General features: G+C 62.8%; 91 protein-coding genes, 3 rRNA genes, 1 other RNA gene and 1 pseudogene (2 of these 96 cut by a window edge). 22 read left to right on the top strand and 74 right to left on the bottom strand.

Annotation, left to right across the window (positions count from 1 at the left end; genetic code table 11):
- Positions 1-501 carry the 5' portion of a helix-turn-helix domain-containing protein gene (locus C1A15_RS05950; RefSeq protein WP_101721693.1) on the bottom strand. Its footprint begins 216 nt before the window's first position, so the window shows 501 of its 717 coding nt (coding positions 1-501); it begins with the start codon at positions 499-501; its stop codon lies off the left edge, out of view.
- 306 nt (positions 502-807) lie between these two features.
- On the opposite strand from C1A15_RS05950, the gene C1A15_RS05945 reads away from it, so the two are divergent.
- A complete protein-coding gene (locus C1A15_RS05945; protein ID WP_101721692.1) occupies positions 808-1362 on the top strand; it encodes a TetR/AcrR family transcriptional regulator in 555 nt (184 codons plus the stop codon).
- 463 nt (positions 1363-1825) lie between these two features.
- On the top strand, positions 1826-2608 hold the full coding sequence (locus tag C1A15_RS05940; protein ID WP_245864943.1) for an endonuclease domain-containing protein: 783 nt from the start codon (positions 1826-1828) through the stop codon (positions 2606-2608).
- A gap of 15 nt (positions 2609-2623) precedes the next feature.
- On the opposite strand, the gene C1A15_RS05935 is transcribed toward C1A15_RS05940, so the two are convergent.
- The 5 genes and pseudogenes from C1A15_RS05935 to C1A15_RS05915 all read right to left on the bottom strand — a co-directional run bounded on the left by C1A15_RS05935 (position 2624) and on the right by C1A15_RS05915 (position 9220).
- A complete protein-coding gene (locus C1A15_RS05935) occupies positions 2624-4315 on the bottom strand; it encodes a hypothetical protein (RefSeq protein ID WP_245864942.1) in 1692 nt (563 codons plus the stop codon).
- Between the two features lie 280 nt (positions 4316-4595).
- Positions 4596-6506, bottom strand: a pseudogene (locus C1A15_RS05930) (efflux RND transporter permease subunit); the annotation flags it as partial.
- Between the two features lie 348 nt (positions 6507-6854).
- Entirely contained in the window at positions 6855-7391 is a 537-nt protein-coding gene (locus C1A15_RS05925; RefSeq protein ID WP_101721690.1) for an NYN domain-containing protein, read from the bottom strand.
- 36 nt (positions 7392-7427) lie between these two features.
- On the bottom strand, positions 7428-8174 hold the full coding sequence (gene rlmB, locus C1A15_RS05920) for a 23S rRNA (guanosine(2251)-2'-O)-methyltransferase RlmB (RefSeq protein ID WP_101721689.1): 747 nt from the start codon (positions 8172-8174) through the stop codon (positions 7428-7430).
- Positions 8175-8425: 251 nt separating this feature from the next.
- Positions 8426-9220, bottom strand: a complete 795-nt coding sequence (locus C1A15_RS05915; protein ID WP_101721688.1) for a trimeric intracellular cation channel family protein — start codon at positions 9218-9220, stop codon at positions 8426-8428.
- Between the two features lie 178 nt (positions 9221-9398).
- Between C1A15_RS05915 and C1A15_RS05910 the strand changes: the two genes are divergently transcribed.
- Positions 9399-10184 carry a hypothetical protein gene (locus C1A15_RS05910; RefSeq protein WP_101723723.1) on the top strand — a complete coding sequence of 262 codons (786 nt, stop codon included), beginning with the start codon at positions 9399-9401 and terminating at the stop codon, positions 10182-10184.
- A gap of 76 nt (positions 10185-10260) precedes the next feature.
- Here C1A15_RS05910 and C1A15_RS05905 read toward each other — a convergent pair whose 3' ends face one another.
- From C1A15_RS05905 to nrfD (C1A15_RS05855), 11 genes are all read right to left on the bottom strand, one after another.
- Positions 10261-10791 carry a methylated-DNA--[protein]-cysteine S-methyltransferase gene (locus C1A15_RS05905; protein WP_101721687.1) on the bottom strand — a complete coding sequence of 177 codons (531 nt, stop codon included), beginning with the start codon at positions 10789-10791 and terminating at the stop codon, positions 10261-10263.
- A 9-nt stretch (positions 10792-10800) separates the two neighbouring features.
- Complete coding sequence (locus C1A15_RS05900; RefSeq protein WP_101721686.1) at positions 10801-11442, bottom strand: TorD/DmsD family molecular chaperone; 642 nt, start codon at positions 11440-11442, stop codon at positions 10801-10803.
- A 193-nt stretch (positions 11443-11635) separates the two neighbouring features.
- Entirely contained in the window at positions 11636-12847 is a 1212-nt protein-coding gene (nrfD, locus tag C1A15_RS05895) for an NrfD/PsrC family molybdoenzyme membrane anchor subunit (protein ID WP_101723722.1), read from the bottom strand.
- A 16-nt stretch (positions 12848-12863) separates the two neighbouring features.
- Entirely contained in the window at positions 12864-13481 is a 618-nt protein-coding gene (locus tag C1A15_RS05890) for a 4Fe-4S dicluster domain-containing protein (protein ID WP_101721685.1), read from the bottom strand.
- A gap of 10 nt (positions 13482-13491) precedes the next feature.
- The gene (locus C1A15_RS05885; RefSeq protein ID WP_101721684.1) at positions 13492-15921 is read right to left on the bottom strand and encodes a molybdopterin-dependent oxidoreductase; all 2430 of its coding nucleotides are present in this window, start codon (positions 15919-15921) and stop codon (positions 13492-13494) included.
- Between the two features lie 482 nt (positions 15922-16403).
- Positions 16404-17624: an NrfD/PsrC family molybdoenzyme membrane anchor subunit gene (gene nrfD, locus C1A15_RS05880; RefSeq protein WP_101721683.1), complete on the bottom strand. Its 1221-nt coding sequence runs from the start codon at positions 17622-17624 to the stop codon at positions 16404-16406.
- Between the two features lie 9 nt (positions 17625-17633).
- Positions 17634-18251 (bottom strand): 4Fe-4S dicluster domain-containing protein, encoded by a 618-nt coding sequence (locus C1A15_RS05875; RefSeq protein WP_035586529.1) that lies wholly within the window; start codon positions 18249-18251, stop codon positions 17634-17636.
- A gap of 9 nt (positions 18252-18260) precedes the next feature.
- Complete coding sequence (locus C1A15_RS05870; RefSeq protein ID WP_101721682.1) at positions 18261-20672, bottom strand: molybdopterin-dependent oxidoreductase; 2412 nt, start codon at positions 20670-20672, stop codon at positions 18261-18263.
- A 296-nt stretch (positions 20673-20968) separates the two neighbouring features.
- Entirely contained in the window at positions 20969-21982 is a 1014-nt protein-coding gene (locus tag C1A15_RS05865; RefSeq protein WP_101721681.1) for a slipin family protein, read from the bottom strand.
- Positions 21982-22461, bottom strand: a complete 480-nt coding sequence (locus C1A15_RS05860; protein WP_101721680.1) for a GntR family transcriptional regulator — start codon at positions 22459-22461, stop codon at positions 21982-21984. The genes C1A15_RS05865 and C1A15_RS05860 overlap by 1 nt, the downstream gene beginning before the upstream one ends.
- Position 22462: 1 nt before the next feature.
- Positions 22463-23404, bottom strand: coding sequence for an NrfD/PsrC family molybdoenzyme membrane anchor subunit (nrfD, locus tag C1A15_RS05855; protein WP_101721679.1), 942 nt, complete (start codon positions 23402-23404; stop codon positions 22463-22465).
- Positions 23405-23636: 232 nt separating this feature from the next.
- On the opposite strand from nrfD (C1A15_RS05855), the gene C1A15_RS05850 reads away from it, so the two are divergent.
- Entirely contained in the window at positions 23637-24428 is a 792-nt protein-coding gene (locus tag C1A15_RS05850; protein ID WP_101721678.1) for a hypothetical protein, read from the top strand.
- A gap of 280 nt (positions 24429-24708) precedes the next feature.
- Positions 24709-24993 (top strand): helix-turn-helix domain-containing protein, encoded by a 285-nt coding sequence (locus tag C1A15_RS17215; protein ID WP_245864941.1) that lies wholly within the window; start codon positions 24709-24711, stop codon positions 24991-24993.
- Between the two features lie 27 nt (positions 24994-25020).
- Here C1A15_RS17215 and C1A15_RS17210 read toward each other — a convergent pair whose 3' ends face one another.
- The 19 genes from C1A15_RS17210 to C1A15_RS05750 form a co-directional block, all read right to left on the bottom strand.
- A complete protein-coding gene (locus C1A15_RS17210; RefSeq protein ID WP_245864940.1) occupies positions 25021-25875 on the bottom strand; it encodes a ParB/RepB/Spo0J family partition protein in 855 nt (284 codons plus the stop codon).
- A gap of 458 nt (positions 25876-26333) precedes the next feature.
- Positions 26334-27536 carry a type III PLP-dependent enzyme domain-containing protein gene (locus tag C1A15_RS05835; protein WP_101721676.1) on the bottom strand — a complete coding sequence of 401 codons (1203 nt, stop codon included), beginning with the start codon at positions 27534-27536 and terminating at the stop codon, positions 26334-26336.
- Positions 27529-28572 (bottom strand): ATP-grasp domain-containing protein, encoded by a 1044-nt coding sequence (locus C1A15_RS05830; protein ID WP_101721675.1) that lies wholly within the window; start codon positions 28570-28572, stop codon positions 27529-27531. The genes C1A15_RS05835 and C1A15_RS05830 overlap by 8 nt, the downstream gene beginning before the upstream one ends.
- Positions 28569-29060: a GNAT family N-acetyltransferase gene (locus C1A15_RS05825; protein WP_180953009.1), complete on the bottom strand. Its 492-nt coding sequence runs from the start codon at positions 29058-29060 to the stop codon at positions 28569-28571. The genes C1A15_RS05830 and C1A15_RS05825 overlap by 4 nt, the downstream gene beginning before the upstream one ends.
- Positions 29061-29095: 35 nt before the next feature.
- On the bottom strand, positions 29096-30190 hold the full coding sequence (locus C1A15_RS05820; RefSeq protein ID WP_101721673.1) for a DegT/DnrJ/EryC1/StrS family aminotransferase: 1095 nt from the start codon (positions 30188-30190) through the stop codon (positions 29096-29098).
- Between the two features lie 260 nt (positions 30191-30450).
- Positions 30451-31914 (bottom strand): lipopolysaccharide biosynthesis protein, encoded by a 1464-nt coding sequence (locus C1A15_RS05815; protein ID WP_101721672.1) that lies wholly within the window; start codon positions 31912-31914, stop codon positions 30451-30453.
- 9 nt (positions 31915-31923) lie between these two features.
- Positions 31924-32820, bottom strand: a complete 897-nt coding sequence (locus C1A15_RS05810; protein WP_180953008.1) for a TDP-N-acetylfucosamine:lipid II N-acetylfucosaminyltransferase family protein — start codon at positions 32818-32820, stop codon at positions 31924-31926.
- 648 nt (positions 32821-33468) lie between these two features.
- A complete protein-coding gene (locus C1A15_RS05805; protein ID WP_101721670.1) occupies positions 33469-34590 on the bottom strand; it encodes a DegT/DnrJ/EryC1/StrS family aminotransferase in 1122 nt (373 codons plus the stop codon).
- Positions 34577-35143, bottom strand: a complete 567-nt coding sequence (locus C1A15_RS05800) for an acyltransferase (RefSeq protein ID WP_245865082.1) — start codon at positions 35141-35143, stop codon at positions 34577-34579. The genes C1A15_RS05805 and C1A15_RS05800 overlap by 14 nt, the downstream gene beginning before the upstream one ends.
- Before the next feature lie 108 nt (positions 35144-35251).
- Positions 35252-36532 carry a nucleotide sugar dehydrogenase gene (locus C1A15_RS05795; protein ID WP_245864939.1) on the bottom strand — a complete coding sequence of 427 codons (1281 nt, stop codon included), beginning with the start codon at positions 36530-36532 and terminating at the stop codon, positions 35252-35254.
- 2 nt (positions 36533-36534) lie between these two features.
- On the bottom strand, positions 36535-37608 hold the full coding sequence (locus C1A15_RS05790; protein ID WP_101721669.1) for a Gfo/Idh/MocA family protein: 1074 nt from the start codon (positions 37606-37608) through the stop codon (positions 36535-36537).
- Positions 37609-37653: 45 nt separating this feature from the next.
- Positions 37654-38673 carry a glycosyltransferase family protein gene (locus C1A15_RS05785; protein ID WP_146001816.1) on the bottom strand — a complete coding sequence of 340 codons (1020 nt, stop codon included), beginning with the start codon at positions 38671-38673 and terminating at the stop codon, positions 37654-37656.
- 665 nt (positions 38674-39338) lie between these two features.
- Positions 39339-40616, bottom strand: a complete 1278-nt coding sequence (locus C1A15_RS05780; protein WP_101721667.1) for an O-antigen ligase family protein — start codon at positions 40614-40616, stop codon at positions 39339-39341.
- Positions 40617-40687: 71 nt separating this feature from the next.
- On the bottom strand, positions 40688-41776 hold the full coding sequence (locus tag C1A15_RS05775) for a glycosyltransferase family 4 protein (protein ID WP_101721666.1): 1089 nt from the start codon (positions 41774-41776) through the stop codon (positions 40688-40690).
- Positions 41776-42816: a GDP-mannose 4,6-dehydratase gene (gene gmd, locus C1A15_RS05770; RefSeq protein ID WP_101721665.1), complete on the bottom strand. Its 1041-nt coding sequence runs from the start codon at positions 42814-42816 to the stop codon at positions 41776-41778. The genes C1A15_RS05775 and gmd overlap by 1 nt, the downstream gene beginning before the upstream one ends.
- Entirely contained in the window at positions 42817-43941 is a 1125-nt protein-coding gene (locus C1A15_RS05765) for a glycosyltransferase (RefSeq protein WP_219618182.1), read from the bottom strand.
- Positions 43938-45293, bottom strand: a complete 1356-nt coding sequence (locus C1A15_RS05760; protein WP_101721664.1) for a sugar phosphate nucleotidyltransferase — start codon at positions 45291-45293, stop codon at positions 43938-43940. Before C1A15_RS05760 ends, C1A15_RS05765 begins: the two co-directional genes overlap by 4 nt.
- Complete coding sequence (locus tag C1A15_RS05755; protein ID WP_101721663.1) at positions 45293-46060, bottom strand: sugar transferase; 768 nt, start codon at positions 46058-46060, stop codon at positions 45293-45295. The genes C1A15_RS05760 and C1A15_RS05755 overlap by 1 nt, the downstream gene beginning before the upstream one ends.
- A 65-nt stretch (positions 46061-46125) precedes the next feature.
- On the bottom strand, positions 46126-47589 hold the full coding sequence (locus C1A15_RS05750; protein ID WP_101721662.1) for a helix-turn-helix domain-containing protein: 1464 nt from the start codon (positions 47587-47589) through the stop codon (positions 46126-46128).
- A gap of 257 nt (positions 47590-47846) precedes the next feature.
- On the opposite strand from C1A15_RS05750, the gene C1A15_RS05745 reads away from it, so the two are divergent.
- On the top strand, positions 47847-49655 hold the full coding sequence (locus C1A15_RS05745) for an FAD-binding protein (protein WP_101721661.1): 1809 nt from the start codon (positions 47847-47849) through the stop codon (positions 49653-49655).
- Between the two features lie 248 nt (positions 49656-49903).
- On the opposite strand, the gene C1A15_RS05740 is transcribed toward C1A15_RS05745, so the two are convergent.
- The 8 genes from C1A15_RS05740 to C1A15_RS05705 form a co-directional block, all read right to left on the bottom strand.
- Complete coding sequence (locus C1A15_RS05740; protein ID WP_245864938.1) at positions 49904-50665, bottom strand: TetR/AcrR family transcriptional regulator; 762 nt, start codon at positions 50663-50665, stop codon at positions 49904-49906.
- Between the two features lie 58 nt (positions 50666-50723).
- The gene (locus C1A15_RS05735) at positions 50724-51104 is read right to left on the bottom strand and encodes a cytochrome c3 family protein (RefSeq protein WP_101721659.1); all 381 of its coding nucleotides are present in this window, start codon (positions 51102-51104) and stop codon (positions 50724-50726) included.
- Positions 51105-51107: 3 nt separating this feature from the next.
- Complete coding sequence (locus C1A15_RS05730) at positions 51108-52796, bottom strand: FAD-dependent oxidoreductase (RefSeq protein ID WP_101721658.1); 1689 nt, start codon at positions 52794-52796, stop codon at positions 51108-51110.
- A gap of 215 nt (positions 52797-53011) precedes the next feature.
- The gene (locus C1A15_RS05725) at positions 53012-54352 is read right to left on the bottom strand and encodes a redoxin domain-containing protein (protein WP_101721657.1); all 1341 of its coding nucleotides are present in this window, start codon (positions 54350-54352) and stop codon (positions 53012-53014) included.
- A 9-nt stretch (positions 54353-54361) separates the two neighbouring features.
- A complete protein-coding gene (locus C1A15_RS05720) occupies positions 54362-54826 on the bottom strand; it encodes an RrF2 family transcriptional regulator (RefSeq protein WP_101721656.1) in 465 nt (154 codons plus the stop codon).
- Positions 54827-55267: 441 nt separating this feature from the next.
- Positions 55268-56413 (bottom strand): 4Fe-4S binding protein, encoded by a 1146-nt coding sequence (locus C1A15_RS05715; RefSeq protein WP_101721655.1) that lies wholly within the window; start codon positions 56411-56413, stop codon positions 55268-55270.
- Between the two features lie 24 nt (positions 56414-56437).
- Positions 56438-57772, bottom strand: a complete 1335-nt coding sequence (mobB, locus tag C1A15_RS05710) for a molybdopterin-guanine dinucleotide biosynthesis protein B (RefSeq protein ID WP_101723718.1) — start codon at positions 57770-57772, stop codon at positions 56438-56440.
- A gap of 117 nt (positions 57773-57889) precedes the next feature.
- On the bottom strand, positions 57890-59326 hold the full coding sequence (locus tag C1A15_RS05705; RefSeq protein ID WP_180953007.1) for a helix-turn-helix transcriptional regulator: 1437 nt from the start codon (positions 59324-59326) through the stop codon (positions 57890-57892).
- Positions 59327-59539: 213 nt separating this feature from the next.
- On the opposite strand from C1A15_RS05705, the gene C1A15_RS05700 reads away from it, so the two are divergent.
- Positions 59540-60148: a cytochrome c3 family protein gene (locus C1A15_RS05700; RefSeq protein ID WP_146001813.1), complete on the top strand. Its 609-nt coding sequence runs from the start codon at positions 59540-59542 to the stop codon at positions 60146-60148.
- A 39-nt stretch (positions 60149-60187) separates the two neighbouring features.
- Positions 60188-61798 (top strand): FAD-dependent oxidoreductase, encoded by a 1611-nt coding sequence (locus tag C1A15_RS05695; RefSeq protein ID WP_101721652.1) that lies wholly within the window; start codon positions 60188-60190, stop codon positions 61796-61798.
- Between the two features lie 84 nt (positions 61799-61882).
- On the opposite strand, the gene C1A15_RS05690 is transcribed toward C1A15_RS05695, so the two are convergent.
- Complete coding sequence (locus C1A15_RS05690) at positions 61883-63739, bottom strand: FAD-binding protein (protein ID WP_101721651.1); 1857 nt, start codon at positions 63737-63739, stop codon at positions 61883-61885.
- Positions 63740-64140: 401 nt separating this feature from the next.
- Between C1A15_RS05690 and C1A15_RS05685 the strand changes: the two genes are divergently transcribed.
- Positions 64141-65439, top strand: coding sequence for a helix-turn-helix transcriptional regulator (locus C1A15_RS05685; protein ID WP_245864937.1), 1299 nt, complete (start codon positions 64141-64143; stop codon positions 65437-65439).
- A 517-nt stretch (positions 65440-65956) separates the two neighbouring features.
- On the opposite strand, the gene recR is transcribed toward C1A15_RS05685, so the two are convergent.
- The 6 genes from recR to C1A15_RS05655 form a co-directional block, all read right to left on the bottom strand.
- Positions 65957-66553: a recombination mediator RecR gene (gene recR / locus C1A15_RS05680; protein ID WP_101721649.1), complete on the bottom strand. Its 597-nt coding sequence runs from the start codon at positions 66551-66553 to the stop codon at positions 65957-65959.
- Positions 66554-66575: 22 nt separating this feature from the next.
- Positions 66576-66920, bottom strand: coding sequence for a YbaB/EbfC family nucleoid-associated protein (locus C1A15_RS05675; RefSeq protein WP_101721648.1), 345 nt, complete (start codon positions 66918-66920; stop codon positions 66576-66578).
- 66 nt (positions 66921-66986) lie between these two features.
- Positions 66987-69140 (bottom strand): DNA polymerase III subunit gamma/tau, encoded by a 2154-nt coding sequence (gene dnaX, locus C1A15_RS05670; RefSeq protein WP_101721647.1) that lies wholly within the window; start codon positions 69138-69140, stop codon positions 66987-66989.
- Positions 69141-69196: 56 nt separating this feature from the next.
- Positions 69197-69871: a VTT domain-containing protein gene (locus C1A15_RS05665; protein WP_101721646.1), complete on the bottom strand. Its 675-nt coding sequence runs from the start codon at positions 69869-69871 to the stop codon at positions 69197-69199.
- Positions 69872-70076: 205 nt separating this feature from the next.
- Positions 70077-70170, bottom strand: an RNA gene (gene ffs / locus C1A15_RS05660) — signal recognition particle sRNA small type.
- A gap of 116 nt (positions 70171-70286) precedes the next feature.
- Positions 70287-70892: a TetR/AcrR family transcriptional regulator gene (locus tag C1A15_RS05655; RefSeq protein ID WP_101721645.1), complete on the bottom strand. Its 606-nt coding sequence runs from the start codon at positions 70890-70892 to the stop codon at positions 70287-70289.
- A gap of 170 nt (positions 70893-71062) precedes the next feature.
- On the opposite strand from C1A15_RS05655, the gene C1A15_RS05650 reads away from it, so the two are divergent.
- The 4 genes from C1A15_RS05650 to C1A15_RS05635 all read left to right on the top strand — a co-directional run bounded on the left by C1A15_RS05650 (position 71063) and on the right by C1A15_RS05635 (position 76527).
- Positions 71063-71674, top strand: a complete 612-nt coding sequence (locus C1A15_RS05650) for a hypothetical protein (RefSeq protein ID WP_146001812.1) — start codon at positions 71063-71065, stop codon at positions 71672-71674.
- A 57-nt stretch (positions 71675-71731) separates the two neighbouring features.
- Positions 71732-73924, top strand: coding sequence for a Txe/YoeB family addiction module toxin (locus tag C1A15_RS05645; RefSeq protein WP_101721643.1), 2193 nt, complete (start codon positions 71732-71734; stop codon positions 73922-73924).
- A gap of 176 nt (positions 73925-74100) precedes the next feature.
- A complete protein-coding gene (locus C1A15_RS05640) occupies positions 74101-75705 on the top strand; it encodes a helix-turn-helix transcriptional regulator (protein ID WP_101721642.1) in 1605 nt (534 codons plus the stop codon).
- Between the two features lie 114 nt (positions 75706-75819).
- The gene (locus C1A15_RS05635) at positions 75820-76527 is read left to right on the top strand and encodes a hypothetical protein (protein WP_101721641.1); all 708 of its coding nucleotides are present in this window, start codon (positions 75820-75822) and stop codon (positions 76525-76527) included.
- Positions 76528-76585: 58 nt separating this feature from the next.
- On the opposite strand, the gene C1A15_RS05630 is transcribed toward C1A15_RS05635, so the two are convergent.
- Entirely contained in the window at positions 76586-78691 is a 2106-nt protein-coding gene (locus C1A15_RS05630; RefSeq protein WP_101721640.1) for an aldehyde ferredoxin oxidoreductase, read from the bottom strand.
- Between the two features lie 262 nt (positions 78692-78953).
- On the opposite strand from C1A15_RS05630, the gene C1A15_RS05625 reads away from it, so the two are divergent.
- Genes C1A15_RS05625 through nrfD (C1A15_RS05610) form a run of 4 tightly spaced genes read left to right on the top strand, consistent with a single transcriptional unit; the run spans position 78954 to position 83226 of the window.
- Positions 78954-79652 carry a 4Fe-4S binding protein gene (locus C1A15_RS05625; protein ID WP_101721639.1) on the top strand — a complete coding sequence of 233 codons (699 nt, stop codon included), beginning with the start codon at positions 78954-78956 and terminating at the stop codon, positions 79650-79652.
- A gap of 17 nt (positions 79653-79669) precedes the next feature.
- A complete protein-coding gene (locus C1A15_RS05620; RefSeq protein WP_180953006.1) occupies positions 79670-81799 on the top strand; it encodes a molybdopterin-containing oxidoreductase family protein in 2130 nt (709 codons plus the stop codon).
- Positions 81796-82335 carry a 4Fe-4S dicluster domain-containing protein gene (locus C1A15_RS05615; protein WP_101721637.1) on the top strand — a complete coding sequence of 180 codons (540 nt, stop codon included), beginning with the start codon at positions 81796-81798 and terminating at the stop codon, positions 82333-82335. Before C1A15_RS05620 ends, C1A15_RS05615 begins: the two co-directional genes overlap by 4 nt.
- 6 nt (positions 82336-82341) lie before the next feature.
- Complete coding sequence (gene nrfD, locus C1A15_RS05610; RefSeq protein WP_101721636.1) at positions 82342-83226, top strand: NrfD/PsrC family molybdoenzyme membrane anchor subunit; 885 nt, start codon at positions 82342-82344, stop codon at positions 83224-83226.
- A 108-nt stretch (positions 83227-83334) separates the two neighbouring features.
- On the opposite strand, the gene C1A15_RS05605 is transcribed toward nrfD (C1A15_RS05610), so the two are convergent.
- Entirely contained in the window at positions 83335-85029 is a 1695-nt protein-coding gene (locus C1A15_RS05605; RefSeq protein ID WP_180953005.1) for an FAD-binding protein, read from the bottom strand.
- Between the two features lie 17 nt (positions 85030-85046).
- On the bottom strand, positions 85047-85670 hold the full coding sequence (locus C1A15_RS05600) for a cytochrome c3 family protein (protein ID WP_219618181.1): 624 nt from the start codon (positions 85668-85670) through the stop codon (positions 85047-85049).
- Between the two features lie 281 nt (positions 85671-85951).
- Between C1A15_RS05600 and C1A15_RS05595 the strand changes: the two genes are divergently transcribed.
- Together C1A15_RS05595 and C1A15_RS05590 are read left to right on the top strand one after the other, a co-directional pair.
- Positions 85952-87370 carry a helix-turn-helix transcriptional regulator gene (locus C1A15_RS05595; protein ID WP_101721633.1) on the top strand — a complete coding sequence of 473 codons (1419 nt, stop codon included), beginning with the start codon at positions 85952-85954 and terminating at the stop codon, positions 87368-87370.
- Positions 87371-87458: 88 nt separating this feature from the next.
- Positions 87459-88610: a serine hydrolase gene (locus C1A15_RS05590; protein ID WP_101721632.1), complete on the top strand. Its 1152-nt coding sequence runs from the start codon at positions 87459-87461 to the stop codon at positions 88608-88610.
- A gap of 9 nt (positions 88611-88619) precedes the next feature.
- On the opposite strand, the gene C1A15_RS16820 is transcribed toward C1A15_RS05590, so the two are convergent.
- The gene (locus C1A15_RS16820) at positions 88620-89330 is read right to left on the bottom strand and encodes a MarR family winged helix-turn-helix transcriptional regulator (protein ID WP_219618179.1); all 711 of its coding nucleotides are present in this window, start codon (positions 89328-89330) and stop codon (positions 88620-88622) included.
- Between the two features lie 78 nt (positions 89331-89408).
- Positions 89409-90809 carry an MATE family efflux transporter gene (locus tag C1A15_RS05580; RefSeq protein WP_180953004.1) on the bottom strand — a complete coding sequence of 467 codons (1401 nt, stop codon included), beginning with the start codon at positions 90807-90809 and terminating at the stop codon, positions 89409-89411.
- A 280-nt stretch (positions 90810-91089) separates the two neighbouring features.
- Between C1A15_RS05580 and C1A15_RS05575 the strand changes: the two genes are divergently transcribed.
- Positions 91090-92142 (top strand): Fic family protein, encoded by a 1053-nt coding sequence (locus tag C1A15_RS05575; protein WP_101721630.1) that lies wholly within the window; start codon positions 91090-91092, stop codon positions 92140-92142.
- A 92-nt stretch (positions 92143-92234) separates the two neighbouring features.
- Here C1A15_RS05575 and aspS read toward each other — a convergent pair whose 3' ends face one another.
- The 4 genes from aspS to C1A15_RS17205 all read right to left on the bottom strand — a co-directional run bounded on the left by aspS (position 92235) and on the right by C1A15_RS17205 (position 96482).
- On the bottom strand, positions 92235-94013 hold the full coding sequence (gene aspS / locus C1A15_RS05570) for an aspartate--tRNA ligase (RefSeq protein WP_101721629.1): 1779 nt from the start codon (positions 94011-94013) through the stop codon (positions 92235-92237).
- Between the two features lie 166 nt (positions 94014-94179).
- Positions 94180-94590: a type II toxin-antitoxin system VapC family toxin gene (locus tag C1A15_RS05565; protein ID WP_101721628.1), complete on the bottom strand. Its 411-nt coding sequence runs from the start codon at positions 94588-94590 to the stop codon at positions 94180-94182.
- Between the two features lies 1 nt (position 94591).
- Positions 94592-94975, bottom strand: coding sequence for a ribbon-helix-helix domain-containing protein (locus C1A15_RS05560; protein ID WP_101721627.1), 384 nt, complete (start codon positions 94973-94975; stop codon positions 94592-94594).
- 67 nt (positions 94976-95042) lie between these two features.
- Entirely contained in the window at positions 95043-96482 is a 1440-nt protein-coding gene (locus C1A15_RS17205; protein WP_245864936.1) for a hypothetical protein, read from the bottom strand.
- 277 nt (positions 96483-96759) lie between these two features.
- Here C1A15_RS17205 and C1A15_RS05550 point away from each other — a divergent pair, with 277 nt between their 5' ends.
- Positions 96760-98499 carry an FAD-binding protein gene (locus tag C1A15_RS05550; protein WP_101721626.1) on the top strand — a complete coding sequence of 580 codons (1740 nt, stop codon included), beginning with the start codon at positions 96760-96762 and terminating at the stop codon, positions 98497-98499.
- Positions 98500-98620: 121 nt separating this feature from the next.
- Here the strand turns inward: C1A15_RS05550 and C1A15_RS05545 are convergent, their stop codons facing one another.
- Positions 98621-100117, bottom strand: coding sequence for a helix-turn-helix domain-containing protein (locus C1A15_RS05545; protein ID WP_101721625.1), 1497 nt, complete (start codon positions 100115-100117; stop codon positions 98621-98623).
- A 188-nt stretch (positions 100118-100305) separates the two neighbouring features.
- Here C1A15_RS05545 and C1A15_RS05540 point away from each other — a divergent pair, with 188 nt between their 5' ends.
- Entirely contained in the window at positions 100306-102072 is a 1767-nt protein-coding gene (locus C1A15_RS05540) for an FAD-dependent oxidoreductase (RefSeq protein WP_101721624.1), read from the top strand.
- Positions 102073-102179: 107 nt separating this feature from the next.
- Here the strand turns inward: C1A15_RS05540 and C1A15_RS17335 are convergent, their stop codons facing one another.
- The 13 genes from C1A15_RS17335 to tyrS all read right to left on the bottom strand — a co-directional run.
- Positions 102180-102314 carry a hypothetical protein gene (locus C1A15_RS17335; protein WP_281254116.1) on the bottom strand — a complete coding sequence of 45 codons (135 nt, stop codon included), beginning with the start codon at positions 102312-102314 and terminating at the stop codon, positions 102180-102182.
- Positions 102315-102345: 31 nt separating this feature from the next.
- Positions 102346-103716 carry a histidine--tRNA ligase gene (gene hisS / locus C1A15_RS05530; RefSeq protein ID WP_101721622.1) on the bottom strand — a complete coding sequence of 457 codons (1371 nt, stop codon included), beginning with the start codon at positions 103714-103716 and terminating at the stop codon, positions 102346-102348.
- Positions 103717-103782: 66 nt separating this feature from the next.
- A complete protein-coding gene (locus C1A15_RS17200) occupies positions 103783-104223 on the bottom strand; it encodes a hypothetical protein (protein ID WP_245864935.1) in 441 nt (146 codons plus the stop codon).
- Positions 104224-104244: 21 nt separating this feature from the next.
- Positions 104245-106476, bottom strand: a complete 2232-nt coding sequence (locus tag C1A15_RS05525) for a hypothetical protein (RefSeq protein WP_245864934.1) — start codon at positions 106474-106476, stop codon at positions 104245-104247.
- A gap of 119 nt (positions 106477-106595) precedes the next feature.
- Entirely contained in the window at positions 106596-106976 is a 381-nt protein-coding gene (locus C1A15_RS05520) for a NifB/NifX family molybdenum-iron cluster-binding protein (protein WP_101721621.1), read from the bottom strand.
- 43 nt (positions 106977-107019) lie between these two features.
- Positions 107020-107433: a PadR family transcriptional regulator gene (locus C1A15_RS05515; RefSeq protein ID WP_101721620.1), complete on the bottom strand. Its 414-nt coding sequence runs from the start codon at positions 107431-107433 to the stop codon at positions 107020-107022.
- 238 nt (positions 107434-107671) lie between these two features.
- Positions 107672-107786, bottom strand: a 5S ribosomal RNA gene (rrf, locus tag C1A15_RS05510).
- 121 nt (positions 107787-107907) lie between these two features.
- Positions 107908-110877: ribosomal RNA gene (locus C1A15_RS05505) — 23S ribosomal RNA — on the bottom strand.
- A 305-nt stretch (positions 110878-111182) separates the two neighbouring features.
- Positions 111183-112691 (bottom strand): 16S ribosomal RNA (locus C1A15_RS05500).
- The 16S, 23S and 5S rRNA genes sit together here, the layout of an rRNA operon.
- A 490-nt stretch (positions 112692-113181) precedes the next feature.
- Positions 113182-114009, bottom strand: a complete 828-nt coding sequence (locus C1A15_RS05495) for an anti-sigma-I factor RsgI family protein (protein WP_101721619.1) — start codon at positions 114007-114009, stop codon at positions 113182-113184.
- Positions 114006-114467 carry an RNA polymerase sigma factor gene (locus C1A15_RS05490; RefSeq protein ID WP_101721618.1) on the bottom strand — a complete coding sequence of 154 codons (462 nt, stop codon included), beginning with the start codon at positions 114465-114467 and terminating at the stop codon, positions 114006-114008. The genes C1A15_RS05495 and C1A15_RS05490 overlap by 4 nt, the downstream gene beginning before the upstream one ends.
- A gap of 48 nt (positions 114468-114515) precedes the next feature.
- Positions 114516-115097 carry a hypothetical protein gene (locus tag C1A15_RS05485; RefSeq protein ID WP_101721617.1) on the bottom strand — a complete coding sequence of 194 codons (582 nt, stop codon included), beginning with the start codon at positions 115095-115097 and terminating at the stop codon, positions 114516-114518.
- A gap of 138 nt (positions 115098-115235) precedes the next feature.
- Positions 115236-115343 carry the 3' end of a tyrosine--tRNA ligase gene (gene tyrS, locus C1A15_RS05480; RefSeq protein ID WP_101721616.1) on the bottom strand. It continues 1104 nt past the right edge of the window, so only the last 108 of its 1212 coding nucleotides appear in the window; its start codon lies beyond the right edge, outside the window; its stop codon occupies positions 115236-115238.

Here is a 115343-nt window from a genome sequence, read left to right as displayed (position 1 = left end):
CGGCGTGTAGGGCGCCTGCGGCTGCGGGGGTTGCTGGGACGTGGGAGCTGCGCCGTAGAAGGGTTGCTGGACCGGTTGGGGCTGCGGCTGCGGTTGCGGCGGGGCCTGGTGCGCCTGCTCGGCGGTCGCGCGGGCCTGCGCTGCGGCCACGGCAGCCTGCGCCGCACGGACGGCGGCCTCGTTGGCGCGCACGGCCGCCTCCTGCGCCTGGGCCTCGGCAGTGGCGTCCTTGTCCTTCTCCTCGAACAGGACGTCGTCCACCACATCGTCGTCGATGCACAGCAGGTCGTCGATGGACACGCCGTACAGCTTCGCGAGCGCGATGAGGTTCCCCGTGTCGGGCGACGATTCTGCGCGCTCCCATTTCGACACCGCCTGCCGCGACAGCCCGAGCCGCTCGGCCAGCTCCTCTTGACTGTATCCTTGCTCGCGTCGCATGGCGGCTAAGCGCTGGGCAATCTCGACGTTCATGAACGATCCCTTCTTCGACGTTGGGGACATGGTGTCCGCTCCTTCTCGATTCCCAGCCTACGGTTGCCCGGCTCGTTGCACCAGCATGTCTGGTTATCATTTTACGCAACCGGCGGTTGCATACGCCCGCGAAGTGGGATTTCGTGACATTTGTCACAATGGAATTCCGCAAGGACGACCAGGCGGGGTGCCGGCAAGAAGTTCGTGCCAAAACGGCTCTTTGGCGCAATTTGCGCGTTTTTTGCGCGGAAGCGCCATCATCGCCGTTCGCTTCTTCGATCGCTGATGCGTCTTGCATGCCCTATACTGAGACGATCGAATCGAAGGAGGCGTCGCATGGAACCCGACAAGATCGACCGTCGCGTGCGGTACACGAAGCGCGCGCTCACCACCGCCCTCATCGACCTCATGCGCGAGAACCACATCTCCAAGATCTCGGTGAAGGCGCTGTGCGCTGCAGCCGACGTGAACCGCAGCACGTTCTACGCCCACTTCCGCAACCAGTACGACCTGCTGGAGCACGTCGAAGCCGAAGCGCTGAACGACCTCAAGGCGCGCCTGCTGGCCGACGACGAGCCGCGCACGCGCAATGTGGTGAAGATCCTCGAATACGCAAAAGAAAACGCCGACGTGTTCATCATGTTGCTGGACGAAAGCGACGGCAGCTTCCAACGGCAGATCATGGAGCTGGCGCATCTCGTCGACCTTCAGATGTCGGATGAGAACGGGATCGTGGAAGCCGACGACCTCGAGTACATGTACCTGTTCGCCGTGTCGGGCGCCCTCGGCATGCTGTCGCACTGGCTGAAGAAGGGCACGCCGCAATCCCCCGCCGAGATGTCGGAGCTGCTGCTGCGCATGATCCAGCACGGCATCGAGGAGCGCGCGTAGGAATCCGAAGAGTCGCCGGCCAACGTCATCGGCGCCGCGTTGCCTCCCACTCGCGATCCCCGGTCGCGATCCCAACGTCGGCGGTGCAGGACGCGTTTCGAGGCAGAAATTTGCGGGTATGCGAATCAAAATCATCTTCGTAGTGCCGCATTCCCTACCCCGAAAAGCATGAACTGGGGATTCTTCACCGGTATCGATATGCTTCATGAAAAACCGCGCCCCACAATTCGCATACCCGTAAATCTCTGCCAGAATATGTTATGCTGACCGAATGGATATACTTATCGGATATGATTCGGCGTTGGACTACTGGAGAACGGTGGGTCCGGGCTTCTTGCGCGGTTACGAAGAGCGCCAAATGACCACGCGACGCGCCCGCCGGGCGCTCGCATCGTCAAAGGTGCCCCGCCTTTCAGAGGGTAACCGACGGCCGGCAGGATGTGCTCTACCCGTAACGGCCTTGGTGGGCGACGTCTCATGCAGAACGGACACCGCGAGCGTCATCACCCGCATCTACCCCGACCTTCCCGAGCGGTCGTTTATCGACGCGGGCAACGGGTTCCTCGTCAGCACGCCGGAGTTCTGCTTTCTGCACATGGCGAATCGGCTGTCGGTCACCCAGCTCATACTGCTGGGGTACGAGCTGTGCGGAACGTACGTCCTGGTCGACAAAGGACCGGCGCCGCGAAGGGATGCGCCGCTCACCACGGTTGCCAAGCTACGGGCGTTTGCCGAGGGAGCCCCGAACGCACGCGGGCGGAAGAAGGCTTTGAGAGCTTTGCGCTACGTGCTGGATCGCTCGGCATCGCCCATGGAATCGGTGCTCGCCATGCTGCTGAGCCTGCCGTACAGCTTGGGCGGCTACGGGCTGGCGCAGCCGTCGCTGAACTTCCGCGTGGACGTGCCGCCCCGCTTCCGCAAGCTGGCCGACCGGACGTACTGCGCATGCGACCTGTGCTGGCCCGAAGCGCGCTTGGCCGTGGAGTACGACAGCAGGCTGCACCACGCCGATCCCGAACGACAGGAGAGCGACGCGCGGCGACGCGGCACGCTCACATCCCTCGGGTTCACCGTGGTCACCGTTTCCCGAGCACAGGCGATGGACAGCGGCTCGTTCAACCGCCTCGCCCATCAGCTGGCCAAGCTCTTGGGGAAACGGTTGCGCTATGTCGATCCGGGGTTCACGCACACGCATCTCGCCCTGCGCGACGAGCTGCTGGAAGCCGTCGGGATGCACGCGAGCTGAGGAGGCCAGAGCGGCTTACCCCTGGAACAGGGCGAGAAAACGGTCCCAGATGGTCTGCTCCTGCTCGGGCTGCTCCTCCTGGGGCGCTTCGGGTTTCTCGATGGCGGCCGTGGTCATGACGAACTGCACCGCTTTCACGTTGGCGTTCTGCGACGACGTGAACGAGACGGGGTCGAACTCCGGGAAGTCGTAGTCGGCCATGAGCTCGGATATCTGCTCTTTCATGGTGTCGGGCAGCGCGGATGTGGACGCGTTCAGCTGGTCCATGCCGCTGCTGAGCTCGCCCGCCCCGATCGCCAGCTGACCGGTGCCGCCGGCGAGCTGGCTCGTGCCGGACGACAGCTGGCTGTAGTTGCCGGCAAGCGCCGACAGACCCGACGCGTACTGCGTCAGCCCCTCGTGGAACCGGCCGTACTGGCCGGACAGCTGCGCGATTCCGTCGGCCAGCTGGGAGAGCTGGTCGAGCTGCCCGCCGCCGACGGCGGCGTCGAGCGAGGAAGCCATGGAGCGGAGGGCGGCCTCTTGCTGGGCGAGGGCGTCCGGCAAGGAGCCGAGCAGCTGGCTCGCGCCGTCGAACGCCGCTTTCGTCGCGGTGTAGGTGCCCTTGACCGTTTGGGCGGCCTTGTAGTTCGCAAGCAACTGATTCAAAGTCGCGGCGTCGTCGGGATTGCCCGACGCGCCCGCGACTGCGGCCAAACTCCCGATCTGCTGATCGGTCAGCGTGCCTTCGGGAATGGAGGCGATGGCGCCGTCGAGCGCCGGAAGCGCCTTCGCGTACCCCTGCTCGACAAGCACCGCGCTCGCCTGCAGCTCCCCCAGCCCGTCCGCCAACGCATTCAACCCGCCGGGCAGCTGCCCCAGCTGGTCGAGCTGCGACAGGTCGGCGCCTTGCAGGCCGCCGGCGATGGCCGAAAGCGCGCTGCCGATCTGGCTCGAGGCGCTCACCAGCTGGCTCGACGAGCCGTTCAGCTGGTTGAGCCCTTGGCCGAACGCCGCGGAGCCCGACGACAGGCTCTGCGCGCCGCCGGTCAGCTCGTCCACGCCCGCCGCCAGCGACGAGGTGCCGTCTGCCAACGCGCTCACCGCGTCGGACAGCGTGCTCATGCCGTCGACCATCTCGTCGGTGTCGGGCATCTCGATGACCGAGGAGTACGGCAGCGCGGCGATCTGCGCGCCCGTCATCTCGAAATCCTTCACCTTGGCCGTGAGCGCGAAGTCGCCGTCCTGGCCGGGCAGCACGGTGAACGCCACCGTCGTGTCTTCGCCGGACTGCGCGATGGTCGCGCCCTCTCCCGCCACCTCGGTTGCCACGGCGCCCGGAAGCGTGAACGTGATCTGCAGCATGAAGCTGTCGTAGAACGCGGGGTCGACGGCATCGTTGCGCGCGGTGGTCACGTGGATGGACAGGTCGCCCGAAGCGCCGGCCAACTGATCGGCCTCGACCTTCTTGCCGTCCAGCTCATAGGCGATCGACACGTTCCACGGCAGCGTGGTGTCGGCAGCGTCGCCCTGGTAGTACAGCGCGCCCTCCTCGGCCTCGAACGTGGTCGCGTCGCCAACCCGTGCCAGCTCGGTCTCGTTCGTGAGGTTCTGCACGGCCGTGTAATCGCCGTGGTCGACGACGGTGCCCGCCGCCTCCACGTCGAAGCGGTTCACCACGTACACGGCCTCCGGCTTGCCGTTCGCGGCCAGGGTGGCGTACACCACCTCGGACTTCTCGTAGGTGGCGGTTGATGCGGAAGCCGTCGAGGTCGCCGCGGAGGCCAAGTCCGGCGAAGCGGCGAGGGCCGCAGCGGGAGCGCCGACGGTTGCGAGCGCGACGGCCAGGCAGGCGGTCAGCGCCATGCGAATGCGCGGGTAGGACTTCATGATTCGTCTCGAGCGGGTCGGGGGCCGCGGCGGGAAGCGGCTCGGGGGTTGCGACGGGCGATGCGTCGGACGCTTCCCCGGGATTCGCGGGCGCGAAGTTCGCACGCCAGGTGGTGCGTCGGATGACGCGGTCGAGCAGCACGAGCAGCGCCGGCAGGAAGCATGTGACCAGCGCCAACGACAGCAGCGCGCCGCGAGCCAGCAGCAGGCCCAAGCTGGACACCGCCGACATGCTGGACGCGAACCCCAAAGCGAAGCCCGCGGTGGCCAGGATGCTGGCCGACACGAGCAGCGACGGGAACGTCTCGCCCAGCGCGCGATGCGCGGCCGTGCGGGCCGGAACGCGCTGGCGGAGGCGCAGGTAGTGCGTGGTCAGCAGGATGCCGTAGTCGATGGTGGCGCCCAGCTGCACCGTGTTGATGACAAGGTAGCCGATGAAGTTCACCGACTCGCCCGTGAAGTACGGGATGGACAGGTTGATCCAGATGCCCGACTCGATGGTGAGCAGCAGCACGAGCGGCAGCGTCAGCGAGCGGAACGTCACGAGCAGCACGATGAGGATGGCGACGACGGCCACGGCGCTGACCACCACGTTGTCCACGGCCACGATGTTCTTCATGTCGTAGAGGTTCGCGGACTGGCCGGCCGTGTAGTACGTGTCGTAGTGGCGCGCTGCCGTCTGCTGGATAGCCTCCACCGTGGCGAACGCCTCGTCGCTTTCGGTATCTGTGCTCGTGTAGGCGATGATGCGCGCGTAGTTCGGCGAGTAGAACTGGTCGACTACGCTTTGGTCGAGGAAGCCCTGCGGGATGGCGGCGCCCACGGAAGCGGCGTACGAGATGACGCTCTCCACGTTGTCGAGCTTTGCCAGATCGTCCGACAGAGCCGCTTCGGCCGCCACGTCGCCGCGCGGCACGAGCACCACTACGGCGTTCTGCTGGCCGAACTCGTCTTGGATCATGAGCGTGTCGGCGCCGGAGCGCAGGTTCGGGTCGGGCTCGCTGTTCTGATAGGTGAACACGGTGTGGGCCTGGCCCAAAAACGCGGGCACCACGAGGGCCAGCACGAGGACGAGCGCCGGCACCCGCACCTTCGACAGCACTGCTCCAACGTTCTTGAACGAGGGCATGAGCGGCCGGTGTTTGGTCTTGTCGATGAGCTTGTACAGCGTGAGCGTGACCGCCGGCAAAAACACCATGACGGTGAAGAAGCTGAACACGATGCCCTTCACGAGGTTGATGCCGAGATCCGCGCCGATCTGGAATTGCATGAACGCGAGCGCGGCGAAACCGAACAGCGTGGTGACCGCGCTGGCGGCGATGGTGGACAGCGAGCGGCGCATCGCCGCGGCCATGGCCTGCTCCACGTTCGGCGTGCGCTGGCGCTCGGCCGCGAACGCGTGCAGCAGGAAGATGGCGTAGTCCAGCGACACGGCCAGCTGCAGGATGGGGCTCACCGAGAACGTGATGAACGACACCTCGCCCAGCACGATGTTCGTGCCCATGTTGATGAGGATGGACACACCGATGGCGGCGATGAACAGCACCGGCTCGATCCACGACGTGGTGGACAGCACGAGCAGCAACAGGATGATGGGCACGAGGATGAGCGCGGCGTTGCCGGCCTCCTCGGCCGTGCTGGCCGTGGTCTGCGCCGTGTCGGACGCTTCGCCCGACACGGCGTTGCCCGGGCCCGCCTCGTCGACGAGCGCGCGCAACGCGGGAATGGCGGTGCCCTCGGAGCCCTCGGCCACGGTGACCTGGAACAGCGCGGCGCCGTCGCGATAGTACGTCTCCACCGTGGAGGCGTCGGCCATCTCGAGGGGCACGGTGACGTCCACGACGTCGTCGAGCCACATGACGCCCTCGACGCCGTCCACCGCGGCGATCTTGTCCTTGAGCGCGAGCGCCTGGGCCAGGCTCACGTCGTGGACGAGCACGTTGGCGTTGGGGACGGCCTGGGTGAACTCATCGTTCATGATGGCGACGGCCGTGGTGGATTGCGCCTCGTCGGGCAGGTAGTCCACCATGTCGTAGTTGACGCCCACGAACGGGATCATGGCCGCGCACACCACGGCGACGGCCAGGAAGGCCCCCACGACGGCTTTGCGTCGCGCGATGATGCCGTTGATGATGCGATCCATACCCGCCCGCCTGTCCGCTCCGTCCGCGCGCCGTGCGCGCTTGGTTACCCTACATCATGAATGATAACCAACACGGTGTAGCGAAACAACCGACACGGCATGCTCGAACTGCCGATAGTCCAACACGAAAGGCGCGATGTGTCGGACATTCACCGAATCGCCATCGTGAGACAAAGGGACGGGGTAATTGTCTCGTTCGGCGACCGAACGAGACAATTACCCCGTCCCTTTGTCTCACGCGCCGTCGCGGAGGGCCTTGAGCTTGGCGAGGGTTGCGGGGTCGATGCGCGAGGCTACCGTGTTCTTCTCGGCAACCTTGGGCGTGTCGTCGAGGCGCGCCTCCTCGTAATACATGGCCACCTCGCGCGAGAAGCCGTCCGCGCTCATGCGGTCCACGCCGAAGCCGAACGTCGTGTCCTGGACGGTGGCGTCGCTCGTGACGACGAGCGTTTCAACCTGGCGCTCGCGCGCGTCGTGGGCCAGCTTCTCGATCACCTTGTCGGCCGACTGGCCCGCCGGCGAGAACACGATGCGCACGCCGCCGACCTTCTCGGCTTCGCCGTTCGAGAACGCGTTCTTCGCGCCGTCGAACACGATGACGGCCTTCCAGTCGCGACCGGCGTAGTTCACCACGTCGTTGATGAGCATCTCGCGCGCCGCGTTGAACGTGTCGTCGGTGTAGTCCTCATCGGGCGCGTTGCGGTAGCGGCTACCGGAGCGCAGCACGTTGTACCCGTCCACAATGAGGAGCTTCTTACGTTGCTTGGCCATGATCCGTCCGCATCAACCCGTACGTCCGCCGCTGCCCTACTGGTTCTGGCGCAGCCACTCGTACATGCAGGCGGTGGAGGCCTGGGCCACGTTGAGCGAGGCCACCTCGCCCTCGATGGGCAGCTTGACGAGGAAGTCGCAATGCTCCATGACCAGGCGCGATATGCCCTCCTGCTCGTTGCCCATCACGAGCGCGATCTTGCCCTTGAGGTTCGCGTTCCAGATGAGATCCTTCGCGTGCTCGGTGGCGCCGGCGATCCAGAAGCCCTCGTCCTTGAGGCGGCCCATCGTCTGCACAAGGTTCGACACCTGCGCCACGGGCACATGCGCGATGGCGCCGGCCGAGCTCTTGTAGGTGGACGCCTCCACGTGCGCGCTGCGCTTGTTGGGGATCACGATGCCGCACGCGCCCACCGCTTCAGCGCTGCGCGACACGGCGCCGAGGTTGCCCGCGTCGGTGATATGGTCGAGGATGACCACGAGCGCGCGGCCGTCGTGCTCTGCGGCCGACTTCCCGGCCGCGTCGATCACGTCGCCGATGCCCACGTAGGGAAACGGCGCGGCCTTCGCCATGACGCCCTGATGGCTGCCGCGGTCGGACTTGCCGTCCAGCACTTTGCGCGGCACCATCTCGACCGTGGCGCCGACGCGCTTCGCCTTGCGCAGGATATCCTCGATGAGGCCGTCGCGCTGCACGTTGTCTGCCATGAGAATGCTCTTGATGGGCACGCCCGTGCGCAGCGCCTCGATGACGGGGCGCTTGCCCTCGATGAAATCAGCCATGTTCCACGATCCTTCGCATCTTCTCCGCGTCGATCCTGGCATGGCATCGCACGGCACGTTGTTGATACGGTCAGTATGCCAGATGGGCACGCGGTCAACGACGAAGACGCCCGTTTCTTCAGCGTATCGCCATGCGAGCGCGTCGGCGACGGCCGCATCGACCGCAGTCGCCCGAAAGACGACGTTTCGGCGAGAAAACTCCGTCGTTCGGGCGACAGCGATCCGGAATACGATCTGAGCTCCGCGCGTCCTCAATCGCGCTTCTCGCGGCTGCGGCGCCAACGACCCCGGCGCCTGCGCTCCTTCTGCGCCACGGTGGCGTCGCCGCCGTGCAGGAACACGCCGGACACGATGCGCTTCACCTTCCCCACCCCGCGCGCCACGTGCGGCGTGAGGTCGGCCTCGTTGCGCGTCTTCCAATCGAAGTACACGCTCCAATACCGCAGGAACACGACGACGAACACGCAGGCCGCACCCGCAAGCGGCAACGGACTGCCCACATAGGCGAGGATCACGAACGCGAGCGAGCCGCCCAAGCCCGCCACTGCGTAGAAGTTCGACTGCTGGAAGATACCGGGCGTCTCGCCCACGCAGATGTCGCGCACCGCGCCGCCGCCCACCGCCGTGATGGCGCCGAGGATGACCGACAGCACGAACCCCTGCTCGAGCGAGAACGCCTTGCTGGCGCCGGCGAGCGCGAACAGCCCCACCGACAACGCGTCGGCGAAGAACACCGTGGCGTCGAGATGGCGGAACAGCCCGCGGAAGTAGAACACGAACGCGCAGATGGCGATGCAGATGAGGATGAGGTCGGGATGCGAGGTGAAGTACACGCCGTGGTCCTGCAGCAGCACGTCGCGGATGATGCCGCCGCCGTATCCCGTGAGCAGGCCGAGCACCACCGTGCCGATGATGTCGAGCTTGCGGTCGCACGCGAACAGGGCGCCGGTCAGCACGCCGACGACGACGGAGAAGTAGTCGATGCTCCACGGCACCGTGAGCACCTGGGAATCGGAGAACGCTTGCTGTAGAAATGCGGTGTCCATACGCCCCTTTCGGAATCTGCGCTTATGAAACCACATGCGCGCGGTTTGCGCCAGAGCGAATGTTCGGCGCGCGGTTAACACAGGGGGCGCTTACACACGATGAGCGAACTGGTATGATACAACGGAAACGCAATCGGGCCGTCTGCACGCGGCCGCGTACCGAATGAAGGGAATCACGTTGAACAAGAAGATCGTTGCGACCGCGGCCTGCGCGTTCCTCGCGCTGGCGCTTACCGGATGCGGCTCGAAAGCCGAAGAACCCAACTTGCCAGATCCGAACGCCAGCTCGTCGAGCAGCGGCTACACCGTCACCGACGCGGCCAAGCTCAAGGCGCTCTCCGTGGGCGAGTCGGCCGTCTGGCGCGACTACGAGGTGACCGTGAAGTCTATCGACCGCGCGAACGGCCAGCTGAACGTGCAGATCGATGTGAAGGCGCACTCGAACGCGCAAGAACTTTCCACCGAATGCCTGCTGTCGTTCGGCATGCCTCCCGTCAACTCGACGTTCGCGAACAGCGTCATCTCGGTGCCCGCGGGCGAGACGGCGTCCGGCACGCTCACGTTCGACGACCAGTACGCTTCGCAGCGCCTGTTCTGGAACGACGGCGCCACCGAGGCCACGTGGCTGCTCGACCAGGCTCCGGCAGCAACCGAGCCCGCGCCGCAGCCCGAAACGCCCGCCGAGCCCGAGACGCCCGAGCCCACCGAGGATCCGCAGGCCAAGGCCGTGGCAGCCGTCGAGGCTGCGCTGCCGGGACTCATCGCCGACAACACGTACTACGCGTTCCAGAGCTTCGACCCGGCCACGGCCGCCATGACGCCCGTGGAGGGCGGCTACCAGTACGCGAACGACGTCGCCATCCTCGACGGCGACGGCAACGCGACCACCACGAACGTGCTGCTCACCTGCGACGCGGACGGCAACGTCACCTCGATGACGGTGGACGGCGCGCTGATCTTCTAGAATACGCGCCCCGCCTGCACCGCAACGAAAAACGGCCCTCAGGGGCCGTTTTTCGTTGCGCGCGTGGTTGCGACCCCTACAGGGCCGTTCCCCTCTTCGGGACGCTCAACGCTTCCACGTCGACGCCCTCGATGCCCAAGAGCGCAATCTTCTTCTGCAGACCGCCGGCGTACCCGGTGAGGCTGCCGGTCGAGCCCACCACGCGGTGGCACGGCAGGATGATGGAGATCGGATTGCGCCCGACGGCGCTGCCCACGGCGCGCGCCGAGGTGCGGCTCCCCGTCTGCTCCTCGAGGCGGCGCGCCAACTGGCCGTACGTGGTCAGCCGGCCGTACGGTATCTCGGCGAGCAGCGTCCACACCCGTTGCTGGAACGCGGTGCCGCGCGGATTCACAGGAGGAAGCGCACCGGGGTCGCCGCCCGCGAAGTAACGTTCGAGCCAAGCGCGCGCCTCGACGAGCACCGGCAGATCGGGCCGCTCCTCAGCCGCCTCGAGCGTGGCCTCGAAGTGCTTCTGCCCTTCCAGCCACAGGCCGACGATCGCATCGCCGTCGCTGGCGACGGTGACCGGCCCGACGGGCGAATCCATCTCGAGCAGGTAATCCATGCGCTCTCCTTACGAACGCAGCGCCTGCGCGTGCCAGCCGAGCAGGGCTTGGGCCAGTCCCACGAGGGGCGCGAAATAGCCGTTCGGAGCCGTCTCGGCGATGCGCGCGCGGAACGACTCGGCCCAGGAAAGCGGATGCCCCTCGATGAAGTCGGCGACGGCCTCGGCCTCGGGGGCATCGCCCATGCCTGCGTCGATGCGGGCGCACTGCGACGAGAGGTACAGCAGCTCGATTCCCATGTGGTCCTCGTACTGGTTGTTCTCGTTCTTCACTTCGAGCCCCGCCGCGCGCAGCAACTCGCGCATCTCGAACGTGGCCTGCCCGAATCCCACGGTTACGTCCTGGCCGCGGTACATCGTCTCCCACGGAGCCGCCGCAGGCGACGGCGGGCCCACGAACAGCTTCGTGTACTCGACGGCGGCGCGCTGGGGCTCGTCCTCGCCCGCCTCCCCGCGCTGAGCAGCGCCTTCGGCGTAGCGCGCGCACGATGCCACGGCCTCGGCCACGGCATCGTCGTCGAACGTGGGGAACGATGCCCAGAACGCCGGATCCAGGCCGACCGTCGACGTCATCGTCATCGGCTTCAACAGCGAGTTCCCGATGAACGCGTAGGCTTCCGACAGGGTCTTCCAGGGAATCTCGTTCGCCATGGCGAAAAACTCCTTTCAGCGCGAGGCGCGCAACGTGAACCAAGGTGCGTGGCGTATAGCATACCGCAACGGAAGCGTCCCGAGCCGTGCGCGGGGAGGGAAAGAGCACGACTCGGGCCAGCGGGCGGACAGGGCGAAGAGCCGCGGGTCGCAAGGGTCGCAAGCGACGACCGCGGCTCGCCAACCGCGCGCTTTACGCGGCTTCGCCCGCCGGCGCCGCGACGCCCTCGCGATTCGATGTGCGGCCGGGCAGCAGCTTCTGCGTCAGCACGACGAACGCGAGCGCTCCGAGGGACACCACGCCGACGGCGATGACGATCTCCACCCAGGTGGGAGCGTACGAGCTGGCGACGGCCCACATGTCGATCCCCGTCGCGTGGGCCGCGGCCGTCGAGCCCGAGGCCACGCCGGGAGCGCCCATCACGTTGAACTCGACGAACGAGGTGAGCAGCAGCCACACGCGCTTGAAGAACACGCCCGCCACCACGCACACGCTGGCGGCGGCCACCAGCCCCATGCGCGCGCGGTTCTTCGCGAACACGAGGATGCAGAACGGGATGAGGATGCCCACGACGATCTCGAACCAGAAAAACGGGGCGGTGGCGCCCGTCGCCATGATGGCGAGCGTCTCGGCGCCGGCGGCGCCCGGATACGCCATGGTCAGCACTTCGCAGCCCACGAGGAAGCCGTCGACGGCGACGCAGGTGGCCAGCAGGCCGGCCAGGTTCGACAGCAGCTTCTTGTCGGTTTTGAACCGACCGGACTTGTTGAGCCCCATGAGCGAGAGCAACAGCAGGGCCAGGCCGGAGTCCATGGCCGACACCACGAACAGCGGCGCCATGATGGCCGAGTACCAGCCTTCGCGCGCCATCTCGAGGCCGAAGATCCACGCCGTCACGGAGTGCACGAGGATGGCGACGGGCAGCGCGAAGCGCGACACGACGGCAACCTTGCCCTGCGCGCCGGGCTTCTTCGACTTCATGAAGTACAGGTACACGACGTTGATGGCGAGGTACAGCGTGATGACGCAGATATCCCAGAACAGAGGAGAGGTCACGTTCGGCCCCGTGACGATGCGCCACACGCGCTGGATGCCGCCGAGGTCGATGAGCACGAACATGCCGGCGCAGCAGATGCACACCGTCGACAGGATGACGGCGGGAAGCGCCACCTTCTTGTACTCGGCCACGTGGAACACGCTGGCCGACGAAGCCACGATGAGGCCGCCGGCCGACAGGCCCACGAAGAACATGAAGCACGTGATGTAGAGGCCCCACGACGTGCCGTTGTTCATACCGGTCACGCCGAGACCGCCCATCAGCTGGTAGATCCAAGCGGCGACTCCCGCCACCGTCAGCGCGCCCAGCACGCCGATGGCAGCTTTGGTTTTCGTAGAGGTTCCCATGATGCGCACCTCCTCCTTAATTGAAGTAATGGACTTGCGGGCGGGTGCCTTGCTCCTCGAGGAGGACACCGGCCTTGCGAGCGACGACGAGCTTCGATATCTCGCTGTCAGGATCGTCGAGATCTCCGAACGTGCGGGCTTTGACCGGGCAGCATTTCACGCACATGGGCTCGTCGCCGCGATCGGTGCGCTCCTTGCACAGGGTGCACTTCTCCACGACGCCCTTGCCGCGCACGGGCACGTCCGCATCGCCGTAGTTGAAATCGGGCTCGCGCTTCGGGTCGCTCCAGTTGAACACGCGCGCATTGTACGGGCACGCCGCCATGCACATGCGGCAGCCGATGCACTTCTCGTAGTCGACCTCCACGCGGCCCTTATCGTCCTTGTACGTGGCGCCCGTCGGGCACACGCGCAGGCAGGCGGGGTTCTCGCAATGCTGGCAGGCGACGGGCAGGTAGCTCCTGCTGAGGTTCGGGAACTCGCCCAATGCCCCGTCTTCCACGTCGCACCCTTCGGTGAGCACGCGGTTCCAGCGCATGCCGGAGGGCACGTTGTTCTGCATCTTGCACGCGTGAGCGCACGTCTGGCAACCGATGCAGCGCCCCTTGTTGATAGCTATCCCAAGCTTAGTCATGTCGCATCACCTACGCTTTTTCGATCTGGACGAGCGTGTCGTTATAGGGAATCTGAGGGCCGTGGAACATCTCGTAGCACCGCTCGTTGCGTGCCGAGTTCGTCACGTTCTGGAGGAACCCTTCCGGGTAGTATTTCGTGTACGTCGTCTCCGCCATGAACAGCACGCCCGGCTGCAAGCTGGGGTTCACGTGCGCCTTGCATACGAACGAGCCGCGGTCGTTGTACACCTTCACCTCGTCGCCGGTTTGGATGCCGCGCTCCTCGGCGTCGGACGGGAAGATGTTGACGTACGGGCCGAAATCCTCCTGAAACCACGGGGAAGCGCTGTAGTAGGCGTGGATGCGATAGCGCGACTTGCCCTGCACGAAGTACAGCGGATACGCTTCCTTCAAGGGGTTCTTCTCGAACGCCTCGTTTGCATCCTCGTATACGGGGAATTGGTGGCCCTGGTCGAGCAGGTACTCGTAGTACAGCTCGATACGCTCCGAAGGCGTGCCGTACACCTGATCGGCATGGCCGTCGGGACGGTAATCGGGACCCGCGCCGGCAACCGGCATGCAGCCGCCGTTCTTCAGAAGCGCATCGTAGGTGATGCCCTTCATGTTCGGATCGAGCTCTTCCACGCCCTCGAGCGAAAAGCGAGCCAGCTCCTCGTAGCTCTCGGGGAGCAGCTTCTCAAGGCCCCATTGGGCGGCCAGCAAACGCTCGATCTGCAGATCGCTCTTCGACTCGAACAAAGGCTCGATCATGCCGTTCGCCAGCATGACGTGACCGTAGCTCGCACGCAGCTGCTTGACGTCCTCCTCGCACTCGAACTTGGTGCACGCGGGCAGCACGATGTCGGCGTAGTCGACGGCAGACGAATGATAGATGTCGATGATGGCGAAGAAGTCGAGGCTCTTCACCCACGCGAGCGTATCGTTCGCGCTGGCTGCTTCAAGCGTGAACGCATCGCCGAACGTCAACGCCACATGGATGTTGTTCTCGTTGTACGGCATATCGTACATGGCCATGCCCGAATCGTTGTAGCCGTACTCCTCGGGAAGCTCCCAATTGTTCAGCGTTGCCACCGGATCGTCGGCACCCACGCCGCCATAGAAGCCGAAGCCCGAGCCCTTCCTGCCGTAATTGCCGGTCAGCGCGGTGAGAATGGACATCGAGTGCCCCAGAACGTCGGCGTTCGTGTACTTGTCGGGACCGCCCAGACCATAGTCGATGATGGCGGGGCCGTTGTTCGCATAGCGGTCGGCCAAATCGACGATCGCTTCCTGCGCGATGCCCGACGTTTCCGCAGCCCATTCGAGCGAGCATTCTGAGATCCACTGCTTCATCAGCGTGAATTCAGTGACGAGCTCCTTGCCGTCGACCGTCCAGCTTCCCTCGAGAACAGGATTGGCGCCCGCCTCGTCAAAGAGCACGGGGGCGTTGGCCGTCTCGTCCCAGACGTACGGCTTGCCGACGTCCTCCCCCGTGACCACGGTGGGATTCGGGCACAGCTCCTCGGCGCTGCGGTAGCTTTTGCCCGTCTTCTTGTCCACGAGGTACGGCAGGGACGTATGGGCTTTGACGAACTCCTCGTCGTACCAGTTCTCGTCGACGATGGCGCGGATCATTCCTTGGATGACCGCAGCGTCGGTGCCCGGATGCACCGGCAGCCAGGCATCGGCCTTCGACGCGGTACCGCTGAAGCGCGGGTCGAGCACAGCGATGTATGCGCCCGCTTCTTTCGCCTCCATCAGCGCGCGAGACCACACGATGCCGCTCTCGAGCGGGTTGTGCCCCACTTCGATGATGGTGGCGGCATCGGAGAATTCCCAGATGGAACGCGTCGGACAGTAGCTGAATGCACCGAACGCAGGCGTCTGCCCGTTCGGCTGGCCTCGGTCGAGGCCCCATTCTCCGCCCTGGTCGGCCTTCAGCAGCGCACCGATGAAGTCGAAGCCGATGGAAGCCTCGGTGGATTTGCGCACGAACACCGAGTCCGGACCGTGCTTCTCGTGCGACTCGTTGATGGCATCAGCGATGGCCTTGATGGCCTCGTCCCAGCTGATCTGCTCGAATTTGCCCTCGCCGCGCTCGCCGACGCGCCTGAGCGGCGTTTGCAGGCGATCGCTTGAGTAGATGTGCGCGACCTCGTTGATGCCGCGTAGGCAGATAGTGCTGTGGGACTCGTCGACGAGGTCGCTGGGCTCGATAAGGGCCACGCGCTCGTCGCGTATCGTGCACTTCAGGTTGCACCCGGTCAGGCAATGGAATTGGTGGCAGAGATGCGCCACCCGCTCCCCCGTCTCGGCGTGGGCCTGCGTCGGTGCGAGCCAGGTGTCGGCCGTGACCATGCCGGCGGCGCCCGCGAGACCCAAGGCCCCCGCCGCTGCGCCCGTCGCCTTCAAAAAGCTCCTGCGCGTGAGCCCGTCGTGCGGGCTGCTCGTTCCTGACATGTCTCCTCCTCAAAGATGTCGTCAGGATATCCCCGTTGTGCCGGTCGCGCGGTCCTCACACCGTCCGACCAACAAGCCTCATACGAGGATACCCCCTCTTCCTCGTGAGAATTGGCCAAATTCCACTGGCCCCACTATACGAAATTATCCTATGACAATCAATGATTGTCATAGGATAATTTTGAGTGTCATTATACTATTTTGCGGATAGTTTTTCGTTATCCCGCAGGTCATGTTCTTGTTTTTGCTTCGCATGGCCGAAGGATAGCACAAGGCGAGCGCGTCGTAGCTAAGGGTGTCCCTGTGAGCAGAAGTGCGGAATAACGAGGTATTTCAGCACAGATGTTTCACGTGAAACATCCGGGCGGCGCGCGATCGCGCTCGTCGTTGCCGCTGGCGCCAGGGAGAGGAGGCGGAAGTGAGGAGCTTCCGCCTCCAAGGGGGTGAGGAGCCCCTTCCCCAGCGTCACCGGTCGGGCGCGGTCAGGCAGCCTGCGCGGCCGTTTCGCACGAGACGGCTTCGGGTTCGCTCGGCGGCTTCAACAGCTTGCTCGCCAAGACGAGGAATGCCAACGCGCCGAGCGACACCACGCCGACGACCACGACGATCTCGACCCAGGTGGGTGCGTACACGCCGATCGTCGACCAGATGTCGGTGGCCCCGGCGTGCACGCCGGCCGACGATCCGGAGGAGATGCCCGGAGCGCCGTACACGTTCGGATGGATGAACGCCGTGAACAACAGCCACACGCGCTTGAAGAACACGCCCACCACCACGAGCGCCGAGGCCAGGATCACGAGTTTCGGACGCTGCCGGTTGGCCGAGAACACGAGAATGCAGAACGGGATGAGCAGCCCCGCGATGATCTCGAACCAGAAGAAGGGCGAGGTGACGCCGCTGAACAGCGTGCCGAGCGTCTCCATGCCGCCGGCGGTTTGCGGGTAGGCCACCGTCAACAGCTCGCAGCCGATGAAGAACGCGTCGACCGCGATGCACGTGGCCAAGAGGCCGGCCAGCGTGGCCATGAGCTTGCGGCCGAGCTCGAACACCTTCGCCGCCTGCAGCGCCAGCAGCACGATGAGCAGCAGCGCCAAGCCCGAGTCCATGGCCGAGGCCACGAAGATGGGCGCCATGATGGCCGAGTGCCAGGCCTCGCGCGCCAGCTGCAGGCCGAAGATCCACGCCGTCACCGAGTGCACGAGGATGGCGATGGGCAGCGCGAACCGCGAGATGATGCTGACCGCGTGCGGGTTGGCCCGCTTCGAGGTCATGAAGTACAGGTAGAGGATGTTGATGACGAGGTAGCAGGTGATCACGCAGATGTCCCACAGAAGCGGCGACATCGGGTTCGGCGACACGAGCACGTTCCAGATGCGCTGGATGCCGCCGAGGTCGATGAGCACGAACATGCCGGCGCAGCAGATGCACACCGTCGACAGGATGATGGCCGGCACCGCCACCTTCTTGAACTGCGCGATGCGAAACACCGACGCCGAGGAGGCCACGATCAGCCCGCCGGCCGACAGGCCCACGAAGAACATGAAGCAGGTGATGTAGAGGCCCCATGACGTTGCGTTGTTCATGCCGGTCACGCCGAGTCCGTTCATCAACTGGTAGATCCACGTGCCCACGCCCACCGCGACCAGCACGGCCAGCACGACGGAGGCGGCTTTGAATTTCATCGAGGTTCCGAAGGTTCCCATAGCGCTCCCCTATCCGTAGTAGTGAACTTGCGGGCGGGTGCCCTGTTCTTCCAGCAGCACGCCGGCGCGACGCTCCCGGACGATGCGCGACACGTCGCTGTTCGGGTCGTCCAGATCGCCGAACACGCGCGCTTTCGTGGGGCAGCACACCACGCACATGGGCTCGTCGCCGCGGTCGGTGCGCTCCTTGCACAGCGTGCATTTCTCCACGACGCCCTTGCCACGCACGGGCACGTCCTTGTCGCCGTAGTTGAAGTCGGGGTCGCGGCGCGGCTCGTTCCAGTTGAACACGCGGGCGTTGTAGGGGCAGGCCGCCATGCAGGTGCGGCAGCCGATGCACTTGTCGTAGGCGATCTCCACCCGGCCCTTTTCGTCCTTGTACGTGGCGCCCGTGGGGCACACGCGCAGGCAGGCGGGGTTCTCGCAGTGCTGGCACGCTACGGGAAGGTAGGCGCGCGACACGTTCGGGTACTGCCCGACGGCGCCGTCCACGATGTCGCAACCCTCGGTGAGCACGCGGTTCCACAGCATGCCCATGGGCACGTTGTTCTGCATCTTGCAGGCGTTCGCGCAGGTGTGGCACCCGATGCAACGCCCCGTGTTGATGGCGAGTCCGAATCTGGTCATGGCGCCCACCTACGCTTTCTTCACTTCGACGAGCGTGTCGTTGTAAGGGATGACCGGGCCGTTCAGCAAGGCGCGCCCGCGATCGGATATCCCGGGATTCGTGACGTTCTGGATGTTGCCGGCGCTCATGAACTTCGACCACTCGCCCTCGAAGACGCGCGCCGAGCCCGGGCGAACCGACTCGTCGCCCACCACGGGGCAGGCGAAGCTGCCGCGGTCGTTGAACGCCTCCACCGTGTCGCCGCTGACCAAGCCGCGCTGCTCCATGTCCGCAGGGTTGAGGTGCAAGGCGGCCGTGGAGTACTGGCGAATCCATTCCGCGTCGCAGAACTGGTTGTGGATGTGGAAGCGCGTGCGCATCTGGCACAGCTGCAAGGGGAAGCGGTCGCGCAGCTTGCTGTCCGCGCCGGTTTCCTCGGGAGCTTCGTAGGCGGGCAGCGCCTGATCGAACTTCACGAGATCCGGGAAGTACACGTCGAAGCGGCCCGACGCCGTGGGAACCTTGCCGTCGGAGAACGGCACGGCCGACGGTGCGCGGTACGGCAGCACGCCTTGGTTTGCCTGCAGCTCCTCGAGCGTGATGCCCTTGACCTTCGCGTCCTTCGCCGTGTCCAGCATGTGCGCGATACGCTCCTCGTTGCTCTTCGGCAACGGCGCGTCGATGCCGAGCGCGCGGGCCAGCTCGCGTTCGAACGCGAAGTCGGTCTTGCTCTCGAATAGCGGCTCGAGTACCTGCTGGCGCAGCATGACCTGGCCTTTGTTCGAGCGGATGCCGCCGAGCGCCTCGTCGCTCTCGAAACGCGAGCAGATGGGCAGCACGAGGTCGGCGTACTGCGCGCCCGTGCTGTGGTACACGTCGGCGTACACGATGAAGTCGAGTCCCTGCACCCATTCTTCCAGCTTGGTGAGGTCGGCAAAACGTTGCTGGATCTGGTCGCCCACGCCGATGAAGCACTTGACGGGGCTGTCCACGTAGGGAAGCTCGAAGGCGGGGACGGCGAGGGTGGTGGGCTTCATGTCCTCGGCGAGCGGCCATGCGCCGAGCCCCGCGCTGCCGTAGCCGAAGCCGGCGTAGCCCACGCCGCCGCCGGCGCGCCCGATGTTGCCGGTGATCGCGGCCAGCAGCCCGGCCGCATGGCCGGCGATGTCCGCGTTGCCGTACTTGTCGTTGCCTCCATAGCCCACGGCGATGCACGCGGGCCCGCCCGTGGCGTAGCGCTCCGCGAGCGACTCGATGGCGTCGGCAGGGATGCCCGTGACCTTCGACGCCCAGGCCGTGTCGTAGCTTTGCTGGTTCTCCTTGAGCAGCGAGAGCACCGTGGTGTAGGTTTCGCCGTCGACGGTGAACGTGCCTTCGAGCGCGGGAGATTCCACGTCCGCTGCCGGACGCGCGGCTTGCGCCTCGTCGTCCCAGACCAGGAAGGGGTTGGCGATGTCGTCTTCCGGCTCGCTCGCAGGGTCGACCGCATGGTCGCGCAACAACGAGCCGTCGGCTTGCGACACGAGGAACGGCAGCGAGGTGTGCGCGCTCACGTACGCCTCGTCGTACCAGCCGTTGTCCAGCACCTGCGTGATCATGCCCAGGAACAGCGCGGCGTCGGTGCCCGGCTCGATGGGTATCCACTCGTCGCACTTCGTGGCCGTGGTGCTGTAGTGCGGGTCGATGGCGATGGCGTGCATGCCCGCATCCTTCGCGTCGAAGAAGGGCTTGGTTTGCGTAAGGCTCGACTCGATGAAGTTCATGCCCACGAACAGCAGGGTCTTGCAGTTCATCCAGTCGGTCACGCCGTTGAACGCGCTCACCGCGCCCAGCGGGCCGGAGCGCTTGGCCCCGCCGTAGATCGGAGCCAAGCCGTTGGCATAGCCCACGTCGATGCCGCCGACGGTGTCCATGGACGCGCTCAGCAGCTTGCCCAGCTCGGACGCCACCTCAGACTCCATGGCGATGCTAACGAACACGCTCTGCTTGCCGTAGGCGTCCCAGCACTTCCGCACGTTTTCGGAGAAGTAGCTCATCGCCTCGTCCCAGGAGATGGCGACGAACTCGTTGGCGCCGCGCTCGCCCACACGCTTGAGCGGCGTTTGGATGCGCTCGGCGCTGTAGACGTGCTGGATTTCGGACAGGCCTTTGAGGCAGACGGTTTGCAGTCCTTCCTTGGCCTTGTCGTTCGGCTGGATCAGGCACAGGCGCCCGTCGCGCACGGTGCACTTCAGCATGCAATGCCCGCGGCAGTGAGCCTGGTGGTAGGTGTAGGCGACGCGCTCTTGCGGCTCCGCGTACGCCTCGGTCGGTGCGAGCCAGTCGTCCGCCGCGAACATTCCCGCAGCTCCCGCAATGCCCATCGTGCCGGCTGTGGCACCCGCGGCTTTGAGGAAGCTGCGGCGGGTCAGCGTCGTATTTGGCCTGTTCGTACCTGACATGGTTCCTCCTCGTCACGCTCGCGCCCCGGCGCGAAGCGTCGCTCGTCGTGTCAGGATGGCCGCCGGCACCTCGCGGAACCTGCGGACATCTGGATGGAATTGGCCAAATCCTATTAAAGTACTATAGTAAATAATCCTATGACAATCAAGATACTGTATATGATTTTATTACACTAGATTATATTATTTTGAGGATAAAGCGCCCCGTCGGCTCGCATGCTCTCGCGTAAAAAAGAACGGATGTTTCATGCGAAACATCCGTTCTCGATCATCGTATGCGCCGCATGCGGCCGCCACTACGCCCCCACTCCGGGCCCCTTCCCCAGCACGTCCTTCGCCGCGTCGCCCAGCACGTCGCCGAAGCCCTCGCTGAAGCTGCTCGGCACCACCACCGTGCCGCCCGTCTCGCGCACGCTCTCGTACAGCAGGTGCATCGCGCGCAGGCGCAGCGCGGCGTCGTTCTTCGCGTACGTGTCGCCCATGTCGTCCATCATCTCGCAGATGTCCTGCTCGGCTTCCATGAGGATGATGCGCGCTTTCTTGCGCTGCTCGGCCTGGGCCTCCAGCGACATGACGTCCTGCAGCTCCTTCGGCAGCAGGATGTCGCGGATCTCCACCGACAGCACGGTGATGCCCCAGGGCGCCACCTTCTCCTCGAGCACGCGCTTGAGCTCGCGGTCGAGCTGTTCGCGGCGGATGGCCACCTCGGCCACGCTCGCGCGCCCGATGGCGTCGCGCAGCGCCGTCTGGGCCGCCAGCTCCACGGCGCGCGTGAAGTCGCCCACCTCGATGCAGGCCGCCTTCGCGTCCCACACGTGCCAGAACAGCACCGCGTTCACGTCGAGCGGCACGAGGTCGGCCGTGAGGGTCTCTTCGGCGCCGAACGTAGTGGCGCGCACGCGGGTGTCCACGCGCATGGTGTTCTGCTCGATGACGGGAAACGTCCAGAACAGACCCGGTCCCGACACGCGGTTGAACGTGCCGAAACGCAGCACCACCACCTTCTCCCATTGCTGCGCGATGTGCACGGCCGCCGTGGCCAGCAGCGCGCAGACGAGCGCGACCGCGATGGCCGCGACGCCCACGCCCGCAAGCGCCTGCCACACGCCCAGCACGAGGCCGAACGTCAGCAGGAACACCACCGCCGAGAACAGCAGCACGCCGGTGCTCGACGCGCGCTCGCCTACGATCTCGGTGCTGGCCTCGGGGACGACGTGCCAGCGCGCGTGCGACGACGCGGAGGGCGATGCGGGCGCACCGCCGACGCCCCGTGCCGTCTCAGCTTCGTTTCGCCTGGTCTTCACCCTCATCACGCTCCCGCCTGCTTCTTGCGCGTCGCGCCGCCCACGTCGACCGGAACGATGCGCGCCGTGCCGTCGCCCCGCTCGAGCGGCGGCTCAAGGCCCTCGTCCTTCTTGATCTGCTTGATTTTCTTGATCATGCACTTCTGCACGTCGTCGAGCGACAGCCCCAGGTCGCGGCAAGCCGCCACGCAGTCGCCCATGATGCCGTCGACGTCCTTCGTGTACTCCTCGTCCATCTCGGCATCGAGGTCGCGCACGAACACGCCGCGCCCGCGCGTCGATTCCAGGTAGCCGTCGGAGACGAGGCTCAGGTACGCCTTGTTCACCGTGTTGTAGTTGATGGATATCTCTGAGGCCAGGCCGCGCACGGTCGGCAGCTGGTCACCCGGCTTAAAGTACCCCGAGTTGATCAGGTAGATGAGCCGCTGGCGCAGCTGCACCCACAACGGCACATCGGTGGTCGAATCCACTTCGAACGGAAACATATCACATCACTCCCATCGAGCTGAGCACCGGGTGGGCGCCAGCCGCAACAACGCAGAACCGCATGACGAACCCGCCGGCCAGCACGCACGCCGCCGTGAACAAGGCGACGCCCGGCAGCGGGCGGCGGCGCATGGCGAGCACGCCGTCCAGTACGAGCGGCACCGCCAGGCCGAGCGCGACGAAGCAGCCCCAGAACAGCTGCGCATTCGCGCCCGCCACCAGCTCCCGCACCGACTGCGCGGCGGCGAGCTCGGTGCCGTTGGACAGCGGCGCACCGGCCAGCGAAGCCGCGTACACGAACACCGCGACGACGATCGCCTCGATCACGATGACCACGGCATCGACCGCCGCCAAGCGTCCGAGCACGGCATCGAACGCGGATGCCACGCCCGTGAACTGGGCAAGCGCCAGCGCGCATGCGATGCCGCACGACAGCGACGAGGCCGCGAACAACGCCGGCAGCCACGGCGTGGACCACAGGGGCACCGCGCCGAGGCTCTGGAGTAGAAGCCCCGTGTACACCATGACCACCGCCGCCACGAGCGCAGTCGCCACCTGGAGGATGCGCACGAGGGCGACGTTCCAGGTGCCAACGCCAAGCCACGCGAGAGCGAGCGCCGCCGCGAGCGCGAGACAGATTGCGAGCGCCCATGAGCCCACTGCCAGGTACGACGCCGTGGGATGCAGGAGCAGCAGGATCACGCGCTCAGCGTTGCCGAGATCGGCCAGCAAGCACACGATGCCGAGCGCCAGCAGCACGAACGCGGTGCCGAACCCCGAGCCGAGCAGCTTGCGGTACGCGGCGTTCGGACGAAGGTGCACGCCCGGGGGCGTTGACACGCATGCGCGCGGAACGAGCTGGCCCAGCACGGAGAGGACGAGAGCGAGCCCCGCCCCGGCGCCGCCGAGGAACAGGTAGCACACGACCAGATCGCTCAGCATGCCCGCCCTCCCCTCGTCGTTTGCGCGGGCGGCATCTCACCGCGGACGCGCCGTCCGCGTGACCCGCACGCCGCCCCAACCTACGCGCCGCCCCGAGCCCGCACGCCGCCCCGAGTCTGCGCACCCGAATAGTCATAGGATAATTCTACCACGTCCGGGGCGTGCCATGTATGCAATACGAGACATGGCCCAGAATGCATTCTGTGCAAGAATGGGAAAACAAACGTAAAAGATGGGAGTGGTTGCTATGTATTACACCTTGAACCTCGTTGATCTCGCCTGCGTCGCCATCATAATCATGGGATTCTCGGCATTCGTAAAAATACTTCCGAAGAGCAAGCGCAGCACTCGATCAACTATCGATGCCATCGCCAGCCAAAGAAAGAGAGTGGCTGTTTACGGAACCCTCCTAATTGGGCTCTGTATCGCTTGCGCAGCACCCTCCGTTTTGTATTTTCTTGACGGCTCGGCAGCAATCGAAAAAACGAAAGCCCAAGCGGCCTTCGAGGAGGGCATTGATAAGCAAGAACTTGATCCTCCGAACATCGCGGTTCTGCTCAAAAAGAGCAACGAAGAGCACCTCGTAACCTATCTGAGGAGAATGGGGGAAACGGGAATGCATGGCTGGAGCGCTGAAAGCATCCGTTTGGATCACGAAGGCTCGAGGCCCCTCTCCTCTCTCTATTGCCAAAGCATCGAAAAAGAAAGAACTCTGCAACTGGCCGACCTCGAGTCTTTGGACCAGATAGACCAAATCAACCTTAGCACCTATGTTCAAGCTTCGACCCTCGAACAAGCTATCGAAAAAATTGAAAGTACATTCGATCTTCCTAGATATACGGTCATCAATACGACTTATGCGACATCGCAACCTTACGAGAGTTCGCAGGGAATTGGTTTCGAATGCGTCTATCAAGACGACCTGCCATGGAAGGTATCCGGAAATCTTCGAAAGGAAGATACCTATAAAGGAGAAGATGCCTATTTAGCCTCAATCACTTTGGTGCGTTACGCAACAGCGTAACGCACGGACGGACACAATCAGCCAGCAGAAGATGCGACGCTCAAGGAGCCCATCCCATTCGACCACGACTGCGCACAGAGCGCTCTAAACGAATTGCACGAGCGCACTGCTTCCCCCTTTTGGTTCCATGGCAGAGCGAGGCAGAAGTTCAGCTATACCAAAACGGAACATGATGCTTTCGCTTTCTAAGAAAAGTCGCGTTTTGTACCCTCGTGGATACACGCCTTCGTATTCATCGGGTTACGCTTGACGCATGGGTAATCTCAGCAAAAAGCAGACGATGGAACGCAAGGACCCCCTTGTGAGAAAATACGCGTCTGACCTTGGGACAAACCTCCGACAGATCCGAAAAGACCAAGGATTGACGCAGAAAAAGCTGGGGCTCATGATCGGCTCGGAACACTCTCGCATCAGCAATATCGAATGCGGCTACGTCGCCTTGAGCATTCCGGACCTCGTGAAGCTGAGCCGCGCGCTCGACGTCGACCCCTGCCAGCTCGCCGACCTCGCGCCGCTCAAGCTGATCGATTATCCCGAGCGGACGGACGGCCACGCGCGGTTGTAGCCGCCTTTCCGACGCACGCTCCCAACCTTACAGCTGGTCCACCAGGCTCTTCAGCTTGCGAACGAGCCCCTGCGGCAACGGCACCCCGGCGCGATCCATCTGGCGCGCCTCCTCCGCGCTGCGGATGGCAAGCTGCAGCGCGCGAGCCGCATCGGCCGTCGTCTTGGGCCGTGACGCTTTGAGGTGAGCCTTCAGCTGGCCGAGCGTCATCTCCTGGCGCTGGTACTCGGCGAACAGGTCGAGCTGTTTCTGGTTCGGCAGCTCCGAGATGGCGCGCAAGGTGAGCGGGTCGATGGCCCCCGCCTGCGCCTCCACCTGCCAGTTCTCGTTCAGGTCGCCCGTGAGAAGCTCCGCTTGCTCGCGCGTTTCGCGCAGGCGCCTCTCGGCCGCGATGGCGCGCTTGACCGTGGCCGGCGACACCGACTGCCCCGTCTCCTCGGTCACGATGCGCGCGATGATGTCGTTCGTGCGCACGCCCTTGAGCGACGGGTCGGCCTCGCGCAGCGCCGGCACTTCCCTGCCGATGGCCGCGTAGCGCGCGCCGCGCTCCTCCTGCGACAGGCGGCGGGTCACGAGGTTGGTGACATTGAGCAGAACGCGGGCGCGGGCGTCGTCGAGGTCGTCGACGAGCGTGACCGGGATGGCGCGGAAGGTCGCGTCCTCGCGGGCAAGGCGCTTGTATGCCTCGAGTCGGCGGTGGCCGGCGATCATCTGGTAGGCGCCGTCCGGCAGCTTACGCACGAGCGGCAGCTGCCCGAGGCCCTCGGAGCGGATGGACGCGACGAGCTCCTGCATCTCGCTTTCGTCCATGGTGAAGTCGTTCTCCGGGTGCGACTGGATGCTGTCGAGCGGGAGGGTGAGGGTTTGGTAGGGAGATGACATGAGCGAGGGCCTTTCCAAAATTTGCATATTACTACCAAAATATTCGTATATATTGCATACTATCTTTCATTTTACAATCACATACAATATCTGTATCGAATACTCCAAAACCAATCAACTACGGGGTCACCGTGACCCCGCCCATCATACCACCACCCCGACCCTGATAAACACGATTATGAAATCAGTCGCTCCTTCGCAACCATTCGCCTAGATTTCTTTGGTTGTTGTGAGAAGAGCACGGAGTTACGCTCGTTTTTTCGAAATTTGCTTAATCACGTGGCATCGCCGTATGGTTCAAAAATGCATGAGAATGCCGGTATTGGCGGAGGCCCATACCTGGATCATACGTTTAACACTCCAGTTATTCGGCATCAAAACTCGGTCGCAATATCAACATGTATAAGAAGCGTAGCCATACGGAAGGACCCCGGAGACGAACCCACCAAAAAAATATTTTACATAGATGGAGGGTTAACGGAATCGGTATGATATGAGCCGCAAGCGATTTGGCGATACACGCCATCTGCTTCTCTCATATAAATCTCGGGCGAATGCTTTATAAAAAAACCTGGCGCAAAGGAGACCGTGTACGCCCCCGCGTTTTTCACTACTACAATATCTCCCCGAGAAAGAAGAGCTTCATTTTCAATGTCCTGAAGCCTATCCATTTCAACGCACGTATATCCACATATCGTTTGAATCGGGACAGGGCTCGTCGATTTGAACCGATAATAATCGCAAGTGAAAGCTCTGCGAGAAAATACAGTACTATTGAGGTTTAGCTTACTAAGCTCGGTAACTACGAAAATTCTCCCTCTAACACTTTTTACATCAATCACTTTTCCGACGTATTCTCCAGCCGTGCAAAGAACGGATCCTCCGGGTTCGCAAATCAACGTTAGTTCTTCGCGACCGGGGAAGCGATCTAATCCAGCGATGATGTTTTTAACATATTCACCATATGCAGACCTGTTAGTCCCTCCTCCGTAGTATCCGCCTCCTAGGTCTAGATACTCAAGGCTACGCAACTCAAACAATGACGCGATATTGCACAGCATTGAAGCTATGGCATTGTAAACGGCAGGTGAATGCGTTTTAGTTGAAAAATGCACATGCAGACCAGCTGGCTCCACGTTGCTTACGCGCAATTTTTCGATGGCTCGCTTTAGAGACCCATCTTCAAGACAGAAGCCGAATCGAGAGCCTTCGTCCTCAGCTATCGTTTCGCCAGGACATATTTTCTCTAGATCAAAATTCACCCTTAACCCGACACGCGGAACAACGGAATGCTCGCGTGCGAAATCGCATGCATATTGGATTTCTCTTTCGGAATCAAGATTGACTACCGCCTCATGCAATAATGCATATTTAAGCCAATTGCGGCTTTTTATCGGACCGTTGAATATGATTTCTTTTGGATTGAATCCTGCATCGAGAGCAAGTTGGAATTCTTCATCGGATACCACTTCCGCCATGCACCCAAGCTTCCGAGCAAAAGACGCTATTTCCACGATGGGGGCAGTTTTCACTGACAAACCTACTGCCGTTTTTCCATTCCAAGCGAAATGCATCGCTTCTTGAAACGCGTTAATGTTGTCATGTAGCTCTTTTGCATCATAAACAAAACAGGGTGTACGAAGATCTTGATACTTATCCATAACTAGCCTCCCGAGATACGCGCTTATTAACTTCTGGCGTCACGATACCAATTTCTTTATAAGAGAACGTTCCTCCTTGAGAGGCGAGACAGCGCGCTGGAATTTCATTTCCGAGAGACCACTCAATTATGGCCAAAGGCAGGTTTACGCCCGACGCATGAGAAAAGGGATACCCTCCGCCAAACCGAGCATTGAGCTCAAGAACGACGCAGCGATCGCCGGAAACAAATACATCTACATCCATGTTTCCTGGATGAGGGCACGCTTCTGCGAGGCGTTTTCCAAGTTGCTCAAGTGCTTCCGATCGAACGACGATTGCACTATCGGTTTCTCCAGATCTCATGGCAAGCTTTTTCTTCACGATCGTCGACTCATAGGTGCCACTTAAATCGCATATAACATCGAGTCCATATTCTTCTCCTTCAAGCTTTTCTTGCACCAAAATGCCATGATCCTTGTCTTCCTGCGACTCATATTTCAAATACGAATGGCCGATCGCATCCTCGGTCAAAATCCAAGCCGCCCTGAGCGTGGCCTCGTTTCTCGCTTCGTGCACTCCTATTGACCCCATACCCCATCTAGGTTTAATAAAAAGCGGATAAGCTATATTGCCGTTTTTTATATGATCAAGAGCGTCTTCGAGGCTATTCAAGGTGACAGGAACGTCAAACCCCCTCTTTTTCAGGTAATTTACGGTCAAAAGCTTGTCGTTGCAAATTTCGGCTATTTCAATCCCAGGGGCTATCACTTGCGTGCCAATAGCCTCAAAAGACGGTTTACTCTTGGCAAGGACAGGGATGTCTACGTCAAACAAGGGAATCAAAAGATCGACTGCGTTGTTCTGGCAGTAATCGAGCAGAAAGGGGATATAGCGTGAATCGTATATCAAAGGGGTTATGACGCTGTCGTCCGCACGATAAAACGCCGGACAAGCAGCACTGTTCGCCGCTATCACTTTGCCCCGGCCGTCCAGCGCGTCGATGAAATACTGAACAAGGTAGCTGCGCCTGCCGGCCGAGGTTAACAGAATATTCATCGAACACCTCTTGATTCCATGTAGGGAAGAGAACCGTTGAAGTCTAGGCTCATGGTGAAGAATGCGCTATTGCGATCAACAACCACAAACCCGTGCGACTCGTAGAACCGCTTAGCACGGTCATTCTCCGTTCTTACGTCGAGACGCATTCGTGACATGCCGAACTTTTGAGATTCTCGTATCGCAACACTCAAAAGCGCATGGCCCAGACCTTCGCCTCTTGCGGATTCATCTGTTGCAAGAAGCGTAACGAATGCGGACTTCGACTCGAGGTCGTTTGCGTAGAAAGAGACCGCCCCGAGAACAAGGCCATCCTTTTTGTAGGCAAAGGTCTTGCCATGCGTCGCCACTTTGTCAATCAGCGTATCGAAGCTGTCTACCGTTTCTTCAAGAGGCGGTTCAAAGGCAATGGACAGGCCCTTCCATATCGTCGCGATAGCGTCGCGCTGGACAACCGCTTCTAGATTGTCAAGCTGTTTCAATGTCACGATGGCAAGCCTTTCGTTTCACATTTCTCTCATAACTAAAAGCAACCGACTTCTAAGACGATTTCGCAAATCCTGTTGACATCTTTCAACTCAAGATCCGCGTACATGGGCAGTGTTAGGATCCTTTCAGCAACGTGTTGCGCGACAGGCGTTTTCGAAGAATCGAAACGCCCTTTGTAGCAAGCATAATCAGAAACGAGCGGATAGAAATACTTTCGGGCATGTATCCCTTGCGCTGCAAGAGCATTGAACACATCATCACGCGTTGCGCCGAACGCTTCTTCGAAGACCACGGGGAAGTACGCATAGTTGGATCTGACACCTGGTTGTTTATCCAGAAGAACAAGCCCAGGAGAACCCGACAAGAGCTCGCTATAACGATTGTGCACGAGCCTGCGCTTCTCGATCTCTTTGTCGATGTGGCGTAGATTGCATATTCCCATAGCGGCGCAGAATTCGTTCATCTTGGCATTGCCGCCAACATATTCCACCGATTCTGGACCGGTAATCCCAAAGTTTTTCCATTGATTGAAACGTTCTTTCAGAGCGGGGTCTTTAAAAACCACCGCACCGCCTTCTATGGAGTTGAACACTTTTGTAGCATGGAAACTGAACATGGAAGCATCGCCAAACGCCGCAACCGAAACGCCGTCAACGCTCACTCCGAATGCATGCGCTGCATCGTATATCACCTTGAGATTGTATTTGCGAGCAACCTCTTGAATCTTGTCAACCTCGCAAAGGTTTCCGTAGACATGCACGGGCATAATGGCGCAAGTAGAGCTATCGATTAACTGCTCGACGCTCTCAGGGTCAATTGTGTAGTCGCTGCTCTTTATGTCGGCAAACACAGGAGTTAAACCCTTACGCACGATGGCATGTACCGTACTAGCAAAGGTGAAAGGAGTTGTTATGATCTTCCCCTTGAGATCCATCGCTTCAATAGCGCATTCAAGAGCCGAATGCCCATTTGTAAAAAGAGCGACATTCTCTGCTTCTAGCTTGTCTTTGAGCGCTTGTTCAAACTCGCCATGCTTTTCGCCCATATTGGTTAGCCAATGGGTATTCCACAATGAGGCAATCTCGTTCGCATATTCCTCCAACGACGGCATGGATGATCGAGTTACCATAATGCTATCATTCAAAATCCCCTCAACTCCTTTGCGCCAATCTTCAAATCATTGAACTTTGTTTTGAGCTGCTTTGCTCTTCCGAAAAGCAAACCGAACAGGTTGGCCCAATCGTCGCGATTGCGAGAAGCGAGGTGGAAGCATACGGAAAGGCTTTGGACACCACGAATTCACCAACAGTAAGAACTGCATCCAACAACGGAGCACAACTAAATATTTTGTCATCGAGGGTTTTACACGGAGTCGTCGCATGCTGAAGATCAGCTTCGTGACCTATCTGAGAGCAAATCCATTCCCGTGCTTATCAGATATGAAAAAGCTTCTACTTTCAATAATTTTGCAAACCCCAGATACACAGAGACCATCACGAAACACCGAGCTAATATGGCTACGACGTCCGGCAAATTGACGAAGCCGAGCGGCAACGTGGCCAATACCGATATTGCAGTGAGAAGAAAGGCGGGCAGGATATCTCGAACCTGTTCCGCATAGCTGTAACGTATGATTCGTCTGTTAGGCCAAGCGTTCACAAAGGTGCAAATGGCTCCTACGACCATGTAACTGGCAACAACGAAATAGACGTTCTGGGTAACAACTACGCTAAAGAGGAGAATGGTAACGCCACAGGCTTCTTTCAGTATTTCGAGTTTCAGGAACAAGTCGCTTCGCCCTAGCCCATTAAGTGTTTGGAGATTGGCCGTATGCATCGGAAGCAAGGCGTATACGAAACAGTACATTTGCATAAAGGGAACCGTTTCCAACCACTGTTCGCCAAGAAGAGTCCGCGTAAGAGGCTCGGCAACGACAGCAAGCATGGTCATAGATGGCACTATTAGAAAAGAGGAGGTTTTCAGTGCTCTCCGAGTTAGCCGCTTCACATAGTCCGCATTATCTTGCACACGCGAAATCACTGATAGCATGACTGGCTGAATGGCTCCATCCAGCATCGACCCTATGGCTTGAGGATATTTTTTTCCTTGCGACACCAAGCCAAGATTAGCCGTCGAAAACTGTTTTCCGATTATTAAATCCGACAGGCTCTGGTATCCAACCCCAAGAAGCCCGGAAGCCAGTAATTTCCAGCTAAATCCGAAAAAAACTTTGGCACGTCTCACATCAATGGTGAAACGGGGTCGCCATGCTATTTGAAAAGCTAGCACTACGCAGTTAGCTGTTTGGTTGATCACCTGCTGGATAACAAGGGCCCACAAGCCCGCTCCGCAAATTGCAGATATCACCCCAATAAGACCCGATACAAGCGCTGCAACTATTGTGGAAAAGAAAATCTTCTTAAATTCAAGCTCCCGAGTTGCTTTCGCCACCTGAACAGAGTTATAAGCATTTACGAACAGAACGAGTCCGAGCGTTCGAAGGGGCCATGTTATTTCTTCGGAATGATAGAAAAGCGCAATAGACGGGGCAAAAATGTATAGCGCAATGTAAAAAATCAGTGCAATAGAACAGCACATCCAGAATACTGTCGAATAATCTTTCCCGGACACCTCTCGAGCTTGCACGAGAGCTGTATTGAGGCCGGACTGTACAAAAACGTTTCCTAAGTTCACAAATACTAGAATGATCGCCAACATACCGAACTGCTCAGGCGCAAGCAGTCGAGCCAAAACGATTTGTATAACGAGCGAGACCAGACTTGATCCCCCTCGTTCGGACAATTTCCAAACAAGCGACGAGATGGTTTTGCTTTTGAGCGTATCCGCAGCCATTTACGTGTTCTACGCCTCGAAGAGCGCTTCCCATTTCCCGATCATCTCTGAGCGCGAAAGTGAATGCTTCATTATCTCTCTGTTCGAATTTTGATCATGCGAATCGAAGCGTAATAAGTCTTCGAATTTCTCACTTCCAACATCTTCCATGCTGAATACGTTTAAGTTCAATTCATCCTTATAGTGCGACCACATTGATGTGTTCTTCCGAATGTAAACCTTCGATCCCATACTTAGCAAAAGACCGATGTTTCCTAGACCTTGCTGTCTATTGTTATTGAAAAATCCGACTGCGACGCGAGATAGAAGATCTTGATAATCTTCCGTCTCAAATAAATCAACCAGAGGAATGAGTTTAGAGCCTAGCTTATTACGCCCATACGCTATCACTTGATCGCGATAATCGCTATCGCCATACGACAGAGGGCATATCAACTCGAAGTCAGCTGCAGCGTATGCTGCCAACTGATCGATCGCTTCCATATGGCAATTCGTCTTCGTAGCACTGTTTCCCAGCTGGAACAAAGGGGGATTAAGCTGCTTCGAGTAGTTTTTGCTTGCATTGGGAAGCGTCTCGAAACCATACGATACCAGATAATGCGAGCCTTCGAATCCTGTAACCTCTTGAAGCAGATCATAGTCACCTTCGAGCAGGCATCCAACGCCAGCAGCGCTCCTAATTACCCATTTTTTCACTGGCGATATCAAGGTGTTTTTGGCACCTGTTTGACCATCCCTAAAAGGATAAAGGTCTCCTCCCCAAAAAATGATATACGTTTTACGTAGAATATTTTTTTGCAAAGCTAGGAAAGCGCATAACCTATTGTCAAAGAAACCGTGCACCACAACTTTCGAAGACCTCTCTATGGCTAAGGCAAACTCTCGATCCGACCAGTAATCTTCCATGCAATGGATTCTCGAAGAATCGTCGCCTTTTACGCTTTGCGACATACGCGCAAAATAAAGGTGCTGTTCTTTGTCAAAGCAATCATCGATGATGGATACGTACTGTTTCTCTATTGTTCCCGTAGAATTGAAAACGTGAGTTATCAAAGAATCGCTCCTTCTATTTCGTAAACTTCGGAAGATCGAGATACCAAATGCCTTGGGTCGAAAAAAAATTCGTTAAAAACTCACGTACGGTCCCGACGGCCAGCTGAACACCGTTTCGCGCAGGTGCTTCGTGACAGGTATCCATCGGTACATAGGCGTGCGCGCTCGACAGTCCTCTGCTCGTGCATGGGCTTGAGATAGTGCGCCGCGGTAGAAACAGCACCTGGTTCGATGAGCAAAGTAAAATAGTCGATAATATTGATCGCGTAGGAGGCGCGCAGAGATGGATTTTTGCTCAACATGCGAACCAATATCACGCCGCACAAAAATGCGATGATCTTATTGACAACCCCGGAACCAACAATGTTTAAAAAGCCGGTTGCGCTAAGCTTGTTCACCGCGTCTTTGAAGCGGGTCGGCACTAAAGGACGCCCCGAATTGAATACAGTATCGTGCCTGCGTCGAGGCAAACTGGGGATCTCTTTTGATTGACGTTATGCATTATCCGCCTATTGCCTCCAAAACCGCCTCGATTACGCTTGATTGATCCTCGAAGCTAATAAACGGGGAAAAAGGCAGTCCGAGGTTTCGCCTTGCATACTGTGCGGCGCAGGGGAAGCTTCCGTTAGACGAAGCGGCCAAAGCCTTCATCTCGTGCAAGGGTCTCGGATAGTAGACAAGCGACGGCACGCCCCGTGCGTGAAGACTTTGCGCAAGACGTCCACGTGCCGTCTCGTCTTTGGCGAGAATCACGTACTGCGCATAGGCAGATCGGCAATCGTCTGCAACAATAGGGCACGCAATCGCGCACCCCAGCGCCTTTTGATAGCGCAGAGCAATCTCCTGTCTTGTCTTCATCTCATCCTCAAGACGCGAAAGCTTGACATGAAGAACGGCTGCTTGCAAGTTGTCCAAACGCGAGTTGATGCCTATTCTCACATTGTCATATTTGCTTTCGCCTTTTCCATGGACGCGCAAAGACGACAAAAGCTCGGCGATGCCGTCGTCGTCAGTGAGCACCGCTCCGCCGTCGCCATAGCAACCAAGTGGCTTAGAAGGGAAAAAGGACGTGGTTGCAATATCCCCAAACCCCCCCAGTCGCTTGCCTTTGTATTCTCCCCCGATGCCCTGGGCTGCGTCCTCGATAAGAAGCAGACCATGTTTTTCGCACACGTCCTGCAACGCGTCCATATCAGCAGGGTTGCCCAAAAAGTCAACGGCGACGACCATCTTGGGTGTTAGGGCGCCTTCTGCTTCGACCTTGCATACCTGTCGCTCCAAATCACTTGGCGATAGATTGTAGGACACGGGATCGATATCGCAAAACACTGGCGTTGCGCCCAGCATTACCGCCGGCTCCACCGATGCGATAAAGGTCATATCCGGGCAAAACACCGCGTCGCCTTGCCCTATACCGTAGGCCATGTAGGCAAGCTGCAGCGCATCAGTGCCGTTGCCGCATGTCACGCAGTGTTTCCTGCCGACATAGCCGGCCAGCTCTTCTTCGAAAAGCTCGACATAGCGACCGCCGATAAACTCCGCCTCGGCAAGAACCGATCTCATTGCTTCATCAATACTGTCTTTATATGCGCAGTATTGCGTCTTCAGATCAATGAATTCCATGTTGCCGCTCCTCTTCGTCGCAGGTGATCGAGTTTGCGTGGTGTACGTATTGCCTCCCGCATTCAGAACAGCTCAAGTCGTCCATGAGCTTCTCTCCGCATCTGCACGCCCATCCGATTTGACGAGCCGGATTGCCGACAACGATCGCATGGTCGACCACGTCTTTGCACACGACCGCACCAGATCCGACAAAGGCAAACCGTCCCACGCGATGACCGCAAACGACGACGGAATGAGCCCCCAACGAGGCACCGTAGCATACGCGGGTTTGAAGGTAGTATTTTCCTTCGGGATCCCGAGGAAACTCGCATCGTGGGAGGCTTACATTCGTGAACGTCATTGAGGGTCCACAGAACACGCAGTCCTCCAGCACAACGCCCTTATAGACGTTGACATTGTTCTGGAGCTTACAACGATTCCCGACGATAGCGCCTGCATCAACATAGACGTTTTGTCCGATGTTGCAATTCTCGCCCACAACGGCCCCAGCGACAATATGAGCATTCGCCCAAACCCGACTGCCCCGCCCAACCAAAGCGCCGTCATCGACCATAGCGCGTTCGTGAAAAATGGTGCCATCCTCCAAACATGCCTCTTTGCATTTCGATGTGGCATTCTTTTTCAATTCGATATTGCCTGACGCATCCATACAGAACAAACCTCAGTCTCTAAAGAAGCAGTCGCGTGTGTACACCTTGCAGGATACGTCTTCAATCATTTGATCCATTCTGTTGACCATTATCACATCGCATATATTTTTAAATACACCCAAATCATCCACAACAGGGATGCCATTGAAACTGTCTTCAGCAAGTTCCGGCTCATAGATAACCACTCGAGCACCCTCATTTCTAATGCGATCAATTACCCCCTGGATGGCAGAAGCTCGAAAGTTGTCAGATCCAGATTTCATGACAAGACGATACGCCCCCACTACAATGTTTTTCATCGGCGCAACTGCGTCTCGTCCTTGTTCAAGAACTCGTTGGGCAACAAAATCCTTACGAGTATCGTTCGCCTGAACGACAGCTCGGATCACGTTTTGAGGAACATCTCCAAAATCTTCTAAAAGTTGTTTGGTATCTTTCGGAAGACAGTAACCTCCATAACCAAACGAAGGGTTGCAATAATGATCGCCGATTCTTGGATCGAGAACTACCCCTTCGATGATTCTTCTGGAATCAAGGCCGTGCGCTTCGGCGTAGGAGTCTAGCTCGTTGAAAAATGAAACCCTCGTCGCAAGATAAGTGTTGGCAAAAAGCTTTACCGCCTCCGCTTCGGTTGAACCCATGATTAGCATGGGCACCTCCGCGTCCTCAGCGCCTTCCCGCAGGAGTTGGGCGAAAAACCCAGCCCTCTCAATGCTGTGCAAACTGGCGTTTTCAACGGTTCCGACGATGATGCGGCTTGGGTGAAGGTTGTCATAAAGAGCTCTGCCTTCTCTGAGGAACTCCGGGGAGAACACTATGGCCGCATCAGGATATCGGCTTGCAAGATTTTGAGTATAGCCAACCGGAACGGTGGATTTTATTACAACGGTAGCCTTAGGGTTTTGCGCTAGCGCAAGCTCAACTACTTGGTCAACGCAGGAAGTGTCGAAGGAATGCGCAAGCTCATCGTAGTTCGTGGGTGCGGCAATGACCACGAAGTCGGCTTGAGCGTACGCAGATGAGGCATCAGTGGTAGCTACAAGATCCAAGCCGCCTTTTTCCAGGCGATTCTCTATGTCGATATCAACGAGGGGGGATTTGCCCTCATTAACCATACGCACCTTGCTGGCAACAATATCCACCGCGACAACATGGTTGCGTTTGGACAAAAGCACTGCAAGCGACAGCCCAACGTATCCCAGTCCGGCAATGGCAATCTTGACGGGAGTGTTTTGCGAATCTGTATTGTCATCCATCTCGGGGAAGGGAGCTGTTTCTGCCAGAGGCTGCATCTTTAAAACTCACCTTCCATATCGGTGCTTGCGAAGTCTTCGAGCGGAAGAGCTACTGACATGCCGGTTTTTTGACTCTTGTAGATGGCGAGCACCACTTCAAGTGCATCTCGGCCAGCACGTGCATCTACGTAGGGTGCACGGTTTTTGCGAATCGCCTCAACCATGTCGGCGAAGAGCAGGGTGTGCCCATTGCCGTAGATATTTGAAGTCTGTTCCTTTAATCCTGCAAGATTAGTATCTTCTGTACGATTATCGACAAAGTCCCACACATCGATATTGTTGGCGGAGGTGCCGCCAACTTTCACTGTCCCGGTTTCGCCGAACAGGCACAACGTTTCTTCAAGGTTTTCAGGGTAAACATTGGTGGTGCCTTCAACGGTAGCCACAGATCCGTCAGCGAACGCTAGCACTGCAACACCCACATCTTCTGCCTCAAGATAATCATGGAAGCGCTGGCGTGTTTGAGCGTACACTGAAACGACATCGCCACCCAGCATCCAGCGTAAAAGATCGATACCGTGGATACACTGGTTCATAAGGCATCCGCCGTCTTGAGTCCATGTGCCCCTCCACGGAGCCTGATCGTAATAACCTTTGTTCCGATTCCACCTCACATGGATGGAACCATGAGACATGCGACCAAAACGTCCTTCTTCCACCGCCGTGCGGGTATGCCGAATTGCCACGTTAAAGCGGTTTTGGTGGCACGCCGCGACCTTCACGCCGTGCTTTTCTGCCCGGTGGATAATCTCATTGGCTTCAGACATGGAAAGCGCGATGGGCTTTTCGATAATTACGTTTTTATCTGCACCGATGCAGTCGAGCGCAATGCGCGCATGTTCGCCGCTTTCGGTGGCTATCGATACAAGCTCGATTTCCGGGTGCTCGGCGATCATCTGTCCGTAATCCTCATATATGGCCGGAGTGGGCGCGTCCCATTCTGCTCGCTCAAGCAGGCTTGCAGCTTTTCCGGGAACGATGTCGCACAGAGCTGTAAGCTCAAGGCTGTTTGCCTGGATGGCTTTAATGTGATTGAGGGCTATGCGCCCACAACCGATGATTGCGGTTTGCATCCTACAGTACCTCTTCACTTTTTGGGTTGCGTAACATAGTACTAGCTATGCCTCATGAACGTCTTTTACGCTCGAAAGGATCATTTTCAATTCTTCCTCTCGCCGAGGAATCGTAAAGTAATCGAGTTCGAAATCGTCATAAAACGGATATCCCAACCGCTCCAAGTTCTTTATCGTTTCTACGAAATCGATCGGAGTGCTGCATGGGTACACGTCTCGCGTTTCTCTGGAAAAGGAAATCATTGCGTCTGTCGCTAAAGCTACAATCGGCAGCCTGTGATCAAGGAACTGGTACATCTTGCTTGTCACCGGGAATATCGAATTCTTGCGATGCTGCAGATAGGGAACAATAGCGAAGTCAGAATGTTGGAGATACCCGCTATATTCCTCCAAGCTGAGCCAACCATGAAATACAACATTCTTGCATTTGACCTTGTCTTTATAAGGGCCAATGATATGGAATTCGATATGGGGCAACTTTTCGGCAATCTGCTTTATTAGATGATGGTCAATGAAATAGAGGCCAAAATAGACGGCTTTCGTGCCCGGTGTGTCGTAAGGGTTGAACCATGTGATGGCATGAGTGCTCTGAAAACCATTTTTCCACAGTTTCACATTGTCGTAGCCTTCGTTTACATATTTTTGCTGAATAGCATCGCTTACCGTCAAGACAAGGTTGGCTCTCCGTAAAACCTTTCTTTCGCACTCGATAAGGTACTTGTTTTTTGAGAGAATCCCATCTACTGGGTCGGATTGCCTGTATATAAAAAACGTCTTTTCAGGAAGAACATCGACGAGTGCAACGCATATACCGCTTTCAAGGATGATCCAGTCGTATTCGTCGAAATCGATATTACAGCTCTTTCTTATCACGCGTGAAAGAAGCGATCGTGTAAGCGGCACCATCAACCTACCCATTAGCCTCTCGTAATAATTAACGAAGAGGCATTTCGCGTATTTGTGGTTTGGCTGCGGGTTGTCAGCGTATCGTTTTGTGCGAAAGGTAATGGGGAACACGTATGTCGTTACGTCGGCTCCGGTTTTAGTAAGATAATCTGTGATCACGTCCATTCCTCGGTTTGTTTTCGCATGATTCTGACACGTAATTGCAAGGATTCTCAATGCAAAATATCCTTTCATCATGTTACAGAGGGTTTTGAATAGGCCTCAACAACAATTTGCGTCTGCAACCTTTGCAAGATAAGTCTTCGCTCCTGCAACTGCGCATACTTACCTCTTAGTGCAAAAGCAAAGCTTTCGGAATTATATATGCAAGCTCTTTTGTTCTGCTTGAAATGAACTTAGCAGGGATTCCGCCAACGATAGCGTAATCCGGAGCGTCTTTGGTTGCCACCGATCCGGCAGTCACTACTGCATCCTTGCCTCTTTGATGCCTCTCTACCGTCAAGCAAGGTAAACCATCCTACCGAGACGTTCGATGCTATTTCTATATGGAAAGGGTCGAGAATTTCCACTTTTATGAATACGCTGGAGTCTTAGCTAAGCCTCATGCCCGTTGCACGATAGAACACTTGCGCAATGCTCATATTGGGATCTTATATATAAAAATATTACCGAAAAGAGCGTTATTTCCAGAAACTAAGCACTGCTTTTTAAACGCCATCTGAGCCTCCTGAAATTCGGCCATTTTTTGTTATGCACTGCACGTTAAACAGATTCCCGAGTGTGTTCCATGCTCAACAGTGGGGAAATGAAGAATCGTCACTTCGCTATGCTTTCAATGTCGTTTCGTACGACAAATGGTACCCGAGGCCCGAAACTATCCAAAATGATAAATAGTATGGTTCTGGTACGGAAACAAACAATATTACCAATGCTACAACCAAGTATGAAAAGATCGACATCGCGAATGCATTGCGCATGTCTTTCAAGGAACACAGTTTTGCGCAAATTTTTACGAGCGGAACAACAAAAAGCGTAAAACCTATCACTCCCAATTCAGCTAGCCATGTTGTAATCAAGTCCGTGCTTCTTGCGGTGCCCCACCCAACGCCCGTCAATGCATGATCAAGAAACACTTGCCAGTGAAGACTCATCCCGAAGCTTCTTTCCACACCCGAAGTGTTCTCCGCCTGAAGCTTAGCTATCAGCATATTCGCCAGTTTGTCAAATACGCCTGCTGAAGCCAGGATCATTATGGCAGCGCATCCAGCAAGCGCAATCAATATCGCAGCTGGTCTGATTCCGTCCCGTATAAAGCTCGAGAAGCCGAAAAGAATAAGAATGACACCTAAAGCCATAATGCCTATGACCGCACTACTAGATTGACTCAGGACTAGTACAGTCATAGCTAGCACAACCATAACAATTGAAAAAGGATTAGGCGTCTTCATTAGCCTCACACAATGAACGGCAACCATGGGCGTCAGAAACGCTGCCATCATCGACGGCTCGTTAAATGTCGAGGATATTCTCTGCCCAGCCCCAAGATAACCAACATGGGAGCTGTTCCTAAAAAGCTCTGTGATCAATTCGGGTGGTAAAACAAGCTGTAAAAACGCAACGACAAGTACCATAATCATACCCGCGTCGAGTGCTTTCAGCACACCTTGAACGTCAACCAAGCCGCTTTTCAATCCATATGCAACGAACCAGGCGGTCGTAATCGCGAGAAGCAAATACCCCCATTGCGTGAATTGCTGGATCGAGAATTGCACGTTGGTAATCCGGCTATCGGGATTAATCACTACGGCATCTGTAGTAAATAGAGCAAAGCTCGTTGACGCAAGGCAAAATAGAAGAAACCATACCCAAGGCTTGCATAATGCTGCTTTGGTTCTAATGCGAAGATATATTGTTTTTCCAGCAAGCGCAATCCACAACAATTGATACAGTTGGATGGTGTTTTCTCCAAAAGACAGCACGGCAACCGTTGTAAGCGGCGAAGTGGCTACAAGCATAAGCAAGGAAAGTCTTACAGGTCCCGCAATAGCTACCACACAGACGAGGAGTGATAGGATAGGCGTTGCACCAGGTAAAAGACTCATCTCACACTTTTCAATTCTTGTGAAGCGGCGACTTTGTGTTCTTTCGCACAGGATCTAAGTGGCATTTTCGCTCAAACCAAGTTAGATTTTTCGATCAGTGCAATTAGCTCCCGCGCCGATTTTTCCCAGCTGTACCTGCCGAGAACCACATCAGAAGCTCCAGTTTGTTTCCCAAATAGAGCGCTCAAGCTTGAGCAAGGGACGTTAGGATTAATGCAATGCACCGACCGCTCATACACCTCACGCATGCAGGGGTTGTCGGACACCGCAGCTTGAGCCCCGCAGGCGAGCGCCTCCATCGGAGGGATGCCGAACCCTTCGTAGAACGTCGGGAACAGAAACCCCTTGCAGTGCTGCATGAGCGCTTTCGCCTCGCCATCGGAAACGTAGCCCAGATACACGACGTTCTCCGCTTCGGGAATCGAATGCTCGCCGAACACCTTCCGGTTGATGCCGCCTGCGACGGCGATGGTTTCTTGGGGGTTGAGCCGCGCCGTCTCGACGAGCCATTTGAGATTCTTGTTCGGTGCCAGCGACGACATTGCGAAATAGTAGGAGCCCTTTCGAAGCGCCGGATGCTTAGAGAATGCTCCTTCGTCCGCTTTCACGCGCTCCACGTGCTGCCACGCGTCGGGGACGATCTGCGCCCTCCCTTTGGCCGCCGGATAGTACTTCTCGATCTCTCTTCGGGAGAAATCTGTCACTGTCGCTATCGCCTTCGCGTTTCGGACGTTGCATGCGAAGAGGAGGCGATACCAGAGGCGAAACCTCAAGCTGTAGAACGAAGGATGGGCCCTCACCGCCATGTCGTGGATGCAGACGATCCCAGGACCAAGCACCGGAGCCGCGTTGCATAGGTTGACCGGCGTGAGCTTGCGCTTCTTTGCAAATCTAGCGAAATCGATCTGCTCCCACATCGCGCCGTTTAGCTTCCCGACGACCACGACTGCAATGCCGGCAAATTCAGGTGGAACATCGACCCCGAGGGGCACGGCCAGGCAGAACCTCCAGGCTTCTTCCCCTCTCGCAAGCTCCCTGATCAGCTCGTAGGCGTATCGATCCACCCCGGTCATCTGCCGGGATAGGAACCGGCCGTTCAAAGCGTACTTAACCGAGGAGGAGACCTCTTCGCTAGAATGGCGTTTCGAATCCTTGCGCATCAAGCCCTCTCCGCCTCTCGTCTTGCGAGCTCCAAGTCGCGCTCCGCCATGATGCGGCAGAGCTCCTGGCAGCTCGTCTTGAGGGGATCCCAGCCGAGTTCCTCGCGGGCCTTAGACGGGTTCCCCAGCAGGTTCACCACGTCGGTGGGACGGTAGAAAGCGGGGTTCACGCGCACGACGAGCTTGCCGGTCTCGGCATCGCATCCCTTCTCGTCGACGCCCTCGCCCTCCCATCGAAGCCCGATGCCGACGTGCCCGAACGACCAGGTGGCGAACTCGCGCACGGAGTGCTGCACGCCCGTGGCGATCACGAAATCGTCGGGGACGTCGTGCTGCAGGATCCTCCACATGCACTCGACGTAGTCCTTCGCGTAGCCCCAGTCCCTCAGGCTGGAGAGGTTGCCGAGCTCGAGGACGTCCTGCAGCCCGCAGGCGATGCGGGCCGCGGCGCGCGTGATCTTGCGCGTCACGAACTCCTCGCCGCGCCGCTCCGACTCGTGGTTGAAGAGGATGCCGTTCGAGCAGAACATGCCGTACGCCTCGCGGTACTGGCGCATCATCCAGAAGCCGTACTGCTTGGCCACGGCGTAGGGGCTGTAGGGGTGGAAGGGGGTCTCCTCGTCCTGCGGCACCTCCTCGACCTTGCCGTAGAGCTCGGAGGTGGACGCCTGGTAGACGCGGCAGGAATCCTCCAGGCCCGCCGCCCTTACGGCCTCGAGCACCCTCAGCACTCCCAGGGCGTCGACGTCGGCGGTGTACTCGGCGGCCTCGAATGAGACGCCCACGTGGGACTGCGCAGCCAGGTTGTATACCTCGTCGGGGCGGGCCTCGGCGACCGCCCGGGCGATCGAAGCGGAGTCCGACAAGTCCCCGTCGTGCAGATCGACGGCGCCTTCGGCCAGCAGGTTGTCGATCCTGCCGGTGGTCCGCGTCGAGCCGCGCCGTACGATGCCGTGCACCTCGTACCCCTTGTCGACCAGGAGCTCGGCGAGGTAGCTGCCGTCCTGGCCGGTGATTCCCGTGATCAAAGCCTTCTTCATCTAGATCTCCAAACCCTTCTCTTCCAGCTTCTCGCTGATGAACGAAGACATCTCTTCTTTGAACCGTTCCTCCGAGAACATGGATGCACGACCGCGTATCTCCGCCCTCGAAAGCGAGACGCCCTCCCTCTCGAACCGCTCGATGCAGGCAGCCATGCCCGCCGCCGACTGGTCATGGAAGAATATGCCCGTCTCGCCGTTCGACACGGTCTCGAGCGCGCCGCCCTTGCCGTAGGCGAGCACGGGCGTCCCGGCAGACATCGCCTCGATCGGCGTCAGCCCGAAGTCCTCGACACCTGGAAACAGGAAGGCCCGCGCTCCCGCGTAGGCCTCTTGCATCTCCTCGTCCGAAACGCGACCGAGGAACTCGACCGTTGGGCCGGCGAGCCCGCGCAGCCTTCTCTCCTCCTCGCCCCCCGACCCGATCACGACGAGGCGCGTGCCCAGCATGTTGCATGCCTCGACGGCGATGTCCACGCGCTTGTACCCGACGAAACGGGACACGACCAGGTAGTAATCCCTCGACGGGTCGTTCACTGGCCTTTCGGAGAGCGGCGCTCCGGGGTAGATCGTCTTCGACTCGCGCCTGTAGAACTTCCTTATACGCTGGGCGACGAAATCGGAGTCCGCGACGAAATGATCGACCCTTTGAGCGGCTGCGAAATCCCAGAGGCGCGCTTTGTGGATCAGTCTGGGCATCGCGAGCCGCTTGAGCGCGCTTGCACCGCTCAGATAATCGTAGTACATATCCCACACGTAGCGGATCGGAGAGAAGCAGTAGCAGACGTGCACCGCGTCGGGGCGGGTCAGCACGCCCTTGCAGCACGAGGAGCACGAACTCAGTACCAGGTCGTACTCCGTCAGGTCGAGCGCCTCCCAAGCGCGGGGCATGAGCGGCAGCATAATCTTGTGATGGGTTCTAGCCCCTGGGATCCTCTGGAGGTACGTCGTCCGGATATCGCAGCCCCTCGTCCACGTAGGAGCGGTGCGGTCATCATGGACGAGCGTGTAAACTGGGGCCTCGGGATACATCTCGTGAAAGCACCTGAGGACGCGCTCGCCACCGCCGGAGGACACCAGCCAATCGTGGACGAGGGCCACCTTCGGAGTCTTGGAGGCCGTCACGACCGGCCCTCCCACCAAAAACCGAGCCGCTCGATGTCTCCTTCTTCGAGTACGTCTCCCATCTGCACCTCGACCACATGCATCTCCTCGAAGGCACGTGCGGCATGCATGTGCCCTGGAGCGATGGACACGACCGAGCCGGGGCCGACGGCCGCAACCTCCCCGTCGAGCACGACCTCGCCCTTGCCCGACGCGACCGTCCATACCTCGGAGCGGTGGGCGTGGCGCTGGTAGGAGAGCTGCCTGCCGGGCTCCACCACGAGCTCCTTGACGAGGGAGACGGTTCCGTCCGCGTACGCGCTCGAATCGAGCACGCGGTACTCGCCCCAGCGCCTCCGCTCGTACATGGGGCGCGACGAGGCCGCCTCCGCCACGAGGGGCTTCAAGTGCGCGCTCGCCTCCTTGCCCGAAACTAGGATCCCGTCTGGGGTAGCCACCACTACGGAGTCCTCGATGCCGACGACCACCAGGGGCAGGCCGGTCTCGTTGACCACGTGGACGTTCGCGCACGTCTCCGTGTCGACGACCGCGCGTCCCGCATGCTCGTCGGCCATCTCCTCGGAAAGCGTGTTCCAGGTGCCGAGGTCCTTCCAGGCGCCGGAGTACGGAACGACCGCGACCGACGGGGCGTTCTCCACGACCTCGTAGTCGAAGCTGGTTCTGGGGAGCTCGGCGTAGCGCCGTGCGACGTCCTCGAAGCCCGTCGCGTCCAGGTACCTCCCAAGTACGTCCAAGAGATAGTCCAGCTCGAAGGCGAACACGCCGCAGTTCCACAGGGCGCCCTCCGCGACGAGCCCGGTGGCCTCCTGCCCGGAAGGCTTCTCCTTGAAGCGCCCGACGGGCCAGGCCGTCCCCTCGCGGGAGGACGGGACGATGTAGCCGTACTTCTCGGACGGGTACGTGGGCTCGACGCCCAGCAGCACGAGGTCGGCCGCGCCAGAGCGGATGGCCTCGTCGAGGACGGCCACCCGATCGTAGTAAGCTTGGTCGGCGTAGGTGTCGATGGGCATGACGACCACCGTGTCGCTCGGGTCCGCCCCCTGCTCGGATGCAAGGTGCGCGCAGGCGAGCATGATGGCGGGGGCCGTGTCGCGCCGCTCAGGCTCGAGCACGAGCGAGTACTTGCCCGCGACCTGGGCCTCGATGCTCCCCCTCTGGCTCTCGCAGGTCGCGATGGTCACGTCTAGGTCGGCAGGAACGCGACCGATCTGCGAGAACACGCGCTGCACCATGGAGACGTGGTTGCCTTGCTCGTCGCGCAGGACCTTGAGGAACTGCTTGGAGCGGGCGTCGTTGGACAGCGGCCAGAGGCGCGTGCCCGATCCGCCGGACAAGAGGATGAGATGGATCATCAACAAGCTCCTTTTCCCGTAAGCATGGTTCCGACCGTCCTCGCGATCACCCTCAGATCCGTCAGCACCCCGCGCTCCTCGATGTAGGCGAAGTCCAGGTCCACCATGTCGTCGAACGTCGTGTCGCTGCGGCCCCTCACCTGCCAGTAGCCGGTGAGGCCGGGCTTCACCGATAGCCTCCGCATGGCGCGCTCGTCGTACTGGGCGACCTCGGAGGGCAGGGGAGGGCGGGGGCCCACGCAGGAGAGCTGGCCCATGAGGCAGTTCAGGAACTGGGGCAGCTCGTCTATCGAGTGCTTGCGGATGAACTTCCCGATGCGCGTGACGCGAGGGTCGTCCTTGATCTTGAAGAGCGGGCCGTCGGCCTCGTTGAGGTCGGCGAGCTCGGCCAGGCGCTCGTCGGCGTCGGCGCTCATGGAGCGGAACTTGTACATGTCGAAGGTGCGGATCTGGCCGTCCCGGCCGATGCGGCCGACGCGCTTCTGGGAGTACAGGGGGTTGCCCGGGCTCTCGAGGCGGATGGCGGCGCACAGGACGATCGAGGGGATCAGGAGGACGGCGATCGCGACGAGCGAGAAGGCGATGTCGAAGGCGCGCTTCACGAAGCGGTAGCCCCAGCGCCCGTCGGCGCGGGCCGGCGCCCGGACCGGGCCCTCGGCCTCGCTCGTGAGCTCCGGCGCTAGAAAAGCGAGGTCGGAAGCCTCGAGTTCGCTCGACTTTACATAACCGCGCTTATCGAGTGATGGAGATCTGCACGGGGTCACCATGACCCCGTGCAGCCGACAAACCTGCTAACTCAACCTGTACCAAAAACGGTACATAACCAATGTCCCTACCCCCCTGCACGCTCCACCAAATCGATCAGCTCTTGCTGAGAATGCACGTCGAGTTTGGCGTAGATGTGCTTGACGTGGCTTTTCACCGTGTTGCGCGACACCACGTAGTGATCCATGACGAACTGGCCGTTGCGCCCGCGCGCCAGCATGGCGAAGATCTCCGTCTCGCGCTCGGTCAGCCCGCGCGCCTCCCCCAGCTCGGTGCACCGCTCCTCGATGCTGAGCCCCTGCGACTGCGGCTCCTCGTCGCCCGAGCCCGACGCCGGCCCACCGCTCACGCCGACGACGCCGCGGATGGTGTCGCTGAAGCTGAACCTCCGAAAGCCCAGCCACAGAAACGCGACGAACGCGAACAGCACCACCTCGGCAATGAGCATGGCCGCATCGCTGTTCGTGCCCACGAGATCGTTCGTCGTATGGCCTGCGATGGCCCCCACGTTGGTGCCGACGGCGCTCATGAAGCGCACGAGCGCGAACGTGGGCAACAAGGCCAGCAGGTTCCGACGCCCCACCGCCAACACGACGAGCCACACGAGCATGTCGAAGCAGCGCACGCCGATGCGCAGGAGAGCATTCGCCGAGGGGAGGTCGTTCAGGAACGTGAAGGGCGCGATGATGAAACCGGCCACCACGAGCAGCATCGAGAACGAGAACAGCAGGTCCTCCTTGCTCTCGCTGCGCGACAGCAGCATCCACAATGCGACGCCCACCAGCACGAACGCCGAAACGCTCACGCCGATCGGCGCATGCGAAACCTCGTTGAGCGTAAGCCCGTAACCCGTCGCCACGCTGAACAGGCCCACGCAGAGGAACAGCGCATGGGCCGGCTGCAAGAACGATTCGGGGTTGGAAAGCTCCAAGCTTGCGGGCGGCGCCCCGTGCGCCACCTCGTCGAGCGCCGGCGCGCTGCGGCGATACAGCAGCACGATGACGAGCGCGTACGCGCCCACGACCTCGACAACGCCCACTTCGAACGTCACGGGAGGGTGCGCCACGCGCACCACCTCGCCCAGCGCCATGCCGCACACCACGCCCACGAGCGCAGCCTTCGACGAGCGCAGCGAGGCAAGCGCCGACACCAGCAAAACGGATGCCCAAGACGAGGCCGCGTTGAAGAACAGGAACCCCGCCACCGTCAAAGGGCCGTCCGCGAGGCGCAGCGCAAACTCGAGCACGAACGCCGCCGTGATCGCGCAGCCGAGCGCCACCACCGTCAGCAGCCGGCGATCGAGCAGCGACGGCCTGCGCGTGGCCACGAGGAACACGGCCAGAAAGAAGACGCCCGACGACAACGTCGAAATCTCACGCGCGATGCCGTAGTACTCGGCCACGCGCGCGTACAGGCTGGCGTTCAAGATACCCCCGGCGCATCCCATAATCCCCAACGCGATGATGCTTATCGCCACGGTGACGCTCACGGCGCTCCCCCGCTCGCGAGCGCGCTCCACGATTGACTGCAAGGTTCCCTCCCCTCGTCGCTTGCCCCTATTGTAGGCGAAACAGCCGCCTTCCGCCTCGGCTATCGTCGCAAAGCCGCCCCTCCATCAGCCGATTCGAGGCAAATCACCCCCGCAGGGGGAGCGGCTTGCCGTCCCCGATCCCGTCGGAAACGCCCCCGACGGGGTGGTTTCAAGCGCCTCGCCGCGCCGTAGGATGCACGGCGAGGGAAGCGGTTTCCACCTGGAACCGCACGAACGCACGACACAGGAGGATCATCATGGGAACGAACGAATCGATCGAAACGAACGCAACGGGCATCTCGCGCCGCAGCTTTCTGGGCGGCGTGGCAGGCGTCGGCGCGCTGGCAGCGCTCGGCCTGAGCGGCTGCGCGCCCAAGGCTGCAGGCACCGCCGAAGCCGAGGACGCCGCAGGTTCCGCGGGCGCATCGACCGGCGTCGCTGACAACAACGCGGTGGCCGTGGACGACGGCAGTGCCGCCATCACGGTGGACTGGCTGGGCGCTGCGCCGGAGGTGGGAGACATCGCCGAGACGAAGGAGACCGACCTGCTCATCGTCGGCGCGGGCAACGGCGGCATGATCGCCGGTGCGTACGCGTCAGACCAGAAGATGGACTTCATCCTGTGCGAGAAGGGTTCCGAAACGGGTGCCACGCGCCACTGGTTCAACGCCGTGGACACCAAGCCCTTCACCGACCAGGGCTACCGCACCGATCGCGCCCGCCTGCACGGCGAGTGGGCCCGCTACTCCAGCGGCACGTGCGACCACAACCTCATCAACATGTGGATGAACGAGAGCAACGACATGTTCGAGTACGTCGACCAGTACATGAGCGCGGCCGGCGCCGTGGTCATCGCCGACGAGTTCGAGATGCCGGGCGGCATGGGCGCCACCGAGTTCTACACCCCCTGCGGCGAGCACCACTACGGCAACGCCGAGGGCGGTCGCGAAGGCGTGCCCGATCGCAACCAGCTGTTCGAGAAGGTCATGAACGACAACGGCTACGAGATCTCCTACAAGCACGAGCTGGTCAAGCTCGTCACCGACGACTCGGGCAGGGTGTCCGGCGCCATCTTCAAGACCGACAATGGCAACGTGCAGATCAACGCGAAGAAGGGCGTGCTGCTCACCACGGGCGGCTACTCCGCGAACCCCGCCATGCTGTCCTCGCTATCCCCCATCACCACCGCATCGGTGACCGCGCTGGGCTACAACCAGAACAACACGGGCGACGGCATCAAGGCAGCGCTGTGGGCCGGAGCCGTGAAGGACATCACGAGCGCCACGATGATCTTCGACCGCGGCCTCGTCGCCCCCGGCACCACCGCCGGCTACACCGAGGAGTCCATCAAGGCCGGCAATCCCCAGTGGCCGGGCAACGGCCAGTTCAACCCCGGCACGCAGCCCTTCCTCAAAGTCAACCTGCGCGGCGAGCGTTTCGCCCTCGAGTCGGCCGACTACGACTACCTTCCCCATGCGGCCGCCCAGCAGCCCGGCGGCGTGTACGTCAGCGTCTGGGACGGCAACTTCGGCGACGACGTGCAGCGCTTCCACACGTTGGGATGCTCGGCTATGACCCGTCAGATGGTGCTGGGCGCGAAGAAGGAAGACGGCACGTACGATCTGGACAAGTTCTTCGAGAAGGAGCTTGCCGACGGCCGCCTGCAAAAGGCCGACACGCTCGAGGAACTGGCCGACAAGCTGGGCTTCGACGCCGACGCGAAGAAGACCTTCCTCGCCACGTGCGAGCGCTACAACGAGCTGTACGACGCGCAGGAGGACGCCGACTTCGGCAAGGAGCCCTACCGCCTGTCCGAGCTGCGCACCCCGCCGTTCTTCGGCGCCACGCTGGGCGGCACGCTGCTCACCACCATCGACGGCGTCCGCATCAACGCCGACTGCCAGGCGCTCAACACCGACTTCGAGCCCATCGAGGGCCTGTACTGCGCCGGCGACTGCTCGGGATCGCTCTTCAGCGGCAACTACCCCGACCAGATGCACGGCGTGGCCTGCGGCCGCACGATGACCGAGGCGCTCCACGTGGTGAAGCTGCTCGCCGCCAAGTAAACCGCTCACCTCGCAACGGCGCGATCCCCTCCCTCCCCGCGCCGCACCCCAAGCGCGCCCCGGCTCCCTCCGGGGCGCGTCTCATTCCGGCGTCCGCCAGGCACCGAAAAGGGATCCCGACGGGACCCCTTTCACGAACGAATGTTTCACGTGAAACACTCGCCACCGCACGAGGAAGCTTCGCGACGCGTCCGACGCCCTACTTCCGCACGCCGGTCATCGTTTGCTCGACGATGAGAGTCAACGTCTCATTCCGGCGTCCGCCACTCGCAGGGATCGGGAGCCGCCAAACCGCGAACGCCCATGATGATCATCTCCACGCCGTTCGCAAACGACTCTTCCGAATAGGCCGAATCCACGATGCGCTGCCACACAGGAACGCCATCGCGCGCCGAGTTGCCCGCCGCCGCGTCGTCTCGTCTGCGCTGGCGCATCGCAATCGCACTGCTGTTGAAACCCGTGAGGAAGGCGTCCACCATCGCCCACGCCTTCGTGAGGACGGGCTCGGGCATGCCCTGCGCCAGATGGAGCGTTACGATCTTCTCGGTATGCGCCGCCAACCCCGCATATGAGACCCTTGGATCCAGGTCGATATCGTTCATATACGGATGCGCGCAATATTCCCGATGAATCGAGGTCATCGTGCGTCGCAGCGTGTCGTCCCACCGCTCGCCCGGCACCGGGTTGGTGTCGAGCGTCTCCATAAAACGCGCGAGCACCGCCACGAGCACCTCCTCACGCGAGGAGAAGTGCGCGTAAAACGCCATGGCGGACACGCCCAGCTCGGCGCCGAGCGCACGCATCGTGAAGGCGCCCATGCCGTCGCGATCGATCATCCGGTAGGCGGCGTCGACGATGCCATCCCTGGTCAACGAACGCTTCACAGGTGTCTTTGCCGTGCTTTCCATCAGGGCGTCCTCTTTCGCGCGATGCGGTTCTCTCAGTGCAAGTATAGCGAAGGGACCCTCTGCCCTGGCAAGCGCCACACGAAATCCAGCGCCCAAAACCAACGCGGGCGCCCCTTCGGGGTGCCCGCATGGAGGGAGGTTCGATCCTGCCCGGCAAGGACTACTCAGCCGGAGCGTTGTGCGGCCAGTCGTGGCAATGCAGGCACTGGTTGTCGGATACCTCCTTGTCCCGAGCATGGCAGTTCACGCACGCGTTGTACCCGCCGTGGATGGAGTCGTGCGGGTTGCTCTGCCCGTACGACGAAGTCGTTTCAGCTAGCGCCTCGTACGAGCCGCCGTGGCAGCTCAGGCACTGCTCGTCCGACACGTAGGCTCCGGTGCCGTCGCCCGTCGCGGCTTGGGTCGTCTTCTCCGAGGAGCCGGCGGCGTCGGTGCCGGGATCGGTCGCTTGGGGCGCGCACGCCGCGAGCCCTAAGGCGAGGCATAGCACGAGTGCGACCGTCGCCAGCGCACCGAGCACGGGTCGTTTGACGTTCAACATGGCTTACGCTCCTTTCACCGCATGCTCGGCTGCCACATAGCCGAACGTGACGGCACGTCCGATGGACGTTCCGGGGATATGACGGGGATAGTTGCCGGCGAAGAAGTTGCCCGACGCGTTGCCGACGGCATACAGGCCTTCGATGACCTCGTCGTCGTTGTCGAGCACGCGGCACGAGCCGTCGATGGTAAGACCGCCCACCGTGGCAAGCACGCAGCTGTTCGTCGTCAGCGCGAAGAAGCGCTTCCCCGTGAACGGCATGGTGCCCTCCAGGTCTCGTCCGAAATCCTCGTCCACGCCGGATTCGAAGAACCCGTTGTAGCGCGCGATGGTGTCTGCGAGGCCCTGCGGATCGATGCCGCACGCCTTCGCCAACTCCTCGGGCGACGAGCCCTCGAACAGCCAGCCCTTCTCCTTGAACTCGTCAACGGCGCCCTCCATGCCCTCGAACATGCCCTCGTCGAACACCTGCCAGCAGTTCGCGCCGTATCCGGGCTGCGCGTTCTGAGCGTTCGAAACGCTCTGGAACGGCAGATCCTCGCGCACGAAGCGCTTTCCCTCGCCGTTCACCATGAGCGCGAAATACACGGCGTTCCAGGTGCGCGCATCGTAGAACGAATCCGGGTTGCCCCAACGGAAGTTCATAACCGGCTGCGGGCACGAGTCCATCTGCGCGCCCGCCTTGACGCCCATGAGGTGGCCGTCGCCCGTGGTCCCCCAACCCGGGTTCCACCAGCTAGACGACGCGTAGTCCTCAGGGCGCGTCCACGCTTCCATAAGCTCGGGGTTCGCGTCGTAGCCGCCCGTGGCCAGGATAACGCCGTTGGCGGCGTTGATCCGCACGTAAGCGTCGCCGTCCTTGGCGATCACGCCGCTCACGCGCCCGCCCGCCTCGCGCACGAGCTGCACGCCCGGCGTGTTGAAACGCAGGTCGAGATTGTCGTAGAGCTTCGCCACTTCCTGCATCTCGAGGCATACGTAGATGCCCGAGTAGCCGGATCGCACGCCCGCATCGGGCGGCAGCGAGGGGCTGTCGTAGAACCCGAGCTCCGTGTCGATGAGCGGGGTGGTCGCCGGCATGCCGCACATGGACGGAGCCTGCTCCACTTTCGAGATGACGAACCCGTTCCCGCCCTTGTCGAGCATGGCCTGCCAGAAGTCCGTGGCCTCGCCCGAACGGTCGACGTACGTGCGGATGGGCTCAGGACGGACGCGCCAGTACGCGCTGCGGTACATCTCGTCCAGCAGCGCCACCTTGTCGATGGCGGTGCCCTCCTGGCAGCGCGCGCCCACGGCGCCGAAGCACTCGAAGCAGCCGCGCCCCTTCGTCATCTTCTCCAAGCACACGACCCGGGCCCCCTCTTCGGCCGCTTTGAGGCTGGCCATGAGCCCGCTGATGCCCGCGCCCACTACCACGATGTCGTATTCCTCGGTCGAGGCGATCTCGCTCGCGGCGATGTCGCGCCCCTCGAAGCCGATCGGCCCGCGTGGGCCCGGGCAGGCCTCCTTCTTCACGGGCACGAGCCCCGTATCGCACGCCAGCGTGCGGTACGGGTCGTTGGCCCCGGCGGGCGCTCCCTCGTCGGCGAACGCCGCGCCCGTCGCGCCCAGCGCCCCCAGAGCGCCAGCCGACAACCCGGCCACGCCGATCCCCTTCAGGAACGAGCGACGCGATACGTCGTATCCTCCCATAGCCCCTCCTTGATCGTAACTTTACAACGTAAAGAACAGGATAGCGCGATTCCTTTACGCTGTAAAGTTAAAAACGCACGGCAGCTCCCTCTCTGGGGCGCGCAAACAGAAAGGGGACCCCCGCAGGGATCCCCTTTCTGCATCATTCAGCGAACATATGTTTCACGTGAAACACTCGCGGCCGCACGAGGAAGCTTCGCGACGCGTCCGACGCCCTACTTACGCACGCCGGTCATCGTCTGCTCGACGATGCTGTCCATCACGTCGGGAGTGAGCATGCCGCTAACGTAACCGAAGATGCTGCCGTCCTTGTCGATCATGAACGTCGTAGGGAACGACATGATGCGGTAGGCGCTGAACATCTCGCCCTCGGTATCCATGAGCACAGGGTACGTGATGCCCTGCTCGTCGATGAACGCCTTGACCTCGTCCACGCTCACGTCGCTGTTGTTGGGATGGCTGTCGGTTTTGGGGTTCGCTACGCCCAGCACCACGAGATCGCCCTCGTTCTCGCCGCGGTCCTTGTACAGCGCCTCGATGTCGGGGATCTCGCGCTGGCACGGCCCGCACCAGGTGGCCCAGAAGTTGAGGAACACCGTCTTGCCGCGATACTCGTCCAGCGAATGCTCCTCGCCGTTCTGGTCGACCAGCTTGAGGTCGGCGAGAGGCGCCGGTTGCGCGTCGGCGTCGTTCGCGGCTGCGCTGCCGGAACCATCGCTCGCGCCCGCATCGGAGCCCGTGGCACCCTCGCCGGCATCCGAGCCGCCCTTCGCCGCATCGTCCGCGCCCTGGTCGGCCGGCTGCTCCTGCGCAGCCGGCGCGCCGCCGAACGACGACAGGTAGCTGGTCACGCCGTTCATCCACCCGGTCACGGTCATAACGCCCATGACGATGAGCAGCGCGCCGCCCACCTTCACCGTGTACTTCACCACGTTGCCGTGCGTGCGGAAGAACCGCAGCACCTCGCCCGTGAACAGCCCCACCGCCAAGAACGGCAGGATGAAGCCGATCGTGTACACGGCCACCAGCCCGAAGCCCGCCGCGGCCGACGCGCTCGACGAGGCCATCAGCAGCACGCTGGCCAGCACCGGGCCCACGCACGGCGTCCATGCAAAGCTGAACGTGAAGCCCAGCACGAGCGCCACGAGGGGGTTCATGGCGAAGCGGCCCAGCCGAAACGGCAGGCGATGCTCCTTCTCGACGAGCTTCGTCTTTCCGAACACGCCGAGCATGTACAGGCCGAACGCCACCATGATGACGCCGGCGACGACCGAGAACACGCGCTGGTTGCCCGTGAAGAACTGGCCGAGCGCCGTGAAGCCGAAGCCCAGCAGGAAGAACGCGAAGCTCACTCCCACGACGAAGAACAGCGTGTTCACGAACACTTTCGTGCGCGGGTACTCGATGGTGCCGTCGTCGTTCGTCTTCGCCGCGCCGCCGGCGAGGTAGCCCACGTACAGCGGGATCAGCGGCAGCACGCACGGCGAGAAGAAGCTGAGCAGGCCCTGGACGAACACGGTGAGCGCCGGGATGCTCGTTTCAAGGGAGAAACCCATGGCCGCCTCCTAGCTTCCCGCGCCGACGGATGCGAGCTCGCCGTCGCGCGGCGCCACCCCGTCGGGGCCGAAGATGCGGTGGTCGATGTCGGCTATCGTGATCTGCGCGAGGCGTTCGCGGCAGCGTTCGTCCAGGTCGAGGAATATATCGTCCATGATGCCCGCCATGCCGGAAGCCACGAGGCACTCCATGTCCATATCGCCGCTGTGCCAGCTCGACTGCACGAACCGGATGCTCAGCGCCTCCGCCACCGTGCGCAGGTCGAGCGTGGAGGCGACGCCGGCGAACCGGTAGCCGCCCACGTTGCCCTCGCGCGTGGTGACGAACCCTGCACGCTTGAGGGGCGCCATCACCTTGCGCACACGCGCGGCGTTCGTGCAGATGTTCTCGGCCAAAGCCTCGCTTGAGATGATGTCCGCCTTGTGGTTCAGGTACACGAGCGCGTGCACCGCCACGATGAAATCGCTGTTCATGGTATCGCTCCGTCTCCGACTATCAACTGTTCACTTTCTTTATACAGTAACTTTTGTACAAAAGAAAGGTACAGTTGGCAAATCGCAGCCCTTTTCCATGCTGCGAGGGGCAGGCCGAAAACAACCTGGGACCAAAAGTGCCCCGCACGGCGTCGACCGCACGCCGCGCCCAGCGTGAATCGGCGCTGCGCAGCGTCGGGCGAACCTTCGCCGAGATCGATTGAACAGCAGAGCAAACCAACCGTGGACAAAATCGCGAGTTTTCTTTATCTTTTTCTCAGGATAATAAAATCGTCACGTCGTTCACCAGGCACGATACAATCGACCAGGTTCCCGACCCCTGGATTTCTCGCGAAAACTAGAGAAAACTCGCGTTTTTGTCCATAACCTTCCGCATCATCGAACCATCTCGGAGCAGCCGGACGGGATTCCCGCCCCCCCCTATCGCTTCAAGCTCGACAAAATGCCGGGTCGCGCAGGCGGGTTCGGGAGATGGATCAACCGCGGCTCGAAGTCGAACAGCTCCGCGGTGGACACCGTCGAGCTCACCGTCAGGCAGTTCTTGAGGCACGCGTCGGCGCACAGGTTGCACTGCACGCAATCGGCCGCCGAGAACTCGAGGAAGCTGCCCTCCCCTTCCTCGGGGACGAGCTCGCTCTTGCGCAGCGCGCCCGTGGGGCAGAACACCGTGCACATGGTGCACGAGCTGCACGCTTGCGCGTCGATGGACACCGAGCCGAACAGCCGCGTGTCGATCTCGGGCACCACCGGAGATCCCAGGCGGTCCATCGCGTCGAGCACGAGCATGCGCCGCTGCGGGTTGAACTGCGGCAGCGTTCCTGAGTCGGACATGCGCAGCCGCTCGCGCAGCGACGGCGCGGCGTTGTCGTTCTTGAACACCATCACCTCGGCCGTCTTGCCCGCAGCGTCCTTGGCCCGCGTGCGCGCGCTCGTGAAGAATCCGCGCCTCGACTCGCCCAGCAACGTACGCTTGTCTTCCAGCAGCACCTCGTCGGGAAACGCCGAGGCGCGCGTCACGCGGACGTCCGAGCCCTGCGCGGCCGCCAGCTCGTTCGCCGAGGCCACCGTGGCGTCGATGCCCGGCACGTTCGCGCGGAACTTGCACGTGGCGCACGTGCCGTCCACCAGCACGATGTCGCGCACGCCGCGCGCGGCGAGTCCCAGCAGCACGCTCTCTTCCATGCGCGCGAGGCACGGAACTTCCGCGAACTTCGCAGGGTCGGCCAGGCGCTTCGACGCGATGCGCGCGCACGCGAACACCGCCTGCCCGTCGGTCGCCACCACGCCGGCGGCCACGCTCGAAGCGAGGTCCTCGTCGAGCGGGCGCAACGGGATGAGCGCCTCGACCGGGCACACCGTGGTGCAGGCGCCGCACGCGACGCATCCTTCCGCGTCGAGCTCCAGCACGTTGTTCGCCGCGAACACCGAGCCCGTCGGGCACGCGTCGGCGCACTTCGCGCACGACGCATGGCGGTTGCGCACCACCACGCAGCGATCGCTCGCCAGATACACGGCCTTCGATTCCAGCGCTTCGGCCACTTCGACTATGTCTACCAGGTTCGGCATGCCAACCCCTCGTCTCGTCTTCCCCTACTTCTCGAGGAACGTCTCCTCGATGGCGCGCAGCTCCTCGGGCGTGTTCGCGTTGATGAAGCAGCCGCCCATCGGTTCGGCCTCCAGCACGCGCTCCTGCGGGAACTCGCACACCTGCACGTCCGCGAAGAACCCCTGGGCGCGCTTCTCGCCGCGGTCGAGCGCGGCGCGCACGGCCGGCAGGCAGCCCATGCGGCGGTACACCGCGTGGAACGGCTCGAACCCGTGCTTGTTCACCGGCACCACCACGTCGGCGCCCGTCTCGTTCATCGCCAGCGCCTCGGCCACCACGAGCGACGCGGAGGCGAACACCATGTCGCACGCCACCACGGCCACGTACGGATTGCGGGCGGCCTGCAACGCCGTGTACAGGCCCGGCAGCGCGCCGCGTACGTTGAACGCGTCGCACACCAGCTGGATGCGGTACTGCGGGAACTCGGCGTGCAGGAAGGCCAGCTTCTCGGGCTCGTTCGTCGTGATGACGAGGTCGTCCGCCACCGGCCCGAGGCGCTCCACCAGCCGGCAGATCAGCGGGCGGCCCGCGAACGGCACGGTGGCTTTGCTCTGCCCCATGCGCCGGCTCTCGCCGCCGGCCTGGATGACCACGGTGACGCGTGGGCGCACGAAGCGCTGCTCCACGAAGTCGGCGAGACCCGCGATGTCGTCGAGCGCGAACGCCGGCACATGGTACAGCTCCGCCGCGCGGCGCGCTTCGTCGATATCGGTGACGACGGCCACCGTATCGCACGTCGGCAGCTTGTTCGAGATGTCCGCGTAGTCGGGATGCTGCGTCTTGAAGTGGTCGTCGGCCGCGCCTCCGGCTTGCTGGGCGGCGCGGCGCAGCTGCTCGCGCGCCTCGTCGTCGGCCGGGGGCACGGTGCCGCGCGTGAACTGGGTGAAGTCGGTGCCCAACGGCCAGCCGCAGCGCGCGCCCTCGGCGAACACGTCGGCCACCCGCGCATCGGCGTCGTTGCCCGAGCGCATGATCTCGATGGTGGGCAGCCCGCTTTTGCGGTACCCCTCCACCACCACGATGTCGTGGCCCGGCATGCTGCGCACGATGTCCGAGCATTCCAGCTCGCCCTCCACCGTCTTGATGCGCGCCATCTGCCCGGGCGCGGCGATCACCGTCTCGCGCGCGCCGGCGGCGCGATGGCGATACGAGTCCTTCCCGGGGTAGTCGATATCGAAGCCCACGTGGCTGTGGTGCTTCACGCTGCCCACGTCGCGACCGCGTCGCACCAGCTCGGCGATGAGCTGCTCGATGAGCGTCGTCTTGCCTGAATTGTGCCGCCCGACGATAGCCAAGGCGGGGCTAGGAATGTTTACCATGTTCCACGCGTCCTTTCGGCGCACCAGTATAGCATGAAGCGCCGCGCGCGCACCGAAGGCGACGATGCCGCGCACAGAGTGCGGCTTCCGCCGACGTGGGCGATGCCGCTCATGGCATCACGGCGTGGACTCGCGGTAGCGCTGCAGCATATCAAGCATCTCCTCCTTTGAATGCACGTCGAGTTTCGCATAAAGCCTCTTGGTATGGCCGCGCACGGTGTTGAGCGATATGCCGAGCTTATCACCGCAAAACTGCAGCGTTCTACCTTGACAGAGCAAGACGACGATCTCCTTTTCACGCTTCGTAAAGCGGTATTCGCGCGCGGCGCGCTCGATGCTCAACTCCACCGCTTCGCTCAACGAAACGGGCGCATCCTCGGTATCGGTAATCACCCGGGGAGCGGATACGGCGGGATTCTCTTGCTTCCCCGGCTTGAACAGCGCGATAAGGTATACGACGACGAGAAACACCCCCAACGAGACAAGCATGACCAACGAGTTGCCGAAACGCTCAATCCATTTCGCCGACAACTCGCCGAATGCGGTGAACACCAGCATGAGAGCCCAACCGAACGCGAACATGACATACGGAGGCTTGTCCGACCGCTGGGTGAAATCGACGACCCGTATCCACCAATATGCAAGGATCAAGTAGTTTGCGGTTGCGAACAAAGTAAGCGCGACGCTGCTCAAAGCCCCGTCGCTGACCAGGACCATGAGAAAGCTCACCGTCGTCACGGTGGTGATGACGTACCACATCGATAGGAGGTTGAAGCTGTTCTTCAATAGGTAAAGCTGAACGAGGGGGACCAGGACGATGAGGGCTCCCGCCACCCGATACACCACGTGATACACCGACATCGGCTCGACGGCACCGCCGAACGGAAGCGCCTGCATGATCCCCCACACGAACGAGTAGATGGCCATGGAGACGATCCATTTCGCGTCGCCTCTGCCGAACGGCGGCGTGCGAGGAACGCTCGGCACCTCAAGACGAGAAGCATGCGTCGTGCGCGCCCTCTCGAAAGCGAAGCATCCGACCAAGGGGAACACGAGCAACGATGCCCCGGTGAACAGCGAGGGAAGGAAGGCGAGCGCGATGACCAGCAGCGGAGCGAGCGACAGCGAAACGCAAATATGGAGAAGGACCGCGGGAAGCGGGAAGCGAACGTATACCTCGCCCCATTGGATATACAACCAACCAGCCATCATGCTTCCCAGCACGAGCGCCACGACGCTCCCGTCACCGAGCGCGCCCGTCCAAACCAGTTCGCCCAGCACCACCATAGAAACCGTTAGGCCGATATTGAGCCTGCGGACGGTTTGGGAGCTTAAACGCCGGCCCCGAGCGATCAAGACCACGGCAAGGGGAAACAGCCCCCGAAACAGGGTGCTCAGCAGAAGGTCGGCGCTTCCATCCCCCAAAACCTGCTGCCCGTACGGCAGGCAGCCCAACCAAACGCGCACGCCCACGATCCCCAGCAGCGGATAGAACCATACGGACGGCTTTTTCCCTTCTCGCCCCCAGCTCGTCGAGCTTCTTTCTTCCCCCATGCCCGCCTCCTCCACCCCTTGTTGCAGCCTAGCAAGACAATAGCACAAGGCGTTTCGACCATAGCTGCGCACCCTCGCACGCACAAGGGACATGAAAGATGTCCCCGCCAACGCCGCTCCATCATGATTCATGTCTCTATGAAACGAACCCGCTTCCCCCAATACTGGTGCCATGGAACCGACCGGTTCAAGCATGCTAAGAAAGGAGGGATCATGAGTGAGGAAAGACCGCATGAAACGCGCAAGTCGCACAAGAGATTGGTGACCGCAGCTTGCATCGTCGCCGTCGTGCTCGTCGGAGCTGGGGCGGGATTTTGGGTCTGGCACGAACAGCCGTCGTTTTGCGGGACGGTCTGCCACGACTCCATGGGTTCGTATCTGGAATCGTACGAGCAGGGCTCCATGCTCGCCAGCGAGCACGCGAAGTCCGACGTCGCCTGTCTCGACTGCCACGAAGCAGAGATAAGCGCGCAATTGACGGAGCTGCAGGTCCAATTGAGCGGGGACTACCGATTACCGCTTGCGAAGATGGAGGTCGACGACGATTTCTGCCTGCAGGACGGGTGCCACTCGCGCGAAGAGGTCGCATCGAAGACCGCCGATTACGTTGCGGGAAACAAAATGACCGTCAACCCTCACGAGATCACGTTTTCGGCCGACTACGGCGAAACCGAAAGCCCGCACGAGGTTGACGGCGAAACCGTGGCCTGCGCCACCTGCCACACCGTGCATCGTTCATCGGCGGGCATCGATTACTGCTACGACGCCTGCCATCATACCAAGACATTCGATTCTTGCTACGGATGCCACGATCATCGCTGATCGCAGAGAAGCCATGGAACCAAGGAGAGGGGAACCAGCATGAAAAATGAACTGACACGCCGCTCGTTCGTGACGGCAGGAGCTTCGGCTCTCGCACTTGGCACGCTCGCGCTAGCAGGGTGCTCAGGCGCGGGCGACAAGTCCGGCGCTGCCTGGGACGAAGAGACGGACGTAATCGTGGTCGGCTTCGGAGGCGCGGGCGCAGCTGCCGCCATCAACGCTTCCGAAGCCGGGGCGAACGTGATCCTGCTCGAAAAAGCCCCCGAGAAAGACTGCGGTGGGAATACGTCCGTCTCAGGAGGCACGATGTGCGTCGCCGACCCGAGCAAGCTCGACATGGCGCACGAATTCATCCGTTACCAGATGCCCGACACCACCACCGACGAGGAGATCGACGGCTATCTCGAGGAGTCTTCGACGCTCGAACAGTGGCTCGTGGACCACGGGGCCGACGTGAAAGTGAATGAGACAAGAGGATCGATGTACGGAGCCTTGGAAACGGCCGAGGCCTTTCCCAAGGCTCTCAAAGTCGGCGGCAACGGCTACAGCCTCTTCACCTTCCTGAAAGGCGTCGTGGAGTCATCTGCCGGAGTTGCCGTGCGCTACGAGACGCCCGCGCGCGATCTCGTGCTCGATTCCGACACGAACGAGGTGCTCGGCGTGCTTGCCTCTGATGCGACCGGCAACGAACTGCGCATCAGGGCAAATCGGGGCGTGGTGCTCTGTTTGGGAGGGTTCGAGGGAAACCATCAGATGAAAACCGCCTACTACCCTCCGAACGTTCCGATCTTTCCCTGCGGCACACCGTACAACACCGGCGACGGCATCGCGATGGTCGCAAAAGCAGGTGCGCAGCTGCGCGGCTTTTCGTCGGTCGAATGGGGTTGCCATTGCTGCAAACCCGCATCGGAGGAGGTCGGGGTTTCGTGCGGGTTCACCTGGACCGAGTTCGATTGCTGGAACAACAGCATCATGGTGAACGCCGCCGGTGAGCGCTTCGTGAACGAATCCGGACGCACCGTGTCCGACCGCGCCATCATGCGCCCCCTGCACGACAAGTCCCAACTTCCCGAGCTTGCCTTCAGCATGGACGCGCTTGGATATGCGAACCTCCCGATGTTCCTCATCTGCGACTCGACCAAAGTATCGTCCGGCCCCGTGTTCAACAACTGCTCGGCGGCATCCGGCAATCACTGGGCCCACATCCACGAATGGTACACATGGAGCGACGATAACAAAGCGGAAATCGAGAAGGGCTGGCTCGTCGAAGCCGACACGATTGAAGAGCTCGCAGAAGCACTCGGCATCGATCCTTCCGGCCTTGCGGCAACGGTGGCCTCGTACAACGAATCGTGCGCATCGGGCACGGACGACGCTTTTGGACGCACCGACGCGCTCACGCCGATTCAAGCGTCGCCCTTCTATGGATGCGAATTGGGACTCGGCATCATCAACACGCAAGGCGGACCTGCGCGCGACGGGGCGCACCGCGTAATCGGCAACGACGGGAACCCGATTCCCCGTCTCTATGCCGGAGGAGAGTTCGGGTCGCTGTATGGATGGCTCTATCAAGGGGCAGGTAACGTGCCCGAAGCCCTCGGCGCCCGCATAGCCGGCACGAACGCCGCAAACGAGACGCCTTTGTCGTAATGTCGCCTTGCGTCGTTGACGCGACGATGCCGCGCCCGAAGGGGCGCGGCATCGCTGGGAGGGAGGGATGTCGTCGGAAAGAGGCTACGCGGTGGCGGCGTGCTTGCCGGCCACGCGGCCGCTCGTCATGGCGTTGCCCATGTTGTTGCCGGCCGAGGGGCAGTTGTAGGCGTTGCCGTAGCGCTCGCCCATCGTGTTGCCCACGGCGTACAGGCCGTCGATCACCGCGTTCTTCGATGCGGTCAGCACCTGGTAGTTGCCGTTCACGCACAGGCCCGCCAACGTGTTGAGGCCGGGGCCGTACAACTTGCTCGTACCCTGCACGGCCAGGTAGAACGGGCCCTCGTCGATAGGGATCAGCAGGTTCTCCGGCTTGCCGAAGTCGGCGTCCTTGCCCGCCGCGCACAGCTCGTTGTAGCGCTCGACGCTGGCCTTGGCGTTCTCGAGCGCCTCGCCCTCGAGGCCCGCATTCTTCAGCACCTCCTCGACGGTGGCGCCCACGAAGATCTCGTTCACGAACGGGCTCGTGCGGTTCGCGATCTCCAGGCCGCGCACTTCGGCGGTGCCGGCGGCGGGATCGGCCGCCTCCATGTTCGCCTGGAACTCCTCGATGCCCTCGGGGAAGCCCCAGTTGGGAGCGCCGTGATCGAGGCCGCCCGCCTGGATGTACTGCATGTACTTGCTGTCCATGATGGCGAAGTTGCCCACCATCTTGGCGTTCAGGTCGATGGGCTGGCGACACGATTGCGCCAGCACGAGGCCGGCGAACGACTCGTTCATGAAGCGCTCGCCCTTGCAGTTCATCCACAGGCACGGCGTGGAGCCCCAGGGGCCGAACGAGATGGAGGGCGCGTCGCCCGCCACCGGGCGCGGATGGCTCTCGATGGCACCGCCCGCCCAGCATCCGATCTTGTGGCCAGAGCCGTCGCAGTCGGTCATGCCCATAAGCTCGCCGCGATCCACGCCGTGGCGCTCGGCGTTCTCGGCGCATTCCGAGCACAGCTCCCACACCATGTCGGTGTTGCCGCCGAAGTCGCCCGTGGCCAGGATGACGCCCTTGGACGCCTCGTACTTCACGTAGTTTCCGTTAGCGTCCTCGGCGATGACGCCCGTCACCTTGCCCGCGTCGTCCTGGACGCAGCGCGCCGCGGTCTGCCCGCAGAACCACTCCGCGCCCAGGTCCTCGGCCGCATCGCGGCAGTACTCCTCGATCTCGGCCAGGCGCGAGATGCCCGTCTTCTGCTTCTTGCCCACGGGCTGCTCGTTCTTCGTGCCCACCGTCTGCACGGTGGAGGCCCAAATCTTGTAGCCCGACACCTCCACGGGATAATCGGCGCCGCTGGGCTTGTCGTAGGCGATCTGCACGATGCACTGGCCGCCCTCGTAGTCGAACACGTCGGACGTCTCGGGGACGAGCGAGGCCAGGTTGTCCATCATCTCGCCGGAGTTGTACACGAACGAGCGGATGACCTCGGTGTTGCATCGGCCGTTGGCGCGGCGGACGTACTCGTTGACGATCTCGTCGAGGTCGTACGGGCCGAAGCCCCAGCCCCTGAGCATTTCGGAGTTGTACGAGCAGATGTCGTCGCCGCGGTAGATGATCTCCCCGTCGTTGTGCTTCTCGATGACGGCCACCTTCGCGCCCTCCTGCGCCGCCGCGAGCGCCGCCTGCGTGCCGGCATGGCCGCCGCCCACCACCACGACGTCGAAGCTCTTCGTCTCCGCGATGTCGGCGTCGGCGATCTCGGGCGCGCTGCCCAGCCAATCCTCGTCGCACATGTAATAGGTCGGACGCGCCGCCGCGCCCTCGGCGGACGACGCGTCGCCGCCCTTCGCCGACGCGGCCGACGTCTGCGGCGCGCATCCGGTCAGCCCCGCCATCGCGCCGACGATGCCCGCGCTCGCCGCGCCCACCAAGAAGTTCCTGCGAGAAAGCTCCATGTTCCCCATCTCCTTTGCGTTGTGCTTCTGCGTTGTGCCTTGAACTCTGCGCCCCCATCTTTGCCTCCGGCGGCGCGCCCTTCCATCCGAAAAAACGTTGATTTCCGTTTCCGCAGATGGGACGATCATCTCAACGGTTTTACGTAGACCGCCTCAACGCTAGTCGTTTGCGCAGGTGAAGTGCGTGAATGGTATAATGCGACGCACACGGCGAGAAGGGAGCGACCATCGAGGCACAACGCAACAGCACGAAAGAGCTCGGCAGCGCGCGGACGGGCGGCGAGATTTCACCGCCCGCGACGGCCGCGCTGATCGTCGGGGTCGCTTGCCTGTTCTCCACGCTGCTCATCTACTCGGGCACCGTCATCTCGTTTCTGCGCTTCGAGCACGCCGAGCTGTTCATGAGTACGTTCGCGGAAACCACCCTGCTGGCCGCCACGCTGTTCGGAGCGCTGTTCGTGGGGCTGTCGCTGACGGGCAAGCGCCTCCCCTTCATGCTGCTCGGCGCGGGAGGCGGCATCCTGTACCTGTGCTGCGCGCTCGCGTTCGCGTACTTCTCCTGGTTCGGCAGCCCGGACGACGCGCCGATCATCGCGCTGTCCACGGCCGTGGCCCTCGGCGACGCGTGCCTGGCGCTCGCCTGGGGGCGCATCTGCGCGCGCTTCAAGATCAAGCGCGCGCTCGTCGCGGTCTCGCTCGCCAGCATGCTGTCGGCGGGCATCTGCTTCCTGTACGCTGTCCTGCCGCTGCCGGGCGTGACGGTGCTGTTCGTGCTGAGCTCCATCGTGGCCGTCATCGTCCCCCTCGCGTTCTCGGGGATGGCGCACGACGGCGACGAGGCGGCGCCCGAGCGTCCCGAGGGCCGCACGGCAAGCGCCACCATCGCCTCGCTAGCCGACGTCATCGTCGCGCCGGGGCTGGGGCTGCTCGTGTTCGCGTTCGTGATGGCCGTCATGCGCACCGCGTTCAACGAAAGCCAGGACGCCTATCTGGCAGCGCTCGCGCTCGATGCGGCGGCGCTGCTGGCTTACACGGCCTTGCGCAAGAAGCGCTTCACGCTGCGCGGTGGCATGCACCAGACGTTCCTGCCGCTCATGGCCATGGTGCTGCTGGCCGCTACGAGCATCTCCGCATCCGTCGGCAGCGGTTCGGCGCTCGTGTCGTTTTTGACCTACGCGCTGTACGCGCTCGCCGCCATCCTCACGCTGGCCGCGCTGTGCGCCATCGCAAACGCGGGCGAGTTCTCGGCCGACCTCGTGTTCTCCACCGCCGTGCTGCTGTTCTGCGCCGCCTCGTTCGCCGGCCAGAGCTTCGCGAGCGTGCTCGACGACGACCTCGTCCACGTGGCGGTGACGGTGACCACCACGCTGTACGCGTTCGTCATGGTGCTGTCGTCGTACGTGCGCCGCACGCGCGACGCCCACGACGAGCCGCGCGCCGCCGAACGCATCGAGGACGAGGCGACGCCCGCCTGTTCGCTCGATCGCTGCGCCCAGCTGGCCGCCGCGCACAACCTCACGGCGCGCGAGCAGGAGATCCTCGCCTACCTCGCCGAGGGGCACAGCGGCGCCTACATCTCCGACGTGCTGTTCATCTCGCCGAACACGGTGCGCACCCACATCCACAACATCTACCGCAAGCTCGACGTGTCGTCACGCGAGGATATCCTGCGCCTGACGAAGTCCGCGACCAGGATTTGACGTTATCGTTTCCGCAGCTCGCATGGCCGAACGTTGTTCGCCGAAAATATATGTTGTGATTTCGTGGAGAGGGGTGGTATAATCATCCGTGCATTTACAGAGGCTTTGATGCTTCGGTAAAGATAAGGGTTCTGTTTTTTGGAGGGGGCAGAACCCTTTGTCTTTCTTTGGGACGTTCGCGTCCCATTTTTTATGCCCGGAGCCGCTCCGGAAGAGCCGCCGCGGCACGGGCATGGCGCATCGCCGTTCCGCGCACCGGCTCCGTGCGCAGGTGCTGCGCGTCGGTTCCGTGTCTAAGAAGTCCGGTTTCGTGGCAGTTTTCGACGGAAATCCGTCATCGATTCCCAGCGTTGGAAGCGGAGCCTTTTCGCCCACGCCGTTGAGCTGGGGCGATGGAAAAGCGCGAAACATGAATTGCTTGGAAAGCGCCATTTCGCCCTCTCATTCGACGTATTTCCGTCGAAAACTGCCACGAATCGGAAATCCGTTGGCACGCCCTCACTCGCAGCGGGGCTCCCTACAGCGGCCGCCTGGCCTCGATGGCGCGGCCGAGGGTCACCTCGTCGGCGAACTCGAGGTCGCCGCCGACGGGCAGGCCGCTGGCGGGACGGGTGACGGCGATGCCGAGCGGCTTGATGAGCCGGGCGAGGTAGGTGGCCGTGGTCTCGCCCTCTACGTTGGGGTTCGTGGCCAGCACCACCTCGCGCACCTCGTCGGACGCGAGGCGCTTCATGAGCTCGGCGATGTGCAGCTCGTCGGGGCCGATGCCCTCCATGGGCGAAAGCGCCCCGCCCAACACGTGGTACACGCCGTTGTAGACGGCGGTGCGCTCGATGGGCGGGATGTCGCGCGGCTCGCTTACCACGCAGATGATGCTCGCGTCGCGCTTCGACGACTGGCAGATCTCGCACAGCTCGCCCTCGGCGTAGTTGAAGCAGCGTGAGCAGAAGCGCACGGTCTCCTTAACCTCGGCGATGGCCTCGGACAGGCGCAGCGCCGTCGCCTTGTCGGTGTTGAGGATCCAGTACGCGATACGCTGCGCCGACTTCGGCCCGACGCCCGGCAAGCGTTCCAGCTCGTCGAGCAGCTTCTGGATGGACGGCGCAGCGTACATGATCGTATTCTTCCGAACCGCTCTACATGAGGCCCGGGATGCTCATGCCGCCCGTGGCGGCATTCAGGCGCTGGGAGCTCAGCTCGGACACGCCGCGCAACGCCTCGTTCACGGCAGCGGCCACCATATCCTGCAGCATCTCGACATCCTCGGGATCCACGGCCTCGGGGTCGATGACGATGCTCTGCACGGCCATGTCGCCGGTGGCCACGACCTTCACCATGCCGCCGCCGGCAGTGGCCTCGAACGTCATGTCCTTGATCTCTTCCTGAGCCTTCGCCAGCTCGGCCTGCATCTTCTGCGCCTGCTTCATCATGGCGCCCATGTTGCCGCCACCGCCGCCGGGAAAACCGCCTCGTTTCGACATCGTCGTCTCCTATCTATCATGGTCGTTTTGCATATGCCGCATACGTGCGGCGGAATATCTGTCGCGCTATTCTCTCACTTCTTCGACGCGCACGCCATCGCCGAAGCCGGCGGCCAGAATGGCCTGCAGCTCCTCGGGTGACTGGGTGCCCGCAGGCGCCGGCGTCGCCGACGTGCGCGTATCGACCGGTGCGGGCCCAGGCGTCGGCGCGGGCGTCGCAGCCGGCGCGGGCGCGGGGGTCGCGGCGGGAACCGGGGCCGGGGATGACGAGACGAAGCCGTCGTCGTACGGAACCACTTCGTCCTCGTACGGGGGAATGTCGTAGTCGGGAACCGCGGCCGGGCGGGGAGCGGGCGCGGGAGTCGGCGCCGGCCTCGGAGCCGGGGCCGCCTGCTGCACCTGCGGACGCGAAGCCGGCGCGGGCGCAGGACGCGGAGCCGACGCGGGAACCGCCGCCGACGCCGAAGCCGTGGCAACCGCGCCGCCCTGCGCGTAGGCGAAGTGCAGCGACTCGCCGCATGCCTGCGTGAGCGCCACCGACACGGCCTCCTGCACGTCGGGTTTCTGCACCGCCTTGAACGCGAACGAGTTCTCGGCCGGGAACTCGATGATCAGCGTCCCCTTGTCCGCGTCGTACACCGCCTTCGTGTTGAGGAACAGCACGCCGTAGGCGGCCTTGTTCTTCTTGAGCGTCGCCAGCGCCGCCTGCCATACCCGCTGCAACGCGGCGGGGTTCTGCAAGCTCGCCTTCAGCTGGTCAGTGGGGGCGCCGGCCGGGGCGGGAGCAGGCCCGCTCGCCTGCGACGGCGTCGGCGAAGCGACCTGCGGAGCAGGCGCAGGCTGCGCCTCTTGCCGCACCGGCGGTGCAGCCTGCGGGGTCGGCGCCGCTTGCATCGGCGCAACACCCGCCGTCGCGACACGGTTCTCCGTCGGCGCATGACCGGGGTTCTCCGTCGGCGCATGACCGGGAGCGGGGGCCGCGGCCGGTTGGGGGGCGGGGGCCGCAGCAACCGGCGCCTGAGCCGGTGCAGCGCTTGCCGCCGCGGCAACCCCGCCGCCGGTCACGTGCGCCACCGCGGAATGCCCGCTCTCCAGCGCCTCGATGCGCTCGGCGAGCGCTTCCAGCGTCAGATCCGAATCGGGACGCACCATGCGGGTGAGCGCGATCTCGAACGACAGGCGCGGGTTCGTCGACGTCTTCAGCTCGGCCGACAGATCGCCCAGCACGCCCAGCAGCCGCGCCAGCCGGTCGGGCCCGAACAGCGACAGCTCGCTCGCCAGCTCGCGGCGCACGGTCTCGCCCACGTCGAGCGCCACGTCGGCGCCCGCCAGCGACATCACGTACATGTTGCGCATATGCTCGGCCAGGTCGCGCGTGAACTGCGCGAGGTCGGCGCCCGTCTCCACGTATTCGGCCGTCCAGCGGAAGCACGACGCCACGTCGCGCGTGCCGATGGCCCGCACGATCTCGGCCAGATCGTTCGTGTCGATGGATCCCAGCAGCCGTTCGGCCACCTCCATCGTCACCTTGCCCTCGCCGAACGCGATGAGCTGCTCGAGCGAGGTCAGCGCGTTGCGCATGCCTCCTTCGGCGCGGTGCGCGATCAGGTCGAGCGCCTCGCCCTCGAACTCCACATCCTCGGACACGCAGATGGCGCCGAGGCGCGATACGATGGATTCGGCCGAGATGCGGCGGAAGTCGAAGCGCTGGCAGCGCGAGTGGATGGTCTCGGGCACCTTCTGCGGATCGGTGGTGGCCAGGATGAACACGACATGGCTCGGCGGCTCCTCGAGCGTCTTCAACAGCGCATTGAACGCCGCCGTCGACAGCATGTGGACCTCGTCGATGATGTAGATCTTGTAGCGCCCGCGCGTGGGGGCGAACTGCACGCGCCCGATGATCTCCTCGCGCACATTCTCCACGCCGGTGCGCGACGCGGCGTCCAGCTCGTACACGTCGGGATGCTCGCCGTTCGCGATCATCACGCAGTCGTCGCACGTGCCGTCGGGCTCGGGCGTGGGGCCGTGCTCGCACAGCAGCGCCTTCGCCAGCAGGCGCGCAGTGGTGGTCTTGCCGGTGCCGCGCGGACCCGTGAACAGGTAGGCGTGGCTCACCTTGTCCTGCTCGATCGCGTTCTTGATCGTGCGTTCGATATGTTCCTGGCCCACCACGTCTTCGAAGATCTGCGGGCGGTATTTTCTATAGAGTGCCTCTGCCATCGTGCATGCTCACAATCTCGCGTTTGCTTTCACCTTGATCGTGCACGCCGCGCACCTTATGCGTCGGCGTTGACCTTCTTCGCCTTGCGAGCGCTCATCGCCGCTTTGACGGCCCCGATGATGGCCGGCGCCACCGACACGGCCACGATGCCCAGCACGATGACCTCGAAGTGCTCCTGCACCACGGGAATGCCGCCGAAGAAGTAGCCCACCAGCACGAACAGGCTGACCCACGCGATGCCGCCGATGCAGTTGAACAGCGTAAACTTGCCGAAATTCATGTGGCCGGTGCCGGCAATGAACGGGGCGAACGTGCGGAAGAACGGCATGAAGCGCGTGATGACGATGGTCAGGCCGCCGAACTTCGCGAAGAAGTGGTCGAGCTTGGCCATGCGCTCGGGCGTGAGCGCCTTCACCTTGCCGGAGTCGATGATGCGCTTGCCGAAGAAGCGGGCGATCCAGTAGTTCGAGGTGTTGCCCAAAATGGCCGCGACGTAGAACACGATGAGCGTGGCCCAGATGTTCAGGCCGCCGCCGTCGGCCGAGAACACGCCGGCTGCGAACAGCAGCGAATCGCCGGGCAGGAAGGGGAAGAACACGAGGCCCGTCTCCACGAACACGATGAGGAACAGCGGCGAGTACACCCAGAGGGGGCCCAGCGCGATGATCCAGCCGGCAATCGCCCCGCGCGGGTCGCTGAGCAGATTGACGAAGAAGTTGATGATGTCCATGAATGCCCTTCAGTGCCACAGGTTGTCAAACCACCGGTCCAGCCATGTCAGCGAGAAGGGCTGCGGTGCCGGAGATTGCCCCGTCGCGCGGCCGAGCGTGCTTCGGCACGTGAGGGCAAGCGTGAAAGGGGCAAGATTCGGTGCCGCAGCCCTTCGCAGCGTCGAGCCGTTTCGCTTGGCCGGAAGGCCAAGCGAAACAAAGTATCCCGGATAGGCAGGGGCGCTCGCCAGCGGTCCCTTATGGCTGCTTCCTCCCGGACCTGACCAGGTTCGGAACATGGCGCCGCCCCGGCCCATCCGAGATACTCGTAAAGCATGCTCGCGCATGCGAAGCATCAGTATAGACGAAGCGCGCCCGCCGCGCTCCCCCTCCCCCGCCGAAGCAACCAAATGTCCACAGAGCCTCGGTGCGGGCTTAAGAGGACGCGTCGGAGTCTCCCAATATGAGGTTGACGGCTGTTCGGATAGTGTCTCGGTCGTAGGGAACGCCCATGAAACAGGAGTTGATCATGGCGCCTTCCATGAACGCGCAGAGGATTTTCGCACGCTGCTCGTCCATGAACGGCCTGCATCTGCGCAAGAACGACTCGAAAGCACTCCTCGTTATGTCCTCCACCTCGGGATCTTCGATCGCCGCTGCGTAGAGCGCGGCGTCAGCGTGCACTCTATGGCGATCCGAGAGGTACTCGTTGATGACCTCCGCAAGCGCTGCCGCATCGCGGCTTCCCTGCTCAGTAACGAGGAACACCTCGTCGTATTCGCGTTCGATCCTCCGAGCGACCTCGGCCAAGCCCTCGCGCCGCAGCTCGTCGATGCTCTTGAAATACTGCGTGGTCGATCCCAACGGAACGCCGGCTTCCTCGGCCACGCGCCGGTTGGTGATCTTGCTGCTTCCCTCGCGAGATATGAGATCGGCGGCGGCGTTGACGATGGCCTGCTTTCTTCCGGCAGGATCGCGCGGCGCACGTCTCTTCTTTGGATTCTTCGTCGATTCGCTGAGCTTCGCTCCGTCTTCTTTCATGGAAACCTCCTGCGCGGATCGCGCTCCAACACTTTGCGAACTCCTATTCTAATCCATTATTTCGTTAATGTACACTTGAACATTAACTTCCTCGGTGTTATGCTTCCAAATGTACATAAGTACATTAAAAGGGTTGTACCGGTTTCGGAAGAGAGAAGAGGTCGATTAAGATGAAGAAAAAGATTCCTATTGTTGCCGTTTTCGCCTTGAGCATGTTCGCAGCTTGCGCGCTTGCCGGCTGCGGGGCGAGCCTGGATCGCGAGGTGAGCGTCCAAAGCATGGCGTTCAAGGCTCCGAACTCCTGGATCGAAAGCTCGAGCGACGGCAACGGCGAATCACGAGGAACGGTCAGCTTCGTGGAAGACAACGCCGATTTGGACGAAGACGAAACGGGTAACAGCCTCGTTGTCAGCTACGAGAAGCTCGCAGAGAAGCCGGAAGCGGCCAGCGCGCCCGCGGTCGAGGAGTCGGGCGCTGAGCAAGAGGCCGGGGCCGCCGACCCCGTCGTCCGTACGGCTGCCGAAGCCATCGCAGCGAAGCAGGCCGACCTCGAAAAGAAGCATGGCATATCCGCGTGGAGCATCGACAAGGAGAAGTCCCAGGTGATCGATGGTGCCCAGGTCACGATTTACGAGTACAGCTTCGTCAAGGACATCGAGGGAGTGAAGCGAACCTACGAATTCAAAACCGCCTACGTCGTCGCGCCCGACACGATCTACGAGATCAACGTCGTGGGCGACAAGGTGGACATCAACAGCGTGGTGGACAGCATCGAGCTGTAGCGACAAGGAACAGGAGAGCACGCATTCGGAAACACGTAAGGAAGGTGTACGCCTATTATGGATGACTCTATCGTAATCAAACCACAGACGATCTCGAAAGGTCGCCTGTGGACAGCTCTCATCGCGATCTTGCTGGGGCAGTTCGTGGTCGCCATCGACCTGACCGTCCTCAACATCGCGCTGCCCGAGCTGACCCGGGATCTCAGTCCCACATCGGATCAGCTTCTCTGGACGGTCGACGTCTACTCGCTCGTGCTGGCAGGATTCCTCGTTGCCACGAGCTCGCTCTCGGACCGGTTCGGCAGAAAGAAGATGCTCCTCGGAGGATTCCTCATCTTCGGCATCGGCTCCGTCCTGGTCGTATTCATCAACGACGCAAGCCAGCTCATCGCCATCCGCGCCTTCCTGGGCATCGGCGGAGCGATGATCATGCCCATAACCATATCTATGATCCGGAGCATCTTCACGGATTCGAAGGAACGCGCGATAGCCGTTGCCGCGTGGTCGGCCATCAGCGCTATCGGCATGGCAGCCGGCCCGCTCATCGGTGGATTTTTGCTTGAGCATTTCAACTGGCACTCGGCGTTCCTCGTGAACGTGCCCCTCGTCGGTATCGCCTTCCTGCTCGGCATCTTCGCCATGCCCGAAGTGCGTCTCAAGAATCCCGGACGCTTCGATCTTGTGGGCTCGATCCTCGCCCTTGCCGGTATGGCGGCGCTTCTGTGGGGCATCAAGCACCTCGCAGCCGAGCTGGCTTTCGATGTCGTGGGCGTGGCGGCTGCGCTCGGCGGTCTGGCCCTCATGGTGGTGTTCGTCGTCAGGTGCCTGAAGTCCCCAAACCCCATCGTCGATTTATCCCTGTTCAAAAGCAAGACGTTCTCAGCCGGCGTCATCGCCACCATGGCATGCACGTTCGCCCTGGCCGTGCTCCTGTACATGCTCGCCCAATGGCTGCAGCTGGTCAACGGCGACGGTACGCTTGAATCGGGCATCCACCTCATTCCCATGTCCGTGGCCACCTTGATCTCGAGCCTGGGAGCGGCGGCCCTCGCGATGCGCTACCAGGCGCGGCACGTGGTCGCCGGCGGCTTGGTGCTGGCCGCAGGCGCCATGCTCATGCTGTTCTTCTTCCGCGACGACCTCACCCTCGCCCCCGTCATCATCTCAACCTGCCTGGTAGGATTGGGAACGGGCTCGCTGGCCATCGGCGCATCGCTCATCATGGCCGAAACGCCGGTGGAGAAGGCATCGAGCGCAGGCAGTCTCCAGGAAATCTCTTACGATCTGGGCAACGTGCTGGGCGTTGCGATTCTGGGAAGCCTCGCCTCCATCATCTACCGCTCCGAACTCGGCACCGGCGCCCTGCGCGCCATGGGCTTGGACGGACAGGCCATCAACGCGGCTAAGCAGTCGTTCGCCGCGACGACGGAGATCGGCAACGCGTACGGGCTGCCCGAGCTGCTCAAGCGCGGCGCTGAGGCGTTCAACGAGTCCCTCGTCGTGACCTGCATCGTGGGCGGCATCGTCATCCTGGTGTCGGCCATCGTCGTGCGGAAGCTCATCCCCAAGGGGTTGAAGATCACCGAGGACGATGACGCGCAAGCCCCTTCGAAGGAACGCGCGCTCCCCGTACCGAGCGAAGTCCTTCCGCCTGCCGCAGGCGCTCCCCGCAAGGAGCATGTGGCTCTCGAGAACACGCGATTTGCCGCCATGATGGACGACATGGGCATGAGCATGGTCAACGTCCCCCTCGACACCCCAACGCTGGAGCAGCTGGAGGCGATGTGCAAGAACCTGGGCATCGACGTTTCCACGGCGTTCCTCATCTTCGCCAAAAAAGCGGTCGAGGAAGGCCAGCTTCCGCTCGGGCTGCCCGTCGAAGTGGCGTACAGCGCCGAAGACCTCGCCCGCATCGATAGCAATGTGGCGGCCCTCGACGAAGGCCGGGGAGTCATGCACGAATCGAACGACAAGATCAGGGTATGGGCCCCCGAAGCTTGGGAGGACTACCGCGCTTGGAGGAGCCAGGACGACACCGTCCGCCAGCGCATCAAGACGCTGATCGAGAGCATCGAGGAAGATGGTGCGGACGTGGGGCTCGGCGAGCCACGGCCCGTGAAGCGGGGGGATTCGTCGCTCTGGGCGCGGCGCATCGCCGACGATCACCTGCTGGTGTACCGCATCGAAGGAGGCGACGTGCAGGTCATCGCCTGCAGAAGTCACCCAGACACGCCCGAGCAATCCTCGTAGAAGAAGGGGCCGAAGTCCACCTGGGCTTCGGCCCTTTCAACGAAGCGCGTCCACCGCGCCCCTCTCCCCCGCCGAAGCAACCAAATGTCCACAGAGCCTCGGTGCGGGCGGTCTATGCTAGAATGCCAGAGACGCGAAGCAGCTGTGAGGGGAGCGCACATGAAAGCTGACATCTCGTGAAAACCTCATCGGCCGAAACCAAGGAGGCGCCCAGCCGCGCCGTCGCGCGCAGCTACCTGGCGCTCGTGCCCTGCATCCTGGGCCTGGCGTTCGCGCGCGTCTCGTTCTCGGTGCTCACGCCCTTCAACTTTTCGGGAACCCTGCAGCCCCAGGCGCACCGCCTCATCGACATCACCATCCCCACGACGCTCGTCTTCGGCGGGGACGCCCAAACCATCGTGTACGACGTGTTCCACGTGCTGCGCCTGGGGCTATTCGCCCTCTGCCTGATCTACCTGGCCTTCCGAAGCGACCACCTGCAAAAACGGATCGTGAAGCGCATCGCGTACGCGTGCACGGCGCTCAGCCTCGCCGCAAGCGCCGCGCTCCTCGTCTCGACGCTGCTCGGACACCCGAGCGAAACGCTCGCCCTCGCCGCCTCGATGGTGGGCGCCCTCGCCATCACCGGGCTGCTGTTCTTCTGGCTCCGCTGCGCACGCCATCTCAACATCCGCGCGACCATGGCCTACGTGTTCCTCGCCTACTTCCTGTCCAAAGGGCTGCTCTACGTGCTGCCCTCGCTGGGCGCGGCGGCCGAATACGCCGCGTCGTTCGCGCTGGCCGGCATGCAGCTGTACCTCATCGCGATCGTCCGGACCGGCCGGTCGTCCCTGAACAGGCTCGCGACCGATGTCGCGCAGGAACCGGTCGACCATGCCGGCGATCGCGCCGACGAGAAGAAGTCGCCGAACTGGTACGTCATCGGGAACACCGCGACCCTGCTGCTGTTCTCCGTCATCCTGAGCCTGCTGCGCCTCAACTTCGAGAACGAATCCCTCTCCTCCCTGTTCTCGCCCACGAACATGGCGCTGGGCGTCCTGTTCTCCTTCGTCTTCATGACTTGCCTGTTCGGCTCCATCTGGAAGGCGCCATTCGCGGCCACCACCGTGTGCTGGCTCATGGTGTTCGTCCTGGCCAGCACCATCATGTTCCTCAACCTGGCCACCACCGGCCTCGGCGCGCACATCGACCTGCTCACCATGGTGCTGGACGACTTCAACCGAATCCTGCGCTGGTTCATCATCATCCGTTTCATGCACCTGGGCAAACGGGACCCGTATTTCTATGCGCTCCTCATCAACATCGCCTACCTCCTGCCCCTGTGGCTCGCCTCGTTCGTCCCCGTGTTCGCCATGGAAACCGACATCGTCGCGGGCGTCTTGCTCGTGGGCGGCGTGGCTCTCTTCGCCGTGCAGAGCATCCAGTCCACCATCCAGGCGCGGCGCGATCTCGCCCTCGCCCAACGGCAGCACGACGACGAGCTGAGGCTGTTCGAGAAGCGCGTGCTGCAAAGCGTCGGGCCGGACGATCCGTCGGAAGGCGGCGCGGAGGCCTCGATGCGACGCGACGCGATCGTGATGGGCGCCCAGTTCATGCTGTCGAAGCGCGAGGTCGAGGTGCTCACGCTGTACGCGCTCGGCCACACGCAGGCCCACATATCCGAAGAGCTCAGCGTGGCCAGCACCACCGTGCGCACGCACATCCGCAACATCTACCAGAAAACCGACCTCCACTCGCGCCAGGACATCCTCAACTACATGGCCGAGTACGTGCGCAAGTAACGCGCGGAAGGGCGGGGTCGCCCGCAGAACGCGAAAAATCATCGCTTAGGGACGAGGGGGCTCGCCCCGTCATCCGTATACTCGGAGTGCAGCACAACGAGAGCGGAGGCCATCATGGACGAACGAGAACACCGGCAAGACGAACGCTGCGCCGACATCGTCGACGCAGCGACCGAACAGCGCGAGGAGCGGCGCGCGACCATCGAAGCCGAGCGCGCGGCGCTCGCACGGCTCTTCTCCTGCGTCCGGCACCGTTCGTCCGACGGCAACCTCACGCCCCAGCCCCTCTGGGCGCAGCTCGCCGAGGCTCCCGACCACCTGGACGACGATACGTTCGCTCAGCTCGTGGCCGAGCAGCTCGCCGGCCGCACGGCCGACGGCGAGGAAGGCGAAGGGGACGAAGACGGGGCGCGGGACGAGGGCCTGCCGCCCCTCGCGTGCGACGACATCGCCGAGGTGCGCGGTTCGGCCGGCTCCTCCCTGTACTCGACCGACGTCATGACCGACGCCTACGCGACGTGGGCGCACCTCGCCGAGGAAGACGACGACGTGGCGACGCTCGTCGCCTGCGCCCGCGAGGAGTCGAAGCTCTACCCGCGGCCCCTGCTGGCCCAATCGCTGGCCAACGCGCCGTTCTTCCTCGACGAGGAGCGCGTGGCGCGGGCGTTCGAGGCGGCCGTCGCCTCCGGCGCCTACCCCGACCTCGAAACGGTTCGCGCCTCCAACGACGACGTGTACTACTTCTCCACGCTCCACCTGAGCCGGGGATACGCGCGCTCCCTCGCCGAAACCTATTCGGTGAAGCGGTTCCTGAACCTGTAGCCCCCCTCCAACGCGAGGAAGGCCGGGCATCGCCCGGCCTTCCTCGCACGCAGCCGCTCTAGTCGACCAGCCCGAGCGATTGCAGCTCCGCCTTCACGTCGGGCATGTCGTAGTAATCGAGCGACGCGGCCGTGGGGCAGCCCTTCTCCTCATCCCACTTGAACTCCTGGTACACCATGCCGAGCGCCGTCTGGAAATCGTTGCGCTCCATCTTCGTCGTGCCCTCGGTGAACGGCTCCATGTCGGGGTCGGCGTCGTACACCCACGAGCACAGGATGTCGTGCTCGCGACGCAGGTCGTTCGTCCCCATGCCCCGCATCGTGTTCGCGCGCTGCAGCGTCATGATGCGCGCGGCGGCGTGGTACAGGTCCTCCGTGGTCGCGTCGATGCCGGTGACCGCCTTGTAGAACTTGGCCTCCATGTCGAGGTCCCCGCGGTACCCGCGCGACTTGACCGGGCTCGCCGCCATCGGCCATACCCAGTTGCACAGGGTCAGGCTGTCGTGCAGCACGTCGGTCACCACGTTCCACCAGCAGAACCGCGCCTTGTACTCGTTCATCGGCGTGAAGTTGTCGGGGCCGTCGACCGCGTCGGGGCTGCCCCATAGCTCCGCGCCGATCTCCTTCTGCAGCTCCAAGGGCAACCCGTTGCGCAGGAAGTTGGTGGCCGAGTGGGCCATCGGATCGCGGTTGAACAGCATGTTCGACACGGCGCCCACCTGATAGGAGTCGTCGTTGCCATGATGGACGGCCCAGCCGCGCGGGCTGATGTTGTGGCATTTCTCGTTCTCGAGCCACTCGGGATGACCCCAACGCTCGGTCCAGACGAGGGGGCCGTGCGCCAAATAGGACAGCTCGGAGTCGTTCGACGCGATGGTGCGCAGGAAGTCGACCGCAACCGACGGATCGTTGCTGTAGAACTTCGACCAATCCACCTTCGCGTAGTCCTCGGGGGACATGACCTCCTCCAGGATGCCCTCGGCATATGTCCACCCGAAGTCGTACCACAGCTGGCCGTAGCCCTCCCACAAGCCGAGGTCGTCCATCGTCGATCCCAAGACGAGGTTCCATACCAGGATGTCTTCCTTGTCCTTCAACCCCGTCTTCAAGAACGAGTCGAACCGGCGGTAGATCGACATCGCCGTGCACGTGTTGCCCACCGTCTGCATGCCCGTGACGTTGGCCGCCCCCTTGGATATCATGTCGGCGTGGCAGTGGATGGGGCACCCGTGGCAGCCGCCCATCTTCACCGTGTACGGCTCGGCCTCGATGCCGAGGTCCTTCGTCGCCTTCATGCAGCGATAGCCGATGGTGTTCAGCTCGCCGGGCTTCGGCTCGCCCGTCTCGATGGGACCGCCCTCGGCCGCACCCCAGAACAGCCCCTTCTGCGCGGTCCAGCGCGACGTCTCGTCGTAGTACTCGGCCCATTCCTGCTGCGTGGAGGGAACCACGTGGTTGTTGTTGGACCCGATCAGCTCTTTCAGCATGTAGTCGCTCAGATCCGAAACCGCTTGGGGGTCGGCAACGTTCACCTGGCCGTTGCCCTCCACCACCAGCGCCTTGCAGCGCTTCGACCCCATGACCGCGCCCGATCCCGCGCCTGCGGAGTGGTTGCGCGAGTTCATGATCGTCGAATAGGGAAGCAGGTTCTCGCCGGCCGGCCCGATGGACGCCACGCAGGCGCGCGTGCCCTCGCGGCGCGTGAGCTTCTCGGTGGTGGCCCGCGTGCCGAGCCCCCACACGTCGGACGCGTCCTTGATCTCCACCACGTCGTCGACGACGTGGATGTAGCACGGGGTGGCGCTCTGCCCCTCGATGACGATCGCGTCGTAACCGGCGAGCTTGATGCGGGCGCCGATCATGCCGCCGCAATGCGCATCGATGACCAGGTGGTCCTGGGTGATGGGCGAAAGCGTCCCGATGGTGGTGCGCCCGGCCAGGGGCACGCCCGAGGCCGTCAGCGGCCCCACCGCGAAGACGATCTTGTTTTCAGGGGAAAACGGGTCGGTGCCGGCGGGCACCTCGTCGTACATGATCTTGTTGGCAAGGCCCATCCCGCCGATGTACTGCTTGTACGGCTCGGTGGAATCGGTCGTGACCCTCCCGGTCGTCAGGTCGACGCGGAGGAACTTCCCCGCCCAGCCGTACGATACCGTCTCTGTCATAGCAAGTCTCCTTTTCATTCTGGCTGATGCGCAGCTTCGGCGAACAGGAGGCTCGTTGATCCACAACGCGCCCATCATGCCAGAACCGCTTGCGGCGGCCTCCTCTTTTTCAGATGATTTTCGACGAATCCGCCCCCTCTCACTGCAAAGGGAGGAGGCCGGCATCCGGGCGAGATCCATACTGTGCCCATGCGCAGCGGCGAATGGGTATGTGAAACGAGGGGGTTCGGAGCATCGCGCCGAAACAAAGGAGACGAGAAGTATGGTTGAACACGATTCATGCAACGATGCCTCAACCGAGCACGAGCAGCCATCGCCCGCGAAGGGGAAGCCGGCCGTCACGCGCCGGACGGTCCTGGGCATGGCAGGGTGCGGCGTTGCGGGCTTGATACTGGGCGGAGCGCTCTCACGATGGGGCGTCGCCGAAAGCGCCATCGCATCGGGACGCATCGAGGTCAGCACCACGCCGACGAAGATGATCGTCACGGATCGCGGGCGCTGTTCGGGATGCCAGCGCTGCGAGATGATGTGCACGCTGAAGAACGACGGCCACGTATCCCAGCACACCGCCCGCGTGCGGGTGTGGGAGAACTACAACTTCGGCCCATCCCCCGATTCGCCCGACGGGCAATTCGGCGATTGCCAGTACACCATCCAAAGCTGCAAGCAGTGCGCCGAGCCGCGCTGCGCCGCGTACTGCCCCGTCCACGCCATCTACACCGACGAGGAGACGGGCGCGCGGGCCATCGACGCCGAACGCTGCATCGGATGCGGCGGCTGCCATTCGGCCTGCCCCTGGAACATGCCCGTCGTGGACCCGCTGACCGGCGTGTCCACGAAGTGCATCTCGTGCGGAAGATGCGCCGACCAATGCCCGAACGGGGCCATCACCTTCATCGACTGGAAAGACATCGCCGACGAAGTGCTTGCCAAGGGCCTCGTCTCGACGGTCGACGCGTAGCGCGGAAAGGGGTCATCATGCACACCAATCTGCCTACGAGGCGAAGCTTCGTCGGCGGCGCAGGCGCGCTCGCCGCAGCTTCGCTTCTGACGGGATGCTCAAGCGCGTCCCACGAACGCCTTTACGGATGGACGAGCCCGACGAGCGCCGACGCCGCCGCCGTGCCCACCGTCTGCGGCCTTTGCCCGGAACAATGCGGCCTCACTGCCTTGGTGAAAGACGGGGCGCTCACCGGCCTGCGCGGCGACGGAGGCCATCCTTTCAGCCGGGGCAGGCTCTGCGCCGCCGGTTACGCATACGGGGATGCGACGTACGCAAGCGATCGCATCGCCGAGCCGATGAAGCGGACCGCGAGCGGCTCGTGGGAGCCGATCGACTGGGACGAGGCGATCGGCGACATCGCCGCGGCGCTCGACGCCGCGGCAGGCACCGCAGGGGCCGAGAGCATCGCGCTGCTGCACGACGGACGAGCGATCGCCGCCGCGTACGGGAAGCGGCTCATGCACGCGCTCGGCTCGCCCAACGTGTTCGCCGCCGATCGCACGGGGCGGGAGGCGTGCGCGAACGTCTTGAAGCGGACGATCGGCGCGAGCCGGTACGTTCCCGACGCCGCGCATACCGCCATGATCCTGTTCGTCGGCCAAGACCCTCTGGGCGGAACGCGGCCCTCGCTCGTCGCGACCCAGACCGCCGCGAAGGAAAACGGCGGGCGGCTGTGCCGCGTCAGCCCCTATCGTTCGGCATCCGACACGCTGCTCGACGAATGGACGCCCCTCGCAGCGGGAACCGAGCTGGCGTTCGTCCTCGCGCTCTGCCAGGTCGTTGTCGACGAGGGACGCTACGATACCAGCTACCTCGATGCGTCCGACGAGGGGTTCGCGGCGTGGAAGGCCGAGCTCAACGAGTACCGCCCCGCCTGGGCGGAATCGCTCACCGGCATACCCGCAAGCGACATCTCGCGCATCGCGCTCCAGCTGGCCGAGGCCGCCCCGGCCGTCTCGGTGGTGGCGGACGGCGTTTCCGGACGCTATGCGAACGCGAGCGCGACGATTCGCGCGACCGCGCTGCTCAACACCCTCTTGGGAAGCTGGAACCGGGAAGGAGGGGCCCTCGTGGCACCCGAGGCGATCTTCGCCGACCCCGGCTTCAACGCCCTACCCGACCTTCCCGTCCCGTCCGCCGCGCGCCTCGGCGATGCCGACTACCCCCTAGTTTCCGAGGCGGGCGCGTCCACGATGCTCGTCCGAGGCATCGAAGACGGTACCGTCAAGAGCCTGTTCCTCTTCGGCGACGGGTGCCTCGACGATCCCTCGGTGCGAGCGGCGGGCGACGGGCGCTTCTCGCAGCTCGATACGTGCGTTTTCGTGGGCTCCGTCAAGCCGGCGAACGACGCGGGCATCGGGTACCTTCTGCCCGAGCCGACCCCGCTCGAAAGCCGCGGCTTTCCCTCCCTCGCGTCCGGGTCCGTCGCGATCGCCTCGCTGCGCGCGCAGGCCGTCGACCCCGTTTGCCCGGATGCCCGAACGATCGATGCGATCGTGAGCGACCTCGCTTCCGCCTGCGGCATCGGGGAGCGTTTCGCGTGCTCCTGCGACGAAGTCGTCGCGGCGCGCCTCGCCAGCGTCGGACTCGAACCGGAAGATTTCGCGCACGTCGCGTTCGTGCCGTTGCCCACGCAAGCGAGCGTCTTGCAGGCGGGGTCGATCGCGTTCGCCAGCGACGAGTTCGAGCGCGCGGGCCTCGGTCAAACGGCCCGGTGGATCGAGCCCGCCGTCTCCCCCTCGTCGGACCAGCGGGAGTTCAGGCTTCTGACCGATTGCCAGTCTGCGACGTTCGTCGAAGAGCTCGCTCAGACCGAGAGGCTCCAGTCGATCTCGCGGGAATGCGGGCTGGATCGCCTCTGGATGAACGTTTCCGCAGCCCGAGATCTGGGGATCGAGGACGGCGACGCGGTCACGATCTCCACCGCCGCGGCCGAAGCCTCGGAAACCTGCATCGTGCACACCACCCCGTGCATGCACCCGAAAGCCGTCATGCTGCCCTCGCTCACGAGCGCTTTCGCGACCTCGCTTGCCGCCGAGCCGGGATTCGGGACGACCGCGCGCGACGAAACGCTGGTATTCATATCGAAAGGAGGTGCCCGATGACCCGCCTCGGAATGCTCATCGACACGAACCGCTGCATCAGCTGCTACGCCTGCCGCACCGCGTGCCAAAGCCTGAACAACCTGGGGCAGCGGGAGGCCTTCGTCACGTACGAGCAGCGTGAGGCAGGCTCGTACCCGCACGCCCGCGTCGAAACGGTTCCCCTCCAATGCATGCACTGCGACGATGCGCCCTGCGTGCGCGTGTGCCCCACCGGCGCCTCGCACATCAACGAGAACGGCATCGTCAGCGTCGATCACGGCCGCTGCATCGGCTGCAAGTACTGCATGGCGGCGTGCCCCTACCAGGTGCGCGTCCAAAACGAGGAGACGGGCGTCGTCGACAAATGCCGGTTCTGCACGGCCAGCGCCCTCGACGGCGCGACGATCAGCTCGTGCGTCGAAGTATGCCCCACCAAAGCGCGGATATTCGGCGATCTCGACGATCCCGAAAGCGAATTGTCCAAAGCCATCGTTGCATCGAACGCCGTTCCCCTGGCGGGCGATCTGACGAAGGCCAAAGTTTTCTATGCGAGGTGAACGACGATGTCTTATGAACCTGTATGGGGCGGCATCATCGCGTGGTACTTGTTCCTGGCCGGACTGGGCGGCGGAGCGTTCGTCGCGTCGGCGTACCTGCGATGGAAGCACCCCGAAGCCGTCAACATGCGACGAGCCGGGCACCTGATCGCCCCGGCCGTGGTCATCGCGGGCCTGCTGCTGCTCATGCTCGACGCCGAGGCCGGCCTGCACAATCCGCTGCGATTCGCCCTCCTGCTGTCCAATTTCGGATCGGTCATGAGCTGGGGCGTGGTCTTCCTGGCCGGATTCACGCTCGTCGCCTTGGCGGTGGCGGTGCTCGACATCCTGAAGAAGGCGGTGCCGAAGGCGCTTGAGATCGCGGGCGTCGCGCTCGGCCTGTGCGTTGCCGTGTACACCGGCGCGCTGCTCGGCGTCGCGAACACCTTCCCGCTCTGGAACAACGCGCTGCTGCCCATCCTCTTCCTCGTGTCGGCGCTATCCACGGGCATGGCCGCGGTCATGCTGTACGGGGCTCTCGCGCGCCCCGACGAGTTCGCCCGCGTGGAGTCCCTGAAGCGAACCCACTTCGCGCTGCCGCTCATCGAGCTGCTGCTGGTGGCTTCGCTGCTGTTCATCACCGACTTCAACTCCAGCGCGGGATCGGCCTCGGTCTCCAGCCTGCTCGTCGGAGACTACGCGCTCCCCTTCTGGATCGCCTTCCTGGCCGTCGGCCTGGTGGCGCCCGCCGCCATCGAAGCCTGGTCGATGCTCGGGGCGTCCGACGCGTTCGAGCGCAGCACGCAAGGCCGCGTCGCGGCAGCCGGGTCGGAAATCGGCGTGCTGGTGGGAGGCTGGGTGCTGCGCTACCTCCTCATCGTCGCCGCGCTCCCCCTCGTGCTCGTCAGCTAAAGCACGCGAGGCGGCCCCGCCGTATCGGCGGGGCCGCCTCATCAGGGGAGCCGGATCGCATGCGAGGGAGGGAGGGATTCGCATGCGGCATCGGCTTCCGGGTATGCTTTACGCGGCGCTCCAAGCGTCGAGGGCGTTCGCCTCTTGACCGGCCACCATGCCGCTCGCGAAGCACTCGTTCACGTTGCCGCCGCCCCAGTAGTAGTGGTAGAACACCGAGCCGAACTCGCCCGCCGAGTACAGGCGGCCGATGGGCTCGTCGTTCCAGTCGAGCGCCTGCCACTTGTCGTTGCGCGCCGGGCCGCCGTTCGTGTTGAGATACGAGATGCAGCACTGCACCGCGTAATACGGCGGGTTGTTCAGCGGGTTGACCGGCGTGACGTCGCCCTTGCTCGAGACGGCGGGAGCACGGCCGAACGCGCTGTCGGTGCCCCCGTCGGCAACGTCGGCGTTGAACTTCTCCACCGTCGCCGTGAACGTGGCCAGATCAGCGTCGTCGTAGTCCATGAGCTTGCCCAGCTCCTCGATGCTGTCGGCTTTCAACACCACGCCGTCCTCGACTTCCTTCACGTTGTCGTCGGACCACTGGTATACGTTGTGGACGGCGGCCCATCCCTCGTTGCGCTCGGCGTTCGACCACGCGAACAGGGTTCCCTTCGTGCGGCGCGTCTCGTCGAACACCATCCACCAGGGATAGTTGGGCGTTTCGGCCGTGTCCTTGTTCTCCTCGAAGCACGGGTACGGGTAGCGCTTGTCGTGCGCCGGCCACTTCCCGTCCTCGGCCATGAAGCGCTCGCCGTGCTGGCTGACGTAGATCATCGACGTGGTGTCGCCGCCGTTGTAGCACGCGATGGCCTGGTTGTACTTCTCCGACAGCTCGAGGCACGCGGGCGAACCGTACTCGACGGCGGCCATATGGCGCAGCTTCGCCCCGATGCCCGCCACCATGCGGATGCCGTCGCCCGTGTTGTAGGGGCTGCCGATGGGGTACTGCTTGTAATGCGTCAGCACGAAGTCCTCGATCATCTGGGGGTTGCCTTCGTAGCCGCCGCACGCCATGATGACGGCCTTCTTCGCCTTGCAGTACTTCGCCTGGCCGCCCTCGTCGTACTGCACGCCCAGCACTTCGCGCGCATCGGCGTCGTACACCAGCTCGGTCACCGGCGATTCGTAGCGAATGGAAATCGAATCGGCGTAGCGGTCCTTGATGACGTCGGCGCACAGCTGGTGCAGGTACGCGCCGCCGCCCGTCTGGCCCTTGCCTTCGATGGTCAGGTTGACGGCGTTTGCGTCGGGGTACTCCTTGCCCCACAGCTTGCGCACGGCGTCGGCTCCCGACTTCACCACCACTTCGCTTTCCACGATGTTGTCGCTGAACCACTGCGGCATGTCGGTGGACGCCTTCGCCACCGCCTCGCATTCGGCGTCGGTCACGCCGCCGTCGGTGATGGCCTTCCAGGCCTCGGCCGCGCCGTCGCCCGAGCAGATGTTGAGGAACCCGCAGCACACCGCGCTGTTGCCGCCCGCATGCTCCTCGGGCGCCTTCTCGAAGATGACCACCTGCGACCCTGCCGCCGCGGCGCTGATGGCGGCCGCCTGGCCGGCGAATCCGTACCCCATCACCACGACGTCCGTCTCCGCGTCCCACGCCTCGGGCTCGACGGCCCGCTTGCCCGCCGCGGCGGAAGCGCTTCCCGTCTCCGAGCACCCGGCCATGCCCATGACCGAGGCGCCCGCCGCCGCGACGGCGGCTCCCTTGAGAAAATCGCGGCGTCCCAGCGTATGCTCGTTGTTCTTCCCCATGGTAGTTCCCCTTCCTTCTATTCGTGGCATGTTCGACATTCGAACACGTCCTCGTGATGACAGCTCAGGCAGAGCTCTTTCTGATCGGTCTCGGCCTCGTGCACGCTATGGCAGCTCGTGCAGGTGATGGCGGCGTGGTCGCCTGTTCGGTCCATCGCGTGCGGGTTGACCGTCGTGCCGTCGGCATCGGTGAGAACCGTCACGTCCACGCTCTTCGCAGCCAGCTCGTCCCAGCTTCCATGGCAGGCGAGGCATGCTTCCTCGCTTACCGCGTGCTCCTTGCTCAGCTTCGTCGGCATGGATGCGTCGGCCGAGGCGTTCGCATGCGCGCCCGCAAGGCTCTCCACCGTCCCATGGCAGCTTTCGCACGAATCCGCCTCGTGCTTGCTCGCCAGGCAGGCCGTGTCGGACTCCGTCTGCGCTTCGTGCGCATGGCACGACGAGCACGCCATGTCCGCCGACCACGCCACCGTGATCGCCGCGTCTGCGCCTTCGCCGGACGAAGCGTCCGCCTGCTGCTGTTTCGGCGCGCATGCGCTCAACAGCCCCGCGATGGCGAAGGCCGTCGCCGCCACGGCCACCGCCGTCGCCATCGCGGCGCGTCGGCTCCGAGCTTGCACGGTTCCGCGATTCATCCCCATTGGTCCCTCCTCTCGTTACGCGTTGCATTCCTTGCTCCGACCGCCTCCTGCGGCCTACGACGACTATGCCCGCGATGCCGCATGCGTTCTAGCTACGAACCGTGTCCTCTTTTCCCCGCCGATGGGCACGAAGGGGAGCAGGCTGGTTTTTCCCTAGGCACGAAAGGTGTTGTTTTGCCCGAACGGGCCGAACGGGCGGAAGAACGCTCCTATAATCGGGGGGAGGGATTCGCGGATCGCGCAGAGGGGCGCATCCGACGCGTTGCGTAAGGGGAACGATCATGGCTGAACCGTCGATGCTCGAACGGTCGCAGAGCCGATCCCGGATGTCGCTGCTCGCGGCGGCGTTTCCGTGCTTCGGGTTGTGGACCATGCATACGTGGATACTGTGGCTCAACTCGAACAAGCCGTACCCGTCGGGGAGCGGCGACTCATGGTTCTCCCTGTACCTGGCCCAGTCCGTGTTCCTCATCGTGATGGCCATCGCGTTTCGTCGAGCCGAGAAGCCGAACCGCACGCGCATGCAAGCCTCGGACGTCGTGCTCACCGCCATCGGCTGCGCCACCACGGCCCTCTACGCCGTCGGGTCGAGCGCAGTGGCGTTCCCTCCGCTCCTGAGCGGAGCCGTCGTGGCCCTCGGCGGCGTTTGCCTGGGATGGGGCTACCTGCGGTGGGGCGTGTTCTACAGCGGTCTGGCCCTGCGCAACGCGCTCGGCTGCATTTTCGCCGCCTGCATCCTGGGAGCGGTTGCGAAGTCGATCATCACGGCGCTGCCCGCCGAAGCCGGCACCGCGGCCGCATGCTGCTTGCCGCTGCTGTCGACGATGTTTCTAACCCGCTCGTTCAAGCGGCAGCAGCCTCTTCCCACCACCGACATCCGCTACACCGCGGAAACGTTCGGGTCGCTTTGGAAGGTGTTCGCCTGCGTGGCCGCCTATGCGTTCGTCTACACCTTCATCGGCGGGCTGCCCAGCATGTACGACAACCCGCTGCCCAACGCATCGCTGCTGGGCCACGTCATCGAAGTGGCCGTGTCGCTGCTCATCCTCTGGTGGGTCATCGTCAAACGTCGCTCGGTCAGCTTCGCGCAGCTGTGGCGGGGCATCATGCTGCTCATCGGGGCGATGCTCGTGCTCAGCGTGTTCGAGCCCACGGCCGGCCTGCAAGCCATGTGCTCCACGAGCATATCCTACCTGGTGGTGGTGTTCCTCTGGCTGCTGCTCTCAGACATCGCCCACCACAGCAACCTGCACCCCTACGTCGTGTTCGGCCTGGGCTGGCTCGCGTACACGCTGCCGAACTACCTGGGGAGGCTGCTGGGCTCGAGCGGCCTCGTCGCGCCGGCCATGACCCCCACGCTCGCCCTCGTGCTGCTGTTCGCCATCATGATCGCGCTCAGCCTGCTGCTGGACTATCGCGACCCCACCATGCAGCGCATCTTCTCCGACCTCGACGAGTCGAGCCCGGCGCCGCACGACTTCGCCCTCATCGACGAGCGCTGCGCGGCCATCGGAAAGCAGCACGACCTCACCGTCCGGGAGATCGAGGTCATGCAGCTGCTGTGCAAGGGGCGCAGCAAAGCCTACATCGCTGAAACGTTGTTCATCGCCGAGAACACGGTGCGCGGCCACGCGCGGCGCCTGTACGCCAAGCTCGACGTGCACAGCAAGAAGGAGCTGCAGGAACTCATCGACGTCTGACGCCGACGCGCGCTCGCCTTTCGGCTTTCGCGCGGTTTCCGGGTTCTGGTAGAATCAACCGTACGTTCAACCAGGAATCGGAGGGACCGTGGCACAGCATGCCGCACATGCGCGTCCGACGCACCGCCGCGCCATCATCGCAGGCGCGGCCGTCGTCGCCGTCGTCGTGATCGGCGCGGGCGCAGCGGCGGCGTGGTCGAGCGCGCCCGCGCCGGCCTCCTGCGGCGGGCTCGCACCCGCATTCGCAACCGCCCTGCAGGCCGGCATCGACGACGTGCGAAGCGCCTGCGCCGTCGAGCGCCCGCGAACGTCCCCTTCTCCGTCGCTTCCGCAGGCCGATGCCCCGTCCACGACGCGTGCGTCCTACGCCCCCGCGCTCGCCGACCTCGCGGCGCTTCCCGGGCAGATGGACCCGTTCGCCTTCTGCCTCGACCCCGACACCGCCGATGCCGCCCCGTCCCTCTCGGAGACGTCCGTCGCCCGCCTTCAGGAAGCGCGCGACGCGTTCGCCGACCATGGCTGGGACGCCGGGTACCTGCTGGTCGACCTCGAGACGGGATGCGGCCTCGCGGGCAACCTCGACGTGACTGCCTACGGTGCCAGCACGTTCAAGGCCCCGTACGCGCTCTACCTCTGCGAAACCCAGCTCGACACGGAGCTGGCCGCCCTCGACACGCCGTGCTTCGAGGCCCCGGCGACGGCCTTCATGGACCCGACCGACACGTACCTGTACGACGGCCTGGCCTCCTATCCGCTGGGCACGCTCATCGCCGACAGCATCACCCGATCCGACAACGACTCCTACCGCATCCTGCGCGCGTCCTACGATGCGGCCGGGCTTCCCGCATGGATCGCCGATCGAGGGCTGCCAGCCAGCCTGAACGACGACTGGTTCCCCACATACAGCACGCGCACGTCGGGCATGCTCTGGCTCCTCATGGCGCAGTATCTCGACGGCGACGCTGCGTCGGCGACGTGGCTGTCCGGGCTGCTCGGACAAACGGAAACATCGTTTCTGCGCAACGCCCTTCCCCCGGAAGCGACCGTGCGCGGAAAAGCCGGGTGGTACGCGGACGACGACCCGGCTTTCTGCGGCGTATGCGATGCGGGCATCGTGAGCGCGGGCGGGCGCGACTACCTCGTGTGCGCCATGAGCACCGCGCCGTTTTCAGCGGACGGCCAGGAACTGCTCGAGAACCTGCTGGCCGCCGCCTTCGACGCCCGTGACGATCTTGGGTGATGCGCCGGCCTAGCGCTCGTCGGAGCGCCGCCCGCGACCCCAATCGGGACCGCGATCGCCTCGGCGCTGAGGCCCGCGCCGCCCGCCGTCGATCATCGAGCGGAACACTTCCATAGCCTCGTCATGATCGAGACCGCCCCTGTCGCGCCCGTCGGAGCCGCCGAAACCGGGCCATCCGCCGCGACCGCGCCCGTCGGGGCCGCCCGCGCCCAAGCCGTCGAAGAAACGCTCCCGCTCGCGGCGCCGGCTCTCGAACTCGTTGCCGTCGTCGGTGTCTCCCAGCGTGGACTCGAGTTCGGCGACCATGCGACTCAGGTAGTCCTGCAGGTTCGCCTTCTCCTCGTCGGTGAGGCAGTCGAAGAACGCGAACTCCACCGTGGGCCTCTCGCCCAGCTTCTCCGCCTCCGCGCGGCCCTCGTCGGTGATGCGCACGATCACCTTGCGCCGATCCTCCTCGGAAGGTTCGCGCACCACGAGGCCCTTCTTCTCCAGCTTCGAGAGCAGCTCTCCCAGCGACTGCTGGCGCATGTCCATGAGGACGGTGAGGTCCTTCTGGCTGATCTCGGGCTTGAGCTTCAGCAGCGTGAGCACCTTACCCTGGCCGCGGCTGACGTCGCGAATGGCGGCATCTTGGCGGCCGGCGTTCATCAGGTAGCGGGACGTGAGCCATTGCAGCCGGCTCAGCAGTCCCCACAGTCGCATGTCTTCGGAATCGCCCATCGAAGAACCGTCTCCCTCTTCAAATCCGTCGAAACCAAACAGGTTGTTTTCATTCCATGCATTCATTATAAAGGTTCCTTATCTCACTTCGAGCGCCGGCGCGATCAGAACCGCCTCGGTCGTCTCGATTTCCTTGTCGGCACGACCTGCGCCGCGCACCTTCTTCACGAGGTAGGGCACGAAGGCCAACGCCACGATGAGCGCCAGCGCCTCGCTCGCCACCCCGGCCAGCATCAGCCCGGTGAACGCGAACAGCGCGTTGCCCGCCACGTACAGCGCGATGGTGATCACGCCGCGCGCCACCGACACCACCGAGGCGGGAACGCCCCGGCCAAGCGCCTGCAGCATGCCCAAGATCAGCTCGGACGCGCTTGAGACGAACACGCCCGCCACGAGCGCGATCAGCGCGAACATCCCCACTTCGATCACGGCCGGATCGCTTGAGAACACGCCCACCAGCGGACGGCCGAACACGAGCAGCGCGGCGCCGGCAGCGGCCAGCAGCACGGCCAGGATGAGCGCCACCGTCTTCACGAGCTCCTTGATGCGCGTCCGGTTGCCAGCGGCGTACGCGTACCCGATGAGCGGCACGACACCCACCGTGGCCGCAACCGTGAACAGCCCCGCGAACATCGAGACGCGGAACGCGATGCCGATGCCCGCCACCGTCGCAGCCGAGTATCCGGCGGCCAGCACGTCGAGCACCCACGCCGATACGGTCATGAGCAGCGTCATGGCGAACGCGGAGAACCCGACGCTCAGGATCTCCTTGAGCACGGGAGCGGTGAACAGGGCGTCTTTGGGCGAGATGCTCTGGGTGCCGCCGCGCTTGACGTACACCACGAGGTACATTGCGCCGACCAGCCATGAGGCCACTGTGGCGAGCGCAGCGCCCGCCACGCCCCACCCGAAGGCGAATATGAACAGCGGGTCGAGCACCAAGTTCGCCACCGCCGAGATGATGGTGCCGATCATCGACGCCTTCGCAGCGCCCTCGGCGCGCACGTCCTGATCGAGCACGAAGCTCAGCACCGCCAACGGCGCGCCAGCGGCCAGGATGCCCAGGTACGTCATCGTCGGCGCGAGCGTGTCGCCCGTCGCGCCCAGCAGGTTCGCCAGCGGCTCGAGGAACGCGAGGCTCAGCACTGCGGCGATCACGCCGAAGACGAGGGCGAGCGCGTGGTTCGTCGCTGATACGCGCTTGGCCTCCCCTGCTTTACCCGCGCCCAGCAAACGCGCGATAAACGTGCTGCCGCCCGTGCCCAGCAAATCGCCCACCGCCATGAGGCCCGTGGTGAACGGCAGCGCGAGCGCAATCGCGGCGAGGGCCGCCGTGTCGCCCAGCTGGCCGACGAAGAACGCGTCGACAAGCGAGGCCAGCGTCATCACGCCCATCGCGGCCAGCAACGGCACGCACATGTGCGCGATGGCACTCACAGGCGCCGCTTCGCGCAAGTAGTAATCGTTATCATGTTTCATGCAAAGCTCCTGTCGAGAGATCTTTGACCTGAGAACCCTGCGCCGAATTATCAGGCCGATGCAGTTTCTAAGGTACCTGTTGATTGGCATCATACAAGTACCTTCATATCAATGCAAGACCTATTTCACAGGTGCCTTTATTTTTTCACGGACGCCGCTTCGCGTCGATGGAGCGCGACAGAGCGCAGATTGTTTTCTACCTCATATTCGATTTTTCTGCATCATTTTTGTATATAATGATGCAGAAAAAGACACTCTGAGGCAGAAAGGGCATCGGCATATGAGGATTTTCGATTACTGGCACCTCCCCGACGAATTGCTGGCACCGGACATCAACAACGCTGTTTCTGCCATTCATGAATACAAAGGGAAGCAAGCGCTCTATCTCGAAGCGAAAGCCGATGTGCTCGAGACGCTGTGCGAAACAGCGAAAATCCAAAGCACGCGGGCCTCGAACAGAATCGAGGGCATATTCACCACCGATAAGCGACTCAACGAGATCATGGCACAAAAAGCGGATCCGCAGAACCGCAACGAAGCCGAGATCGCCGGATACCGCGACGTGTTAGCCACCATCCACGAAAGCTATGACTACATAGCCCTTGAGCCGCGCGTCATCCTTCAACTGCATCGCGACCTGTACCGACATACCGGTGCGTCGTTCGGCGGGACATGGAAGGACTCCGACAACGCCATAATCGAGTTCGATGCAAACGGCGAGAAACGCGTGCGCTTCCAGCCCATGCCGGCCGTCACCGCCCCCGCAGCACTCGATGAGCTGTGTGGCGCATTCGACGAAGCTCTCAAGGCAAACGTATACGACCCCTTGCTCCTCATAGCGATGTTCACGTTCGATTTCGTATGCATCCATCCGTTCAACGACGGAAATGGCCGCATGAGCCGTTTGCTCACCCTGCTTATCCTGTATCGCGCTGGATATGTAGTGGGAAAATACATCAGCATCGAAACGGAGATCGAAAAAAGCAAGAGTACTTATTATGAGTCCTTGCAGGCGTGTTCAACCGGATGGATAGATGGCGAAAACGCGTACGCTCCGTTCGTGCGCTATCTGCTGGGCGTCGTGCTTGCGGCCTACCGTGATTTTGAAAACCGCGTCGACGGCCTCGTGACCGGCAGGCTGAGCAAACCCGAGCGCATCGAAGCGGTATTCGAGCGAAAAGTCGGCAAGGTGACCAAAGCCGATATCCTAGCCGAATGCCCCGACATCTCGACAACCACCGTGGAGCGAACGCTGGCCGACCTGCAAAAACAGGGCTATATCGAAAAAGTCGGCAAGGGCCGCAGTACCGGATACGTAAAAACCCCGCTCTAGCGCGCTCTCCAAAACCAAAGGAGCCCTCCGATCACAGAGGGCTCCTACCAATCCGATTGGCGCGCGTGGACGAAAACGCCCAGATCGCTCCCCTACAGCGTGCGCAGGTTGACTTCCTTGAGCTGGCGGCCCGTCACGGCGCTCGGGGCGCCCGTCATCGGGTCGCTCGCGCTGCTCGTCTTCGGGAAGGCGATGACGTCGCGGATGGACGCCTTGCCGCCCAGCAGCATGACCAGGCGGTCGAGGCCCAGCGCGATGCCGCCGTGCGGCGGCGCACCCAGCTCGAGCGCGTGGATGAGGTGGCCGAACTTCTCCTCGATCTCCTCATCGCTCAGGCCGCACGTGCGCAGCACGGCGCGCTGCTCGTCGGCGTTGTGGATACGGATGGTACCGCCGCCCACTTCGAAGCCGTCCATCACGAGGTCGTAGCTGTAGCTGCCGCACGCCAGCGGGTCGCTCTCGATCTTGTTCACGTCCTCGTCCAGCACGTGGGTGAACGGATGGTGCTCGGCGGCGTACTTCTTCTCGTCCTCGTCGTACTTGAACATGGGGAAGTTCACCACCCACAGCAGCTGATGGCCCTCGCGCGGCACGTTCAGCGCCTCGGCCATGTGCAGACGCAGCGCGCTCAGCACGGCGCTCGCCACCTCGTAGGTGTCGGCGGCGAACAGCAGCAGGTCGCCCGGCTCCACGTCCATGGCCTCCTTGAGCGCGGCGAACTCCTCATCGCTGAAGAACTTGATGATGGGGCTCTTCTCCTTGCCGTCGGTCGTGAACGCGATCCAGGCCATGCCCTTCGCGCCGTTCTCGGCCGCGATGTCGGCCAGCTTCTCCACGTCGCCGCGGCTCCAGTCGCCCGCGCCCTTCGCGTTGATGGCCTTCACTACGCCGCCGGACTGCGCCACGCTCGAGAACACCTTGAAGCCCGTGTCCTTCACGATGTCGGTGATGTCCTTCAGCTCCATGCCGAAACGCGTGTCGGGACGGTCGTTGCCGAAGCGGTCCATGGACTCGCGGTACTGCATGCGCTGCAGCGGGAACGCGTGATCGACGCCCACGGCCTGCAGCGTCTCGGCCATGACGTCCTCCATGAGGTTCATCACGTCCTCACCCTGCACGAAGCCCATCTCGATGTCCACCTGCGTGAACTCGGGCTGACGGTCGGCGCGCAGGTCCTCGTCGCGGAAGCACCGGGCGATCTGGTAGTAGCGCTCGATGCCGCCCACCATGAGCATCTGCTTGAACTGCTGCGGGCTCTGCGGCAGCGCGTAGAAGCGGCCCGGGTTCGGACGGCTCGGCACGATGTAGTCGCGCGCGCCCTCGGGCGTGGAGTTCGCCAGGATGGGCGTCTCCACCTCGAGGAAGCCGCGCTCGTTCAGCGCGCCGCGCATGGCCTGGGCCACCTTGTGGCGCAGGTGCAAGGCCTCGAACATCTCGGGACGACGGATATCGAGGTAGCGCCACTTCATGCGTGTGGTCTCGTCCGTCTCGATGCCGTCTTCGATGGAGAACGGCGGGGTGACGCTCGTGTTCAGGACCTCGACGGAATTCGCCAGCACCTCGATCTCGCCCGTGGCCATGTTCGGGTTGACGGCTTCCGCACCGCGATCGCGCACCGTGCCCGCGATCTTCAGCACATACTCGCGACCCAGGTGCTCGGCCTTCGCGAAGTCGTCGGCGCTCACGCAGTCGGGGTCGACGACCACCTGCGTGTAGCCTGCGCGATCGCGCAGGTCGATGAAGATGAGGCCGCCGTGGTCGCGGTTGTGCCACGCCCAGCCCGTCAGCACGACCTCGCGGCCGACGTCGCCCTTGCGCAGCTCGCCGCACGTGGCGGTGTGCATGCAGTATTCGTTCATGAAGTCCGTCATAACGTTGGTTCCTTGCTCCTCAGCACTGCTATCTGCATCTGCCGTCCGTCCAGGACGCGGCAGACGTTACTCAAACCTAGTCATTGTACTGCATCGCGTGTGCAAAGTGCGTGCGATGCACGCATCCGAGCAGCTACCTTCATGCAAAATGCGCGCGAACGCCCCGCTAGAACGCCGTATCCGTCAGCACGCAGTTCACCCCGTTGTCCAGGCATAGCTGCTGCAGCGTGCGATCAAGCGTGAACAACGTAGCCGCATTGCGTCGCGCGAGCACGAGATACAGCATGTCGTATGACGAATGCTTCAAACGTATCGACTCCGCTACAACCTCTTCCCACAGGTTTCTATCGTCTTGGAATTCATCGATCAGCTCAAGCGCTTGATGGCCCAATTCGAGTGCGGCGTCGCGGGCGATATAGCCCCCTCTTGCATATTTGCTCACTACGTTTGCGAGCTCGTACGCAAAGAATTGCGGGGCGATCGATTTCTCATTGTTATCCATGAGGATCATGAGGGCGTTGCCGTTCTCCGTCCCCCGAGCAATCTCGACGGCCGCATTGCAATCAAGGACGATCATATTAGACCTCTTCGTCGTAGGGCAGACCAAGACTATCGCTTATTTGACGATCACGTTCACGGCGGCCTTCATGCACCATCTCAACCGCACTCGGCATATCATCTGGATAGTTCGCTTTGTTTTTTGCGATCTCCGCGAACAGCTTCTTGCGCTTTTCAATGCGGGCGGCTCGCTCTTCCTCGGTGTCGTAATCGAGGTAGCGCGGGCGACGTTCCAGGCGGTGCAGCTCCCGACCGTCCCAATAGTGCTGCGCGTCGGCCGCCTCGAGCATCTGCTCGACTGCCACGATGGTCTGCTGCGCCACGCTGCGATGCTGACTCGCGGCGTACGCTTTCAGCTGCTCGTACAAATCGTCGGGGAAATCTCGTACCTGCAAAGCGGGCATAGCGACTCCTTTCATGTCATGCGTTTTACATGCAGTATACATGAAACAGCGCCGAAACGCTACCGCCCTAACCCGAAGCCACGCTCACTCCTCGTCGATCAGCTGCAGCAGCTCCTCGCGCGACGAGACCTCGAGCTTGCGGTAGATGCTCTTCACGTGCGTGCGCACGGTGCTCTCGGAAATGACCAGCGTGCTCGCCACGAACACGATGCCGTGGCCGCGCCCCAGATACGCTAGCACCTCCGTCTCCCGCGGCGACAGGCCGCGCTCGCCCGCGATTCACGGCATCGCCGCCGTCGCGCCCCTCGCGCCGCCACGCCATCAGCAGCGGCGCGGCCACGAGCGCCGCGAAGTAGATCGTGCTCACCACCAGCAGGATGGGCCCGCCCTGCTGATCCTCGAACGGAGGCAGCGCCCCGCACACGATGCCGCCGAGCGACGCCAGCGCGAAGCCCGACACGGTCAGCCCGTAGATGAGCGTCGGCGGAAACTCGCGTGCATGGGCCATCGCGCACAGGCTGGCCAGCGCCAGGATGCCCACCACGCCGTAGAACACGTACGAGAACGTCGCCGCGAGCCACTGGAACACCGTGCCCACCGGGAAGCTGTTCAGCACCACGAGCACGAGCGCGAACAGCGGCAGCAGCACCTGGTAGATCAGCGACAGCAGCGGCCGCTCCGTCTTCACCAGGCACAGCGGCAGCACCACGAGCGCCGCCACGATGCCGCCGAGCGCCTCGACGTAGAACAGGTCGAACACGAGGAACTTGCGCACGCCCATGACGAACGCGAACACGAGCAGCCCCGCGAACGGCATCGCCAGCACCGACGCCATGCCGCGCACGCCGCGCAACAGCCCTTCGCGGCCGCCGATCGCCCCCGCGGCCTCGGTGGCGAAGCGCTCGAGCTCGCGATCTTCGCCGCCCGCCCCGCCGGCCACGCGCGCGAGCGACCCGCGCGCCGCCTTCCAGCACGGCAGCACGCACCCCAGCACCAGCAGCAGGCCGTACGCCACGAGCCCCACGCGGATCTCCACCGCCGACAGCAGCAGCTCCACCAGCGATGCCACGCCGATCATCAGCGAGAACGACAGCAGCGCCTGGCGCAGGTCGAGCACGGACAAGTACGTCCCCCACGCCACGCACAGCGGCACCACGCCCAGCGAGACCGCGATGCCGGCCGCCATGGCAAGCCCCTCGGAGCCGAACCCCTCGACGCCGAGCGTGAGCGCGAACAGGCCGAACCCCGCGAGGTAGCACACCGTGCTCGCCAACACGGCGGGAAACCGCACGAACGTCGCAACGCCTCGACGCGTCGAGACGAGGGCCACGCCCAGCCCTATCGCCACCGCGCTCACCATCATCGTGTTCACGAACGGCGGCATGAACGCTTCCGACCCGCTCAGCAGATCGTGGAACATCACGAGGTTCGGAGAATAGAGCGGCAGCGTGGCGAAAAACGCGACGAACAGCAGCGATTCCAGCTTGAAGTCCTGCGAAAAACGCACTCGAGCCCTCCCTTCGCTCTGTCGTGCGATGCCTTCGTTCGCTCAAGTATAGCGCAAGCACCCTCCTCAGCCGCCCCCAACAGCGAACCTCCTACCTGCGGGTTTACATATATACCCCATTTCCGCGAGGGGCTGCGAGACTCAATCCCCCAACGCCGCGATTACGCCCGTCGCCCGCAGCGCCTAGCATGCCCGGCATCCACCCGGCACGAACCCGGCCGGGCGGAACGAACCAAGAACCAAAGAGAACCGCACAAGGAGCAAGGGAGGAACCACCATGAAGAGCACCACCGGACTATCGCGCCGCGCATTCTTGGGTCTCGGCGCCACCGCCGCCGTCGCCGCCGGAGCGGGGCTTGCCGGCTGCGCACCGCAGGCAAGCAGCGCCGGAGCCGAAGAAGGCTCCGCGAACGCCTCCGCCGCAAACGCGTCGAGCTGGAAGACGCCGCCGGCCGAGATCACCGACTTCGCGAAGGAGTACGACTGCGACGTCGTCGTCTGCGGCCACGGCTTCGCGGGCATCACCGCCTGCCGCGAGCTGGCCGAAGAGGGCAAGAAGGTCTTCCTCGTCGAGAAGCAGCCCGAGGACACCTTCGCCGCCGTGGGTAACGAGGCCGGCACGCTCAACGCGAGCATCCTCAAAGAGCGCGGCGTGCCCGAGATCGACCCGGTCGAGTTCTTCCAGAACTGGATGACCATCACGGGGAACTACCCGAACCAGGAGCTCGTCATGAAGTACGCGCAGAACTCCGGCGCGAACATGGACTGGTACCTCTCGGACCTCACCGACGACGACCTCGCCACCATGACCACCGCCTTCTTCCCGCCCACCGAGCACCAGATGGACCACCTGGGCCCCATCAAGTTCTGGCCCAGCGTGTGCAGCTTCTACGGCGACTGCAACCAGACGAAGATCCACGAGTACAACCGCGCCGCCGCGAAGGCCGCCGGAGCCGAGTTCCTGTTCGGCACCGAGGCCCAGTACGTCATCATGGACGACGGCAAGGTGGCCGGCCTCGTGGCCACCAGCAGCGACGGCAACCTGAAGTTCACCTGCAAGGCCGTGGTCATCGCATGCGGCGGCTTCGGCGGCAACCCCGAGATGATGGCCGACCTCATCCCCGACATGGCCGGCGCGCTCGTAGGCGACGAGCAGCTCTCCTCGATGTCGGCGAACGACGGCCGCGGCGTGCAGATGGCCCACTGGGCCGGCGCGCACCTGGAAACCTGCCCCATCCCCGGCATGAACATGAAGGGCCTCTCGGTGCCGGGCAAGATGAACTGCCTGCCCCAGGCCGTGTGGATCGACGAGAACGGCAAGCGCTTCTGCAACGAGTACTACCCCACGTCCGAGCAGCGCGGCCTCTCCACCATCTACAAGACGCGCAAGGCGAAGTACGCCGTGTGCGACGCGAACTTCCCCACGTACCGCCAGTACACCATCCCGCAGCACGCCGACTTCACGGCTACGGACGAGAACATCGCCTCGCTGCAGGAGTCGCTCGACAAGGCGTACGCCATCTTCAAGGGCACCTACGAGGAGCCCGCGAAGGCCGAGGACGACAAGGGCGGCATGGGACCGGTGACCACCATCGAGTTCATCGCCGACGACACGCTCGAGGGCCTCGCGAAGCAGATGGGGCTCGAAAGCGACGCCGTCGCCGCCTTCGTCGAGACCATCGAGAACTACAACAGCTACTGCGCCGCCGGCGCCGATCAGGAGTTCGGCCGCGACGAAGCCGTGCTGTTCCCCGTCGACACGGCGCCCTACTACGCCTGCACGTTCGAGCCCGAGCTGGGCGAGACGATGGTCACCTGCGGCGGCATCATCACCGACGGCGACCAGAACGCCCTCGATGAGAACTTCGAGCCTATCCCCGGCCTGTACGTGTCGGGCAACGACTGCGGCCGCCGCTTCGGCTACGAGTACATCACGCCCATCCCCGGCGTCAGCCTGGGCCTCGCCATCACGCTCGGTCGCGAATGCGGCAAAGCCGTGGGCGCGTTCCTCGGTTAACCCGCCATCCCTCCGCGAATGTCCCAAAGGGTGTCCCAAAGGGGACAGGCACCTTTGGGACATTCGGGCAATATCCCCGCGTCCGCGTCGCCGCACCCCTCCCCGGCGGCGCGGGCGCGTCTCACATCATGCCCGAGCCGAACAGCACGAGGTCGAGCAGCTCCTGCTTGGAGTGGATGTTGAGCTTCTCGTACACGTGCTTGATGTGGGTGCGCGTCGTGTTATGCGAGATCAGCAGCTCCTCGGCTATGTACTTCGCGCTGCGCCCCATCGCGATGAGCCCCAAGATCTCCACCTCCCGCGGCGTCAGCCCGTTCTCCAGAGCCAGCTTCTGGCAGTACGCCAGCAGCTCCGAGGGCAGCTCCTCGCCCTCGGCCCCGCTGCCATCCCCGCCCGTAAAAGCGAGCTTCCGCTTCGGCTCCTCGTCTTTCGCCTCCTCGGCGCGCTTCGGCTTCCGCTTCGGCATCGAGCGGGCAAGCTGCCGACCCACGGCAAAGAAGTACAGCGCCGTCAGCCCGCCCGCCGCCGCTAACGCATACGGAGAAAGACCCAGCGTCGACACGCGCGCGATCAGCTGGCCGATGCACATCGCCTCGAACATGAGCCCCACCGCCAGCCCGCGGATGGCGTACACCGATTCGCGGATGTCGTAGGCGAAGATGGCGATGAGCAGCACCCACATGTTGCTCTCCCACAGCGCGTCCGGCGCGTTCGCGGGGATGGCGGCACTTCCCATCACCAACCCGATGGCAAACAGGGGCAGCACGCATACGCAGAACGTGAGCACCGCGGCGCCTCGCGGCGACAGCGTGGCACGATGCTGCGCGAACCGCCCCATCAGCCAGCAGCAGAACACCATGAGGATCACCGCGAGCACCTCGAACAGCACCATGTAGTTGAGTCCCGATGACAGCACATCGTTTTCGCGGCCCGACAGGTACACGCACGCGGCGCACCCGATGGCGAACGCGGCGGCCACCACCACGAGCACCTGCAACGCACGCGCGCCCTCGCCCAACCCCGTGGTCTCGCCCTCGACCGGTTGGCTTGCGCGAATGATGCACGCAATGGTCACGAGGGGCAGCGCCAGCAAGAACCCTTGCGTGATGGTCTCGGAAAACGAGCTGACGAGGCGGAAGAGGAAGTAGCACACGACGGCCACCGCCAGCGCGGGGTCGAGGAAGAACGACGCGCTCTCGAGCCGCGATACGTGGATAGTGGACGTCCAGATGACGATGATCCACCCACATGCCAGCCCCAGCAGCGCTCCTGCGACGTAGAACAACGACACGCCCACCACGGGCAGCATCGACACGAGCGCGAGCGTCGCCCCCAGCGCCGCCACCACGCTGACCGCCGGAACCCCTAGCGCCGACTCCGTGAATCGCCGCACCTTCAGCAGCGGCCGGGCCAGCAAGTGCGCCAGGACGGTCGATGCGATGACCACGAGAAAGAACGTCGACAGCTCGTCGGCGGTGCGATCGACCCCGATGAAATACAGGGCTCGTATGACCATGTGCGACGTGAAGAAGTACAGCACCCCGATGCCCACGTCGAGTATCGTCGGGCGTGCGAAGAGCACGGAGCTCCCCTCGTCAGCGGCAATCCCTTTATCCATGACTCCCCTTCCATGGGCGCGATCCCGTGGTGCCAGTATAGAGGATGAGGCGGACGTGAAATAACGCATTTCGAGTGATACCGCGGCTCTCCAGCGCTCGCGGCGCCAATGCCACGTTTTGAGTGACGCGCGCCGACGCCCCAGCACGTACGCTGCTCCCATCGAATCACCGATACGAGGAGGGAATCATGGGAACAGCAAGATCGATGGATCGTCGAAGCTTCCTGAAGGGCACCGCCGTGGCCGGGGCGGCTGCAGCGGCGGCGGGAACGCTCGGCTTGGCCGGATGCGCGCCGCAGGATAAAGGGAGCGTCGCCGCCTCGTCGGGCGACCTCGTCCTCGATGCCGAGAAGTTCACGAACGCGAAGTGGAACTTCGAGATCCCGCCCGAGCCCGTGGACGAGAGCAAGATCGCGAACACCGTGGAGTGCGAGATCCTCGTCATCGGCGCCGGCGTGGGCGGTCTCGTCACCGCCGCGTCCGCCGTCGAGGAAGGCGCCGACGTCGTGCTCATCGCCTCGAGCGACGGCCCCGTGTCGCGCGGCGGCTCCAACGCGGCCTTCAACACGCGCCTGACCCACGAGTTGGGCCTCGACTTCACCCGCGAGCAAATCGAGCCCATCTTCCAGGAGATATTCGCGTCGAACAGCTTCCGCCTCGACCAGGAGAAGTGGTGGCTCGTCTACGACGAGTCGGGCAACGCGATGAACTGGCTCATGGACAAGATGGAGCCCTACGGCATCTCCACCGTCATCGAGAACAACCAGCGTGACGGCGGCACCGACTGGTGGGACGGCGGCCCGCTCAAAACGCTCAACGTGTCGCACTCCTTCGTCGCCGAGGGCGCCCAGGCCGCCGGCGCGTCGCAGCAGATCGTCGTCGAGGCCCTGGCCGAGGAGATCCAGAAGGGCGGCGGCCAGATCTTCTACAGTACCACCGCCGTACAGCTCGACCGCGAAGGCGACAACACGGGCCGCGTCACCGGCTGCGTCGCGAAGCACAACAACGAGTACACGCGCTACAAGGCGTCGAAGGGCGTCGTGCTGGCCACGGGCGATTTCTCGCAGGATAAAGACATGGTGGCGAAGTACTGTCCCATGGCGCTGCCGTTCGGCTACGGCGGCGTCTACGACGGCAGCGGCCTCAAGCTGGCGCTGTGGATCGGCGCATCCTGGCAGAAGTACACGCCGAACGCCCCCATGCTGGCCACGATGGGCGACGAGGTGCTTCCGTGCCGCTGGTGGGCGGAAGGTGCGCTCACCACGTTCCCCGGCCTGCTCGTGAACAAGAAGGGCGTGCGCTACTCCAACGAGAACTGCACGTACGGCTACATGCCCTACCCGCAGCGCGTGCAGCCCGACGGATGCGCGTTCCTCATCTGGGACGAGAACTGGGTGCGCGACTCTGCCCCCTGGCAGAGCGACCGCGTGGGCGGCGAGGCGCGCGACACGCAAGAGGTCTACGACGCCATCGCCGCGCTGTTCGATCCGAACACCGATTGGACCACCACCGACGAATACGCCGGATTCGACGCCACCATGGCCGAGAACGCCGTCAAGGCCGACACCCTCGAGGAGCTGGCCGACGGGCTGGGCCTTCCCCGCGAGGAGTTCCTCGCTCAGGTGGAGCGGTACAACTCGTACTGCGAGACGGGCCTCGACGACGAGTTCCACAAGGACAAGCGCTTCCTGCTGCCGGTGAAGCAGCCGCCGTTTTACGGCATCAAGAACGAACCCTACACGCTGTGCATCACGGGCGGCCTCAACACCGACATCCAGATGCACGTGTGCGACAGCCAAAACGACCCCATCCCCGGCCTGTACGGCGTGGGCACGGTCGTAGGCGACATGTACGGCGACGTGTACGACTACAAGGTGCCCGGCATCAACCTGGGCGGCGCCTGCGCCACCTTCGGCTACCTGCTCGGCAAGAACCTGAGCGCCGGAACCTGGTAGACCCTCCCCCCTCCACGACGAAGGCGGCCCCTCGGCCGCCTTCGTCGCCTCGCCCCAAGCGCATGTCCCACATGGGAACCGTCCCCATGTGGGACATCCGTCCTCTCCTACTTCACGGCAACCCAGCTTGCGTAGTCCGCCATCTGCGCCGCCATCGCGTCACGCTCATCCTGCGGGATCGAGCCCCAGCCATCGAACGGTTGGGGCAGCCCCTTGAACACCGCGACGTAGTTGCCGGGCATCACCGTCGACGAGCCCGCTTTCTCGATGCCCTCATTCGGCGTCCAACGCCCCCAGCGCATCCTCGAACGAACGCGCGCCGCCGAACGCCTCGCCGCTGAAACGCGCGAGCAGCGTCTTGAGCGCGGCGATGTCGGCCGTGCGCTCCTCGTGCGTCCTCATGTTGCGCACCTTCACCTGACCGGCGGCCAGCTCGTCGGGGCCCAGCACCGCCACCATAGAGACCCCCAGCTTGTCGGCCAGCTTGAACTGGCTCTTCAAGCTGCGGTGCTGATGATCCATCTCGCAGATCAGGCCCGCATCGCGAGACGCCTGCACGAGCGAGAAGGCCTCGCCGCGCACCGAGTCGTCGACGCACGCCACGAAGAAGTCGCAACGCTGCGCCGTCGGGAACTCGTAGCCCGCCGCCTGCAGCGCCAGCGCGCAGCGCTCGTAGCCCAGCGCGAAGCCGAAGCCCGGCGTGGGGCGGCCGCCCACCTCCTCGACCAGCTTGTCGTAGCGACCGCCTCCGCCGATGGCGTTCTGGCTGCCCATGCCCTCGGTCACCTGCACCTCGAACACCGTGCGCGTGTAATAGTCCAGGCCGCGCACGAGCTTGGGATCCTCCTCGTACGACAGGCCGGCGCTCGCAAGGTACGCCCTCACCGTCTCGTAGTGCTCACGGCAATCGTCGCACAGATGATCGGTGATCTTCGGTGCATCGGCCATCACCGCAGCGCATCCGGGGTTCTTGCAGTCGAACGCGCGCAACGGGTTGATCTCAGCGCGGCGTTTGCACTCGTCGCACAGCTCGTCGGCGTGCGCATCCATGTACGCCTTCACCGCATCGCGGTAAGCGGGGCGGCATTGCTCGCATCCCATCGAATTCACCAGCAGGCGCGTGGACTCCACGGGAATGCCGATAGCTGCGAAGAAACGCATGAGCATGATGATGCCCTCGGCATCGACGCTGGGATCCTCGGCGCCCAAGCACTCGATGCCCACCTGGTTGAACTGGCGCTGGCGGCCCTTCTGGGGACGCTCGGCGCGAAACATCGGGCCGGCGTACATGAGCTTCGCCGGAGCCGCACCCTGCGGCACGAGGTCATGCTGCGCCACCGCGCGCACCACGCCGGCCGTTCCCTCGGGACGCAACGACAGGCGGCTCTTCCCCTTGACGGTTCCGCCGCTCAGAAGCTTGTTGAGGTTCTCGCCCGAGATGGCCGTGAACATCTCCTTCGACACGACGTCGGTAGCCTCGCCGATACCACGCACGAACAGCTCCGTCTGCTCGAAGATGGGCGTCTCGATGGTCACGTACCCGTACCGGCCGAACAGATCGGCCGCCGTCGCCTTGAAGTGCGCCCAGAATTTCGCCTCGTCGGGCAGGAGGTCTTTCGTTCCTTCGGGAGCTTGCAAAGCCATGGCGTATCCTTCGTCTCGCGCGTTCTGAATCGGTCTATTGTAGCGCAAACTCGCGCACGGCCGCCATTACTCGCCCAACGAACGGAGCACGTTCACGAGCGCGTCGTCCGGACGGTAGCGCAGGCGCAGCGCCAGCAGGTTGCGAGCGACGGGAAACAAGCCCGCATCCACCGCCGCCGCGCCGGAGCCCAGCGCCTCGAGCACCTCGGCGGTCGGCGCCACGAGCACCGCATGCTCGACCAGCGCCTCGTCGACGGCTTCCTTGCCCGGCAGCGCGACGCCCGTCTCCTCGACGAGCTCCTGCAGCTCGGCCGTGGCCTGCAACGCCATCGACGACGAGGTCATGAGCGATTTGAGGTAGCATGCCGCACCGGCTTCGGGGCGACCCGCCTTCCACAGCACGTACGCCAGCTGATAGTAGGCCATGGCGATGTCGTTCGGCTGCACGGCGATCAACAGCCCGTCCTGCAGCACGGCCGCCGCGTTCTCCATGTCGCCCACCAGCATGTACGCGCGTCCGAGCTGCCGCTACCCGGCCGCCGTCGCCGGCCCTATCTCGATGGCCCGCTGCCCGAACCGCAGCGCCTCCTCGGCACGCTCGAACGAGTGCTCCAGAAGCTGTGTGATCTCCAGATGGCACAGGTAGTAGGAATCGGGAACCAGCTCGACGCGCTTGCCCGCATCCGCGAATGCGCGCGCCGGAGCACCCGCGCCGAGCCGCGCGCGGTTGTACAGCACGCGCGACGCGTACGAATCGAACGCGCGGTACACCGTGGTCGCGCCGTCCACGAACCCGTCGAGCGCCGTCGCCTCGCTCACGGCGTCGACGAGCACCTGCACTGCAGCTTCCGGATCGCCGGCCGCCAACGTGCGAGCACGGCCCAGCGCCACGAGGCAACGATCGTCCCCGAGAAAACGTCCAACCACCGCGTTCTGGTCGCCCATGTCGATCTCGCCCTCGGCGAGCGCGGCCATGAGCCGCGTGCAAGCGGCAACCGCCCGATCGTCGTCCTTCGACGTCGCCTCTTCCTGCGCCGTTCGCACGATGCGGATGGCATCCGTCGCGCTCGAGGCGCGCACGATGCGATCGGCGAGCTCCTCGGCCGTGCGCCGCCGCGCGGCATCGAACGTGATGCGCAGATCTTTGCAGCGCTCAGCGCCCAGTTCAACCTTCGCAGCCCCCGTCAACTCGCCGTCCACAACCTCTGGCATGCGCCGTCGCAGCTCGAACGATTCTTGTTCGTTCAGCCAGGCGAACGCATCGCCCCCTTCTGCATCGAAACAGGCGCCGCTCGCCAGGTACGGCGGCATCGGATCGCCCGCACGCGCATCCTCGAAGCGCCCATGCGCCTCGTACACCTCCCTGCTGAACGACGTTCGCACGAATGCCCGCCCGGACGGCTCCTGCGGGAATTCTCCCGCATTCTCGCTCGTCGATAAGGTCGTCGCCCCTGTTTGCGGGCGCGCGACGAGATCGACGCGACGCATCGTCGGCGAGGCGTCGAACGCCGCTGCAACCAGCACGAGCCCCAGATGCAGCGCATAGCGATGCGCCTGCGCGTCCCGCTCCCCATCCGTCGCTTTCGTCCAGCCGCTTCCCTCCTGCCACGCCCATGCCGGCATGAGCGATGCACTCGGCACGGTCAGCTCGAACGCCGCAGCTCCCGCCGCCACATCGCAACGGATCGACGCGTCGATCCGAACCGGAAGGCGCAGGCGTTCCAATATCGCGCCCAGCGCGCAGCGCACATCCCACTCGCCAGCGCTCGCGGAAGACGTTGGCGAATCTGCGAGGTTGCCGACGGCGGGATGCTGCGTGGCGACCGTTTCCAGCAGATAGGCGTCCCAGCGGGCGCAATCCGCGTCGGTCGCCAAGGAGGCGCGGTCCCCGAACGCTTCTCCCACCAGAAGAAACCGATTGAGCGCCGCCTCGAGCGCCCACACCGTCTCGACGGGAACGGACGCGTCTTCGTCTTCTATCCCCAGATAATACGTGTTCGCATAGCGAATCGTGCGCACCAAGCGCAGCGCTTCGTCCTTCACCCCCGCCACGTCGTCCAATCCCGCCTCGACCAGCCAGCGTGCAAGACAGCTGACGAGCGCCGGGGGACGGCACACCGGATCGTTTTCGGCACAGCGGGCATCCTGCACGATGGATCGCATCGCCGTGAGGGGCTTGTCGCCCCGCAGGCGCTCGTGCACGCCCTCCAAACCGCGCTCGGGCACTTCAGGCGCGCCGAGCGAGGGCCGATGCACGAAGGCGAGGTAGGCGCGTGCCATCGCATCGTCGTACGAGAGATTTGCACCATATGGCCCGAAATCATACCAGGAATCGAACAGGGTGTAGCGTCCGCGCGCGCACCGGTACTGCGCAACCTCGCGCTTCGTCCCGTCGCTCGCCTGCACGTACACGCATCCCAGCTCCTCGCCCGTCACCGGTTGTTCCGGCAGCTTGGCGAACGACAGATCCGGAAGGCGGGCGGGCGGCACGGTGGAAGGCTCCCGAACGGAGAACGCTCGCCCGAACGGATCGACGTACGCAAGCAGCCCAAGCTCGTTCTTGCCGATGAGCTCGACGACGTACACGCCGCCCGTCGCGGGAACCGGCAGCCCCTTGGCCACCACGCCGTACGTTGCAGCAGACGCCCTCTCCATACCGGGAATCGGGGGCACGGCGCCCTCCAGCACGCTGCGCTTCGTTCCCAGCAGCAGCTCCGCCGCGCCGAGACGATACCTGCCATCTTCATCGAGTTGCTGCACCGCTTCATCCTTCCGTTGGTCTTCTTGCAGCATAGCATGACCCTATGGGTGTACAAAGAAAAACACTCCCGAAGCCTTGGCCTCGGGAGTGCTCGGTCACCTGCGCAACACGGCGGATATCAGTGATGGTGGTTGCACGCATTGTCGGTGCTCATGACCGGCACGCTGCCAGCCGCGACCAGCTTCGCCGCATCGCCCACAACCGGCGTCTGATTCTCGAAGTACACCGTGATGCCCGCCTGGTTGAAGCCCATGAGCGGGCGCATGCCCATGCCCGCTGCCACGATGGCATCCACGCCGGCGTCGGCCAGCAGCCCGACCGGGCGCAGGCACCCGCCTTCCTCATGCGGCGGGTTCGCCACCGTGCTCGTGCCCTTGATCTCGCCGTCGGCGATCTCCACCACCGTGAAGCAATCGCAATGGCCGAAGTGGCCCGCACGCTGGGAGTCAAGGCCCGCCTCGCCCATCGTCGGCACAGCCAGCTTCATCGTCTCGCCCATCTCGTCCTTCTTTCGCTCGTATCCACTATTTTCTCCTACGCGTCTAAGCGTCGTTCCGCCCCAGCTCGGCCAAGCCGCCTTCGAGCAGATCGACCAGCAGATCATCGAGGTGGCGGCGCGCCCGCAGCGCATCGAGCCATTGCTCGGCCAACTCAACGCCCTGCTGGGTCAGCTCGTACTCACGACGGCGCGGTCCCGCCTCCTCGTCGCACCAGCGCGAGACCACCGCGCCTTCGTCCTCAAGCCGGCGCAGCGACCGGTACAGACCGCCCACATCGACGTCGACCTCGCCGCCCGTTCGATCAAGGATGGTCTTGCGCATGTCGTATCCGTACCCGCCCGCATACAGCAGCGCCGCAAGCGCAGCCGGCTCCACCAGCGCCCCGCCACCGCCTCCTCGGCGTCGACAGCACGGCTGACGCGCAGCCTCATCGCCGCCGCATTCGCCTCGCGGCATAGGCCTCACATCCCTTCGCACTCATCCTTGCCTCTATATGCTCATAACATCTATACTCCTTCAGCATGTATGTTGTCAACATATATCAGACAAGAAAGCACGAGAGGACGCGCCGCTTCGGTCGCGAACGTCTCCGAGCGCATGGGAAAACAGGAGGGCACGCCCCCCCCCAGAACGCGGGAGAGGCCCGCCTCCCCCTCGGGACGCGGGCCTCTCGGCGAAAACGAAACGCCCTCCGCGAGCGCGACTCCCTATCCTCCCACGGGCTGACCCCGCAGTACTTTCGGCGATGGCAGGCTTAACTGCCGGGTTCGGAATGGGACCGGGTGATCCCTGCCTCCATGGTCGCGCTCGCGCAGGGCGTTCCCGCGCGGGCCTCATATGGCCCCGCCTCGGCGGCCGCGGATCCCCCCGCGCCACCCTGGCGGTTGCACAGCGCTCGTGACTTTCGGCCGCGGGACCGAGAATGTTGCAGTGAAGAAGAGCTCGGGCTATTAGTACCGCTCGCCTGAAGCGCTCGCGCGCCTTGCAGCTGCGGCCTATCGACCTCGTGGTCTGCGAGGGCCCTTACCGGAAAGAGGACTCATCTTGGAGACGGCTTCCCACTTAGATGCTTTCAGCGGTTATCCGTGCCGGACGTAGCTAGGCAGCCGTGCCGTTGGTCGACAACTGCTGCACCAGAGGTCCGTCCACCCCGGTCCTCTCGTACTAGGGGCAGACCTCCTCAATCCTCTTGCGCCTGCGGAGGATAGGGACCGAACTGTCTCACGACGTTCTGAACCCAGCTCGCGTACCGCTTTAAATGGCGAACAGCCATACCCTTGGGACCGACTTCAGCCCCAGGATGCGATGAGCCGACATCGAGGTGCCAAACCTTGCCGTCGATGTGGACTCTTGGGCAAGATCAGCCTGTTATCCCCGGAGTACCTTTTATCCGTTGAGCGACGGCCATTCCACTCTGTGCCGCCGGATCACTAGAACCGACTTTCGTCTCTGCTCGGCTTGTGGGCCTCGCAGTCAAGCCCGCTTGTACTCTTGCGCTCTGCGAACGATTGCCAACCGTTCTGAGCGGACCTTTGCGCGCCTCCGTTACATTTTGGGAGGCGACCGCCCCAGTCAAACTACCCGCCTGACACGGTCCCCCCGCCGGATCACGGCCGGGGGTTAGATCGCCAACGCGACGAGGGCAGTATTCCAAGGCCGGCTCCACCCGAGCTGGCGCCCGGGCTTCGAAGCCTCCTGCCTATCCTCTACGCGCCGAGCCAACGATCAATGTCAAGCTGCAGTAAAGGTTCACGGGGTCTTTCCGTCCTTCCGCAGGTAATTCGCATCTTCACGAATAATACAATTTCACCGGGTCCATGGTTGAGACAGCGCCCAAATCGTTACGCCATTCGTGCAGGTCGGAACTTACCCGACAAGGAATTTCGCTACCTTAGGACCGTTATAGTTACGGCCGCCGTTTACTGGGGCTTGGCTTCAGAGCTTCGCCTTTAAGGCTGACCCATCCGCGTAACCTTCCAGCACCGGGCAGGCGTCAGACCCTATACGTCGCCTTGCGGCTTAGCAGAGTCCTGTGTTTTTGATAAACAGTCGCTTGGGCCGTTTCGCTGCGACCCCCGGCCGCTCGGGGAGCAAGTCCCGTCACCGCCAGGGGCACTCCTTCTCCCGAAGTTACGGAGTCAGTATGCCGAGTTCCTTAACCATGGTTCTCCCGATCGCCTCGGTATGCTCTACCTGCCCACCTGTGTCGGTTTTGGTACGGGCGCCGATGTCCCTTCCTAGAGGTTTTTCTCGGAAGCATGGGCTCGCCGACTTCAGCATAAGCTTTCGTCTCGCGTCTCAGGCTTCGTGCGGAGCTGATTTCCATGCTCCGCGCCCTACGCGCTTTCACGGGGACGTCCAGAACCCCGCTCGGCTACCCTTCTCCGTCACCCCGTCGGTATAACGGTCCATCGGCGGTACAGGAATGTCCGCCTGTTGTGCATCGGCTACGCCTCTCGGCCTCGCCTTAGCTCCCGACTGACCCTGGGAGGATTAGCCTTGCCCAGGAACCCTTAGGCTTACGGCGGCGGCGTTTCTCGCGCCGCTCTCGTTACTCATGCCAGCATTCTCACTTCCCCGCGCTCCACCGAGGGTCGCCCTCTCGGCTTCTCCGCTGCGGGGAAAGCTCCCCTACCACTAATAAATTAGTCCGCTGCTTCGGTACCATGCTTAGCCCCGTGAATTGTCGGCGCATGTCCACTTGACCAGTGAGCTGTTACGCACTCTTTAAATGCATGGCTGCTTCTAAGCCAACATCCTGGTTGTCTAGGCAAACGCACATCCTTTGCCACTCAGCATGGATTTGGGGACCTTAGCAGGCGGTCTGGGCTGTTTCCCTTTCGAACACACAGCTTAGCCCACATGTTCTGACTCCCGGCCTCTGATCCGACGGCATTCGGAGTTTGGTTCGTGTCGGTAGGCGGTGAAGCCCCCTCGACGATCCAGTGCTCTACCGCCGTCGGAGAACGGCCGAGGCTAGCCCTAAAGCTATTTCGGGGAGAACGAGATATCTCCGGGTTTGATTGGCCTTTCACCCCTATCCACGGGTCATCCCCTCCGTTTTCAACCGAAGTGGGTTCGGCCCTCCACGGGGTCTTACCCCCGCTTCAGCCTGCCCATGGATAGCTCACCCGGCTTCGCGTCTGCAGCATGCGACTAAAACGCCATCTTAAAGGCTCGCTTTCACTGCGGCTCGCTTAAAAGCTTAACCTCGCCGCATACCGCAACTCGCTGGCTCATTCTACAAAAGGCACGCCGTCACCCCGCAAAGGGGCTCCGACTGCTTGTAGGCGCACGGTTTCAGGTACTGTTTCACTCCCCTCTCGGGGTGCTTTTCACCTTTCCCTCACGGTACTGGTTCGCTATCGGTCACAGGAGAGTGTTCAGCCTTGGAGGGTGGTCCCCCCTGCTTCGCACCGGGTTTCACGTGCCCGGCGCTACTCGGGCGCCGTCCTCGGAGGCCGCGGGGATTCGCGTACGGGGCTCTCACCCGCTCCGGCCGGCCTTCCCAGGCCGTTCCGCTTCCGCGCAGCTTTGTAACTCCGTCCATGGTGTTAAGGCCCATGGAATGGACGGTCCCACAACCCCTCATGCAGCAACGCCCTTACGCTTACACGTGCATGGGTTTGGGCTGGTGCGGTTTCGCTCGCCGCTACTCCCGCAATCTCGGTTGATTTCTCTTCCTCCGGGTACTTAGATGTTTCAGTTCCCCGGGTTGCCTTCTCCCGCCCTATTTGATTCAGGCGGGGATGCATGGGCATGACCCCATGCGGGTTCCCCCATTCGGAGATCTTCGGATCGATGGCCGTTTGCGCCTCCCCGAAGCTTATCGCAGCTTGCCGCGTCCTTCATCGACTTCCTGTGCCAAGGCATCCGCCGTGCGCCCTTAATATCTTCTTCTCTTAACTCAGGTCTCAGGCATCGAATACTCGATGCTCTCGCGATCGTGATGATGCATGTCCCCGGCCGCCCGAGGGCCGCCGGGTAAAAGATCATTTGTCACTAAACGCTATGCAACTGTCAAGGTGCGCGGAGGCCCGGAAAGGCCCCCTCGGGGGCAGAGCCCCGGAAGCCGGATGCTGAGTGAGCGGTTTCGGAACGCGCCTCGCGGCCCTTGCGACGGGACCCAAAAGAGGTTTCTGTTTGTCTTCCAGGCGAGGGAGCGCATGCGCTCGACCTCGTCGGACACGTGAGTGTCTCCCTAGAAAGGAGGTGATCCAGCCGCACCTTCCGGTACGGCTACCTTGTTACGACTTCACCCCCCTTACCCTCCACACCTTCGACGCCTCCGCCCCTTGCGGGTTCGGCCGGCGGCTTCGGGTGCAGACGACTCGGGTGGTGTGACGGGCGGTGTGTACAAGGCCCGGGAACGTATTCACCGCGGCATGCTGATCCGCGATTACTAGCAACTCCGACTTCACGGAGGCGGGTTGCAGCCTCCGATCCGAACTGGGGCCGGCTTTGAGGGATTCGCTCACTCTCGCGAGTTCGCAGCCCGTTGTACCGGCCATTGTAGCACGTGTGCAGCCCAGGGCATAAAGGGCATGATGACTTGACGTCGTCCCCACCTTCCTCCGGCTTGACGCCGGCAGTCTCGCATGAGTCCCCAACTGAATGCTGGCAACATGCGATAGGGGTTGCGCTCGTTGCGGGACTTAACCCAACATCTCACGACACGAGCTGACGACAGCCATGCACCACCTGCGCTGGCTCCTCTCGGCCACCGGGTTTCCCCGGCTTCACCAGCATGTCAAGCCCTGGTAAGGTTCTTCGCGTTGCTTCGAATTAAGCCACATGCTCCGCTGCTTGTGCGGGCCCCCGTCAATTCCTTTGAGTTTTAGCCTTGCGGCCGTACTCCCCAGGCGGGGCGCTTAATGCGTTGGCTGCGGCACGGAGGGCGTTGCCCCCCACACCTAGCGCCCATCGTTTACGGCTAGGACTACCAGGGTATCTAATCCTGTTCGCTCCCCTAGCTTTCGCGCCTCAGCGTCAGTTTCGGCCCAGCAGGCTGCCTTCGCCATCGGTGTTCTTCCCGATATCTGCGCATTCCACCGCTACACCGGGAATTCCGCCTGCCTCTACCGAACTCGAGCCTCCCAGTTCGGGATCCGGCCGGGGGTTGAGCCCTCGGATTAGAGATCCCGCTTGAAAGGCCGCCTACGCGCTCTTTACGCCCAATGAATCCGGATAACGCTCGCTCCCTACGTATTACCGCGGCTGCTGGCACGTAGTTAGCCGGAGCTTCTTCTGCAGGTACCGTCGTTGTTCTTCCCTGCTGAAAGCGGTTTACAACCCGAAGGCCGTCGTCCCGCACGCGGCGTTGCTGCGTCAGGGTTTCCCCCATTGCGCAAAATTCCCCACTGCTGCCTCCCGTAGGAGTCTGGGCCGTATCTCAGTCCCAATGTGGCCGGTCGGTCTCTCAACCCGGCTACCCATCGCGGGCTAGGTGGGCCGTTACCCCGCCTACTACCTAATGGGCCGCGACCCCATCCCTTGCCGTCTGGGCTTTCCCGACCCCTCCAGGCGGAGGGGAAGGAGTATCCGGTATTAGCCTCGGTTTCCCAAGGTTGTCCCGGAGCAAGGGGCAGGTTGGTCACGTGTTACTCACCCGTTCGCCACTCTATGTCCATCCGAAGATGGTTTAATCGTTCGACTTGCATGTGTTAGGCACGCCGCCAGCGTTCATCCTGAGCCAGGATCAAACTCTCCGTTTAAGAGGCGGGAATCGCTTCCCGCTAAGTCCGATCTTGGTTTCGGCCCTCGTGCGCCCCCCGTCTTCGGGATGCGCGCTCGGGCCGGGTTTCCGTTCGCAAGAATCGTTTGCTTGGCTTGTTCTTCTTTCGCTACTCAGTATCCGGTTTTCAAGGTTCTGCGGTATCCTTTCGGACCCCGCTGCGCTTTTTGTGTTTCAAGCGCGTGAGGAAATACTTTACTCTATCGTTTCTACCCTGTCAAGAACTTTTTTCAAAATTCTTTGAAGCTCGTTCGGAGAATGTTCATCTCCTTGGTGCTCCGGGGAAGATCCGTTCCGCGCTTTCCTCAAACGCGGGTTTTGTATATTACCTGTAAGGTGTGCGTAAGGCAATGGGTAATTTTGCAAAATATCGAACTTTTTCCTAAGGATGATGCAAAACATCAGGTGGAGGGCAATTATGCTTGAAAAGCGATGTGGCACTCTCCACGAGTGCCACACATACGATCAGTTTATCGGTTTCCTTTGCCGTGCTGTCCGCCGCCGCCACCGCCGCCGCCATGGCGATGCTGCCCGTTACCGGAACCTGCGGTATCGCCTTCTTCGGGAGAGAGCGCCGCGATGCGATCGCGCAGTTCGTGCATGGAAAGGCCCGCGCATTCCTCAAGCGTCACGCTGGGATCGAGCTCAATGAGCTCAAGGGCGGCGCGGTAGCGGCCGACGCCCATGCCGGCAGAGGCGGCGGCTTCGCGCGTGCCTTCGTCGACGGCGTGGCACGAACCTCGGCAAGGTAGCGCGCTCAAGCACGCGTCACTCTGCTGACGAATAGCTTCCGCCTGACGAGCGTCATCGGAAGTGACGCTTATCTCCACGTACGAATCCTCTTGCGCGTACGGCGAGAACGCGTCGCTTTGCGTAAGGGCGCTCAGGGCGTCGGCGTATCCGCGCCCCGCGAGCGATACGGCTTCGAGCAGCGCTTCCCCGTCGCCGTTGAGCGCTTCGGCTTGCACGACGATGCCGAATCGGTTCACGCCGAGCTCGATGGACGGATTCACGTCGATGCCTACATACGTAGTGGGTTGCGCGTACGCGAAGCCGCCGAACCCTACGAACGCCAACGCAAGGCAGGCGGCGAGCGCCACCGCGGCGCGGCGCAGGGGAACGATGCGTGCACGGGTGCGCTTGCGCGTGCGGGCGGAAGCCGGGACGGGGGCCGCCGCTGCCGGGGCACCGGACGTCTCGGCGATGCCTGCTATATAAGTAAGGGCGCGGTGCTTCACGTCGTCGGGAACGGTCACGTCGTCGAACGCCTGGCGCACGCGTGTTTCGAGATCGGTCATGACAGCACCTCCTGCAACTGCTTCTTGCCGCGCGCAAGCCACGAATACACCGTGTTGACGGGAGCATCCACCATCTGCGCGATCTCGGGAGCGGTGTACCCCTCGTACAGGGAAAGGTACAGGGGCGTGCGAGGCGGATCATCGAGGGAGCGCATGGCGTCCACCACCTCGCTGGAGAACGAAGCCGGCTGCGTGGCCGGGTCGTTCGATGCTGCGCAGGCCGCATCGGTTGTCGTTTCGAGCGACGCCACGCGGCGGCCTGCGGCCTTCAGCATGTCCTTGCATATATTGGCAGTCACGCGGATGAGCCACGCTTTGCAGTGCTCGTCGTCGTTGAATGCCACGTGATCGGCAAGCGCGTACTTCAGGAATGCGTCCTGAAAAGCATCCTGGGCATCGGTATGAGCGCGGAAGTACAGCACGCAGACGCGCCACACGGTGTCTCCGTGCCGCTCCATCGCCCCTTCGATGTCCCCCGCCGATCGCACGTTCGGTGATCGTCGCCGCTAGCGACGCATGCAGCCGTGGTGGCCGTTGCCGTTGCCGCTGCCGCGACCGTACCCGTTGCCGGAACCGTAGTTGTCGCAGACGCCGTCGTTATCAGCGTCGACGTAGCCGGAACCGTTGCCGGAGCCGTAGTTGTCGCACACGCCGTCGTTGTCGGCGTCGACGTAAGCGCAGCCGTTGCCGCAGCCATGGTGCGCCCCCGCGCCGTACTGATCGCAGATGCCGTCGTTGTCGGCGTCGACGTAGCCCGGGCAGGCACCCTGGTTCGCCGCGCAATTGTCGCACACGCCATCGCCGTCGGCATCGACGTAGCCTGCGCAACCTCCTTGGCCCGAACCGTAGTTGTCGCAGACGCCGTCGCTGTTGCGATCGACGTACTCGCCGCGCACGGTGGCGATCGCCGCGCCGACCGTAGCGGCGGCATCGCTGTCGCCTGCCGCGCGCATCGCATGATGCGCCAGCGAGCCGGAGCCGTCGGCGGGACACCACGTCTGCTGCATGCCGTTGGCGAATGCGATGGTGGGCACGGCCAGGACAACCAGCGCTATGGCAGCCACGATTGCGATCACGTTCTTCTTCATTTCGTTCAGTCCTCCTGATGTCGTTCGTTTTCGTCCTTCATCTACAAAACGAACGAGGGGCGGGAATCCTTGCAAGCATTTTGAAAAAGTTTTCCGAAACGAGGCAGGCGACCCGAAGATCGCCTGCCCGGTTGCCGATTAGACCAGTTTCACGAATTTGCGCTTGCCCACCTGCAAGGTGGCCCCGGCCAGCATCGAGGGATCGACGTTGTAGGACTTCGCCGGAAGCGCCTCGCCGTTCACCTT

The organism is Eggerthella timonensis (assembly GCF_900184265.1).
GTDB classification, from domain to species: Bacteria; Actinomycetota; Coriobacteriia; order Coriobacteriales; family Eggerthellaceae; genus Eggerthella; species Eggerthella timonensis.
Note: the sequence above shows the minus strand (reverse complement) of the source record. Positions and strands in the feature narration are given on the sequence as shown.

What these genes read in the sequence shown, in the direction of transcription:
- C1A15_RS05945 (WP_101721692.1), top strand. Translation starts at nt 808, where the DNA reads ATGGAACCCGACAAGATCGACCGTCGCGTGCGGTACACGAAGCGCGCG.
- C1A15_RS05925 (WP_101721690.1), bottom strand. Translation starts at nt 7,391, where the DNA reads ATGGCCAAGCAACGTAAGAAGCTCCTCATTGTGGACGGGTACAACGTG.
- rlmB (WP_101721689.1), bottom strand. Translation starts at nt 8,174, where the DNA reads ATGGCTGATTTCATCGAGGGCAAGCGCCCCGTCATCGAGGCGCTGCGC.
- C1A15_RS05915 (WP_101721688.1), bottom strand. Translation starts at nt 9,220, where the DNA reads ATGGACACCGCATTTCTACAGCAAGCGTTCTCCGATTCCCAGGTGCTC.
- C1A15_RS05905 (WP_101721687.1), bottom strand. Translation starts at nt 10,791, where the DNA reads ATGGATTACCTGCTCGAGATGGATTCGCCCGTCGGGCCGGTCACCGTC.
- C1A15_RS05900 (WP_101721686.1), bottom strand. Translation starts at nt 11,442, where the DNA reads ATGGCGAACGAGATTCCCTGGAAGACCCTGTCGGAAGCCTACGCGTTC.
- nrfD (WP_101723722.1), bottom strand. Translation starts at nt 12,847, where the DNA reads ATGGGAACCTCTACGAAAACCAAAGCTGCCATCGGCGTGCTGGGCGCG.
- C1A15_RS05890 (WP_101721685.1), bottom strand. Translation starts at nt 13,481, where the DNA reads ATGACTAAGCTTGGGATAGCTATCAACAAGGGGCGCTGCATCGGTTGC.
- C1A15_RS05885 (WP_101721684.1), bottom strand. Translation starts at nt 15,921, where the DNA reads ATGTCAGGAACGAGCAGCCCGCACGACGGGCTCACGCGCAGGAGCTTT.
- nrfD (WP_101721683.1), bottom strand. Translation starts at nt 17,624, where the DNA reads ATGGGAACCTTCGGAACCTCGATGAAATTCAAAGCCGCCTCCGTCGTG.
- C1A15_RS05875 (WP_035586529.1), bottom strand. Translation starts at nt 18,251, where the DNA reads ATGACCAGATTCGGACTCGCCATCAACACGGGGCGTTGCATCGGGTGC.
- C1A15_RS05870 (WP_101721682.1), bottom strand. Translation starts at nt 20,672, where the DNA reads ATGTCAGGTACGAACAGGCCAAATACGACGCTGACCCGCCGCAGCTTC.
- C1A15_RS05865 (WP_101721681.1), bottom strand. Translation starts at nt 21,982, where the DNA reads ATGAGGGTGAAGACCAGGCGAAACGAAGCTGAGACGGCACGGGGCGTC.
- C1A15_RS05860 (WP_101721680.1), bottom strand. Translation starts at nt 22,461, where the DNA reads ATGTTTCCGTTCGAAGTGGATTCGACCACCGATGTGCCGTTGTGGGTG.
- nrfD (WP_101721679.1), bottom strand. Translation starts at nt 23,404, where the DNA reads ATGCTGAGCGATCTGGTCGTGTGCTACCTGTTCCTCGGCGGCGCCGGG.
- C1A15_RS05850 (WP_101721678.1), top strand. Translation starts at nt 23,637, where the DNA reads ATGGGAGTGGTTGCTATGTATTACACCTTGAACCTCGTTGATCTCGCC.
- C1A15_RS17215 (WP_245864941.1), top strand. Translation starts at nt 24,709, where the DNA reads ATGGAACGCAAGGACCCCCTTGTGAGAAAATACGCGTCTGACCTTGGG.
- C1A15_RS17210 (WP_245864940.1), bottom strand. Translation starts at nt 25,875, where the DNA reads ATGTCATCTCCCTACCAAACCCTCACCCTCCCGCTCGACAGCATCCAG.
- C1A15_RS05835 (WP_101721676.1), bottom strand. Translation starts at nt 27,536, where the DNA reads ATGGATAAGTATCAAGATCTTCGTACACCCTGTTTTGTTTATGATGCA.
- C1A15_RS05830 (WP_101721675.1), bottom strand. Translation starts at nt 28,572, where the DNA reads ATGAATATTCTGTTAACCTCGGCCGGCAGGCGCAGCTACCTTGTTCAG.
- C1A15_RS05820 (WP_101721673.1), bottom strand. Translation starts at nt 30,190, where the DNA reads ATGGTAACTCGATCATCCATGCCGTCGTTGGAGGAATATGCGAACGAG.
- C1A15_RS05815 (WP_101721672.1), bottom strand. Translation starts at nt 31,914, where the DNA reads ATGGCTGCGGATACGCTCAAAAGCAAAACCATCTCGTCGCTTGTTTGG.
- C1A15_RS05810 (WP_180953008.1), bottom strand. Translation starts at nt 32,820, where the DNA reads ATGGAAGATTACTGGTCGGATCGAGAGTTTGCCTTAGCCATAGAGAGG.
- C1A15_RS05805 (WP_101721670.1), bottom strand. Translation starts at nt 34,590, where the DNA reads ATGGAATTCATTGATCTGAAGACGCAATACTGCGCATATAAAGACAGT.
- C1A15_RS05800 (WP_245865082.1), bottom strand. Translation starts at nt 35,143, where the DNA reads ATGGTCGATGACGGCGCTTTGGTTGGGCGGGGCAGTCGGGTTTGGGCG.
- C1A15_RS05795 (WP_245864939.1), bottom strand. Translation starts at nt 36,532, where the DNA reads ATGCAGCCTCTGGCAGAAACAGCTCCCTTCCCCGAGATGGATGACAAT.
- C1A15_RS05790 (WP_101721669.1), bottom strand. Translation starts at nt 37,608, where the DNA reads ATGCAAACCGCAATCATCGGTTGTGGGCGCATAGCCCTCAATCACATT.
- C1A15_RS05780 (WP_101721667.1), bottom strand. Translation starts at nt 40,616, where the DNA reads ATGAGTCTTTTACCTGGTGCAACGCCTATCCTATCACTCCTCGTCTGT.
- C1A15_RS05775 (WP_101721666.1), bottom strand. Translation starts at nt 41,776, where the DNA reads ATGCGCAAGGATTCGAAACGCCATTCTAGCGAAGAGGTCTCCTCCTCG.
- gmd (WP_101721665.1), bottom strand. Translation starts at nt 42,816, where the DNA reads ATGAAGAAGGCTTTGATCACGGGAATCACCGGCCAGGACGGCAGCTAC.
- C1A15_RS05760 (WP_101721664.1), bottom strand. Translation starts at nt 45,293, where the DNA reads ATGATCCATCTCATCCTCTTGTCCGGCGGATCGGGCACGCGCCTCTGG.
- C1A15_RS05755 (WP_101721663.1), bottom strand. Translation starts at nt 46,060, where the DNA reads ATGGTGACCCCGTGCAGATCTCCATCACTCGATAAGCGCGGTTATGTA.
- C1A15_RS05745 (WP_101721661.1), top strand. Translation starts at nt 47,847, where the DNA reads ATGGGAACGAACGAATCGATCGAAACGAACGCAACGGGCATCTCGCGC.
- C1A15_RS05735 (WP_101721659.1), bottom strand. Translation starts at nt 51,104, where the DNA reads ATGTTGAACGTCAAACGACCCGTGCTCGGTGCGCTGGCGACGGTCGCA.
- C1A15_RS05730 (WP_101721658.1), bottom strand. Translation starts at nt 52,796, where the DNA reads ATGGGAGGATACGACGTATCGCGTCGCTCGTTCCTGAAGGGGATCGGC.
- C1A15_RS05725 (WP_101721657.1), bottom strand. Translation starts at nt 54,352, where the DNA reads ATGGGTTTCTCCCTTGAAACGAGCATCCCGGCGCTCACCGTGTTCGTC.
- C1A15_RS05720 (WP_101721656.1), bottom strand. Translation starts at nt 54,826, where the DNA reads ATGAACAGCGATTTCATCGTGGCGGTGCACGCGCTCGTGTACCTGAAC.
- C1A15_RS05715 (WP_101721655.1), bottom strand. Translation starts at nt 56,413, where the DNA reads ATGCCGAACCTGGTAGACATAGTCGAAGTGGCCGAAGCGCTGGAATCG.
- mobB (WP_101723718.1), bottom strand. Translation starts at nt 57,772, where the DNA reads ATGGTAAACATTCCTAGCCCCGCCTTGGCTATCGTCGGGCGGCACAAT.
- C1A15_RS05705 (WP_180953007.1), bottom strand. Translation starts at nt 59,326, where the DNA reads ATGGGGGAAGAAAGAAGCTCGACGAGCTGGGGGCGAGAAGGGAAAAAG.
- C1A15_RS05700 (WP_146001813.1), top strand. Translation starts at nt 59,540, where the DNA reads ATGAGTGAGGAAAGACCGCATGAAACGCGCAAGTCGCACAAGAGATTG.
- C1A15_RS05695 (WP_101721652.1), top strand. Translation starts at nt 60,188, where the DNA reads ATGAAAAATGAACTGACACGCCGCTCGTTCGTGACGGCAGGAGCTTCG.
- C1A15_RS05690 (WP_101721651.1), bottom strand. Translation starts at nt 63,739, where the DNA reads ATGGAGCTTTCTCGCAGGAACTTCTTGGTGGGCGCGGCGAGCGCGGGC.
- C1A15_RS05685 (WP_245864937.1), top strand. Translation starts at nt 64,141, where the DNA reads ATGAGTACGTTCGCGGAAACCACCCTGCTGGCCGCCACGCTGTTCGGA.
- recR (WP_101721649.1), bottom strand. Translation starts at nt 66,553, where the DNA reads ATGTACGCTGCGCCGTCCATCCAGAAGCTGCTCGACGAGCTGGAACGC.
- C1A15_RS05675 (WP_101721648.1), bottom strand. Translation starts at nt 66,920, where the DNA reads ATGTCGAAACGAGGCGGTTTTCCCGGCGGCGGTGGCGGCAACATGGGC.
- dnaX (WP_101721647.1), bottom strand. Translation starts at nt 69,140, where the DNA reads ATGGCAGAGGCACTCTATAGAAAATACCGCCCGCAGATCTTCGAAGAC.
- C1A15_RS05665 (WP_101721646.1), bottom strand. Translation starts at nt 69,871, where the DNA reads ATGGACATCATCAACTTCTTCGTCAATCTGCTCAGCGACCCGCGCGGG.
- C1A15_RS05655 (WP_101721645.1), bottom strand. Translation starts at nt 70,892, where the DNA reads ATGAAAGAAGACGGAGCGAAGCTCAGCGAATCGACGAAGAATCCAAAG.
- C1A15_RS05650 (WP_146001812.1), top strand. Translation starts at nt 71,063, where the DNA reads ATGAAGAAAAAGATTCCTATTGTTGCCGTTTTCGCCTTGAGCATGTTC.
- C1A15_RS05645 (WP_101721643.1), top strand. Translation starts at nt 71,732, where the DNA reads ATGGATGACTCTATCGTAATCAAACCACAGACGATCTCGAAAGGTCGC.
- C1A15_RS05635 (WP_101721641.1), top strand. Translation starts at nt 75,820, where the DNA reads ATGGACGAACGAGAACACCGGCAAGACGAACGCTGCGCCGACATCGTC.
- C1A15_RS05630 (WP_101721640.1), bottom strand. Translation starts at nt 78,691, where the DNA reads ATGACAGAGACGGTATCGTACGGCTGGGCGGGGAAGTTCCTCCGCGTC.
- C1A15_RS05625 (WP_101721639.1), top strand. Translation starts at nt 78,954, where the DNA reads ATGGTTGAACACGATTCATGCAACGATGCCTCAACCGAGCACGAGCAG.
- C1A15_RS05620 (WP_180953006.1), top strand. Translation starts at nt 79,670, where the DNA reads ATGCACACCAATCTGCCTACGAGGCGAAGCTTCGTCGGCGGCGCAGGC.
- C1A15_RS05615 (WP_101721637.1), top strand. Translation starts at nt 81,796, where the DNA reads ATGACCCGCCTCGGAATGCTCATCGACACGAACCGCTGCATCAGCTGC.
- nrfD (WP_101721636.1), top strand. Translation starts at nt 82,342, where the DNA reads ATGTCTTATGAACCTGTATGGGGCGGCATCATCGCGTGGTACTTGTTC.
- C1A15_RS05605 (WP_180953005.1), bottom strand. Translation starts at nt 85,029, where the DNA reads ATGGGGAAGAACAACGAGCATACGCTGGGACGCCGCGATTTTCTCAAG.
- C1A15_RS05600 (WP_219618181.1), bottom strand. Translation starts at nt 85,670, where the DNA reads ATGGGGATGAATCGCGGAACCGTGCAAGCTCGGAGCCGACGCGCCGCG.
- C1A15_RS05595 (WP_101721633.1), top strand. Translation starts at nt 85,952, where the DNA reads ATGGCTGAACCGTCGATGCTCGAACGGTCGCAGAGCCGATCCCGGATG.
- C1A15_RS16820 (WP_219618179.1), bottom strand. Translation starts at nt 89,330, where the DNA reads ATGGGCGATTCCGAAGACATGCGACTGTGGGGACTGCTGAGCCGGCTG.
- C1A15_RS05580 (WP_180953004.1), bottom strand. Translation starts at nt 90,809, where the DNA reads ATGAAACATGATAACGATTACTACTTGCGCGAAGCGGCGCCTGTGAGT.
- C1A15_RS05575 (WP_101721630.1), top strand. Translation starts at nt 91,090, where the DNA reads ATGAGGATTTTCGATTACTGGCACCTCCCCGACGAATTGCTGGCACCG.
- aspS (WP_101721629.1), bottom strand. Translation starts at nt 94,013, where the DNA reads ATGACGGACTTCATGAACGAATACTGCATGCACACCGCCACGTGCGGC.
- C1A15_RS05565 (WP_101721628.1), bottom strand. Translation starts at nt 94,590, where the DNA reads ATGATCGTCCTTGATTGCAATGCGGCCGTCGAGATTGCTCGGGGGACG.
- C1A15_RS05560 (WP_101721627.1), bottom strand. Translation starts at nt 94,975, where the DNA reads ATGCCCGCTTTGCAGGTACGAGATTTCCCCGACGATTTGTACGAGCAG.
- C1A15_RS05550 (WP_101721626.1), top strand. Translation starts at nt 96,760, where the DNA reads ATGAAGAGCACCACCGGACTATCGCGCCGCGCATTCTTGGGTCTCGGC.
- C1A15_RS05545 (WP_101721625.1), bottom strand. Translation starts at nt 100,117, where the DNA reads ATGGATAAAGGGATTGCCGCTGACGAGGGGAGCTCCGTGCTCTTCGCA.
- C1A15_RS05540 (WP_101721624.1), top strand. Translation starts at nt 100,306, where the DNA reads ATGGGAACAGCAAGATCGATGGATCGTCGAAGCTTCCTGAAGGGCACC.
- C1A15_RS17335 (WP_281254116.1), bottom strand. Translation starts at nt 102,314, where the DNA reads ATGCCCGGCAACTACGTCGCGGTGTTCAAGGGGCTGCCCCAACCGTTC.
- hisS (WP_101721622.1), bottom strand. Translation starts at nt 103,716, where the DNA reads ATGGCTTTGCAAGCTCCCGAAGGAACGAAAGACCTCCTGCCCGACGAG.
- C1A15_RS17200 (WP_245864935.1), bottom strand. Translation starts at nt 104,223, where the DNA reads ATGCTGGTGGGCGACATGGAGAACGCGGCGGCCGTGCTGCAGGACGGG.
- C1A15_RS05520 (WP_101721621.1), bottom strand. Translation starts at nt 106,976, where the DNA reads ATGGGCGAGACGATGAAGCTGGCTGTGCCGACGATGGGCGAGGCGGGC.
- C1A15_RS05515 (WP_101721620.1), bottom strand. Translation starts at nt 107,433, where the DNA reads ATGCCGCGAGGCGAATGCGGCGGCGATGAGGCTGCGCGTCAGCCGTGC.
- C1A15_RS05495 (WP_101721619.1), bottom strand. Translation starts at nt 114,009, where the DNA reads ATGACCGATCTCGAAACACGCGTGCGCCAGGCGTTCGACGACGTGACC.
- C1A15_RS05490 (WP_101721618.1), bottom strand. Translation starts at nt 114,467, where the DNA reads ATGGAGCGGCACGGAGACACCGTGTGGCGCGTCTGCGTGCTGTACTTC.
- C1A15_RS05485 (WP_101721617.1), bottom strand. Translation starts at nt 115,097, where the DNA reads ATGAAGAAGAACGTGATCGCAATCGTGGCTGCCATAGCGCTGGTTGTC.